General features: G+C 37.9%; 124 protein-coding genes, 3 pseudogenes and 1 riboswitch (1 of these 128 cut by a window edge). Of the genes and pseudogenes, 31 read left to right on the top strand and 96 right to left on the bottom strand.

The window, feature by feature from the left end; translation table 11 throughout:
- Positions 1-104: 104 nt before the first annotated feature.
- The 3 genes from J7E81_RS14800 to J7E81_RS14810 all read right to left on the bottom strand — a co-directional run bounded on the left by J7E81_RS14800 (position 105) and on the right by J7E81_RS14810 (position 5,201).
- Positions 105-3,287 (bottom strand): DEAD/DEAH box helicase, encoded by a 3,183-nt coding sequence (locus J7E81_RS14800; protein ID WP_215043317.1) that lies wholly within the window; start codon positions 3,285-3,287, stop codon positions 105-107.
- A 119-nt stretch (positions 3,288-3,406) separates the two neighbouring features.
- Entirely contained in the window at positions 3,407-4,204 is a 798-nt protein-coding gene (locus tag J7E81_RS14805; RefSeq protein WP_215043319.1) for an SDR family NAD(P)-dependent oxidoreductase, read from the bottom strand.
- Between the two features lie 34 nt (positions 4,205-4,238).
- Positions 4,239-5,201, bottom strand: a complete 963-nt coding sequence (locus J7E81_RS14810; RefSeq protein WP_215043320.1) for an MBL fold metallo-hydrolase — start codon at positions 5,199-5,201, stop codon at positions 4,239-4,241.
- A gap of 194 nt (positions 5,202-5,395) precedes the next feature.
- On the opposite strand from J7E81_RS14810, the gene proC reads away from it, so the two are divergent.
- The 3 genes from proC to namA all read left to right on the top strand — a co-directional run bounded on the left by proC (position 5,396) and on the right by namA (position 8,568).
- Positions 5,396-6,238, top strand: a complete 843-nt coding sequence (proC, locus tag J7E81_RS14815; protein ID WP_215043322.1) for a pyrroline-5-carboxylate reductase — start codon at positions 5,396-5,398, stop codon at positions 6,236-6,238.
- 84 nt (positions 6,239-6,322) lie between these two features.
- Positions 6,323-7,471, top strand: a complete 1,149-nt coding sequence (locus J7E81_RS14820) for a glycosyltransferase family 2 protein (protein WP_251028652.1) — start codon at positions 6,323-6,325, stop codon at positions 7,469-7,471.
- A 74-nt stretch (positions 7,472-7,545) separates the two neighbouring features.
- Complete coding sequence (namA, locus tag J7E81_RS14825; protein WP_215043324.1) at positions 7,546-8,568, top strand: NADPH dehydrogenase NamA; 1,023 nt, start codon at positions 7,546-7,548, stop codon at positions 8,566-8,568.
- 42 nt (positions 8,569-8,610) lie between these two features.
- Here namA and rnz read toward each other — a convergent pair whose 3' ends face one another.
- Complete coding sequence (rnz, locus tag J7E81_RS14830; protein WP_215043325.1) at positions 8,611-9,534, bottom strand: ribonuclease Z; 924 nt, start codon at positions 9,532-9,534, stop codon at positions 8,611-8,613.
- Between the two features lie 235 nt (positions 9,535-9,769).
- On the opposite strand from rnz, the gene zwf reads away from it, so the two are divergent.
- Positions 9,770-11,236: a glucose-6-phosphate dehydrogenase gene (zwf, locus tag J7E81_RS14835; protein ID WP_251028693.1), complete on the top strand. Its 1,467-nt coding sequence runs from the start codon at positions 9,770-9,772 to the stop codon at positions 11,234-11,236.
- 74 nt (positions 11,237-11,310) lie between these two features.
- Here zwf and J7E81_RS14840 read toward each other — a convergent pair whose 3' ends face one another.
- The 4 genes from J7E81_RS14840 to mce all read right to left on the bottom strand — a co-directional run bounded on the left by J7E81_RS14840 (position 11,311) and on the right by mce (position 15,885).
- Entirely contained in the window at positions 11,311-12,588 is a 1,278-nt protein-coding gene (locus tag J7E81_RS14840; RefSeq protein WP_215043327.1) for a DNA polymerase IV, read from the bottom strand.
- Between the two features lie 82 nt (positions 12,589-12,670).
- Positions 12,671-13,792 (bottom strand): tripeptidase T, encoded by a 1,122-nt coding sequence (locus J7E81_RS14845; protein WP_215043329.1) that lies wholly within the window; start codon positions 13,790-13,792, stop codon positions 12,671-12,673.
- A 126-nt stretch (positions 13,793-13,918) separates the two neighbouring features.
- Complete coding sequence (locus tag J7E81_RS14850; RefSeq protein ID WP_215043331.1) at positions 13,919-15,469, bottom strand: acyl-CoA carboxylase subunit beta; 1,551 nt, start codon at positions 15,467-15,469, stop codon at positions 13,919-13,921.
- Entirely contained in the window at positions 15,466-15,885 is a 420-nt protein-coding gene (mce, locus tag J7E81_RS14855; RefSeq protein ID WP_215043333.1) for a methylmalonyl-CoA epimerase, read from the bottom strand. Before mce ends, J7E81_RS14850 begins: the two co-directional genes overlap by 4 nt.
- Positions 15,886-16,049: 164 nt before the next feature.
- Here mce and prli42 point away from each other — a divergent pair, with 164 nt between their 5' ends.
- Positions 16,050-16,148: a stressosome-associated protein Prli42 gene (gene prli42, locus J7E81_RS14860; protein WP_205176447.1), complete on the top strand. Its 99-nt coding sequence runs from the start codon at positions 16,050-16,052 to the stop codon at positions 16,146-16,148.
- Between the two features lie 224 nt (positions 16,149-16,372).
- On the opposite strand, the gene J7E81_RS14865 is transcribed toward prli42, so the two are convergent.
- The 18 genes from J7E81_RS14865 to J7E81_RS14950 form a co-directional block, all read right to left on the bottom strand.
- Positions 16,373-16,858: a L,D-transpeptidase gene (locus tag J7E81_RS14865; RefSeq protein WP_215044379.1), complete on the bottom strand. Its 486-nt coding sequence runs from the start codon at positions 16,856-16,858 to the stop codon at positions 16,373-16,375.
- A gap of 50 nt (positions 16,859-16,908) precedes the next feature.
- Positions 16,909-17,892 carry an aromatic acid exporter family protein gene (locus J7E81_RS14870; protein ID WP_251028653.1) on the bottom strand — a complete coding sequence of 328 codons (984 nt, stop codon included), beginning with the start codon at positions 17,890-17,892 and terminating at the stop codon, positions 16,909-16,911.
- Positions 17,893-17,996: 104 nt separating this feature from the next.
- Positions 17,997-18,719 (bottom strand): amino acid ABC transporter ATP-binding protein, encoded by a 723-nt coding sequence (locus tag J7E81_RS14875; RefSeq protein ID WP_215043337.1) that lies wholly within the window; start codon positions 18,717-18,719, stop codon positions 17,997-17,999.
- Positions 18,712-19,371, bottom strand: coding sequence for an amino acid ABC transporter permease (locus tag J7E81_RS14880; protein WP_215043339.1), 660 nt, complete (start codon positions 19,369-19,371; stop codon positions 18,712-18,714). The genes J7E81_RS14875 and J7E81_RS14880 overlap by 8 nt, the downstream gene beginning before the upstream one ends.
- Positions 19,372-19,426: 55 nt before the next feature.
- Positions 19,427-20,203, bottom strand: coding sequence for a transporter substrate-binding domain-containing protein (locus J7E81_RS14885; protein ID WP_215043342.1), 777 nt, complete (start codon positions 20,201-20,203; stop codon positions 19,427-19,429).
- Positions 20,204-20,395: 192 nt separating this feature from the next.
- Positions 20,396-21,568 (bottom strand): M20 family metallopeptidase, encoded by a 1,173-nt coding sequence (locus tag J7E81_RS14890; RefSeq protein ID WP_215043343.1) that lies wholly within the window; start codon positions 21,566-21,568, stop codon positions 20,396-20,398.
- A 122-nt stretch (positions 21,569-21,690) separates the two neighbouring features.
- Positions 21,691-22,128: a BrxA/BrxB family bacilliredoxin gene (locus J7E81_RS14895; RefSeq protein WP_215043346.1), complete on the bottom strand. Its 438-nt coding sequence runs from the start codon at positions 22,126-22,128 to the stop codon at positions 21,691-21,693.
- A gap of 107 nt (positions 22,129-22,235) precedes the next feature.
- Entirely contained in the window at positions 22,236-23,360 is a 1,125-nt protein-coding gene (gene meaB / locus J7E81_RS14900; protein WP_215043348.1) for a methylmalonyl Co-A mutase-associated GTPase MeaB, read from the bottom strand.
- Complete coding sequence (gene scpA / locus J7E81_RS14905; protein WP_215044380.1) at positions 23,361-25,502, bottom strand: methylmalonyl-CoA mutase; 2,142 nt, start codon at positions 25,500-25,502, stop codon at positions 23,361-23,363.
- 37 nt (positions 25,503-25,539) lie between these two features.
- Positions 25,540-27,429 carry a methylmalonyl-CoA mutase subunit beta gene (locus J7E81_RS14910; RefSeq protein WP_215043350.1) on the bottom strand — a complete coding sequence of 630 codons (1,890 nt, stop codon included), beginning with the start codon at positions 27,427-27,429 and terminating at the stop codon, positions 25,540-25,542.
- Positions 27,430-27,620: 191 nt separating this feature from the next.
- Positions 27,621-28,934, bottom strand: coding sequence for a dihydrolipoamide acetyltransferase family protein (locus tag J7E81_RS14915; protein WP_215043352.1), 1,314 nt, complete (start codon positions 28,932-28,934; stop codon positions 27,621-27,623).
- Positions 28,935-28,949: 15 nt separating this feature from the next.
- Positions 28,950-29,933, bottom strand: coding sequence for an alpha-ketoacid dehydrogenase subunit beta (locus J7E81_RS14920; protein ID WP_215043354.1), 984 nt, complete (start codon positions 29,931-29,933; stop codon positions 28,950-28,952).
- Positions 29,934-29,945: 12 nt separating this feature from the next.
- Positions 29,946-30,947 carry a thiamine pyrophosphate-dependent dehydrogenase E1 component subunit alpha gene (locus tag J7E81_RS14925; RefSeq protein ID WP_215043356.1) on the bottom strand — a complete coding sequence of 334 codons (1,002 nt, stop codon included), beginning with the start codon at positions 30,945-30,947 and terminating at the stop codon, positions 29,946-29,948.
- A 65-nt stretch (positions 30,948-31,012) separates the two neighbouring features.
- On the bottom strand, positions 31,013-32,434 hold the full coding sequence (lpdA, locus tag J7E81_RS14930; RefSeq protein ID WP_215043357.1) for a dihydrolipoyl dehydrogenase: 1,422 nt from the start codon (positions 32,432-32,434) through the stop codon (positions 31,013-31,015).
- Between the two features lie 21 nt (positions 32,435-32,455).
- Positions 32,456-33,565, bottom strand: a complete 1,110-nt coding sequence (gene buk, locus J7E81_RS14935; protein WP_374104045.1) for a butyrate kinase — start codon at positions 33,563-33,565, stop codon at positions 32,456-32,458.
- Positions 33,566-33,698: 133 nt separating this feature from the next.
- Positions 33,699-34,802: a branched-chain amino acid dehydrogenase gene (gene bcd, locus J7E81_RS14940; protein WP_215043361.1), complete on the bottom strand. Its 1,104-nt coding sequence runs from the start codon at positions 34,800-34,802 to the stop codon at positions 33,699-33,701.
- A gap of 30 nt (positions 34,803-34,832) precedes the next feature.
- Complete coding sequence (gene yqiS / locus J7E81_RS14945) at positions 34,833-35,738, bottom strand: phosphate butyryltransferase (RefSeq protein ID WP_215043363.1); 906 nt, start codon at positions 35,736-35,738, stop codon at positions 34,833-34,835.
- Between the two features lie 129 nt (positions 35,739-35,867).
- Positions 35,868-37,943 carry a sigma-54 interaction domain-containing protein gene (locus J7E81_RS14950; protein WP_215043365.1) on the bottom strand — a complete coding sequence of 692 codons (2,076 nt, stop codon included), beginning with the start codon at positions 37,941-37,943 and terminating at the stop codon, positions 35,868-35,870.
- A 187-nt stretch (positions 37,944-38,130) separates the two neighbouring features.
- Between J7E81_RS14950 and J7E81_RS14955 the strand changes: the two genes are divergently transcribed.
- A complete protein-coding gene (locus tag J7E81_RS14955; protein WP_215043367.1) occupies positions 38,131-38,364 on the top strand; it encodes a DUF2627 domain-containing protein in 234 nt (77 codons plus the stop codon).
- Between the two features lie 75 nt (positions 38,365-38,439).
- Here J7E81_RS14955 and J7E81_RS14960 read toward each other — a convergent pair whose 3' ends face one another.
- The gene (locus J7E81_RS14960) at positions 38,440-39,168 is read right to left on the bottom strand and encodes a glycerophosphodiester phosphodiesterase (protein ID WP_215043369.1); all 729 of its coding nucleotides are present in this window, start codon (positions 39,166-39,168) and stop codon (positions 38,440-38,442) included.
- A gap of 36 nt (positions 39,169-39,204) precedes the next feature.
- On the opposite strand from J7E81_RS14960, the gene J7E81_RS14965 reads away from it, so the two are divergent.
- The gene (locus J7E81_RS14965; RefSeq protein WP_215043371.1) at positions 39,205-39,345 is read left to right on the top strand and encodes a YycC family protein; all 141 of its coding nucleotides are present in this window, start codon (positions 39,205-39,207) and stop codon (positions 39,343-39,345) included.
- A gap of 75 nt (positions 39,346-39,420) precedes the next feature.
- On the opposite strand, the gene spo0A is transcribed toward J7E81_RS14965, so the two are convergent.
- The 22 genes from spo0A to spoIIIAA all read right to left on the bottom strand — a co-directional run bounded on the left by spo0A (position 39,421) and on the right by spoIIIAA (position 59,283).
- Complete coding sequence (gene spo0A / locus J7E81_RS14970) at positions 39,421-40,212, bottom strand: sporulation transcription factor Spo0A (RefSeq protein WP_215043373.1); 792 nt, start codon at positions 40,210-40,212, stop codon at positions 39,421-39,423.
- Between the two features lie 290 nt (positions 40,213-40,502).
- Positions 40,503-41,801 carry a SpoIVB peptidase gene (spoIVB, locus tag J7E81_RS14975; protein ID WP_374104046.1) on the bottom strand — a complete coding sequence of 433 codons (1,299 nt, stop codon included), beginning with the start codon at positions 41,799-41,801 and terminating at the stop codon, positions 40,503-40,505.
- A 117-nt stretch (positions 41,802-41,918) separates the two neighbouring features.
- Entirely contained in the window at positions 41,919-43,607 is a 1,689-nt protein-coding gene (recN, locus tag J7E81_RS14980) for a DNA repair protein RecN (RefSeq protein ID WP_215043377.1), read from the bottom strand.
- 15 nt (positions 43,608-43,622) lie between these two features.
- A complete protein-coding gene (gene ahrC, locus J7E81_RS14985; protein WP_215043379.1) occupies positions 43,623-44,072 on the bottom strand; it encodes a transcriptional regulator AhrC/ArgR in 450 nt (149 codons plus the stop codon).
- Between the two features lie 253 nt (positions 44,073-44,325).
- Positions 44,326-45,162, bottom strand: coding sequence for a TlyA family RNA methyltransferase (locus J7E81_RS14990; protein WP_215043381.1), 837 nt, complete (start codon positions 45,160-45,162; stop codon positions 44,326-44,328).
- A 3-nt stretch (positions 45,163-45,165) separates the two neighbouring features.
- Complete coding sequence (gene dxs / locus J7E81_RS14995) at positions 45,166-47,067, bottom strand: 1-deoxy-D-xylulose-5-phosphate synthase (protein WP_215043383.1); 1,902 nt, start codon at positions 47,065-47,067, stop codon at positions 45,166-45,168.
- A 165-nt stretch (positions 47,068-47,232) separates the two neighbouring features.
- Positions 47,233-48,126: a polyprenyl synthetase family protein gene (locus J7E81_RS15000; protein ID WP_285292019.1), complete on the bottom strand. Its 894-nt coding sequence runs from the start codon at positions 48,124-48,126 to the stop codon at positions 47,233-47,235.
- Positions 48,127-48,129: 3 nt separating this feature from the next.
- Positions 48,130-48,363, bottom strand: coding sequence for an exodeoxyribonuclease VII small subunit (locus J7E81_RS15005; RefSeq protein WP_215043384.1), 234 nt, complete (start codon positions 48,361-48,363; stop codon positions 48,130-48,132).
- Positions 48,353-49,711, bottom strand: a complete 1,359-nt coding sequence (gene xseA / locus J7E81_RS15010) for an exodeoxyribonuclease VII large subunit (RefSeq protein ID WP_215043386.1) — start codon at positions 49,709-49,711, stop codon at positions 48,353-48,355. The genes J7E81_RS15005 and xseA overlap by 11 nt, the downstream gene beginning before the upstream one ends.
- Before the next feature lie 117 nt (positions 49,712-49,828).
- Positions 49,829-50,686: a bifunctional methylenetetrahydrofolate dehydrogenase/methenyltetrahydrofolate cyclohydrolase FolD gene (gene folD / locus J7E81_RS15015; RefSeq protein ID WP_215043388.1), complete on the bottom strand. Its 858-nt coding sequence runs from the start codon at positions 50,684-50,686 to the stop codon at positions 49,829-49,831.
- Positions 50,687-50,720: 34 nt separating this feature from the next.
- Positions 50,721-51,116 (bottom strand): transcription antitermination factor NusB, encoded by a 396-nt coding sequence (nusB, locus tag J7E81_RS15020; protein WP_215043390.1) that lies wholly within the window; start codon positions 51,114-51,116, stop codon positions 50,721-50,723.
- A gap of 259 nt (positions 51,117-51,375) precedes the next feature.
- The gene (locus J7E81_RS15025; RefSeq protein WP_215043392.1) at positions 51,376-51,783 is read right to left on the bottom strand and encodes an Asp23/Gls24 family envelope stress response protein; all 408 of its coding nucleotides are present in this window, start codon (positions 51,781-51,783) and stop codon (positions 51,376-51,378) included.
- Between the two features lie 18 nt (positions 51,784-51,801).
- Positions 51,802-53,157: an acetyl-CoA carboxylase biotin carboxylase subunit gene (gene accC / locus J7E81_RS15030; protein WP_215043394.1), complete on the bottom strand. Its 1,356-nt coding sequence runs from the start codon at positions 53,155-53,157 to the stop codon at positions 51,802-51,804.
- Between the two features lie 14 nt (positions 53,158-53,171).
- The gene (accB, locus tag J7E81_RS15035; protein ID WP_215043395.1) at positions 53,172-53,681 is read right to left on the bottom strand and encodes an acetyl-CoA carboxylase biotin carboxyl carrier protein; all 510 of its coding nucleotides are present in this window, start codon (positions 53,679-53,681) and stop codon (positions 53,172-53,174) included.
- A gap of 455 nt (positions 53,682-54,136) precedes the next feature.
- The gene (locus J7E81_RS15040) at positions 54,137-54,694 is read right to left on the bottom strand and encodes a SpoIIIAH-like family protein (RefSeq protein WP_215043397.1); all 558 of its coding nucleotides are present in this window, start codon (positions 54,692-54,694) and stop codon (positions 54,137-54,139) included.
- A gap of 13 nt (positions 54,695-54,707) precedes the next feature.
- The gene (gene spoIIIAG / locus J7E81_RS15045) at positions 54,708-55,358 is read right to left on the bottom strand and encodes a stage III sporulation protein AG (RefSeq protein WP_215043399.1); all 651 of its coding nucleotides are present in this window, start codon (positions 55,356-55,358) and stop codon (positions 54,708-54,710) included.
- On the bottom strand, positions 55,351-55,980 hold the full coding sequence (gene spoIIIAF / locus J7E81_RS15050) for a stage III sporulation protein AF (protein ID WP_215043401.1): 630 nt from the start codon (positions 55,978-55,980) through the stop codon (positions 55,351-55,353). Before spoIIIAF ends, spoIIIAG begins: the two co-directional genes overlap by 8 nt.
- Before the next feature lie 11 nt (positions 55,981-55,991).
- Positions 55,992-57,191, bottom strand: coding sequence for a stage III sporulation protein AE (gene spoIIIAE / locus J7E81_RS15055; protein ID WP_215043405.1), 1,200 nt, complete (start codon positions 57,189-57,191; stop codon positions 55,992-55,994).
- Positions 57,192-57,221: 30 nt separating this feature from the next.
- Positions 57,222-57,611 (bottom strand): stage III sporulation protein AD, encoded by a 390-nt coding sequence (gene spoIIIAD / locus J7E81_RS15060; RefSeq protein WP_098530063.1) that lies wholly within the window; start codon positions 57,609-57,611, stop codon positions 57,222-57,224.
- A gap of 16 nt (positions 57,612-57,627) precedes the next feature.
- The gene (gene spoIIIAC / locus J7E81_RS15065; protein WP_026572556.1) at positions 57,628-57,831 is read right to left on the bottom strand and encodes a stage III sporulation protein AC; all 204 of its coding nucleotides are present in this window, start codon (positions 57,829-57,831) and stop codon (positions 57,628-57,630) included.
- Positions 57,832-57,842: 11 nt separating this feature from the next.
- Positions 57,843-58,358 carry a stage III sporulation protein SpoIIIAB gene (gene spoIIIAB, locus J7E81_RS15070; protein ID WP_215043407.1) on the bottom strand — a complete coding sequence of 172 codons (516 nt, stop codon included), beginning with the start codon at positions 58,356-58,358 and terminating at the stop codon, positions 57,843-57,845.
- 1 nt (position 58,359) lies between these two features.
- Entirely contained in the window at positions 58,360-59,283 is a 924-nt protein-coding gene (gene spoIIIAA, locus J7E81_RS15075) for a stage III sporulation protein AA (protein WP_215043409.1), read from the bottom strand.
- 295 nt (positions 59,284-59,578) lie between these two features.
- Between spoIIIAA and J7E81_RS15080 the strand changes: the two genes are divergently transcribed.
- On the top strand, positions 59,579-60,250 hold the full coding sequence (locus J7E81_RS15080) for an SIMPL domain-containing protein (protein WP_215043411.1): 672 nt from the start codon (positions 59,579-59,581) through the stop codon (positions 60,248-60,250).
- 55 nt (positions 60,251-60,305) lie between these two features.
- Here the strand turns inward: J7E81_RS15080 and J7E81_RS15085 are convergent, their stop codons facing one another.
- The 16 genes from J7E81_RS15085 to J7E81_RS15160 all read right to left on the bottom strand — a co-directional run bounded on the left by J7E81_RS15085 (position 60,306) and on the right by J7E81_RS15160 (position 72,597).
- On the bottom strand, positions 60,306-60,815 hold the full coding sequence (locus J7E81_RS15085; RefSeq protein ID WP_215043413.1) for a TlpA family protein disulfide reductase: 510 nt from the start codon (positions 60,813-60,815) through the stop codon (positions 60,306-60,308).
- A gap of 212 nt (positions 60,816-61,027) precedes the next feature.
- Entirely contained in the window at positions 61,028-61,789 is a 762-nt protein-coding gene (locus tag J7E81_RS15090; RefSeq protein ID WP_215043415.1) for a cytochrome c biogenesis protein, read from the bottom strand.
- Positions 61,790-61,792: 3 nt separating this feature from the next.
- Positions 61,793-62,473 carry a heme exporter protein CcmB gene (locus J7E81_RS15095; protein ID WP_215043417.1) on the bottom strand — a complete coding sequence of 227 codons (681 nt, stop codon included), beginning with the start codon at positions 62,471-62,473 and terminating at the stop codon, positions 61,793-61,795.
- A complete protein-coding gene (locus J7E81_RS15100) occupies positions 62,470-63,174 on the bottom strand; it encodes an ABC transporter ATP-binding protein (RefSeq protein ID WP_215043419.1) in 705 nt (234 codons plus the stop codon). Before J7E81_RS15100 ends, J7E81_RS15095 begins: the two co-directional genes overlap by 4 nt.
- Positions 63,175-63,198: 24 nt before the next feature.
- The gene (locus J7E81_RS15105) at positions 63,199-64,197 is read right to left on the bottom strand and encodes a hypothetical protein (protein WP_215043421.1); all 999 of its coding nucleotides are present in this window, start codon (positions 64,195-64,197) and stop codon (positions 63,199-63,201) included.
- A complete protein-coding gene (locus tag J7E81_RS15110) occupies positions 64,194-64,568 on the bottom strand; it encodes a hypothetical protein (RefSeq protein WP_215043423.1) in 375 nt (124 codons plus the stop codon). Before J7E81_RS15110 ends, J7E81_RS15105 begins: the two co-directional genes overlap by 4 nt.
- Positions 64,569-64,580: 12 nt before the next feature.
- Positions 64,581-65,084, bottom strand: a complete 504-nt coding sequence (locus J7E81_RS15115) for a cytochrome c-type biogenesis protein (protein WP_215043425.1) — start codon at positions 65,082-65,084, stop codon at positions 64,581-64,583.
- Positions 65,085-65,086: 2 nt separating this feature from the next.
- Positions 65,087-67,069 carry a heme lyase CcmF/NrfE family subunit gene (locus tag J7E81_RS15120; RefSeq protein WP_215043427.1) on the bottom strand — a complete coding sequence of 661 codons (1,983 nt, stop codon included), beginning with the start codon at positions 67,067-67,069 and terminating at the stop codon, positions 65,087-65,089.
- Positions 67,070-67,093: 24 nt separating this feature from the next.
- A complete protein-coding gene (locus J7E81_RS15125; protein ID WP_215043430.1) occupies positions 67,094-67,546 on the bottom strand; it encodes a cytochrome c maturation protein CcmE in 453 nt (150 codons plus the stop codon).
- 13 nt (positions 67,547-67,559) lie between these two features.
- Positions 67,560-68,618: a hypothetical protein gene (locus J7E81_RS15130; RefSeq protein WP_215043432.1), complete on the bottom strand. Its 1,059-nt coding sequence runs from the start codon at positions 68,616-68,618 to the stop codon at positions 67,560-67,562.
- Positions 68,619-69,088: 470 nt separating this feature from the next.
- Positions 69,089-69,529 carry a c-type cytochrome gene (locus tag J7E81_RS30575; RefSeq protein ID WP_374104047.1) on the bottom strand — a complete coding sequence of 147 codons (441 nt, stop codon included), beginning with the start codon at positions 69,527-69,529 and terminating at the stop codon, positions 69,089-69,091.
- Between the two features lie 23 nt (positions 69,530-69,552).
- Entirely contained in the window at positions 69,553-69,759 is a 207-nt protein-coding gene (locus J7E81_RS30580) for a c-type cytochrome (protein WP_251028654.1), read from the bottom strand.
- A 9-nt stretch (positions 69,760-69,768) separates the two neighbouring features.
- Entirely contained in the window at positions 69,769-70,218 is a 450-nt protein-coding gene (locus tag J7E81_RS30940) for a PCYCGC motif-containing (lipo)protein (protein ID WP_308162218.1), read from the bottom strand.
- A 165-nt stretch (positions 70,219-70,383) separates the two neighbouring features.
- Positions 70,384-70,941, bottom strand: a complete 558-nt coding sequence (efp, locus tag J7E81_RS15150; protein WP_215043438.1) for an elongation factor P — start codon at positions 70,939-70,941, stop codon at positions 70,384-70,386.
- 20 nt (positions 70,942-70,961) lie between these two features.
- Entirely contained in the window at positions 70,962-72,023 is a 1,062-nt protein-coding gene (locus J7E81_RS15155) for a M24 family metallopeptidase (protein ID WP_215043440.1), read from the bottom strand.
- A gap of 76 nt (positions 72,024-72,099) precedes the next feature.
- Positions 72,100-72,597 carry a YqhR family membrane protein gene (locus tag J7E81_RS15160; protein ID WP_215043442.1) on the bottom strand — a complete coding sequence of 166 codons (498 nt, stop codon included), beginning with the start codon at positions 72,595-72,597 and terminating at the stop codon, positions 72,100-72,102.
- Between the two features lie 241 nt (positions 72,598-72,838).
- Between J7E81_RS15160 and J7E81_RS15165 the strand changes: the two genes are divergently transcribed.
- Together J7E81_RS15165 and J7E81_RS15170 are read left to right on the top strand one after the other, a co-directional pair.
- A complete protein-coding gene (locus J7E81_RS15165) occupies positions 72,839-73,783 on the top strand; it encodes a DUF1385 domain-containing protein (RefSeq protein WP_215043444.1) in 945 nt (314 codons plus the stop codon).
- A gap of 57 nt (positions 73,784-73,840) precedes the next feature.
- Positions 73,841-74,233, top strand: a complete 393-nt coding sequence (locus J7E81_RS15170; RefSeq protein ID WP_308162219.1) for an SA1362 family protein — start codon at positions 73,841-73,843, stop codon at positions 74,231-74,233.
- A gap of 63 nt (positions 74,234-74,296) precedes the next feature.
- Here the strand turns inward: J7E81_RS15170 and J7E81_RS15175 are convergent, their stop codons facing one another.
- From J7E81_RS15175 to J7E81_RS15200, 6 genes and pseudogenes are all read right to left on the bottom strand, one after another.
- Positions 74,297-75,181, bottom strand: a complete 885-nt coding sequence (locus tag J7E81_RS15175) for a patatin-like phospholipase family protein (protein WP_215043449.1) — start codon at positions 75,179-75,181, stop codon at positions 74,297-74,299.
- An 80-nt stretch (positions 75,182-75,261) separates the two neighbouring features.
- Complete coding sequence (gene splB / locus J7E81_RS15180; RefSeq protein WP_215043451.1) at positions 75,262-76,287, bottom strand: spore photoproduct lyase; 1,026 nt, start codon at positions 76,285-76,287, stop codon at positions 75,262-75,264.
- 140 nt (positions 76,288-76,427) lie between these two features.
- Positions 76,428-77,030, bottom strand: a pseudogene (locus tag J7E81_RS15185) (hypothetical protein); the annotation flags it as partial.
- Positions 77,031-77,114: 84 nt separating this feature from the next.
- Positions 77,115-77,780, bottom strand: coding sequence for an HNH endonuclease (locus J7E81_RS31105; RefSeq protein WP_215043453.1), 666 nt, complete (start codon positions 77,778-77,780; stop codon positions 77,115-77,117).
- Between the two features lie 404 nt (positions 77,781-78,184).
- Positions 78,185-80,137 (bottom strand): annotated as a pseudogene (locus tag J7E81_RS15195) (vitamin B12-dependent ribonucleotide reductase); the annotation flags it as partial.
- Positions 80,138-80,462: 325 nt separating this feature from the next.
- Positions 80,463-81,299 carry a lipoate--protein ligase family protein gene (locus tag J7E81_RS15200; RefSeq protein WP_215043455.1) on the bottom strand — a complete coding sequence of 279 codons (837 nt, stop codon included), beginning with the start codon at positions 81,297-81,299 and terminating at the stop codon, positions 80,463-80,465.
- 190 nt (positions 81,300-81,489) lie between these two features.
- On the opposite strand from J7E81_RS15200, the gene J7E81_RS15205 reads away from it, so the two are divergent.
- On the top strand, positions 81,490-81,873 hold the full coding sequence (locus J7E81_RS15205; RefSeq protein WP_215043457.1) for a rhodanese-like domain-containing protein: 384 nt from the start codon (positions 81,490-81,492) through the stop codon (positions 81,871-81,873).
- A 91-nt stretch (positions 81,874-81,964) separates the two neighbouring features.
- On the opposite strand, the gene gcvPB is transcribed toward J7E81_RS15205, so the two are convergent.
- From gcvPB to gcvT, 3 genes are read right to left on the bottom strand one after another with little or no spacing between them, the layout of a single operon-like run.
- Positions 81,965-83,425, bottom strand: a complete 1,461-nt coding sequence (gene gcvPB, locus J7E81_RS15210) for an aminomethyl-transferring glycine dehydrogenase subunit GcvPB (RefSeq protein WP_215043459.1) — start codon at positions 83,423-83,425, stop codon at positions 81,965-81,967.
- Positions 83,418-84,764, bottom strand: a complete 1,347-nt coding sequence (gene gcvPA / locus J7E81_RS15215; RefSeq protein ID WP_215043461.1) for an aminomethyl-transferring glycine dehydrogenase subunit GcvPA — start codon at positions 84,762-84,764, stop codon at positions 83,418-83,420. The genes gcvPB and gcvPA overlap by 8 nt, the downstream gene beginning before the upstream one ends.
- Positions 84,765-84,785: 21 nt before the next feature.
- Complete coding sequence (gene gcvT, locus J7E81_RS15220; RefSeq protein WP_215043463.1) at positions 84,786-85,889, bottom strand: glycine cleavage system aminomethyltransferase GcvT; 1,104 nt, start codon at positions 85,887-85,889, stop codon at positions 84,786-84,788.
- A gap of 159 nt (positions 85,890-86,048) precedes the next feature.
- Positions 86,049-86,137, bottom strand: a riboswitch (glycine riboswitch).
- A gap of 210 nt (positions 86,138-86,347) precedes the next feature.
- On the opposite strand from gcvT, the gene J7E81_RS15225 reads away from it, so the two are divergent.
- From J7E81_RS15225 to comGA, 3 genes are all read left to right on the top strand, one after another.
- A complete protein-coding gene (locus tag J7E81_RS15225; protein WP_215043465.1) occupies positions 86,348-88,036 on the top strand; it encodes a DEAD/DEAH box helicase in 1,689 nt (562 codons plus the stop codon).
- The gene (locus J7E81_RS15230) at positions 88,014-88,805 is read left to right on the top strand and encodes a YqhG family protein (RefSeq protein WP_215043467.1); all 792 of its coding nucleotides are present in this window, start codon (positions 88,014-88,016) and stop codon (positions 88,803-88,805) included. The genes J7E81_RS15225 and J7E81_RS15230 overlap by 23 nt, the downstream gene beginning before the upstream one ends.
- A gap of 148 nt (positions 88,806-88,953) precedes the next feature.
- Entirely contained in the window at positions 88,954-90,039 is a 1,086-nt protein-coding gene (gene comGA / locus J7E81_RS15235) for a competence type IV pilus ATPase ComGA (RefSeq protein WP_215043469.1), read from the top strand.
- Between the two features lie 230 nt (positions 90,040-90,269).
- On the opposite strand, the gene J7E81_RS15240 is transcribed toward comGA, so the two are convergent.
- The 6 genes from J7E81_RS15240 to J7E81_RS15265 all read right to left on the bottom strand — a co-directional run bounded on the left by J7E81_RS15240 (position 90,270) and on the right by J7E81_RS15265 (position 95,928).
- Positions 90,270-90,518: a hypothetical protein gene (locus J7E81_RS15240; RefSeq protein ID WP_215043471.1), complete on the bottom strand. Its 249-nt coding sequence runs from the start codon at positions 90,516-90,518 to the stop codon at positions 90,270-90,272.
- A gap of 146 nt (positions 90,519-90,664) precedes the next feature.
- Positions 90,665-91,060: a hypothetical protein gene (locus J7E81_RS15245; protein WP_215043473.1), complete on the bottom strand. Its 396-nt coding sequence runs from the start codon at positions 91,058-91,060 to the stop codon at positions 90,665-90,667.
- Positions 91,057-91,545: a hypothetical protein gene (locus J7E81_RS15250; RefSeq protein ID WP_215043475.1), complete on the bottom strand. Its 489-nt coding sequence runs from the start codon at positions 91,543-91,545 to the stop codon at positions 91,057-91,059. Before J7E81_RS15250 ends, J7E81_RS15245 begins: the two co-directional genes overlap by 4 nt.
- A 45-nt stretch (positions 91,546-91,590) precedes the next feature.
- Complete coding sequence (locus J7E81_RS15255) at positions 91,591-92,199, bottom strand: hypothetical protein (protein WP_215043477.1); 609 nt, start codon at positions 92,197-92,199, stop codon at positions 91,591-91,593.
- A gap of 656 nt (positions 92,200-92,855) precedes the next feature.
- Entirely contained in the window at positions 92,856-93,194 is a 339-nt protein-coding gene (locus tag J7E81_RS15260) for a hypothetical protein (protein WP_215043478.1), read from the bottom strand.
- A 676-nt stretch (positions 93,195-93,870) separates the two neighbouring features.
- On the bottom strand, positions 93,871-95,928 hold the full coding sequence (locus J7E81_RS15265; protein WP_215043480.1) for a DUF262 domain-containing protein: 2,058 nt from the start codon (positions 95,926-95,928) through the stop codon (positions 93,871-93,873).
- A 218-nt stretch (positions 95,929-96,146) separates the two neighbouring features.
- Between J7E81_RS15265 and J7E81_RS15270 the strand changes: the two genes are divergently transcribed.
- Both J7E81_RS15270 and J7E81_RS15275 read left to right on the top strand, forming a co-directional pair.
- Entirely contained in the window at positions 96,147-96,374 is a 228-nt protein-coding gene (locus J7E81_RS15270; protein WP_251028655.1) for a hypothetical protein, read from the top strand.
- Between the two features lie 140 nt (positions 96,375-96,514).
- Complete coding sequence (locus tag J7E81_RS15275) at positions 96,515-97,111, top strand: hypothetical protein (protein WP_215043482.1); 597 nt, start codon at positions 96,515-96,517, stop codon at positions 97,109-97,111.
- A 738-nt stretch (positions 97,112-97,849) separates the two neighbouring features.
- Here the strand turns inward: J7E81_RS15275 and J7E81_RS15280 are convergent.
- Both J7E81_RS15280 and J7E81_RS15285 read right to left on the bottom strand, forming a co-directional pair.
- On the bottom strand, positions 97,850-98,338 hold the full coding sequence (locus J7E81_RS15280; protein ID WP_215043483.1) for a CBO0543 family protein: 489 nt from the start codon (positions 98,336-98,338) through the stop codon (positions 97,850-97,852).
- 138 nt (positions 98,339-98,476) lie between these two features.
- Complete coding sequence (locus tag J7E81_RS15285) at positions 98,477-99,949, bottom strand: recombinase family protein (RefSeq protein WP_215043484.1); 1,473 nt, start codon at positions 99,947-99,949, stop codon at positions 98,477-98,479.
- Between the two features lie 67 nt (positions 99,950-100,016).
- Between J7E81_RS15285 and comGB the strand changes: the two genes are divergently transcribed.
- The 7 genes from comGB to J7E81_RS15320 are packed head-to-tail and all read left to right on the top strand — an operon-like array spanning position 100,017 to position 103,118.
- Entirely contained in the window at positions 100,017-100,967 is a 951-nt protein-coding gene (gene comGB, locus J7E81_RS15290) for a competence type IV pilus assembly protein ComGB (protein ID WP_308162231.1), read from the top strand.
- 19 nt (positions 100,968-100,986) lie between these two features.
- Positions 100,987-101,298: a competence type IV pilus major pilin ComGC gene (gene comGC, locus J7E81_RS15295; protein WP_215043485.1), complete on the top strand. Its 312-nt coding sequence runs from the start codon at positions 100,987-100,989 to the stop codon at positions 101,296-101,298.
- A gap of 8 nt (positions 101,299-101,306) precedes the next feature.
- Positions 101,307-101,747 carry a competence type IV pilus minor pilin ComGD gene (gene comGD / locus J7E81_RS15300; RefSeq protein WP_215043486.1) on the top strand — a complete coding sequence of 147 codons (441 nt, stop codon included), beginning with the start codon at positions 101,307-101,309 and terminating at the stop codon, positions 101,745-101,747.
- A complete protein-coding gene (comGE, locus tag J7E81_RS15305; RefSeq protein ID WP_215043487.1) occupies positions 101,731-102,069 on the top strand; it encodes a competence type IV pilus minor pilin ComGE in 339 nt (112 codons plus the stop codon). The genes comGD and comGE overlap by 17 nt, the downstream gene beginning before the upstream one ends.
- Positions 102,017-102,493 (top strand): competence type IV pilus minor pilin ComGF, encoded by a 477-nt coding sequence (comGF, locus tag J7E81_RS15310; RefSeq protein ID WP_251028657.1) that lies wholly within the window; start codon positions 102,017-102,019, stop codon positions 102,491-102,493. Before comGE ends, comGF begins: the two co-directional genes overlap by 53 nt.
- Positions 102,490-102,873: a competence type IV pilus minor pilin ComGG gene (gene comGG, locus J7E81_RS15315; RefSeq protein WP_215043488.1), complete on the top strand. Its 384-nt coding sequence runs from the start codon at positions 102,490-102,492 to the stop codon at positions 102,871-102,873. The genes comGF and comGG overlap by 4 nt, the downstream gene beginning before the upstream one ends.
- Before the next feature lie 56 nt (positions 102,874-102,929).
- A complete protein-coding gene (locus tag J7E81_RS15320; RefSeq protein WP_215043489.1) occupies positions 102,930-103,118 on the top strand; it encodes a YqzE family protein in 189 nt (62 codons plus the stop codon).
- 377 nt (positions 103,119-103,495) lie between these two features.
- On the opposite strand, the gene J7E81_RS15325 is transcribed toward J7E81_RS15320, so the two are convergent.
- From J7E81_RS15325 to J7E81_RS15345, 5 genes are read right to left on the bottom strand one after another with little or no spacing between them, the layout of a single operon-like run.
- Positions 103,496-103,651 (bottom strand): hypothetical protein, encoded by a 156-nt coding sequence (locus J7E81_RS15325; protein WP_215043490.1) that lies wholly within the window; start codon positions 103,649-103,651, stop codon positions 103,496-103,498.
- A gap of 12 nt (positions 103,652-103,663) precedes the next feature.
- Complete coding sequence (locus tag J7E81_RS15330) at positions 103,664-103,822, bottom strand: hypothetical protein (RefSeq protein ID WP_215043491.1); 159 nt, start codon at positions 103,820-103,822, stop codon at positions 103,664-103,666.
- The gene (locus J7E81_RS15335) at positions 103,794-103,967 is read right to left on the bottom strand and encodes a hypothetical protein (RefSeq protein ID WP_215043493.1); all 174 of its coding nucleotides are present in this window, start codon (positions 103,965-103,967) and stop codon (positions 103,794-103,796) included. Before J7E81_RS15335 ends, J7E81_RS15330 begins: the two co-directional genes overlap by 29 nt.
- Positions 103,968-103,972: 5 nt before the next feature.
- Positions 103,973-104,173, bottom strand: a complete 201-nt coding sequence (locus J7E81_RS15340) for a MerR family transcriptional regulator (RefSeq protein WP_215043495.1) — start codon at positions 104,171-104,173, stop codon at positions 103,973-103,975.
- Between the two features lie 52 nt (positions 104,174-104,225).
- The gene (locus J7E81_RS15345) at positions 104,226-104,420 is read right to left on the bottom strand and encodes a helix-turn-helix domain-containing protein (protein WP_251028658.1); all 195 of its coding nucleotides are present in this window, start codon (positions 104,418-104,420) and stop codon (positions 104,226-104,228) included.
- A gap of 227 nt (positions 104,421-104,647) precedes the next feature.
- Between J7E81_RS15345 and J7E81_RS15350 the strand changes: the two genes are divergently transcribed.
- Positions 104,648-104,977 (top strand): hypothetical protein, encoded by a 330-nt coding sequence (locus J7E81_RS15350; protein WP_215043497.1) that lies wholly within the window; start codon positions 104,648-104,650, stop codon positions 104,975-104,977.
- A gap of 163 nt (positions 104,978-105,140) precedes the next feature.
- On the opposite strand, the gene J7E81_RS15355 is transcribed toward J7E81_RS15350, so the two are convergent.
- From J7E81_RS15355 to J7E81_RS15375, 5 genes are all read right to left on the bottom strand, one after another.
- Entirely contained in the window at positions 105,141-105,965 is an 825-nt protein-coding gene (locus tag J7E81_RS15355) for an ATP-dependent DNA ligase (RefSeq protein WP_215043499.1), read from the bottom strand.
- 84 nt (positions 105,966-106,049) lie between these two features.
- Positions 106,050-107,915, bottom strand: a complete 1,866-nt coding sequence (locus J7E81_RS15360) for an AIPR family protein (RefSeq protein WP_215043501.1) — start codon at positions 107,913-107,915, stop codon at positions 106,050-106,052.
- A gap of 287 nt (positions 107,916-108,202) precedes the next feature.
- Positions 108,203-108,688, bottom strand: a complete 486-nt coding sequence (locus J7E81_RS15365) for a hypothetical protein (RefSeq protein ID WP_215043503.1) — start codon at positions 108,686-108,688, stop codon at positions 108,203-108,205.
- A 13-nt stretch (positions 108,689-108,701) separates the two neighbouring features.
- Entirely contained in the window at positions 108,702-109,262 is a 561-nt protein-coding gene (locus J7E81_RS15370) for a replication-relaxation family protein (RefSeq protein WP_251028659.1), read from the bottom strand.
- Positions 109,234-110,538, bottom strand: coding sequence for an FtsK/SpoIIIE domain-containing protein (locus J7E81_RS15375; RefSeq protein WP_215043506.1), 1,305 nt, complete (start codon positions 110,536-110,538; stop codon positions 109,234-109,236). The genes J7E81_RS15370 and J7E81_RS15375 overlap by 29 nt, the downstream gene beginning before the upstream one ends.
- A 280-nt stretch (positions 110,539-110,818) precedes the next feature.
- Between J7E81_RS15375 and J7E81_RS15380 the strand changes: the two genes are divergently transcribed.
- From J7E81_RS15380 to J7E81_RS30945, 7 genes are all read left to right on the top strand, one after another.
- The gene (locus J7E81_RS15380) at positions 110,819-111,028 is read left to right on the top strand and encodes a helix-turn-helix transcriptional regulator (protein ID WP_251028660.1); all 210 of its coding nucleotides are present in this window, start codon (positions 110,819-110,821) and stop codon (positions 111,026-111,028) included.
- Positions 111,015-111,878 carry a DUF5677 domain-containing protein gene (locus tag J7E81_RS15385; protein ID WP_215043509.1) on the top strand — a complete coding sequence of 288 codons (864 nt, stop codon included), beginning with the start codon at positions 111,015-111,017 and terminating at the stop codon, positions 111,876-111,878. Before J7E81_RS15380 ends, J7E81_RS15385 begins: the two co-directional genes overlap by 14 nt.
- A complete protein-coding gene (locus J7E81_RS15390; RefSeq protein WP_215043511.1) occupies positions 111,862-112,107 on the top strand; it encodes a hypothetical protein in 246 nt (81 codons plus the stop codon). The genes J7E81_RS15385 and J7E81_RS15390 overlap by 17 nt, the downstream gene beginning before the upstream one ends.
- 17 nt (positions 112,108-112,124) lie before the next feature.
- A complete protein-coding gene (locus tag J7E81_RS15395) occupies positions 112,125-112,634 on the top strand; it encodes a GNAT family N-acetyltransferase (RefSeq protein WP_215043513.1) in 510 nt (169 codons plus the stop codon).
- Positions 112,635-112,741: 107 nt separating this feature from the next.
- Positions 112,742-112,966: a hypothetical protein gene (locus J7E81_RS15400; RefSeq protein ID WP_215043515.1), complete on the top strand. Its 225-nt coding sequence runs from the start codon at positions 112,742-112,744 to the stop codon at positions 112,964-112,966.
- Positions 112,967-113,066: 100 nt separating this feature from the next.
- The gene (locus J7E81_RS15405; protein WP_215043517.1) at positions 113,067-113,405 is read left to right on the top strand and encodes a putative periplasmic lipoprotein; all 339 of its coding nucleotides are present in this window, start codon (positions 113,067-113,069) and stop codon (positions 113,403-113,405) included.
- Positions 113,406-113,595: 190 nt separating this feature from the next.
- Positions 113,596-113,721, top strand: a complete 126-nt coding sequence (locus J7E81_RS30945) for a hypothetical protein (RefSeq protein WP_285292020.1) — start codon at positions 113,596-113,598, stop codon at positions 113,719-113,721.
- A gap of 47 nt (positions 113,722-113,768) precedes the next feature.
- Here J7E81_RS30945 and J7E81_RS15410 read toward each other — a convergent pair.
- The 4 genes and pseudogenes from J7E81_RS15410 to J7E81_RS15425 form a co-directional block, all read right to left on the bottom strand.
- Positions 113,769-114,437 (bottom strand): annotated as a pseudogene (locus J7E81_RS15410) (M15 family metallopeptidase); the annotation flags it as partial.
- Positions 114,438-114,442: 5 nt separating this feature from the next.
- Positions 114,443-114,820 carry a phage holin family protein gene (locus J7E81_RS15415; RefSeq protein WP_308162220.1) on the bottom strand — a complete coding sequence of 126 codons (378 nt, stop codon included), beginning with the start codon at positions 114,818-114,820 and terminating at the stop codon, positions 114,443-114,445.
- Between the two features lie 92 nt (positions 114,821-114,912).
- Positions 114,913-115,128: a hypothetical protein gene (locus tag J7E81_RS15420; protein ID WP_215043522.1), complete on the bottom strand. Its 216-nt coding sequence runs from the start codon at positions 115,126-115,128 to the stop codon at positions 114,913-114,915.
- 13 nt (positions 115,129-115,141) lie between these two features.
- Positions 115,142-115,343, bottom strand: partial view of a hypothetical protein gene (locus tag J7E81_RS15425; RefSeq protein ID WP_215043524.1) — the end only. Its footprint extends 209 nt past the window's final position; 202 of the gene's 411 nt are visible here — the last part of the coding sequence; its start codon lies beyond the right edge, outside the window — the gene reads right to left on this strand; its stop codon occupies positions 115,142-115,144.

Consider the following 115,343-nt stretch of genomic DNA (forward strand, 5'->3'; position numbering starts at 1 on the left):
CACGCACGAAGGAAATGCGATAGCATTTTCGAGGAGTTCTCGCCGCCTTCCGCTCCAATCAACAGACTAAAAATTAACAATAACCTTTAACACAGCCTAATAATTTAAGAAAGAATCTCACGAATATCTTCCTCGGTTAAAAGGGAAGTTTGCTGATCATCAGAAGAATGAATAATTTCTTCAATCAGGTGTCGCTTTTTATCCTGAAGCTCACTGATTTTCTCTTCAATGGTCCCGCGAGTAACAAGTTTAATCACCTGGACTACACTTTTTTGACCAATGCGATGAGCCCGGTCCGCTGCTTGGTCCTCCACTGCAGGATTCCACCAAATATCATACAGAATGACCGTATCAGCTCCAGTCAAATTGAGACCTGTCCCGCCGGCTTTTAACGAAATCAAGAAAAAGTCACGTTCACCTTCATTAAAACGACGGCACATTTCCACTCTTTCTTGAGCAGGCGTTTGACCATCCAGGTAGAAAAAAGGCAGTCCCATCATGGCTAAATTTCTACCTATTAGCTCAAGCATTTTGGTAAACTGTGAAAAAATCAGGACTCTCCGCCCAGACATCCTCGACTCTTCAACCATTCTTAGCAGCATATCCAATTTTGCAGACCCCCCTTTATAACCATCAACAAACAAGCCTGGGTGACAGCAAATTTGCCGCAAACGGGTTAGACCAGCAAGAATTTTTATCCGATTTTTCCGAATCGTCTCCTTATCAAGATGCTTCAACGTATCCTCCCTTAATTTCGCCAAATAAGCTGCATACAGCTTCTTTTGGTCTGGCAGAAGCTCTGCCATTTCTAGGGATTCTACCTTTTCGGGAAGCTCTGACGCAACATCCTCCTTCATCCTGCGAAGCAAAAAAGGACGTACTCTGCGGGCAATCTTTTTCTTAGTAAGATGGCTAAACTCTCTTAATCCCTTAAATAATTCAGGAAAAATAACATGAAAGATCGACCACAATTCTTCGGGCGAATTCTCTACCGGTGTGCCGGTGAGGGCGAAGCGATAGTCGGACCTAAGCCTTTTTACACTCCTTGCAGTTTGCGTAATGGGGTTTTTAAAGGCCTGTGCCTCATCAAAAAAGATGGTATGAAAGGGTTGTTTCTCATACCACTGAATATCCCGCCTTAGCAGTGGATAAGAGGTGATAAGCACATCAAATTCCATAGCCTCTCTCTGAATTTTATCCCTTTCCCGCTGATTACCATCCACTACAACGGATTGTAGTTCGGGAGCAAATTTCATTATTTCATTTAACCAGTTATAGGATAAAGAGGAAGGACAAACGATAAGAACCGGCTGTTTTCGATCCCGAATAGAGGTAAGCTCCGATAAAATAAACGTTATACTCTGCAAGGTTTTCCCAAGTCCCATATCATCCGCAAGAATTCCGCCAAAGCCATAATGGGCAAGGGTTTTCATCCATCGATAACCCTGTTTTTGATAGTCACGCAGAATAGACTCCAAACTTACCGGCACCTCAAAGCTTAGACTGCTGGGATTTCTTAATGTTTCAAGAAACTGTTGAAAGGAGTCCTCCAGCCTTAGCACCTTACTGTCATCCACCGAGTCGAACAGCGAGAGCCCCTCCATGATGGAAACCTCAAAAATGTTTTCAATCTCAGCCCTCTGGACAGGAAGTTCTGTTAAGAAACGCTGAATTTCTTCAAACTCTCTTGTCTCTAACGAGAGAAGACTGCCGCTCGGCAGACGGTAATATTTACGCTTTTCTTCTAATGCCATTAATACCTCTTTGATTTGCTGCTGAGAAATGCCATCGAGCTCGAATTTAAATTCCAGCCAGTTCGTTCGTTCCTTTTTCAAGCTTACCCTGAGAGCCGGGGGAGCCGGTCCTCTAAAGATTCGATTTCTTACTGCAGTCGTTGCATAAATTTGTACCTGCTTTTGCAGCTTTGGGACAACATGGTAAAGAAATTCATATTCTAGTTCTTCATTGTGTAAAAAATAACCGCTGTCCGTTTTAACAAAAGAGCTTTCTTCCATTGCTTCTAAAATTTGCTCTTCCTTTTCTTTATCCCTGATTATACGAACGCCTGCAAAGACAGTGTTATCTTCCAAAGGATTAATCACTAGATTTTCATAATGAAACTCCAGCCCGGCCAGCAGCCGATTTTTTACCCGATCTAAGTATAGTTTTGCTGTCAACGGCGTTTTCATAAACTTTCTAGCAAGGGCAGTTGATAACTGGACATGACCTAATCTTCTCAGACCTGGAACTACCTTTTCGAAAAAGGGCGCTATTTGCTGTTGGTCAATAAAAATTTGGTTCGTTCCTGAAATATCCAGCATCCGTTTAATCTCTTCCAAGTGCCGACAATCCTCAGCGTTTAGGTTAATAATTTTACCGGCAGACACAACTGAACCATAGGCAGTCAAGACAACCATACGCGACAGCCCCTTTACCTTTAACCAATAGCCAGTGGTTTCAGCCTCCAAAAATTCAAACTGTAAGGGCGGCAGTTCTTCTGTCATTTGTAGAGGACTAAAAGTAAACCCTTCATGTTCCAACTTTACGAGGGGCGCCCTCGTTAACAAAATTTGCAGCTGCTTCCAAGAAGACGGTGGAATCGGCAGCAGGTCTGTATTGTTAAACACGGAAGTATCAGCGCCGTCATGGATTAGCTGAATGAAATGCTGAATAACCGCATCGGCCTCTGATTGAAAACAATGCAGGCTCGGATCATACAAAAATAGGCTAGAAAGCTGGTATGAATGACCAGATTGGACTCCTTCAAGGAAGCTCCTGATATGCTGCACTTTCGTCTGTTCAATGAACAGCTCTATTCCAAGTGAAGGATATCCCATATTATCCAAAGTAGGTTTAATCATAAACTCCAGATTAAGAACGGCTCTATTTTCAAAATGAAGCTGATGACCGCTCGGTCTTCTTTGTTTGCTTTGAAAAATATTCAGCATACCTGCAGCCAATTCTTCTCGTTTAACTGAGGCTGAACTGACCGGACTTGTTCCTTTCGTTTGAAAATCATGAACGGCTAACAAAACGGCGGCAATATGCTGACAATCCTTTTGAAAAGAGACAAGTTTAGGGCAGCTGCATCTGGAAAGAAACTGCTCATCGTTTTCCTTTTCAATCACCACGTAAAAATTCTCTGTACCGGAGACGATTGCTTTATACCGCTCAGGTCCAAATTGTTCAAATAATACTTTATTAGAGCGGAAAAATGCCTCACCTCTTTTAAAGGAGACAGTCCCGCATAATTCTTTAATCATTTTTTGATTTATTTTAATACTCAAATCCCTGACTCCTTCCCGAAGACAGTCCTATCTATCTAAGAATTAATCCATTATACCATTTCTAAAAAAGAGAAATGAAAAAGCTGCCTTCTTTTGAAAAGGCAGCTTTTTCCAACTCTCTATTTAGAATTAAGTACTCGTTTTCCGATTCGCTCAAACAGCCGAGGAAATAGGACATAAACAACGCTTCCCATATTCATCCAGCGCGGAAGATTAATTTCCCTTGTTTTAGTCAGCATGCTATCAACTACTTTTTGAGCCACATACTCAGGCTGAAGCATGAACTTCTGCACATTTTTTACGTAAGTGCCTTGTTCATCAGCAATATTAAAAAAGTTAGTTGCAATCGGTCCTGGGTTGACAGATGTCACTTGGACACGATAATCATCAAGTTCCATTCTAAGAGCATTCGTGTAGCCGAGAACCGCATGCTTTGTAGCCGAATAAACACTCGACTTTGGCGTCGCGAGCTTGCCTGCCTGAGAGGCAATATTAATAATATGACCAGCCGCGCGCTCCCGCATCTTTGGCAGGACCATGCTGGTGCATGCCATCAGGCCAATGACATTAACGTTAAACATCCCTTTTATTTCGTCCATCGTGGCTTCATGGGCCTCACGAAATACCCCAAATCCCGCATTATTAACGAGAATATCAATGTGGCCTATTTGTTCAAAGATTTGTTCAAAAACCTCTTTAACTTGGTCTGTATCTGATACATCAAGCTGGAACACATCAACTCGTATGTGATGGTGCTCCTTTAAGTTTATTTGCAGCTGATCGAGTTTATCAATACTCCGTGCCAACAGGACTAGATTAGCACCGCTCTCCGCACAAAGCTTGGCAATTTCTGCACCAATTCCGCCGGAAGCACCTGTAATAACAATATTTTTACCTTTCAATCGTTCCCTCACCATTTTAACACCCCATCAGAGTTATAGCCCTAACTACCTAAACCCTTGCTTGATAGAAAACAGGCGTATTAGTACTACTAATAATTTCCCCGATAGATGATAAATAGTCAAGCTGGGCTACACTTTCCGATATGGTTAACAACAATTCACGCTGATAGACCGTTGGAAAAAGACGTTTACAGATTTCAAATGCCGTGAGCGGTTCTTCCTTTAGCCAGCTATACACAGTCATTGCACGTTCATTCTGCCGGGTAAGTCTTTTTTCAATCAGCTCAGCTAAATGAGTGACCTCTTCCCCATGCCCCGTATAGACACATTGAATCGGGTATGATAATAGTTTTTCCATAGAATCATTATGCTGCAGCTGCGGTTTCGGCCTTTCCGTTTCCCCAGGTATGGGAGGCTCTAGTAGGGGATTAGGTGAAATATGAGCTAAAATCAAATCACCCGCAATTAGGATTCCATCCTTTTCGCGAAAAAGCGCAATTTGACTTTGGGCATGGCCCGGTGTTTCGATTACCTCCCAGTCACTAAGTCCGATAGGGGTCATTCCCTCGACTAAAGTCCCTGTTAACGAGCGGTTACACGAATATTTAAATGGAGTTCGAAGCCTAGATAAGAAAGGAAAATATTCTTCGGGCAGACCAAACTCCCTAAAACTTACTTTAAAAAATTCTTCCTGTAATTGAAAAAATTCTTCTGTGGGATGGATCCATCTTTCGTTAAAAGGATGACCGTATACCTCTAGCGAATCTGAAAAAAAATCAAGCATCCCAACATGGTCAGGATGATGATGGGTAAGAACAACTTGCTCAATATCCTGTGGGCTTAAATCTAATTCAGCCAGCTGTTTTGTAAAGGAACTCCAGCACTCATCTGTTTTTACTCCGGCATCCACTAGGGTTAAGCGCTCGCCCTTTATCAAATAGACATTAACATCGCCCACGGGAAACGGCGTTGGCAGTGTCATTTTCGCGATTCCATCTTTCCATTCTGTCATTAAAAGAACCCCTTATCTTTACTAAAAGAATGTATTTTTAAATTTAGTTGATAGCTTAAAGTTTAGCCATTTTTTTATTTATTGTCATGTTTAATGAATCCTTTTTGGAAAAAATAAAAAATTCTTATAATTACTCTCTTGACAAACTGTCTGTCTTCAAGCATAATCACTTCATTTCAATAGGAGGAGTAACAATGAAAAAGATTGCAATTATAGGTGCTGGTTCAATGGCTGAAGCTTTCATTTCAGGCATACTGGAGAATAAATTAATTGATAGACAACACATTTGGGTGACGAATCATGGTAATAGAGAAAGATTAGCTCTTCTCGAGAAACGATATGGCATCTCTAGCACGTATGAGTTGAGTACTCTTTTTAAAGGGGCAGATATCGTTATGCTTGCGATGAAGCCAAAGGATGCCGATACCGCGATTAACCATATTCATGAATATTTAACAGACGATATGCTGATTGTTTCCGTTCTCGCAGGTGTATCGATCAACACAATTGAAACATTAGCAAGAAAGCCCCTTTCAATAGCCCGGTCAATGCCAAACACATCGGCAGCAGTTGGAAAATCAGCGACTGCTATCGCCATAAATGAACGGGTAACAACGGAGCAATTAAAAACCATAGAGCTACTTTTTGAAACTGTTGGTTTGGCAAAATTCGTTGAGGAGGAACAGCTTGATGCAGTGACAGGATTGTCGGGAAGTGGTCCAGCCTACATTTATTATCTTATCGAAGCAATGGAAAATAGTGCAGATGAGATTGGCCTTGATAAGCAAATTGCTCAGGAACTGATTGTTCAAACCCTTATCGGGGCTGCTGAAATGGTGAAAAACTCCTCTAAATCGCCTGAACAGCTGCGCAGGGAGGTAACTAGTCCTGGTGGAACAACTGAAGCAGGGATCCGTGTTTTGGAGGAATATGGAGTACAGCAAGCATTTATATCTTGTATCAAGGCTGCTAGTGCCCAATCAAAATTAATGGGTAAAAGCTTAAGTTCAAAACTAACGGTAAGCAAACACCTATAAATTTGGGTATAGATAATTCACCTAGCTTTTAAACTAATGAAAAGCACTTCGGCCTGCTCAGAAAATAAGCAAAGGACTGGAGAAATGGAAAACATCTTAATTATTATGTTCACCATCGGGATTCTCGTTTGGATTGTTTTTCTACTAGATGCAGTGCTCGGATTTCGAAACTTCGATTCTTTGGAATTGGAAGATGTTCTGGATTCCGGGCCGCTGCTCTCTGTTATCGTAGCAGCAAGAAATGAAGAAAAACAAATCGAAGAGAGTATCCTAAGTCAGTTAAAGCAAACCTATAAAAATGTTGAGTGGATTCTCGTTAATGACCGCTCTACAGATGCCACTGGATCCATCATGGACAGATTAGCAAGAGAAGACTCCCGAATCAGGGTCCTACATATTAAGGAATTGCCTCCTGGCTGGCTTGGCAAAAACCACGCCTTATATAACGGTACACTCCAGGCTTCCGGCGAATGGATTTTGTTTACAGATGCCGATGTACGATATGGAGCCGAGGCATTTGCAAAAGCATTGCATTATTTTGAGAAGCATCAACTAGACCATCTAACAGCAGCACCCAATTTAAGTGCCAACCATTTCTGGCTTAAATCATTTGTTGCCTTTTTTTTATTCGGATTTTCCTATTTTAAACGGCCTTGGATGGCCAATAATCCTAAATCTAAAATTGGAACAGGGATTGGTGCCTTCAACTTAGTATCCAAAAGGGCATATGAAGCATTCGGAACACATAAAAAATTAAAAATGAGGCCCGATGATGACCTGCAGCTGGGGATTAAAATGAAAAGAGCAGGATACCGCCAAAGAATTGTTTCGGCATTACGGCTGATGGAAGTGGAATGGTATGGAAGTCTTAAAGAAGCATTTGTCGGCTTGGAAAAAAACACGTTTGCTGGTTTAAATTATCGAATTAGCATGGTGTTTTTTTCTATTTTCGGGGTATTTATGACAAATGTTCTTCCCTTTTTTACGATCTTTGCAGAAAATAAAACCATTGTCCTGCTAAGTCTGGGGAACATTGTTACCAGTGGCATTCTTTATTTTATTGTCATCAAGAAAATGACTGTTTTTTCCCCAGCCTTGTTTCTAGTTCTACCAATCACTGCTTTACTCTTTATTTATTCGATTATCCGAGCAAGTTTTCTTACATTTAAACGTGGAGGCATCGTCTGGCGTGGGACAACTTATAAGTTAAGTGAGCTGAGAGAAAAGGATTAAGAGCAGGATTTTACAAAATTCCCAGTGCATTGCTATACTAAAAAGTAGTAGCAATTGGACTGGAGGTCATTATTATGGTAGTAAAATTATTTTCCCCTTATACAATTAAGGGTGTCACATTTAAAAATAGAATCGTCATGTCACCAATGTGCATGTATTCCAGTTATACTGAAGATGGCTATGTACAAAACTGGCATCGCACTCATTATACGACCAGAGCAGTGGGCCAGGTTGGTCTGATTATTGTAGAAGCAACAGCAGTAACACCACAAGGCCGGATTTCTCCCCAGGATTTAGGCATATGGAGTGATGAACATGTGGAAGGCTTACAAGAGCTAGTCGGTCTTATGAAAGAACATGGCTCTAAGACAGGAATTCAACTTGCCCATGCCGGCAGAAAAGCGGTCATAGGCGGCGAAATTCTCGCTCCTTCTGCAATCGCTTTTAACGATAAGTCCAAGACCCCTAAAGAAATGACTATAACGGAGATCAAAGAAACTGTCGAGGCCTTTAAAAAGGGAGCTGAACGGGCAGCTAAGGCTGGGTTTGACGTCATTGAACTGCACGGTGCCCACGGCTATTTACTAAATCAATTTCTTTCACCGCTCTCAAATAAAAGAGACGATGAATATGGTGGAACGGCTGAAAATCGCTACCGTCTTCTTCGAGAAGTTATTGATGCCGTTAAAGAAGTCTGGAATGGACCATTATTTGTAAGAGTATCCGCCCATGATTATCACGAAGAAGGATTAACACCCCAAGATTATATAACTATTGCAAAGTGGATGAAAGAGCAGAATGTAGATTTACTTGATGTTAGTTCAGGTGCTGTTGTACCGGCACAAATCAACGTCTTTCCTGGATATCAAGTAAAATATTCAGAAACGATTAAGAATGGTGCAAATGTGGCTACAGGTGCAGTCGGCTTAATTACCTCTGCGATACAAGCAGAAGAAATATTACAAAATGATCGGGCCGATTTGGTCTTATTAGCCCGCGAATTATTGCGTGACCCCTATTGGCCCCGGACTGCTGCAAAGGAGTTGGGTGTCAACATTGAAACACCCAAACAATATGAACGCGGCTGGAACGATTAAAAGCAAAAAGCACTTACCAAACACCGATGGTAAGTGCTTTTATTACCTAAGTGGAATGTTGAATTCTTTAAAATCCTCAGCAATAACCGTTTGCGGAAAAATTTCTTGTGCTTCGCCAACAAGTTCAAGCCATGCCTGCCGATCATAGCGGGAACTTATATGGGTGAGGCACAATTGTTGACAGGAAGCTTGTTTAGCAATCTCTGCTGCCTGCCTTGTGGTCGAATGAAAGTAATCAAAGGCAAGCTGCTCCTCGCCTTTTGCAAAGGTGGCTTCATGTACTAAGAAATCCGCATCCTGAGCTAGCCACCGTGAATTTTCACAATATCGGGTGTCTCCAAGTATGGTGACAATCCGTCCCTTTTGGGAAGGACCAAGAAACTTGTCCGGTTCAATCACCCTGCCGTCTTCGAGTGTGACGATTTCACCATTTTTTATTTTTCTAAAAATAGGTCCTGGCTGTACCCCTGCTTCCTTCAGTTTGTCGGCAAGAAGGGTACCCGGTCTGTCTCTCTCGACAATCCTGTAGCCGTAGGAAGGAATCCCATGGTCTAACCGCCGTGCCTCCACTTTAAATTGCTCATCTTCAAAAATAATACCTTCGGAAATTTCCGTTACCGTTAACGGGTATTTTAAATACGTTTGACTTAACGAAAGACTAACCTGAAGATATTCTTTAATGCCCTTTGGTCCGTAGACGGTAACGCCTGTTTCTCCACCTTGAAAGGAGCGGCTTGATAACAGCCCAGGCAGCCCGTAGATATGATCACCATGGAGGTGGGTAATAAATATCTTTTCAATCCGCCGTGGTTTGATGGATGTATGTAATATTTGATGCTGCGTTGCTTCGCCTGCGTCAAAAAGCCATACCGCCCCTCGCTCTTCAAGTAATTTGAGGGCAATGGACGTAACATTTCGTAGTTTTGCCGGCATCCCGGCGCCTGTTCCTAAGAAAAATAGATCCAAATAGAAGGCTCCTCTCTTCTCCGTTTTTGCTTATGAATAACTATATCACAAACTTATTTTTTATGCTCACTACTGCTCAAATTCTACAACTAAATCAAAATTTTTTGTTACATGCAATTCAATATATTTGCGAAACCTAAAGAAAACATATAAATTAAATAAAAGCAAAAAATACATAACAAGGCTATTAGAAAAGAGGTTACATAACGTGGAGCAAAACATGACTTCGTTAATAATGATATTTGGAGCAACTGGAGATTTGGCTAAACGAAAATTATTCCCCTCTCTTTACCGCTTATTTTCACGAAATAAACTAGACAAGTTTGCCGTGATTGGAGTTGCAAGAAGATCCCTTTCTAATGATGATTTTCAAGCATCTGTAAAGGAATCCGTGATTTCATCTTTAGGAAACAAAGAAGATCTTGATCAATTTGTTTCCCATTTCTATTATCAATCACATGATGTAGCGGATTCCAGTTCTTATGTATCATTAAGAAATTTTGCTGATCAAATTGATGCAGATTATGATCTGGAGGGAAATCGAATCTTTTACTTGGCAATGGCTCCGGAATTTTTTGGTCCGATTGCCCTGCATTTAAAATCCGATGGCCTTACCGATGTTAAAGGATATAAACGGCTTGTCATTGAGAAACCATTTGGTCACGACTTAGAATCGGCTAAGGAGTTAAACCAACAGATTAGAAGTGCCTTTTCAGAAAAAGAGGTATACCGGATTGATCACTATTTAGGAAAGGAAATGGTTCGAAACATCGAGGTCATTCGTTTTGCCAATGCCATTTTTGAACCTCTTTGGAATAACCGATATATTTCTAATATACAAATTACATCAAGTGAAACACTTGGGGTTGAAGAGCGCGGCCGTTACTATGAAACAAGCGGTGCTCTTCGGGATATGCTGCAAAATCATATGATGCAAATGGTAGCCTTGCTTGCGATGGAGCCGCCAATTAGTCTGACTACCGACGAAGTAAGATCTGAAAAGGTTAGAGTGTTTAGGTCCCTTAGAACTGTCGAAGGTGATGAAGTAGATCAATATTTTGTCCGCGGACAGTATGGTGAAGGAATGGTTGAGGATGTTAATGTTCCTAAATACCGTGATGAAGCAATGGTTGATAAAGAATCCAATACGGAAACCTTTGTAGCTGGAAAGATTATGATTGATAATTTCCGTTGGGCGGGTGTGCCTTTTTATATTCGTACCGGTAAAAGAATGGCCACTAAATCAACCAAAATCGTCGTTCAATTTAAAGACATTCCGATGAATTTGTATTATCAAACAGAAAAAATGTTAAATCCCAACTTGCTTGTCATCCATATTCAGCCTGAAGAAGGAATAACACTGCATCTAAACGCTAAAAAAGCAGGCGGACACCTTGATGCTCAAGAAGTAAAATTAAGCTTTGCCAATACAGGCATTCATGCCATGAATACTCCTGAAGGGTATGAGAAACTCTTATACGATTGTATGAGAGGGGATGCTACCAATTTCACACATTGGGATGAAGTAGCGTACTCTTGGGCTTTTGTAGATAAGATTTCAGCTGTATGGGAAAAAACGAAAGCAGCATTTCCTAATTATGAATCCGGAACAATGGGTCCTAAGGCAGCAGATGAACTTCTCGAAAAAGACGGCTTCTTCTGGTGGCCTATGGCTGATTTAGAGGTTGATATTTGTAAGTAAGAAAAGCGGAACTGCCTTTTTTACTTGTTGACAGGAAACTAAAAAGCTCCCTTTGTTTAACAAAGCGGAGCTTTTTAGTGTTCATCCTTGTTTTTATCGGGAAACGAACGTAAAAAATCTTTATTAAAGCTTGTCCCAGTTCCAACATTTTCAGCTTGTACATCATTATGGGAGCCTGCGGTTTCAATAATATTTTTTCCATACTTTTCACGGAGGCTGGAAAGGGTTTTTAAGAGCGGCTCTTTTTTAGCATCTTTTTCGAACGAAAATAAATCCAGCTGTTTAAAAGCATGGTCCTGTTCTACTAGATCATTCCCAGTTATCCCTAATAAACGAACAGGGTCGCCATTCCATGCCCTTAAAAAAAGCTGTTTCGCAAATAACGAAATATCGTCTTTATGATTAATCGGGTTCAGCAGTTTCATACTTTTGGTAATGGTCTTCCGATCTTTATAACGGATCGTAATGGCCAAAGCAGTTGTCATAACTGTTTTACGCTTTATTCTGGTCGACACGGTTTCGGCCAAACCATCGAGCACCTGGAACAGTTCTTGTTGATTGCTAATATCTCTTGGGAGAGTAGTTGAATTTCCGATACTTTTAAATTCCGATACAGATTCAGGGTCTACAGGCCGAGAGTCAATACCGTTTGCTCTATCTTTAATGCGCATCCCATTGATTCCGAGAAGTGACTTTAATTGGATTTCATTTCCTTTAGCTAAGTCCCCAATCGTTTGAATTCCAATTGATTGTAATTTCTCAGCAGTCTTTTTCCCAACCCCATGCATTTCATTTGTATTCAAGGGCCACAGGATGGTAGGAATATCGCGTTTCCGCAGGATGGTTATTCCCAGAGGCTTTTTCATATCAGAAGCCGTTTTTGCTAAAAATTTATTCGGGGCGATCCCAATACTGCAGGGTAAATCCAGTTGATTTAGGAGTCTGTTTTGGATACTTTCAGCAATCTCGATTGGACTCCCGAGGGAAAAGCTCTCGGTAATATCCATATATCCTTCATCAATCGAAACAGGTTCGACTAGCTCGGTATATTGTCTAAGTATTTCAAACATGGCAGTCGATGCAGCCCGGTATCGTTCGAAATTCGGTTTCATCACCACTAGCTGCGGACAAAGTTTTTTCGCTTCCCAAAGCGGCATGGTCGTTTTTACACCAAATTTTCTTGCTTCATAGCTGCAGGTCACAATAATTCCCCGTCGCTCCTCAACATTTCCCGCAATGGCAAGCGGTTTTCCCTTCAGTTCAGGGGCATAAGCCATTTCAACAGAAGCGTAAAAACAATTCATGTCTACATGTAAAATCACTCGTCCATTTTTCGGATACATTTCCTTCATAACGAACACACCCTTAAAACATTTGTTCTACTTTTAGTATAACAAAAAAGGAGGCCATTTGGCGCTCCTTCCGCTAAGTTGGTTATTGATTGGTTACTTCATCGATAATGGCAAGGGTCATCTCAGCAAGCTTATACAATTCTGCAACCGGCATACGCTCGTTTGTGGTATGAATTTCTTCATATCCTACAGCTAAGTTTACAGTCGGAATATTGAAACCATTAAATACATTGGCATCACTGCCCCCGCCGCTATGCTGAAGCTCACAGCTGCGGCCAATCTTTGAGGCTGCCTTGCGGGCAATTTCCACAACTTGGTCGCCTTCGCCAAATTTGAACCCAGGATACATAACTTCCACTTCCACTTCTGCCCTGCCGCCCATTTGTTCGGCAACCGTTTCAAATGCTTCCTTCATTTTGTTAACTTGGGCCTGCATTTTTTCCGGAATGAGTGACCGAGCTTCCGCTAAGATATCAACACGGTCGGCAACAATATTAGTAGCTTGTCCGCCTTCAAAACGGCCAATATTGGCTGTCGTTTCATGATCAATTCTGCCTAATGGCATTTTCGCAATCGATTTGGCAGCAATGGTAATCGCAGATACTCCTTTTTCAGGTGCGACACCAGCATGGGCTGTTTTGCCATAGATGATTGCTTTTACCTTTGCTTGTGTTGGTGCGGCAACAATCACGTTACCCACTAAGCCATCACTATCAAGGGCATAGCCATATTTTGCTTTTATCAATGATGGATCAATTGCTTTGGCACCATGTAAACCAGACTCTTCACCGACAGAGATGACAAATTGAATTAATCCATGTGGAAGGTTTTGTTCTTTAAGCAGACGAATGGTCTCCAGCATCACGGCTATACCTGTTTTATCATCAGCACCAAGAATCGTCGTACCATCTGTTACAACATAGCCGTCCTTTATGGAAGGTTTAACACCCTTAGCAGGGGTTACAGTATCCATATGACAGGAGAAATAAAGAGGATCTACTCCTTCTTTTACAGCAGGCAATGTACAAATTAAGTTACCTGCTCCATGTCCCGTTATAGCCGTTGTATCATCTTCAAAAACTTCGAGACCTAATTCGGTAAATTTTTGTTTTAACACCTTCGCAATCTCTGTCTCAAACTTAGTTTCTGAATCAATTTGGACAAGTTCTAAAAATTCATTCAAAAGACGTTCCTGATTAACCATTTATGACCCTCCAATTATGTACACTCTAATATCCAGCCGTAAGCACTAGCCAAGGTGCTTCTGCTTTTCTATTTCAGTATACCTCTTTATTTGTTATATCATCAAATGAAAGAGCTACGTGGTAAATTAGAGAGGGATATTTCCATGTTTTTTGGACGGCCGTGACTCTTGTTTTGATTTTAGCATATCCAGTGCTTGAATAATTTTTATCCTAGTATCACGTGGATCAATAACATCATCGACCATGCCTCTGCTTGCGGCCACATACGGGTTAGCAAATTTCTCACGGTATTCTTCAATTTTTTGCTGTCTAGTAAGCTCCGGGTTTTTACTACTGTTGATTTCCTTTGCAAAAATAATGTTGGCTGCTCCTTGTGGACCCATTACGGCGATTTCCGCATTTGGCCAAGCAAATACTAAATCTGCACCGATCGACTTACTATTTAATGCCACATATGCACCACCATAAGCTTTTCTTAAAATAACCGTCAATTTAGGCACAGTGGCTTCAGAATAAGCGAATAAAATTTTCGCCCCATGGCGAATAATTCCACCATGTTCCTGTTTAACCCCAGGAAAGAAACCGGTTACATCTTCAAACGTAATAATTGGGATATTAAAAGAATCACATGTCCTGATAAATCTGGCTGCTTTATCAGATGAATCAATATCCAGGCCCCCCGCCATTACTTTTGGCTGATTACAGACAAGTCCGACTGTTTCGCCTTTGATTCGTGCAAAACCAACGACAATATTTTTTGCAAAGTTTTGATGAATCTCCATAAAGGAGCTGTCATCGACTACTTGTTCGATTACCTTTCTAACATCATAAGGGCGAACTGCATCAAACGGGACAACATCCAATAAATCAGGACGATAATCGTTCTCCTCCTCCACATCTAATACGGGTGGCTTTTCTCGATTATTTTGTGGAAGATAACTCAAAAGTCTGCGGACATTTTCCAAGACCTCAGCTTCAGTCCCAGCTTGAAAATGGGCGTTTCCACTGATGGAATTATGAACATTTGCGCCGCCAAGATCCTCGGGAGAGATCTTTTCTCCCGTTACGGTTTCAATTACTTTTGGACCAGTTATAAACATCTGACTCGTATTTTCAACCATAAAAACAAAATCGGTAATCGCTGGTGAATAAACGGCACCACCAGCGCACGGCCCCATGATGACTGAGATTTGCGGAATGACTCCGGAATATATGGCATTCCGATAAAAGATATGTCCATACCCATCAAGTGAAACCACACCTTCTTGTATACGTGCCCCGCCAGAGTCATTAAGACCGACAAAAGGGGTGCCGTTTTTGGCTGCTAAGTCCATTACCGCTGCAATTTTTTTCGCATGCATTTCCCCTAATGCACCGCCAAAAACAGTGAAGTCCTGTGAGAATAAATAGATCGGTCTGCCATTCACTTTTCCAAAACCTGTTACAACCCCATCACCAGGTCCTTTTTGTTCATCCAAGCCAAAGTCGTTGGTACGGTGTTCAATAAATGGATTTAATTCTATAAAACTGCCCCTGTCTACCAACAGGTCAATTCTCTCGCGCGCTGTTAATTTCCCTTTTTGATGCTGCTTATCAATTCGTTCATCTCCGCCGCCAAGCTCTACTTCCCTGCGCTTATCATACAGTTCATTGATTTTTTCATAAATATCAATCATTTTACCCCTTCATCCCCTTTTTTCTCACAAAGCTCAACTAGAACACCCGCTGCGGATTTCGGATGCATGAAGGCGATTTGTGCCCCGCCTGCCCCTAACCTCGGATGGTCATCGATCATCCGAATTCCCTGCTCCCTCATATTAGCTATTCTTTCTTCAATCGAAGTCACACCGAGAGCCACATGGTGAATCCCCTCTCCGCGTTTCGCAATAAAACCTGCAATCGGGCTTTCCTCTGAGGTTGGCTCAAGAAGCTCCAGTTTGGTTTCACCTGCATTAAGAAAAGCCACTTTAACCTTTTGGGTATCAACTACTTCGATTCCTAACAAAGGCAGCCCTAACACATCCGTATAAAATGGCAGCGTATTCTCCAACGACTTTACAGCAATTCCAATATGGTCGATTTTTTTAATCATGTTTTTCCCCTCTGTTCCAAAATTAAAATAAATCTGACAGTTACCATATTCGTTAAAAAGTTCATAAATCCTTCCTAAAATGCTTAGTTGTTCCGTTGTCCATTTAGGCTTTTCCTAGTAAAATAGGGATAAAGCTCATAGAAGTTAGAGGGAGGTACTTAAAATTGTCTAAAAAGAAAACACGAAAAATTATTGTCTATCTCATGCTTTTTGCCATGTTGGCCTCAACCCTCCTATTAGGTATTGCAAGATTCTTATCTTAAAAATACGAAGGGACTGTTCATATTTGAACAGTCCCTTATCTTAAAGATTAAGAAAGTAAAATTGACTTTGAAATTTGTCCAGCTCCAGCGCCCTAGCGGCTAGTGTCCTTCGCGCTCCGCCCTACGATAAGTCAACATCGAATCGCTACCGCTCTTCGTGTTTCCTTTATCTCAGTTGGAGCGCTCCAGGCCATACGCCGCTGACCAGGGCGCTTGCGCTTTTCTTATTTTATTGCTCCGTTTTCTTTTGCTAAAATTTCAAAGGATTTATTTGAGGAGGTAACCAATATTTTTGTTCCAAGCGGGATTAATGGAAAAAGCGAGGATACGACCTCGTTCTGGGTGCGGATACAACCATGTGATACATACTTTCCAATGGAAGCTGGTTGATTCGTTCCATGAATACCGTAGATTCGGCCGTCAGTTCCTTTGGCATCAAAACCAATCCATCTAGCTCCAAGTGGATTTTTGGGCGAGCCTCCAGGAATATTCTTCTTGCGGTAATATGGATTCTTTGCCTTTACCGTAATGGTAAAAAGGCCTTCAGGAGTTAATCCTTGAGTTTTGCCGGTACCTACACTGACGATTGTTTGCACTTTGTTATCATTGATAAGCGCTAGTTCATTGTTTGTTTTATTGACGATAACGAAGGGATCGCCAACCATAGGGTTAGCTCCTAATGGCCAAAGGGGTGAGAGAAAAAAAGTCATGAGAAGAGGCGATAATAGTTTAAGCAATCTAACCACCTGCCTTTTTCCCCTTAATTTGCCTCGACCCTCATGGTTTCATTCATTTTTTTAACATAAAGGGAACTTTTGATAATAAGATACTCGTTCATTTCATTAACTAATTGCAGCAATGCTGCCCTGACTTCAAATTCCTGTCTTGTTTTAGGAAGTTCCATATCTTCGAATTCTTTTTTCATTTCTTTTAATTTATCTATATAAATATAAGCTGTGTTCCCCGGATGGATATTCTCTGAAAGTTCCTCAAGAAAATCAGCCACCATATTTCCTTGTTTCACGGTACTACTAAGTGATGTGACCATTGGTAAAACGCGTTCAATTATTTCAAATTGTTTTTCTCTGATTTTAAAATATTCAAAGTACGCGTTTTCTTCACGCCAAAGACGGTTTTCAAAATCTCTATACGCAAGCATTTTTGCCTCATCCAGCAGCTCGGCACTTTCAGTAATTTCTTTTCCGTCCCAGCTGCTCTCCCCAGTTCTTAAAAACCTAACCATTTCGCAAAAAATGATTTTAAGATTTTCCTCAATCTTCACTTGAAAGTCTTTTAGTTTTTTATCCACACTAGGCATATACAGGTTAATAAGTAACGCGACACCTATACCGACCGTTATTACCCCAAGTTCATTTAAAAAAATTGACCATGAAATGTGATGTGCCATGTAAATATGTAAAATAATAACACTGCTTGTTACAACGCCATCTTTTGCTTTTAGCATTACAATAGTAGGGATAAAGAATAGCAGCATTAGTCCAATAACAATGGAATGATAAGCAATTCCTTCGAAAAAGACTGCTGAAAAAGGCATGGCTAAAACACAGGCTAAAAATCGGTCCCAAGCAGTTCGAAGTGATCTCCTTTTTGTGACTTGAACACATAAAATCGTTAATATACCTGCTGAGGTAAAATTATGCAGTCCTAACTGCTGTGCAATTAAAATGGAAACAGCCGTACCTACAGCTGTTTTAATTGTCCGATATCCAATCGAAAATTTCAAAAATATCACCCCACAAAAAAAGATGATCATTTAGATCATCTTTAGCATATCCCTATTTAGACATTTTTTCCAAGAAAAACTATGATGGAAGTAAGATCAATACACTATAATACTTTTTCTAAAAAATCCTTTGCTCTGCTTGTACGTGGATTATTAAAAAACTCACTTGGTGAGCCTTCTTCTAATAATCTCCCTTCATCAAGGAAGAGGATACGATCAGAAACCTCACGAGCAAACCCCATTTCATGTGTTACAATGGCCATCGTCATTCCGGATTGGGCCAAGTCCTTCATAACAGTTAATACTTCCTTAACCATCTCGGGATCGAGCGCTGATGTAGGCTCATCAAATAACATTAACTTTGGTTCCATTGCAAGAGCACGTGCAATAGCAACACGCTGTTTCTGACCACCTGAAAGATTATTCGGATAAGCAGTCTCTTTTTCAGTAAGGCCCACTCTGGCGAGTAAATCACGAGCTTTAGCTACAGCGGTGTCACGGGATTCCCCTTTAACTTTTTGCGGAGCGTATGTTAAGTTATCCAATACTGTCAGGTGCGGGAATAAATAAAAGTGCTGAAAAACCATTCCGATTTGTTCCCGAATTTTCATGATGTTTGTTTTTTTATCCGTAATGTCTTGATTTTCGACCCACACTTTTCCTTTAGTAGGAATTTCCAACATATTCAAACAACGCAGGAAAGTTGATTTTCCAGATCCTGACGGGCCAATAATAGAAACAACTTCACCACTGTCAATGTTGGTCGAAATATTTTTTAGGACTTCGTTTTCTCCGAATTGTTTATAGAGGTTTTCAACTTTAATCACTAAATTTCATCCTCCTTTCAACTCGTTTACCAATGAGTGTCAGCACCATAACTAGGATCCAATAGATTAATCCAACAAATATTAAGGGCTCAAAATTACGATAAGTATCTGCTCCAACAACCTGGGCGCGGCGCATTAAATCTAAATAACCAATTGTTGATACGATTGCTGATTCTTTTGTTAACGTGATAAATTCGTTCATTAGGGCCGGTAATATATTTTTTAATGCTTGAGGCATGATAAGATCCTTCATCATCAAACGATAAGGTACACCAAGAGCTTGTGCTGCTTCTGTCTGACCTTTATCAACTGCTTGAATTCCTGCCCGGATAATTTCAGAAACATAGGCAGAAGAATTTAATCCAAACGCCAGAATAGATGATAAGAATGGTGAAATGTCATAGCCTGTTAACTGAGGGATGGCAAAATAGATAAGCATCAATTGCAAAATTAACGGTGTACCTCGAAAAATAGATGTATAAAAATCTCCGAACCAATTTAAAACTTTTATCCGTGAAATTTTACACAGTGCCAAAAGAGTACCAAGAATAAAGCCTAAAATAATTGAAATTATAACAAATTTTAATGTAACCCATATTCCTTCTAAAATAAAAGGAATATAAGGCACAATTTGGCTAAAATCCAAATTCATGCCTTACACCTCACTTCAATTTTTTTCATCAAACTAATATAAGATAGTTAATCAATTACTGTTGATCTTTTAACCACTTGTCCTTCAGTTCTTGAAGTTTTCCGTTCTCTTCTAACTTTTTAAGAGCGCTATCCACATCGTCAACTAAGTCACTGCCTTTTGGAAAAGCTACTGCCATCCCTGGAGAACTAGATGTTGGATCATCAAACCCTGCTAAACCTTGTTGCTTAATGTAGCCAGTTGCAACTGATTTATCTAAATAAGCTACTTGGATACGATTTGATAATAGCTCTTGGATTAAGTTTGTCGCATTATCTAATGGCTTAAGCGTAAAATCAATTTTTTTCTGAAGCGCTTTGGCCCCTTCTTCTTGTATGGTTCCTAATTGTACCGCAACCGTTTTTCCTTTAAGATCATCAATTGTTTTAATGTTGGAATCATTTTTTGTTACAAACATTTCACCTGAGTGGTTGTATACTGTGGAAAAGTCAACATTCTTTTTACGTTTTTCAGTTGCTGACATCCCAGAAATAACCATGTCTACACGTTTTGCTTGCAATGCCCCGATTAATCCATCAAACTTCATGTCTTTAATTTCTAGTTTATAACCCAATTCATCTGCAATGGCATTACCTAGGTCAATATCAAATCCAATAATTTTTCCTGATGGCTCTCTTGATTCAAATGGAGCAAAATCAGCTGATGTAGCCATTGTTAATACTTTTTTAGTAGAAGCTTTTTCTCCAGCTGCCCCGTCCTTATTAGTCTGACCGCAAGCAGCCATAACTACTAATGTAAAGATAAACATAAAAGATAAAATTGTTTTTTTCATGATGTGCCCCCTGTGTAAAATATAAGAATCTGTGTAGTTAGATTGAATTTTTATTCAACAAAATGAATAATAACACATGAAACAATATTTGAAAAGATGTTTTTTAAATATAAAAATATTCTAATAATTTAATATGCTACTATTATTTACTTTCAAAAAAGCACCCTTTTAAAAAAAGGTGCCTCTAAGGAGTTAGGATTTAATTAGCTTAACCTGACGAAATTCATTTTTCATTTTTTCGAATACATCTTGATTCGTAATTAAATCATATCCTGTTAGTGCCAGAGCCAAAGCACCTCTAGAGAGGATCTGATGAGAATTGTCCGTAATAGTTAAGTCGGCAAATTCTCTGGTATGAGCAACTAATCCAGGTGAATCAAGACCAATATACGGGTGAATAGCGGGAACAACGTGACTCACATTTCCCATATCGATCGAGCCATAAGAATCCTTCGCTTTCTCCACTTGCTTAACACCCGTTGTTAAAAGATTGCTTGTAAACAGCTGAGACAATGTTTGGTTTGTAACCATATTGTCATAGCTCAATTCATAGTTTTCAATATGAACCTCTGCACCCGTCATGGATGATGCACCTTTCGCTATGTTTATCACCTTTTGAACTAGTTCATTTAAGTAGGATCTGTCCTTTGCTCGAATATAAAATTGAGCTACTGCTTTATCTGGAACAATATTAGCAGCTACTCCACCCTCCTTAATAATTCCGTGTATTCTAACATCGGAAGTCACATGTTGACGGAGAGCATTGATCCCGTTAAATAATTGTATAACAGCATCCAGTGCATTAATCCCCTTTTCGGGTGATGCTGCTGCATGACTTGTTCTGCCGCGGAAGTCAAATTGAATAGCATCCATCGCTAACGAATCCCCACTCTCATAGGAAACATCACCAGGGTGAACAATCATCGCTGCATCAATATCATCAAATACTCCCTGTTCCGCCATTGGTACTTTCGCACCATTTGTTTCTTCTGCAGGGGTACCTAATACAACAACTCGCCCGCCAATTTCATCCAAAACTTTACTTAATAAGACTCCTGCCCCTGCACTCATAGTTCCAATCATGTTATGACCACACCCATGTCCAACTTCCGGTAAGGCATCGTACTCGGATAAATAGGCAATAGTAGGCCCTTCTTTCTTACTATCATAAACCGCTTTGAAAGCTGTAGGTCTGCCAACAATACCCTTTTCTACAGAAAATTGATGCTGCTCAAGTAATTCCACTAAAAGATTCATAGACTCATATTCTTGATCACCAAGCTCTGGATGATGATACAAAATATCGTTGATTTCCCATAATCTGCTTTGTATAGTTTCTAAATTATTTTTTAATAATTCTTTCATGTCAAAACTCCTCTGAATTTATGATTAAAATTACAAAATAATTAATAAATATACATGAAAAATTATATTTAGACAATAAAAAAGATCAAATCCTTTTCGATTTGACCTTTTTTATTTAATTCTTAAACTTCTTCGCAATATTGATCAAATTCACTTTGCAGCTTTGCCACTACTGTTGCAGGGTCAAAGCCTTCAATTTGATGTCTTTCAATCATGGTCAGAATTTTTCCGTCTTTTAACAAAGCAAAAGATGGGGAGGAAGGCGGATAGCCGGTAAAATAGCTTCTTGCTGTTTCAGTTGCCTCCTTATCTTGTCCAGCAAATACTGTAACTAGATGGTCAGGGCGCTTGTCATTGTGAAGAGCATGTGCTGCTGCAGGGCGTGCAATACCACCCGCACATCCGCAAACTGAATTAATCATCACTAATGTCGTTCCTTTTTGATCAAAAGCTTCTTCGACTTCTGTTGGAGTTTTTAATTCTTTATATCCAGCAGACACGATTTCTTCGCGTGCTTGCTTAACTACATCATTCATGAAAAAGTTAAAATTCATACTCATCAAAACACACTCCTTCTATTCCGTATATAACTACATCATAACAGTTTAAATGAGTTTTTTTCAAATGAAATGCCAAAGCTTAGAGAAAACTGCCATGAAACAACTGTTTACCTTTTTGTTGGTAAAAAGTATTCAAATAATGTCTCTACAGCGGTAGCTACTGTCATTTCTCCAGAAATAACTTCATTCTCAAGTTTTGGCAAAGCTCTTTTAACCCCTTTATGATGGTAAAAAAGAAAATGAAGCTGATCTGTTATCATTGAATATAACCATTCCTTGGCTTGTATTCTCCTTCTTTCCTCAAACACTCCTGAAGATTTTACGGTTACTTCAAAGTTTTGAATAACCCGCCAAATTTCATTAATGCCTTCAAAAGTGATGGAAGAGCAAGGATATGCCCTTGTCACCCATCCTTTTGTAGCTGGCTGGAGGAAGTGGAGGATTCGATTATACTCTTGCCTTGTATGTTCCGCTCTTTGCTTATTGGCTCCATCCGCTTTGTGAACAACGATGAGATCTGCTAGTTCCATAATCCCTTTCTTCATTCCTTGAAGTTCATCCCCTGCCCCGGTCAAAACTAGCAACATGAAAAGATCCACCATATCTCTAATAATTACCTCACTTTGGCCCACTCCAACCGTTTCAATTAAAATAATATCAAAACCGGCAGACTCACATATTAACATGGCTTCCCTCGTTTTTCGGTGTACACCGCCAAGTTTTCCTCCCGTAGCTGACGGACGAATAAAAGCGTTCCTATTCTTTGATAATTGCTCCATCCTAGTCTTATCGCCTAGAATACTGCCGCCCGAGATACTTGAACTCGGATCAATGGCTAGTACAGCAACCCGGTACCCTAAACCGCACAGGTACATACCAAAAGCTTCAATAAAGGTACTCTTTCCAGCACCTGGTACACCCGTAATACCGATTCGAATTGATTTTCCTGTTTTAGGCAGGAGCTTTTTCAGCAGCTCCTGTGCTTTTTGAAAATGCTGTTCAGCATTGCTCTCTACTAGTGTAATCGCTCGGGCAATCAGGCTGCGATCACCGTTTAGCACCCCATCATAAAGAACGTCAACGGATGGTTCTGTTGTATTTCGTTTTTGAAAGCGCACATTTTTTTCAATAGCTGCGGGATGTCCTTCAAGCTCTTCCCCTCTGCGTACGAAACTGAAACAGCTGTCATGTGTATGAGGGTCACTCCATTCCGGCTTATGGTCCTTTCCCATTTATGGCGACACTTCCTCATAACCGAGTTTTAAATAAATCTCCCTAATTACTTTTTGAGCGGCCACAGGAATGATTGTGCCTGGTCCGAAAATGGCCGCTGCACCATGGTCATATAAAAATTGATAATCTTGTGCAGGAATGACACCTCCAACAACAACCAAAATATCCTCTCGGCCCAATTTTTTCAATTCATCCACTAGTTGTGGAAGCAATGTCTTATGACCTGCTGCAAGCGAGCTCATGCCCACTACGTGAACATCATTTTCAACCGCTTGAATCGCAGTTTCTTCTGGCGTTTGGAACAATGGACTAATGTCCACATCAAAGCCTAAATCTGCAAAAGCGGTGGCGATAACCTTTGCTCCCCGATCATGACCGTCCTGACCCATTTTCGCAACAAGAATTCTTGGTCGTCTCCCTTCATTCTCGAGGAATTCATCCGTCATTGTTTTTACTTCATTTATCTCTTCCTCGTTGCTGAAGGCTGTACTATATACACCACTAATGGAACGAATGACAGCTTTATGTCTTTTAGCCACACGCTCAATAGCATCAGAAATTTCACCCAAGGTGGCTCTCACTCTTGCTGCCTTTACAGCAAGTTCTAATAGGTTTTGTTCTCCTGTCTCAGCAGCTTTCGTTAATGCACTAAGCGCCTCGGCTACTTTTTGATGATCCCGAGCAGCTTTTAAAGCCGTTAATTTCTCAATTTGCTTTAAACGGACAGCGGTATTATCAATATCCAATATATCGATTGCTTCTTCCTTTTCGAGCCTATAGCGATTAACCCCAATGATTGTTTCCTTACCCGAATCAATTTGCGCCTGCCTTCTAGCAGCGGCTTCCTCAATTTTCATTTTTGGAAGACCTGTGTCAATGGCTTTTGCCATGCCCCCAAGTCCTTCAATTTCTTCAATGTGTGTCCAAGCCCTTTTTATTAATTCATCTGTCAGCTTTTCAACATAATAAGACCCACCCCAAGGATCGATGACCTTGGTGATTCCTGTTTCTTCTTGCAAGAACAACTGAGTGTTGCGGGCAATCCTGGCAGAGAAATCTGTTGGTAAGGCAATCGCCTCATCCAAGGCATTTGTATGCAGTGATTGGGTATGACCCATGGCTGCAGCATGGGCCTCAAGTAGTGTTCGGGTAACATTATTAAATGGATCCTGTTCGGTTAAACTCCACCCCGATGTTTGTGAATGAGTTCGTAATGCAAACGATTTTTCATTTTTTGGATGGAAGGACTTCATCATTTTGGCCCATATGAATCTTGCTGCCCGCATTTTGGCGACTTCCATAAAATAATTCATCCCAATTGCCCAGAAAAAGGACAGCCGAGGTGCAAATGAATCTATATCAATCCCCGCTTTAAGACCTGTTCGGACATACTCCAAGCCATCTGCAAGTGTATAAGCTAACTCTAAATCTGCCGGAGCACCTGCTTCTTGCATGTGATAACCGGAAATACTAATACTATTAAACTTTGGCATGTATTTGGATGTATATTCAAAAATATCAGCAATAATCTTCATCGACATAGCTGGAGGGTAAATATATGTGTTTCGAACCATATATTCTTTTAAAATATCATTTTGAATCGTTCCCGAGAGTTTTTCTTGGCTGACCCCCTGTTCCTCGGCCGTTACAATGAAGAAAGCTAGGATGGGCAAGACTGCGCCGTTCATGGTCATCGATACAGACATTTGGTCCAAGGGGATTCCAGCAAAAAGGGTCTTCATATCAAGAACCGAGTCTATGGCGACTCCTGCTTTGCCAACATCGCCAACGACACGAGGATGGTCCGAGTCGTAGCCGCGGTGGGTAGCTAAATCAAAGGCAACAGATAATCCCTTTTGTCCCATAGCTAGATTTCTGCGGTAAAAGGCATTACTTTCCTCAGCGGTTGAAAATCCTGCGTATTGCCTGACCGTCCAAGGCCGATTCACATACATGGTCGGATACGGTCCCCTCGTATAAGGCGGCAGTCCAGGAAGGTCATCAATGTGTTCTAACCCTTGACGATCTTCTTTTGTATAAATAGGCTTAAGGGATATTTGTTCATTTGTTTCAAACAGCAAATCTTCAAGGGAAGAAGAAATTTCATGATGAACTTTGTCTTCCCACTCTTTTTTCGTCATAAATACTTGATCAGCAAACAATGGAATACTTTGAAAATCAGGCTTTTGTTTCTTCAACCGTGTTCACCTCCATATCAGTGAGAATAGCAATAAGAGTTTCATAGCAATTAGTCCCTGCATGAATGAACTGCTTAATACCCAGACTCTGCCACTGAGGCTGTTTTTCTACTTCTGGAAGCCCGGCTAAATAAAATAGGCAGTCAGGAAATTCGGATAGTAGGACTGAAAGTATGTTTTCACCTGCTAGTTCGTACTGTTCATTTGTTCCACAAAAGCAGAAATAGGATGTAGCTGTCTCTAAGATAAATTGTTTAGCATGTTCTATATTTAAGATTGGCTTGCTTTCTATTGCGTTCAAGCCGCCTGCCGCCAAAAAGCCTTTCATAAAATCAAGCCTTGGTTTATAGTGCTTTAATTCTCCAAGACATACGATCCCTACAGATGGAATAGTACCAACTTTTTCTTCAAGCTGCTTTGCCTTTTTCCGCAGCTCTTCAAATGGCTCTGTAAGTCTCCGTGCAGGAATTGCATCTATTTCGCTTAATGAATACGTTCCATTTAAAAAAAAATGGTTTATGTTCCGCTGTTGAGGGTTGGAGGGGATTTCATTTATATCTGCATAAACATTGGTTCCAACCATACTTTGCTTTCTTGTTTGAATATCCAGATTCTTACTGTCATAGACAGCTTTAATTTCCTGTTGCAGCCAATTGGATTTTAAACTATTTAATATACCGCCCTGGGCTTCGATTTTTTGGAAATAATCCCAAGCTTTTTCGGCAAGTTCATTCGTTAGTTCTTCCACATACCAAGAACCGCCTGCTGGATCGATTACTTTTTCAAGGTGTGCCTCATGTTTCAAGAGTAGTTGAATATTTCTAGCGATTCTTTCTGCAAATGGTGTAGTGACTGTAAGGTGATCAAAAGGAGCAACATGTAAATATTGGGCCCCTCCGATGGTGGCAGCAAATGCTTCATTTCCGGCCCTTAGAAGATTGACATAGGGGTCATGTAAGGATTTTGTAAAAGAAGAGGTCTCAGCAGAAATAATCATCCCTCGGGCTTCGTCTTTGATACCGTAAAGTTCCGTTATTCGATTCCAGAGTACTCTTGCTGCCCGAAGTTTAGCTATTTCCATAAAGAAGTTATTTCCAATCGAAAATTGGAAGACGATTTTTTTTACGATTGCATGAAGATCTAGTTCGCTCTCCTGAAGGATATCGAGATACTGTACCCCTTCTGCAATGGCAATGGCCAGTTCTTGGACGGCATTTGCTCCGCCATTATGATATGGGGTGGTATCAATTAGAATGGTGCTTAGTGATGAAAAACTTTTACTATACTTGTTTGTATTTTTTTTCCATTCCTCGATATATTCCTGTGAGAAAGCTCCTTCCTCAGCAAATAGTGCAATCGGGTCTGAACCAATATAACCAGTAACCTTATCAGCTGTGTTTTCATCTTCGGCCAGTTTGGCTAAAACTTTTAGAACCGCTGATTGCCATCCTTTTGCATTAATCGCCAAGGGATATTGATGATAGAGTCCTTCTAAAACGCTAGAAAGGCTGTGATTTGTTTCAATTAATTCCTCCGATACCTTAATGGCAATGGCCGTTTGCCCTTTTTCTAAGGCATCATGAAGTTTCTCCTTTAATTCACTAGGTGATTGGTAGGCTAACTGCTGAGCAACGTTCCACTTATTCGTGTGGTAGCCCAATGGATCAATTCCTCGCCGATAATCGGAACCTCCCGGATAATCTGGAACTGGCTTCTCATCGTTCCGTGAATAAAGCGGTTTCAAAACAATGTTCTCATATGTATGATGATGTAAGGAATCAATCTTTTTCCCTCTTAGGGTGCTTTCCGCTTTCTCTTGCCAATCCTCAATTGTTTTCTGTAAAAATGATTGATTTTTTATATTTTCCAACTCCATCTCCCCTTTCTTCCGAATTGAAGTAAAATTCAATTAATTCTACTTATTTCTATTTTATGGTACAAATAGTTTTCAAGCAATAACAAAAGGCGCTGGAGCTGATTTCAGAGTCCTAATTCAATTATTTAAAATTTCCTATACCATCATAAAAACCGCTGCCAGCCCTGACAGCGGTTGTTTAATGCCTAATAAATAGATGTTGTTGATTTAGAGGTATTTTCCACAATTTCTTTCACTCGCTGTAAGAAACGGCCGCAAATTAGTCCGTCTAATACCCTGTGGTCCAATGACATACATAGATTCACCATATCTCTGATGGCAATCATGTTATTGTTCATGACTACTGGCCGTTTAACAATTGACTCCACTTGAAGGATCGCTGCTTGCGGGTAGTTAATGATTCCCATCGATTGAACGGAGCCAAATGAACCCGTGTTGTTCACCGTAAATGTCCCGCCTTGCATATCTTCTGATTTTAATTTCCCTGTTCGCACTTTTACGGCTAGTTCAGAGATTTCTCGAGCTATTCCTTTAATGGATTTTTCATCTGCATTTTTAATGACAGGAACAAATAAGGCATCTTCCGTGGCAACTGCAATAGAAATATTAATGTCTTTCTTTTGAATGATTTTATCCCCGGCCCACATTGAGTTTATTTGCGGGAACTCTTTCAAGGCTTGGGCTGTTGCTTTTACAAAAAAGGCAAAAAAGGTTAGATTGAAACCTTCATTCTTCTTGAAATCATCTTTTAGACTGTTGCGATATTCCACAAGATTAGTTGCATCCACTTCCATCATGGTCCAGGCATGCGGCGCTTCATGTTTACTGCGAAGCATATTAGCCGCGATCGCTTTACGTATCCCAGTGACTGGAATCTCAAGGTCTCCTGTACTAACGGGAACTGTCACTTGTTGAGGCGCCGGAGCCGAAACCGCTGCTGGCTGAATTGGCACAGCTGGCACTTCTTTTGCTTTGGCTTCGACTGCAGGTATTAATTCACTTACGGATTCAACCATTTGCGCTGAGGTTGGAATATGACCTGATTCAATTAATTTCAATAGGTCCTTTCTAGTAACCCGTCCCCCTGCACCTGTCCCAGATACCTTTGTTAAATCTATCCCGTGCTCTTGGGAAATTTTTAGCACAGCAGGTGAATACCGAGTTTTATTTGGTTGAACCGATGTACTTGTCGTTTCTGTTATTCTATTTTCTTCTGATTTAGGATTTTCTGCAGCAGCAGCGTCCTCTGTAGGGCTTGCTTCGATTTCAATGGTGCAGATTATTTCCCCGACCGCTAGTGTCTCTCCTTCTTCAGCAATCAGCTCTTTAATCACACCAGTAAAGGAGGACGGGACTTCTGCATTTACTTTATCGGTCATGACCTCGGCAAGTGGGTCGTATTTATTTACTCTATCACCCGCAGTGACTAACCACTTGCTAATAGTCCCTTCGGTTACACTTTCCCCTAATTGAGGCATTCTAATTTGTTCAATTGCCACGAGTTCCATACCTCCTTAATATTCCGCCAGCTCACGCATTGCTTTTTCAACTTTGTCCGGATTAATCATAAAGAATTTCTCCATAGTAGGAGAATATGGCATAGCCGGGACATCTGGCCCTGCGAGCCGCTTAATCGGAGCATCTAAATCAAATAAACAATGTTCCGCTATAATGGCTGAAACTTCACCGATGATGCTTCCTTCCTTATTGTCCTCTGTTATTAGCAGAACCTTGCCCGTTTTAGAAGCTGCCTCAATAATTGCCTCTTGGTCCAGCGGGTAGACAGTTCGTAAATCAAGGATATGAACAGAAATTCCATCGCGGGCTAATTTTTCTGCCGCTTGAAGGGCAAAATGAACACATAGACCATAAGTAATGACCGTAATATCTTCACCTTCTCGCTTTACATCAGCTTTTCCGATCGGCAGGGTATAATCATCGGCAGGGACCTCACCCTTAATTAAACGATAGGCCCGTTTGTGCTCGAAAAAGAGAACAGGGTCATTGTCGCGAATAGCTGCTTTTAATAGTCCTTTCGCATCGTATGGTGTTGAAGGCATGACTATTTTCAAGCCCGGCTGATTAGCAAAAACGGCTTCCACTGATTGGGAATGATAAAGTGCTCCATGTACTCCTCCGCCGTAAGGGGCACGGATAACAATTGGACAGTTCCAATCATTATTAGAACGATAGCGAATTTTTGCCGCTTCAGAAATAATTTGGTTTACAGCAGGCATGATAAAATCAGCAAATTGCATTTCTGCAATTGGGCGCATTCCGTACATCGCTGCCCCGATTCCTACACCTGCGATAGCTGACTCGGCAAGTGGTGTATCAATGACCCGCTCCTCGCCAAATTGTTCGTACAACCCCTGGGTTGCTTTAAATACGCCGCCTTTTACCCCTACATCTTCTCCTAGGATAAACACTTTTGGATCCCGTTCCATTTCTTCACGCATCGCCATTGTGATTGAATCAATATATGAAATAATTGCCATTTTACGTCCCCCTTACTCTTCCGTTTCCGCATAAACATATTTCAATGCATCTTCTGGTGCTGAATAAGGAGCATTTTCAGCATAATCAGTCGCCTCATTCACCAGTTTCATCACACGGTCATTGATTTCTTTTTCTAGTTCATCATTTAAGACATTCGTTTCCTTCAAATAGGCTCCAAAGGTCATCAGCGGATCCTTTGTTTTTGCTTTAGCCACTTCATCCGGTGCGCGGTATGAACGATCGTCATCATCCGAAGAATGTGGTGTAAGACGGTAAGAGACCGTTTCAACCAGTGTTGGACCTTCACCGCGGCGGCCTCTGTCAGCAGCCTCTTTTACAGCCCTATACACTTCTAAAGGATCATTACCATCCACTGTTACACCTGGCATCCCATATCCGATTGCACGATCTGACACCTTTTCACAGGCCAATTGTTTTTCAATTGGGACAGAAATAGCATATTTATTATTTTCACACATGAAAATAACAGGAAGTTTATGCACACCTGCAAAGTTTGCTCCCTCATGGAAATCTCCTTGGTTTGAGGAACCTTCTCCAAAGGTAACAAATGTTACGAGGTCTTTTTTCTCCATCTTTCCTGCAAGAGCGATTCCTACAGCGTGAGGAACTTGTGTCGTAACAGGAGACGATCCTGTAACGATTCTATTTTTCTTTTGGCCAAAGTGTCCAGGCATTTGCCGGCTCCCCGAATTGGGGTCCTCCGCCTTGGCAAAACCCGAGAGCATCAATTCTGTTGGGGTCATCCCGAATGTTAATACAACCCCCATGTCACGGTAATAAGGAAGTACATAATCCTTCTCGCGGTCAAGAGCAAAAGCGGCCCCTACTTGTGCTGCCTCTTGGCCCTGACATGAAATAACAAATGGGATTTTTCCAGCACGATTCAATAACCACATCCGCTCATCAATACGTCGGGCCAAAAGCATCGTCTCAAACATTTCCAATACCTTTTGGTCGCTTAAACCTAAAATTTCATGACGCTTTTCTGCCATATATTTCTTACCTCCCGATTGTTCGCTATACACTAGCAGTGATTTTAGCATAAAACGTTTATTTATTACGAATGAATGGCCTTGCCATCAACGGCTAGGGCAGCTTCTCCAATGGCTTCTGTCAAAGTTGGATGTGGATGAATGGTATGAGCAATTTCCCATGGTGTTGCATCTAATACCATGGCAAGCCCCGCCTCTGTAATCATATCTGTTACATGCGGCCCGATCATATGCACCCCTAGAATATCATCAGTCTCCGAATCAGCAACAATTTTTACAAAGCCATCTGATTCACCGAAAACAAGAGCTTTCCCGATTGCCCGGAAGGAAAACTTGCCTATTTTCAATTTATGGCCTTTTTCTTTTGCCTGCTCCTCAGTTATTCCTACACTGGAAACCTCCGGGTTACTATAGATGCACCTGGATACTAAGTTATAATTCATTGGTGATGGCTTTTCTCCTGCTATATGCTCAACTGCAATAATTCCCTCGTGCGAGGCAACATGTGCAAGTTGTAAACCGCCGATTACGTCACCTATTGCATAAATATGTGACTCTTTTGTTTGAAAAAATTCATTGGTCACAATAAAACCATTTTCAGCTTGGATATCTGTATTTTCAAGGCCTATTCCTTCTAGATTTGCTTGGCGGCCAACTGAGACTAAGAGTTTTTCAGCCTTAAACTGTTTAAGCACGCCTTTAACCTCTGCTGAAATACTAACCTCTTGATCTTTTACAATGGTTTCAGGCAGCACCTTAGTACTTGTAACCAGGTTAATCCCTCTCTTTTTCATAACTCGCTGCATTTCTTTAGAAATCTCTTTATCCTCTGTTGGAATAATGCGGTCAGCAAACTCAAGAACTGTAACATCAACACCAAAATCAGACAGCATAGAAGCCCATTCTATTCCTATCACACCGCCTCCAATTATAAGGATGGATTTTGGCAACTCTTTAAGCTGTAATGCTTCATCAGAAGACATAACAAATTCACCATCGATATCCAAACCAGGAAGCGTTCTAGGCCTTGAACCTGTGGCCACAATTACATTTTTCGGAATTAACATCTCGTTTTCCGTTCCGTTGTTCATTTCAACCGAAATGGTTCCTGGCATTGGTGAAAAAATCGATGGTCCAAGGATGCGGCCGATTCCTTCATAAACATCAATCTTTCCTTGTTTCATTAAATGTTGAACGCCTTTATGTAATTGATCAATAATTTTATTTTTTCTAGCTTGAACCTTCCCAAAATCTAATGAAACATCGCTCGTGATCACACCAAAATCCTCACCGCGCTTTGTTGTTGCAAATACTTCTGCACTTCTTAATAGTGCCTTACTTGGGATGCATCCTTTATGCAGGCAGGTTCCTCCCAACTTTCCTTTTTCAACAATGGCTGTTTTTAAACCAAGCTGAGAAGCACGAATAGCTGCCACATAGCCGCCAGTTCCACCTCCAAGAATGACCAAATCATATTCTTGTGCCATTAATATTTCCTCCCCATTTTCTCAAATTTTTGCAGTGGAAAAATTCCCTGGATATACTTTCACCTCTTCTTCACCCCGTAAAACCCGAAGAGCTCCTTCGGCCAAGGCTTGAAGCTCATCTTCACCGGGACGAACTATCACATCTGCAATCCAATTAACCCGATCACTAATTCGTTTGACGAAACCTGTTCCATAAGCAAGGCCTCCTGTTAAAACAATGGCATCCACCTTGCCAGAAAGAACCGCACTGCAAGAACCAATTTCCTTAGCTACTTGATAGGACATTGCCTCATATATTAATTCCGCCTTTTTGTCACCCGCAGCAATTCTTTGTTCTACTTCTATCGCATCATTTGTTCCAAGATAACCAACAAGTCCCCCTTGCCCAACCAGTCGTTTCATAATTTCTTCTCTGTAATGTTCACCAGAGTAACAAAGTGCTATCAAATCTCCTGAAGGAACTGTTCCGGCCCGTTCAGGACTAAAAGGACCATCGCCATGCAAACCATTGTTCACATCTATTACTTTGCCTTGTTGATGGACACCAACCGTAATTCCCCCGCCCATATGGGCAACAATTAGATTCAATTCACTGTATTCTCTCCCCAGTTCCTTTGCTACTCTCCTGGCTACAGCTTTTTGGTTTAAGGCATGAAAGATGCTTTTTCGCTCAATTAGGGAAAAACCAGAAATCCTTGCAATCGGAGCAAGTTCGTCAACAACCACCGGATCGACAATAAAGGCTGGTATATTAAGTCCTGATGCAATTTCGTAGGCAATAATCCCGCCTAAATTGGATGCATGCTGGCCGGAGTAACCAGATTGCAAATCCTTTAACATCAAATCATTGACTGCGTATGTTCCCCCTTTAATAGGACGGAGTAATCCACCACGACCACAGACTGCTGATAATTTTGATATATTTATTCCTTCATTATCCAGTGTTTCCAAAATTGCTGTTTTTCTAAAATGATATTGGTCAATAATATTAGCAAAAGTATTAATTTTTTTAGCTTCATGGCGGATTGTTTTTTCAAAAATTGAAATTTCATGATCAAAAATGCCTATTTTAGTGGATGTTGATCCTGGGTTGATAGCTAGTATCCGATAGTTATTTTCTTGCAACGTCATAACCTCCACTTTAAAAACATCTACCTAATGGCAAATGCGCTGAATTCTAATTCAGCGCTCCGCCTTAACTTCAATTTCATAGTTAGCCATGGATTTTTGCACTAACCTCTGACACTGGTTTTGGTTCTCGCTATTATCTTGAAATTCGATGGCTTAAAATGTGATGACCATTTTGCAAAAATTGGCTTCTTGAATTGCGGATTCGTTCAATTCTTTCTTCTGCCATCCGATCAGCGGCAACATAGGTTGGGATCCCATCCCGTTTCGAAATTTCAATTACCTTTTCAATTGTTGTATAAAGCTGTTCAACCTTTTTCATGGCACGTTCTTGATTGTAACCATAAAGCTCATCCGCCACATTAATAACGCCGCCAGCATTTATTACATAGTCCGGGGCGTAGACAATCCCCATTTCATGAATGGTATCACCATGTCGGGTATCCTTTAATTGGTTATTGGCTGAACCTGCAATTACTTTTGCTTTTAATTGAGGGATTGTTTCATCGTTGATGGTTGCCCCTAAAGCACAAGGAGCATAGATGTCACATTCCACCCCATAAATGTCATCTGGATCAACTGCACGTGCACCAAAAGCTTCAACCGCCCGATTAACCGCTTCTTTATTAATGTCCGTTACGATAAGCTGGGCCCCTTCCTTATGCAGATATTCACAAAGAGTATAAGCAACATTACCAACTCCCTGAACAGCAACGACTCTTCCTTCAAGAGAATCTGTACCAAATGCTTCCTTTGCCGCTGCTTTCATTCCGCGATATACACCGTAAGCGGTGACTGGAGATGGATTGCCTGATGAACCAAATGCAGGCGATATACCAGTTACAAAATCTGTTTCCTCATGGATTAGGTCCATATCCGCTACAGTGGTCCCTACATCTTCAGCTGTAATATATCTTCCATTTAAGCCTTGGATATAACGGCCGAATGCTCTAAATAACGCTTCACTCTTATCTTTACGAGGATCGCCAATGATAACTGTTTTTCCTCCTCCTAGATTTAAACCTGCCGCTGCATTTTTATAAGTCATCCCTCTTGCAAGACGAAGAGCATCTTCAATGGCAGCTTCCTCAGAGGCATATGTCCACATACGCGTACCGCCCAATGCTGGGCCAAGAGTCGTATCATGAATAGCAATAATTGCTTTTAGACCTGATTGCTTATCTTGACAAAAAACCAATTGCTCATAATCATATTTTTCTAAATATTTAAAGATCTCCATGAATTTTTCCTCCTCAAAATGGGTAAAAATCTATTTATTAACACAGCATAAGGCTAAAGCTAATGAGTAGAGCTTACTCTCAGCGGAATCCGCTCTTGATGTCAGTACAATGGGAGCACTCGCTCCTGTAAGGACCGCACCTACCTTTGCCTTAGCAAAGTAAATTAATGATTTGTATAACACATTTCCAACTTCAATAGAAGGCACTAATAAGATATCTGCTCTACCTGCTACATCGCTATTAATCCCTTTGTGTTCTGCCGCTAATTCAGAAATAGCATTATCAAGACCCAAGGGTCCATCGACTATGCAACCCTTAATCTGCCCGCGTCTATTCATCATTGTTAATGCAGCTGCATCAAGGGTTGCCGGCATATCTGGGTTTACCACTTCAACCGCAGCAATGACAGCCACTTTTGGCATTTCGATTCCGATTGATTTGGCAAGTGTAACGGAATTATTTACAATTTGGACTTTTTGTCCGAGGTTAGGAGCAATGTTCATAGCAGCATCTGTAATTAAGATTAGTTGGTTATAGCCAGGGATTTCAAAAACAGAAGTATGTGATAAAACATTCCCTGTCCTAAGTCCATATTCCTTATTTAAAACTGCCTTTAATAATGTACTGGATGGAATATTTCCTTTCATCAGCACATTTGCTTGTTTGTTAAATACTGCTTGAACCGCGGACTCAGCAGCAACATCGGCAGATTCTGAATGAACAATTCTTAATTTATGATTATTCAGCAAATCATGTTTTTGCAATTTAAGCAGTAAACGGATTTTTTCTTGATCGCCATAAAGTATAAATTCAGCAAGATTTCGCTTTAAGGCATCTATCACGGCCTCCATAACTTCTGCCGTGTCTGCTGCAGCTACAGCAACCGTATTATGGCCTTTTCGGGTTGCTTGGTTAAACAGTGAATCCAGCAACAAGCGTTCATCAACCCTTTCTTCACTTCCTCAATCCCGTAATAAAATATGCAAGTTTTGTGCCAAAACACTTCTATGTAAACGTTTTATTTTCTAAAACCGAACAATGCAATAATTTTCCTAGCATGAAAATTATTGCGTGCTATTCTTTTCAAGATTAAACTTATCCAGCTTATAATATAGATTTCTTACCGATAAACCTAATGTTTTAGCTGTTAATGTTTTATTTCCGTTCAATCGTGAAAGGGTTTCCCGGATAATCCTCGCTTCGTATTCATCCATCATTTCAGGCAAGGTCCTTTCTACATGAACCGGTACAGTGGAGTTTATTCCAGAAGATTCATACTTAAATGTTTTATTCCTTAATTCTGGAAGATGGTGAACATCTATCAAAGTATCACTATAATTCATAAAAATAATCGCCCTGCCCAAAATATTTTCTAATTCTCGGACATTTCCCGGCCAGTCATATTCCATTAATTCAGTTAGTGCATTGTTCGTTACACCTTCCACATTTCTTCCATAGTCTCGATTAATCTTTTCAATCAGTCTGCTGCATAAAACAGGGATTTCCTCTTTACGTTTCCTGAGCGGAGGAATTTGAATTGGCATACGGTTTAATCGGTAATATAAGTCTTCCCTAAACGTTCCTTTAGCAATACCCTTTTCCAGATTTACATTTGTTGCAGCAATGACTCGGACATTTATGTTTATCGGCTTTGCAGCACCGACACGGGTAATTTCACTTTCCTGCAGAACCCTCAGGAGCTTTGCTTGCGTATTGGCAGACAATTCCCCTATCTCATCCAAAAAGATACTGCCATTGTTCGCTTCTTCAAAAAACCCTCGTTTTCCTCCCCTTTGTGCGCCTGAAAAGGCACCTTCCTCATAGCCAAATAATTCACTCTCTAACAATGATTCCGAAATGGCTGCACAATTTACCCGAATAAATTTATTGTATTTTCGGTCACTCGCATTATGGATCGCATGGGCAAACAACTCTTTACCCGTTCCTGATTCCCCTCTGAGCAGTACAGTGGCAGGAGTTTTTGCTCCAAGCTTTGCCTGTTCAATCGCAATGACCATTTCCTCCGAGATACCGATAATATCTTCGAATGTGTATTTTGCTTCAAGCGTTCGGATGATTTGTCTAGCCCGATTTAATTCTCTGCTTAACGATTTCATTTCTGACATATCATGAACAACACCGACGCTGCCTTTTAATTTCCCTTCCACTATGATCGGAGCAACATTGACAATTACTTCCCTTTTATTTGGACCTACCCTCATTGGCACACCGCGTACAGCTCTTCTTGTTTGTAACACCTTCATATGCATACTCTCACCCTCAGAAATGTCAGCCGTTGCGGGCTGCCCGATAACTTGATCCTTGGTAAGGCCTGTTAGTCTAGTGTAGGCAGGATTAATGAGGATTCCACGCCCAGTTTCATCTACAACGGAGATAGCATCATCGCTCGAATGGATAATGGCTTGGAGCATGGTTTGGATTTCTTTTAAATTCGTTATCTCCTCTGCTAAATTGACCACTTCGGTTATATCCTTAAAAACAGCAAATGCCCCCATTAATGTTCCATTTTCTTCAATGATAGGAATTCGGGTCGTTATAATTTTTCGTCCATTACCTAATTTCATTTCTTGGTTAGATTCTATTCTTCTTGTTTTCAAAATTAATAAAAGCCTGCTCGTTGGGATCACTTCTAGAACAGCCTTGCCAATTGCGTGCTCTTTTTTTACACCCATGATCTCCTCGGCTCTTTTATTAAACAGGATGATTTGTCCTTGTTGGTTGATTACCATCATACCATCGTTGGCCGCGTTAAAAATGAGTTCCTGCTTATATGAATCATTCTGAAGCTTGGACACAAGTTCTTCCTTTTCTTCCATGAGCTTTGATACTAAGAAGGCCACACTCCCGGGAATTAATACAGTTTGCTTACTTTTAGCATTTCGAATTTCTTGAAAAACTTCATCACTACCTGTTACTTCAATAATGATATCAATATTCTTATTTAAAAAGGGCTCCCAGCTTGTCCCTGTGTTAATTCCTTCTTTCCTAGCAAAGAGGATTCCCGGAGCATCTTCGTTTCGATCGATTACAACGTGAACATTAAGCACTTCGGATTCTTTTAAAATTTTTAAGATTGCCGTTCCACCTTTACCAGCACCAACAATCATAATATTTTGCATTTTTTATACCCCTTTTGGCATTAGGAAATTTTTTGCACTCATCAAAGAAAAACCCCTGCAAATATCTTCATTATCAATTTTATAACTAAATGACCCTCCTTGACAATTTTCTTCTATATAAAAATATTTTGTTGAGATATAATGATAGAGAAGTCAGTTATTATCTAGTAATTGGAAGGATTTATTTATGATTCGTATTATTGCTCTCATCATTTTAGTCATTCCAGGTGCATTAGCAGCTTTAGGAATTAAATTAATGCGTGATATGACATTTGGAATTTTGCAGGCACCATTTCCAAATTTATTATTGCAATTCTTAACGGGTTTGATTTTTTTTATCGGGGGTCTTGGATTTGTAGCAGGGTTTATATTTCATCGAGACCGGAAGCGCAATAAAGTTCAACCTAAGTTTAAGAAATAGTTTGCAGCTATGGACATTTAAAAAAGGAGAGGCTGTTCGATTTTGAACAGCACTCTCCTTTTCAATTAACAAATACTATGATTTGTTCTCATATTGTTTCCGGATACGGAGAGCCTTAACAGGGTCATCCGTTATGATGGCGGTACAATTTATTTTAAAAAGCCGGTGCATATCTTCGTCTTTGTTAACGGTATAGGGTCGTACCGCAATGCCATTTTCCATTGTTTTAACAAGAATAGTATCAGACATAGCGGAGTGTTTGGGATGAATTCCTTTTGCCCGGATGGATTGGGCATAAATCCAAGGCATATAAATTCCTTCGATAAACAGTGGGGCTGTTTCAATTTCTGGTGCAATCCTGTAACTGTATACAATACTATAATGATTAAACGAGGAGATAATGATCCGATCACTAAGCCCATATCTTCTAACTAGCTGAATTACTTTTTCTTCCATTCCCTCATATGGAATAAGACCGTTCTTTAACTCAATGTTACAAATTAATGTATTGGATTGGAGCCATTCCAATACTTCAATTAGGGAAGGGATTGGTTCCTTTTTTTGGCCGTCTTTGTTTGCATTTAATTTTCTAATTTCTTTAAATAAGAAATCTTTAACAAATCCCTTTCCTGTAGTAGTCCGGTCAACTTTTTCATCATGAATAACGACAATTTCTCCATCCTTCGTTAACTGAACATCAAGTTCTAATCCATCGGCACCAGCTTTATCAGCACCTATAAAGGCGCCCATGGTATTTTCCGAATATAAGGTGGAATATCCACGGTGCGCAAAAATTTGTGTCATATTTTCACTTCCCAATATAAAAATGGAGGAATGTACATGAAGCCATTGCAATTATCAACAGAAACTGCCCTAAAACTATCTAAGGAACTAAAAATACCGTTAGAACAGCTTATGCATCTACCTCAACATATTCTCATCCAAAAACTAATGGAAGTAGAAAAGAAAGAAAGAAAATAAATAAACCACCTTAAACCTAAAAAGTAAGGCCTTCATTCATTGGAATGAAGGCCTTATGCCGTATTACTGGTCATTTCAAGAAGCCTTATGTTCAAGGCGTAATTTATCTGCTACCATAGCAATAAATTCGCTGTTAGTAGGCTTTGCTTTCGACATACTTACTGTATAGCCGAAAAGGGACGAAATGGAGTCAATATTCCCCCTGCTCCATGCTACCTCAATCGCATGACGAATAGCCCGTTCCACACGGCTTGCTGTCGTATTATATTTCTTGGCGATATCGGGATATAATACTTTTGTGATGGAACCTAAAAGTTCAATATCGTTGTAAACCATTGAGATGGCTTCACGCAAGTATAAATATCCTTTTATATGCGCCGGAACACCTATTTCATGGATAATACTCGTGATGCTTGCATCAAGATTTTTTGGTTTTTGTTCGGCTTGGGAACGGTAACTTACAGATGGAGCCTTCCTTGTAAACGTATTACCATTACCGCTTACTTGTCGAATGTGACTGCCAAGATTCTCCATATCGAATGGTTTTAAGATAAAATAAGATGCACCAAGTTCAACAGCCTTTTTGGTCACATCCTCCTGTCCAAATGCAGTTAGCATAATGACATTGGGAATCGTTCCTTTTTTCACATCACGTAAACGTTCAAGGACGGCTAAACCGTCAAGATGAGGCATTATGATATCCAGCACAAGAACATCAGGATCTGCGGAGGTTAGCATATCTAAACATTCTTGACCATTATGTGCAATACCGACAACTTCCATATCATCTTGGGAGGAAATATAGTCCTCTAATAATCCAACTAACTCTCTATTATCGTCAACAACGCATACCTTGATTTTTTTCAATTCCAGTTCCTCCCTCATCAAATCCAGTCTCTATTTTTAAGTGAACATTTTAATCGTGCGTTTTTTCTCTTAATTCTATTCTAAATTAGAAATTCGACAATGCAACTAAAATTCCTTTCATTTTTTAAATATTTGTTAAAATAGTGATAAAATCTCATCTTTTCTTTGTTTTACTTCTTTTTTCGACTTAAATCGCATCTTTTCCAATTTATACCTGTTTTTTGTCGAATTTTCTTTATATAAAAAAAGAAGCAAAATAGGCTAAATTGCCTATTTTGCACTTTTCAATGTCAACTTGCTTTCTCTTTCGGTGTTTCGTATATATTAATTCCAGCTTCATTCAACATCCACTCAATATGGACTCCATAGCCAGAGGTAGGATCATTGACAAAAACATGAGTGACAGCTCCGACAAGCTTGCCATTTTGGATAATCGGACTTCCACTCATTCCCTGTACAATTCCTCCTGTCTTTTCAAGCAGCTTTGGATCGGTTACTTTAATAACCATGCCTTTCGTTGCCGGAAACTTTTGCGGGATTGTACTAACAATTTCGATATCAAATTCTTCAACTCGGTCGTCATTAACCACTGTTAAAATCTTAGCAGGTCCTTCTTTTACCTGATCGGATAAGGCAATTGGCAGTGGTTTATCCATTATGCCATTTTTTAAATCTCTGTTTAATTCTCCAAAAATCCCGAACGGACTATTCTTTTGAATGTTTCCAACAATTTCATGATCCGAAGAAAAACGGGCTAGCTTTTCACCTGGGTCTCCATTACTTCCTTTTTCAATAGATGTGACGGTAGAACGGACAATTTGACCATCTTCAACCACGATTGGTTTTTTTGTATCCATGTCTGAAATGACATGTCCAAGGGCACCATATTTTTTAGATTGCGGGTGAACAAATGTCATGGTACCAATACCAGCTGCAGAATCTCTGATATATAAACCAAGCTTATAGGTGCTTTCTCCCTTGTCTTTCAACGGAGTAAGCTTGGTTGTAAATTTACCACTTTCTCGGCTAATGACTAAATCGAGGGGTTTACCATCTTGCCCTGCCGATTGAACATATGGTGCTACGTCTGTCATCTTTTCAATTTTACTGCCATTGATTTCTGTAATGATATCCCCAACTTTAATTCCTGCAATTTCACCTGGAGATTTTTTTCCGTTTGCTGTGTTAATTAAATGGTGACCAACCACTAACACACCAACTGTATTTAGTTTAACGCCAATTGATTGACCACCGGGTAGTACACGGAAGTCTTTTAAGACCCGTACATCGACCTTTTTAATGGGGATCCCTGCGTATTCTAGAAGCATTTCGTTTTTGCCATATTCATTTGCTTTAACAGATACCGATTTTTTTCCCTGATTAAGAGTGATATTTGTATTGTGAGAAGCTATGGCGGCTGTTACCGGGGCAGCCTTTTGAAACGTATAATCTTGTCCTTCAAAAACGGTTATTGATTTTGGTATTGAAAGGTATTGCTGTAAGGGCTGAAAAAAAATAAGGCTAATTAATGAAACAAGGAGAATTCCACCAATAATCTTTCTAATTATTTCTAACTTCAAATCCTTCACTCTCCTCGCTTCTTTTCAACTGCACTTATAAAAATGGCTACATCTATAATTTTGCCTCCTTGACAATCATTTATAACTTCGTTCAACATAAAAAAGCTACCCAATTTGGATAGCTTTTCATTTTTTCTTATTTTTACCAGCTAATTGCAATAATTCCTCTGCATGCTGCTTCGTTAAATCGGTAATTTCTGTTCCCGAAATCATTCGGCCGATTTCCTTGATCTTTTCCTTTGTCTTTAAGGATGTAACAGAGGTTTTTGTACGGCCGCCCTTAATATCTTTGGCTATATACAGGTGTGTATCAGCCATAGCTGCTACTTGGGGTAAATGCGATATACAAAGAACCTGAGAACCTACGGCAACTTTATAAATTTTTTCAGCAATTGATTGGGCGACCCTTCCGCTGACACCAGTGTCTACTTCATCAAAAATGATCGAGGTTACCCCTTGATGTTTAGAGAAGATACTTTTTAATGCCAGCATGATTCGAGATAATTCTCCACCTGATGCCACCTTTGACAATGGTTTTAATGGTTCCCCAGGATTGGTGGAAATATAAAATTCGATATGATCGACGCCAGTTTTAGCAAAATGAAGCAGCTCGGATTCAAAACGAATTTCAAAAATAGTTTTTTCCATATACAGTTCTTTTAATTCCTGATGAATTAATTTTGTTAACTTTATTGCCCATTTACGGCGGATATCAGTTAATTGTTTTGCCTCAAGGGCTAAGTCTTTTTTTATAGATATTAATTCCTTTTCCAGCTCTCCAATATGCGTTTCTTTATTTTGGAGTGTTTCAATTTCTTCTTCAATTTTGGCAGCGTATTCTAATATTTCCGGAATAGTTTTCCCATATTTCCGTTTCAGTTGATTAATTTCATTTAAACGGGCTTCAATTTCATTTAATCGCTGCGGGTCATATTCTAGAACGTCTAATTCATTTCTTAATGTTTGTGCCGCATCCTCTAATTGATAAAAACTATTTGAAACTGAATCAGATAATTCCCGGTAGCTTGTATCAAGTGCAGCCGCCTCTTCTAGAGCTCCCATGACCATTCCTATCCAATCAAGTCCCTTTTGTTCCCCCTGTAAAGCGTTATAGCTTGTTTGGATGGCTTCAAATACCCTCTCGAAATTCCCAAGTCTTCTTTTTTCCTCAGATAATTCTTCGTCTTCGTTCGGCTTTAAATTTGACTTTTGAATTTCATCTAATTGAAATTGAATTAAATCGAGCCGATGGGCTGTCTGCTGGTCATTTTCACTCAAGGATTTTAGTTTATTCAGTGTCTGCTCATAGCGGCGAAAAACTTGGGCATATTCATTCAGAGCAGGATTAATTTCTTCCGCACCGAATTGATCAAGTAGTGGCAAATGTCTCGTTTCATCCATAAGCTCCTGATGTTCATGCTGACCATGAATATCGACAAGTGTAGCACCTATTTCTCTGAGAATGGAAATGGTCACAAGTTTCCCATTAATTCGACAAACACTTTTCCCTGTTCGAGCTATATCCCGACGTAATATAACCATGCCTTCTTCAATTTCAATGCCAAATTCACCTGCTTTTGACATAACAGGATGGTTAGGGTCATCTATTTGGAATAATCCTTCAATTACGGCTCTTTCTTCCCCATGGCGGACAAATTCAGCCGATCCTCTGCCTCCAACGATGAGGTGAATCGCATCAATAATAATTGATTTACCTGCACCTGTTTCCCCTGTTAAAACCGTTAACCCTTTTTCAAATGAAATTGATAAATTTTCAATAATGGCGAAATTTTTTATTGATAATTCTGATAACAAGGAACTCTCCCCCATTTAAAGCATGTCATGGAACCGGTTTGTAATGACCTCTGTATCTTCCGGAGTTCGACAGATAATTAACATGGTATCATCACCACAGATGGTTCCCAATATTTCTTCCCAATCGAGATTGTCAATTAATGCACCAATTGCCATAGCATTACCGGGCAGGCATTTCATGACCAGTAAATGGCCAGCGGAATCAATTCTGACAAACGCGTCAATCAGCGATCTTTTTAATTTTTGTAATGGGTTAAACCGCTGATCTGCAGGCAAACTGTATTTATAACGGCCATCTGTTAATGGCACCTTAACTAAATGTAATTCCTTAATATCTCTTGAGACGGTAGCTTGTGTTACGTTATAGCCTGCGTTCTTTAATTCATCCACTAAATCATCTTGCGTCTCAATATCATTACTGGCAATAATCTCTCTTATTTTAATATGACGCTGACCTTTATTCATTCTTTCACCTCGTAATAATAAAAGCGTAAGCGCCTTGGTTAGCCCCGACAAGCATAATACGAGCCGGCTGAAAGGTTGCTTTTTAACCTTTTGGACGGATTGGCTTATGGCCTCGAGGGGCTAGGCGCTGGAGCTAGACAATAAAAGAACATCAGTGTATGTCCTATTTACCAATATGTTAGCCCATTTCCTATAGAATGTACATTTTTTTCTCATAAAAATACATACACATGCAAAAGGATAGGCTATTAGCCTACCCTTCATCCTGTTTTGTGTGAAATTCCTTATGAGATTTCTCGACAATTTCAGCAGGCTGAATTTGCAGTTGATTGATCCCTGCTTCTCGTTCATTTTCCCATCTTAGGTGAAGCAAAAATTCAATATTTCCGTCTCCTCCGGTAATCGGGGAGAAGGATAAATTTTTTACAAGATAACCTTCCTTAATGGAAAAGTTAATAATTTTCTCAATGACTTGTAAATGAACTTTCTCATCCCGGACAATTCCTTTTTTGCCTACTTGCTCACGACCAGCCTCAAATTGCGGCTTGACTAAGGCAATTATATCACTTCCAGAAATTAATAGTGTTTTTAATACAGGTAATATTAAGGTTAAGGAGATGAAAGACACATCGATCGTTGCAAAGTTTGGCATCTCACGGCTTAAATCTGCTGGTGTTACATAGCGAAAGTTGGTTCTTTCCATTACAACTACTCGTTCATCCTGGCGCAGTTTCCAGGCAAGCTGATTATAACCAACATCAAGGGCATATGACATCTTAGCACCATTTTGTAGTGCACAATCCGTAAACCCGCCAGTTGAAGAACCGATATCCAATAAGACCTTCCCTTCGACATTAACATCAAAGACCTTTAATGCCTTTTCCAGCTTTAAACCACCACGACTGACATATGGAAGTACATTTCCTTTTATATTCAGGGGTATATCGACTTTAACCTTTTCACCTGGTTTATCTAACCGTTCTTCATTTGTATATACTAGGCCTGCCATTATGGCTCTTTTAGCCTTTTCCCTCGTTTCAATAAGTCCTCTTTCAACTAATAAAACATCTAAGCGTTCTTTATTTTTCATATATTAAGCCCTTTGTTGTTTTTTTCTGGCATTTGCTAAAATAGAAGTCCTCTTAATGGTTTCTTCAGTTGTTAAACCGATTTCCTCAAGTAAGGAATCAACATCACCGTGTTCAATAAATTGATCTGGGATTCCCATCCGGTCAATAAGTGCATTGTGATATCCCTTGGACTCCGCAAACTCAAGGATTGCACTGCCAAATCCGCCCTGTAAAATAGCCTCCTCAATCGTAAGGATAGGAGTACCTTTATCAAGAAGTCCAGTAAGCATGGTTTCATCAAGGGGTTTGATGAACCTGGCATTAACAACAGATATGGATAACCCTTGTTTTTCAAGTTTTTGTGCGGCCTCCATAGCCATTGGAATGGTAGTGCCAAAAGTTAGGATTACCGCATCACTTCCTTCTTTTAGCGTCTCCCAAGTGCCAATCGGTATGTTATGGAACGCTTCATCCATTGCTACCCCAAGTCCATTTCCACGCGGAAATCTCATGGCTATCGGTCCATCATCATAATTTAAAGCTGTATAAACCATATGCTGGCCCTCATTTTCATCCTTTGGCATCATTAAGACCATGTTTGGCATATGTCTTAAAAAGGCTATATCAAAAACCCCTTGATGGGTTTCTCCATCGGCACCAACTAAACCTGCACGGTCAATTCCAATAAATACATTTAAGTTTTGCCGGCAAATATCATGCAGCACTTGGTCATAGGCACGTTGTAAAAAGGTTGAATAAATGGCTAAGAATGGCTTCATATTTTGTGTTGCCAACCCGGCGGCCACAGTTGCCGCATGCTGTTCAGCAATCCCGACGTCAAACATACGGTCTGGGAACTCGCTTGCAAACCCTTCTAACTTTGATCCTACAGGCATTGCCGGAGTAATCGCCACAATTCGATTATCACTTCTTGCCAGCTTCCGGACAGTTTCACTGACTATACTGCTCCAAGCAGGCGGTTGTTTTTTTGATGGTTTAACAAAATCTCCTGTATCCATTTTATACGGTCCAGTCCCGTGCCATGTACCAATCTTGTCACTTTCAGCTGGTCTAAAACCCTTTCCTTTTTTAGTAATTACATGGAGAAGGACAGGTCCATCGGTTTTTTTAGCGTATTGGAGACTTTCAAATAAATTATCAAAGTTATGACCATCAATTGGTCCTAAATAGGTAAAGCCAAGCTCTTCAAAGAACATACCGGAAACCACCAAATACTTGAGGCTATCCTTTATTCTTTCGGCAGTCGCAGCAAGTTTTCCACCTACTGCAGGGACCTTCTTCAATAATACTTCAAGTTCATCTTTTACCCACTGGTATTTACCGGCTGTCCGCAATTGACCAAGAATATTATGGAGGGCACCGACGTTAGGTGCAATCGACATCTCATTATCATTAAGCACTACAATCATATTCTTTTTTTCATGGCCAATATGGTTCAATGCCTCTAGTGCCATTCCACCCGTTAAAGCCCCGTCACCGATTACTGGAACCACAAAGGATTTTTCTTTTTTTAAATCCCGAGCAATGGCCATACCCATGGCAGCAGAAAGAGATGTGGAACTGTGTCCGGTTTCCCAAACATCGTGTTCACTTTCACCTCGTTTTGGAAATCCGCATAATCCCTTAAATTGTCTTAACGTGTCAAATTCACAGGCCCTGCCTGTTAATATCTTATGGACATAAGATTGATGACCTACATCCCAAATCAGTTTATCCTTTGGACTATCAAAACATTTATGTAAAGCGAGCGTTAATTCTACTACTCCTAAATTTGGTCCGATATGTCCACCGGTTACAGATAATTTCTGAATTAAAAATTCGCGAATTTCTTGACTAAGAGCCTCAAGCTCCTGATTCGACATCCTTTTTAAGAAGGATGGGTCCTTGATTGATAATAAATCCATTTTTGGACCACTCACTTTCATACTTATTCGTTCTACCCTATATTCCTAGTATTTCTATCTTTATCTGAAAAAATAGCCGCTAGCACACTAAGTGATAACGGCAATTAACAACTTCACTAAAATGAGAACCATTAGTACATACTCATCCTGCAGCAAAAAAACACTCTAGTGATCCCTTGATGCAACTAAATCCGTTATTTCGTCAAGAAGAATGGTATTTAAGTCTGTCTTTTTTAAATATTCTTTGGACAGCTTAATTTGATTCTGAAGAGCATCTCTTGCCCCTTCCAAAGATAATAATTGTGGATAAGTGCTTTTATGGTTTACGGTATCACTGCCCACAGGCTTTCCAATTATTTGTTGATTGCCTACCAAGTCTAGAATATCATCCTGTATCTGGAAAGCAAGTCCAAGGTGATGTGCAAACGCTGAAAGGTTTTGTAATGAGTTTTCGTTTGCTTGAGCCATAATCGCTCCTGACACCACACTGAACTTTAGCATCTTGCCTGTTTTGTGAATATGTATATACTCTAGTTCTTCAAGGGACAGAACCTTGTTCTCCCCTTCCATATCAGCTACCTGTCCTCCTACCATTCCTTCAGCGCCGGCTGCTTTTGCCATTTCTACCATCAACCTCATTTTCACAGCCGGTGGAGCAAAATCAGCAGAAAGCATATTCATTACTTCAAAACTATAAGTTAATAATGCATCCCCAGCAAGTGTTGCAATAGCATCTCCAAACACCTTGTGATTGGTCGGTTTACCTCTTCTTAAATCATCATTGTCCATGCTGGGCAGGTCATCGTGGATTAATGAATAGGTATGAATCATTTCAATTGCAGCTGCAGCCGGAACCCCCTGTTTAGGGTCAATTCCGAATGCATCTAAAGTTGCAAATAACAATAATGGCCGAATTCTTTTACCCCCTGCTTCAAGAGAGTAAATCATAGAATTCTTTAAGACGGAAGGGGCATCCAGTTTTTCTACAAGCGCTCGAAGTTCCCGATTTAGCAGTTGTTGATATTCTTTTCTAAATGCGTCTAGTAATCCGGTTTTCAAGCCCTAATCCTCCTCTGCAATAGAAAAACGCTCAGTACGCCCATCCTCCGTAATAATTTGCGTAAGTTGTTCTTCCACAGTTTTTAATTTATCATGACATAGTTTGGATAGTTCCATACCTTCTTTGTAGAAAGTAATCGCTTCTTCTAATGGAACGTCGCCTTCTTCCAGCTTTTCAACAATTTCTTCAAGCTTTGTCATGGCTTCTTCAAAGGTTAAAGTTTTTTCAGTTGTCACTAGCTTCTCTCTCCTTTATGGTTTCCACATTACAGAAAAGGCTTCCATCTGATAATTGAATTTGAACTTGCTCATTTGATTTTACTTGTTTAACACTTTTTACGAGCCGGTTATCCTCAGTATAGGCTAAACTATAGCCGCGCTCCATTATTTTAAGAGGGCTTAAAGCCTGTAGTGTAGAAAGAATCCGATCAAATTCAGTTTGTTTTTTTTCATAGATTTGCGTTACCGTTCGGTTTAAATCCTTTTGTGTCCTTTCAAAACGTTTTTTTGCCTCCAGCAGTCCTTCTTTTGGATGTCTTCGCTGCAACCGTTTTGATAAGGTCTCATGCTGTTCTATTTTTACAGCAGATAATCGAGAAACTCCCCGTTTCAGTCCTTCAGTTAACCGATCTACCTGCTCAAGTTTTTGCTCATAAAGCCGATGTGGATAGCGAAATGCATACGATTTCTTCACACGGCTTAACCGTTCATTTTCAAATTTAAACTTCGCGCTCATCACACGAATCAGACGGGTTTGACGCTGCAAAACCCTATCCACTAGTTCTTCAATATGTGGAACCGCTAATTCTGCTGCTCCTGTTGGTGTCGGGGCACGCAAGTCAGCAACAAAATCAGCAATGGTAAAGTCTGTTTCATGGCCTACTGCTGAAATAATCGGAATGTTGGAAGAAAAAATAGCACGAGCTGTCAATTCTTCATTGAATGCCCATAACTCTTCAATCGAACCACCGCCGCGCCCAACAATTAAGACATCGATTTCTTTCATCTTGTTGGCCTTTTCAATGGCTTTTACGATGGAAGGGGCAGCATTCTCTCCCTGGACAAGAGCGGGGAATACAAGAATATTCGCAATAGGATAACGCCTTTTAATCGTAGTAATGACATCCCGAATGGCAGCGCCAGTAGGGGAAGTAATCACGCCTACTGTTCTTGGATATAGAGGGATGGCTTTTTTTGTTTCAGGAGCAAATAATCCTTCCGCTTCTAATCTTTGTTTAAGTTGTTCATATGCTAAAAATAATTCGCCAATGCCATCAGGCTGCATTTCTCTTATATATATTTGATACTGGCCGCTTGGTTCATATACACTGATTTCACCCTTAACAATCACCTTCATCCCGTTCTCTGGTGAGAATTTCATAAAACGGGATTGTCCGGCAAACATCACGGCAAGAATTCGGGCTTTCTCGTCCTTTAAAGTAAAATACATATGTCCGCTTGAATGCTGTTTGAAATTAGAAATTTCGCCTCTTACATGAACTTCCCGTAAATGGGGATCAGCATCAAATTTTCGTTTTATGTATTTTGTTAAAGCATTCACAGATAAATATCTTTGTTCCGGCATGAAGAGCTCCTTTTAACGAAAGAATAAAACTGTCCTTATCCATTATACATTTAGCTCGATTTTTTGTCTGTAAAAACCAATTGAACTATCTGTATGAGATAAGGACATATACTTTACTTAATCTCGAGCAAGACTTTCAGCAGCAGACTTCACGGTATTGTACATAAGCATGGTGATGGTCATTGGGCCAACACCTTTGGGAACTGGAGTAATATATCCAGCCTTTTCGGAAACTTCATCGAACGCAACATCGCCACAAAGTTTTCCGGCTTCATTACGATTGATTCCAACATCAATAATAACCGCACCCTTTTTAACATGTTCCGCCTTAATAAAATTTGGTATTCCTACGGCAGCAATCAAGATATCCGCTTGGTTTGTATGAAACGGTAAATCGTTTGTTTTCGAATGGCAGTAGGTAACCGTTGCATCTTGATTTAAAAATAATTGGCCAACTGGCTTCCCAACGATATTACTTCTTCCCACAACGACAACATGCTTTCCTGGAATAGAAATACCTGTTTCTTCTAATAAGACCATAATCCCATATGGTGTACAAGGCAGAAAGGCATTCTGGCCGGTCATCATCCTGCCAATATTAATTGGATGAAAGCCATCGACGTCCTTTAATGGAGATATGGATTCAATTACTTTCTTTTCGTCAATATGCTTCGGCAGCGGCAGCTGTACTAAGATTCCATGAATATCCGGGGTTTCATTTAATTCAGCAATTTTCGCTAGTAATTCGTCTTCAGAAACTTCTTCCTGCATTTCAATTAATAAAGAGTGCATACCTAGCTCTTTACATGCCTTTTCTTTATTCGTCACATAAGTCCTTGATGCATGATTATTGCCAACGAGAATGACGGCTAAGCCTGGTGTTACGCCAAGATCTTTGAGTCTCACAACTTCTTCGGCAATTTCTAACCTTTTTTTTGCAGCTATATCTTTACCGTTAATTATTTGTGCTGTCATCATAATTCCTCCCCAGTCCCTAGAAAATAATCGATTAATCGTTATGAAGTTTTTCTTTTATATTAGATAAAACCCCATTAATAAACTTACTTGATTGGTCATCTCCGTATATTTTTGCAATCTCGATAGCTTCATCTAGTATCACATTATCTGGAATATCCTGAGAAAACTTCAATTCAAATGCAGCCATTCTTAATAAGTTACGATCCACAGTAGCCAATCGGTCTAAAGACCACTTTTCAAGATTTTCGCTAATAAGAGCATCGATTTCCTCTTTTTGTTCAACTACCCCTAGAACCAGTTGGTTCAGATAGTCATCACTAGTCTCTCCTTCTAAAACATGTTCAATCGCTAATGATGGCTCGGTGTCACTAACATCAATTTGAAAAAGTGCCTGTAACGCCTTTTCCCTAGCTGTTCTTCTTTTCATTCTACCTTTAACTCCTTTAGCTATATATTAACTAATTTTTGTTTAATTTTTGTTTTTGACCTGGCATTATGTACTTGAAACTAGCTTGCACATAAAAAGATAATAGCATAACTAAAAGGGAATCGCACGGTATGTCTTATTATTTTATAAAGGATCAGCCAGTCAATTATGGATTTGTACTTTTTTTCGCCAATAAATCGTTTTAAAACTCATGAAAAAATAGAAGAACCAAAGGATCAATACCTTTGGTTCTTAAAAGTTAAAGTTCAGCGTCAATTTCCTGTTCGTTCTTTTGATTTTCAAATTGAATTCCGACTACGTGAATGTTTACTTCCTCTGCATCTAATGCAGTCATATTCAACAAGGCTTGACGAATATTATCTTGAACCTTTCCTGCAACCGTTGGAATAGATGTACCAAACTTCATTAAGCAATAGACATCCACTTTAATTCCTGTTTCACTAAGTTCTACCTTAACACCTTTACCGTGATTTTTTTTCCCTAGACGTTCCACAACGCCCGTTGCAAAATTGCCGCGCATCCCAGATACACCATCCACCTCGGATGCTGCAATTCCTGCGATCACTTCAATAACCTCCGGGGCAATTTCAATTTTACCATGACCATTGCTTCCTTGATCCATTTCCAAGACACTAAATTCGCTCATATTAAACACCTCCAAATTTTAGACAGACTTCATCACATCATGTAATTCAAGAAATTTCGTATTAAAATTGCCTTCAACGAAATTTTCATGCTCTAACAATTTTAAATGGAACGGGATGGTTGTATGAATGCCTTCCACAACAAACTCACTTAACGCCCGCTTCATTCTTGAGATGGCTTCTTCTCTGGTGTTCCCATATGCGATAACCTTCGCAATCATGGAATCATAGTATGGCGGAATGGTATATCCTGGATACGCTGCTGAATCAATACGAACTCCTAATCCACCTGGCGGTAAATACATCTTAATTTTCCCTGCTGAAGGAAGAAAGTTCTTCTCTGGATTCTCTGCATTAATCCGGCACTCAATGGCCCAGCCTGTAAACGTAACATCCTGCTGTTTAAGGGTTAGTTTTTCACCATTTGCCACGCGGATTTGTTCTTTAATCAGGTCAGTCCCAGTGACCATTTCTGTCACAGGATGTTCAACCTGGATTCTTGTGTTCATTTCCATAAAATAAAACTTGCGATTACGATAATCATAGATAAATTCTACGGTGCCGGCACCCGAATAATCAACTGCTTGTGCAGCTTTTACGGCTGCGCTTCCCATTTCTTCACGAATCTCACCATCTAAAGCAGGTGATGGCGATTCTTCCAACAGTTTTTGAAGCCGGCGCTGGATAGAGCAATCTCTTTCACCTAAGTGAATCGTATTTCCATGTTTATCGGCAAGTACTTGTATTTCTACGTGACGGAAATCCTCAATATATTTTTCTATGTAGACCCCAGAGTTTCCGAAAGCCGTCAACGCTTCCTGCTGTGTGATATTAATACCTTTTATTAATTCCTGCTCATTTTTAGCAACACGGATCCCTTTACCGCCTCCGCCTGCAGTTGCCTTAATGATGACAGGGTATTCGATTTGCTTCACAAGCTCAAGTGCTTCATCAATATCATTAATAATCCCTGTAGATCCTGGAACAATTGGTACTCCGGCTTTACGCATCGTTTCCCTTGCAATGTCCTTGGTTCCCATTTTTGTGATCGCTTCTGGACTTGGCCCAACAAAGGTGATATTGCATTCTCTACAGAGTTCTGCAAAGTCTGCATTTTCAGCAAGGAAACCATATCCCGGGTGAATCGCATCACATGAGGTCAAGTTTGCAACACTGATTATATTTGTAACGTTTAAATAACTGTCTTTTGATGATGTTGGTCCTATGCAATAGGCTTCATCTGCGAGTTGAACATGCAGGGCTTCACGGTCGGCTTCTGAGTATACAGCTACCGATTCAATTCCCATTTCCCGACAGGCACGAATAATCCTAACGGCAATTTCTCCTCTGTTTGCAATTAACAGTTTCTTTATCATCCTGTTATCGCTCCTTATTCTGGCTTAACTAGAAATAGCGGTTGTCCATATTCAACTAATTGACCATTTTTAACTAGTATTTCAACGATTTCTCCGTCTACTTCTGCCTCAATTTCATTAAATAATTTCATCGCCTCAACAATACAAACGATTGAATCCTTTGATACCCGGTCTCCTGCTTTTACATAATTATCAGCATCTGGAGTTGGCGACGAATAGAAGGTTCCAACCATTGGTGAAGTGATTTTGTATAAATTTGCTTGTACGGCTGATTCATTTTCTGCTGCTTTTACGGCTTCCGGAGCAGCCTCTTGGACTTGAACAGCTGGTGCTGGCTGTACAGCCGGAACAGTTTGTACAGCTGCAGAGGCTGGCTGTGGTACTGAAACTGGCTGGGAAACAATCGTGGTTTGATTGTTTTTCTTCATTTGGATTTTTGAACCATCCATTTCATATACAAATTCATCGATACTGGATTGATCAACTAATTTAATCAATTCACGAATTTCTTGTACTTTTAACATTGAGTAACACTCCTTGTACAACTTAATTAGTACTAACTACTAATACTATACGATAATAGCTAGTAAAAGTTCAATCATCTTAATTGAATGCTGCTGACAATTTCAAAATGTCTACCCTATATATATTAATCTTTTTTGATCAAAAAAAGAAATATTTTACGATTTTCCTCCTTACAATTGAAGATTTTTACCTATTCTTAGTGAATTTAACCATCAAAAAATTATTGGTATATTCACTTTAAACAAGTCTGTTGATTGGAGCTCCAGGCACTTCGCTTTCCCAGCCCCTTACTCCCGCAGGAGTCTTCGTGCCTTCCGCGCAATCAACAGAGTGTTTTCAATAGACCTTCAACTCAACTATTAAAAATAAAAAATAAGTGTTTAAAATCATTTGGATCCCTCAACATAAAAAATTACCGAGAAAAATACCCTTTCTCGGCAATTTTTTATGTTATTTATTTTGCAGGCTGGTATTCAACTGCTACATAGTTTGTTTCATCAATCTCTTTTTTCACTTCCAGCATAATCTTATTCGCATCTGAAACAGATGGTTTTTTCTTTGCTTTGACGGTAACGATTACCTTTGGACCATCCGCCCTAACAAGTACATCCTCATAGCCCATTGTTTTAATGAATGTTTCAAGCAATTCTTCACTTTGAGCCACTTGATTTAGCTTATCCATTTGATCTTTTACTTTACTTTTTTCATCAGGAGAAAGATCAGTGGAAGCTAGTTCACTTGTCAATTCTTCCTGTTTTTGGCTGCGTAGGTCTTCCAGCTTCATACGGAGTTCTTCAAATGCTGAATCGCCGGCAACGCTGGATACAACTGTTTTGTCAACCTTTTCCTTTGTTTCAGTTGTTGATTTCCCTAAATTTTGATCCTTGGCCTTTTGTTGAACGGCAGCAAGATCATTGCTCTTTTGCTCTGGTGATGTAATGTAATAAACCGATAAAACCACAACTAAACTTAACATCGTTAATAACCAAACTGTTTGTTTTTTTAATAGCATATTCTTTTCCCCCTTATTTTTTAGGCATGACAGCCACTCGATGACTAGGTACTCCCAAAGCCCTAGTAACTGCTTCCTTAATCCATTTTTTCACTTCAATATTATCTGCGCCCTTAGCTACTACGAGTACCCCGCGAATATCGGGTTTCTTAGTTTCTACGACAATAGGAACCTCTTTATCTCCATTACGAATAATAACCAATTGTGTGTCTGTTGAAGAATCAACTACCTTACGTTGTCCGCCTTCACGGTCTGTTTCATCCGTCGTTTGTGATTTTGTTACTGTATTTTTTTCAAGTATTTTCTTGTCGGTTGAATCAATTGTTACGACAACGGTAACATCATTAACACCCAGCATTTCCTCTAAGGCCTTTTTCATTTGGTTTTCATACTTTTCTTCATATTGAGTTATTGCCTTATTCTCAGATGATTTCTTAATACCAAAGGCCGGAACATCCTCAGAAGCGATCTTTTCATTTGTTGCTGCCGGCTGCGCTTGAGTAGTTGAATTGCCTTTAAAAACAATATTTCCCACAAGCATAAAGGCAGCTCCAATACAGAGAACCAGCAACATATATTGGTATTTCCCAGGTTTCTTTTCACCCTTATTTTCCGGTTTAAGTATTTTCTTAAGCCATGATAATGGACCTTGATTGTTATCCATTTTTCTTTTTAATCCCCCCTTCAATCGAGACTTCTACAGTTTTCTCTGTTACATTCCATTTCTGTGACAGAAATGAAGCAATTTGTTTTGTTTCTTTGGTTGATCCTTTAGAAGGAAGAGGTGTTTCGGTGTTTATTTCAATTTGCTTAATTGCTTCGACTGTCTGAACGCTGTTTTCTGGCTGTTTTAGAAGAACCGTAACCTTTTGGAGGTTTTCAGGGAATGCTTTGTCGCTTTCTTCGTTCACTGCTAGGTCAATTTTTTCTATCTCCAATCCGTATTGATTCATCAACTCCTCCTTAACATCCTTTTTTAGCTGGACAGCCATTTCTTCTAAAATATATGCATGTTGGGAGGCTTGTATTTCTTTTTTCTTTAAATCTATTGAATTTTTGATATTTTTTTCTCCGGGAGCCTGATAGGAAGGGATAGCGCTCATAGTTGTTTCAAAGTCCTTGGAGATCAGCTTAAGGATAGGAGTAAGAATAATCGCGATTAAAAGGAGCCCGGTCACCATTTTGGTATATTTCTGCATACTAGAGTTTGGAAGCAGCATATCAATGACCGTCGCTAGCAGGATAAATAGGATAATATTCGTTACCCATTCTTTTAAGAAATCCATCATTCTCCCCCTTACCTCATCATCATCGTTAAATTCCCAGCCGCAACGATGACCGTAATACTTAAAAAGAACATAAGCGAGACAATTCCCAGGGCTGCAAATACATAGATGACACTTTTGCTGATAATATCAAGGCATTTAATAACTGGACCGCCCCCTAATGGCTGAAGGATGGCCGCTGCAAATTTATAAATAAACGAAATCATTAATATTTTTAAAGCCGGAAATGCCACGATGATTAGTAAAATAGCAACACCGGCGATTCCGACCGTATTTTTTAACAGGACGGAAGCACTGACGACCGTATCTGTTGCATCTGTAAACATTCTTCCTATAACAGGAATAAAATTCCCGGTAACAAATTTAGCTGTTCTAATGGCTACTCCGTCGGTTACGGCGGCTGATGCTCCTTGCACCGAAATAACACCAAGAAACACAGTTAAGAAAAGTCCCATTAATCCTATGCTCCAGTTTCGCAGCAGCGCTGCTAACTGCGACACTTTGTATTGTTCAGACATGGTACTGACAATACTCAGTAACGTGGCTAAAAAGAGAAGTGGAAGAATAATATATTGCATAATTAAGCCGCTCGAATTCATTAAGAAAAGGATGACTGGGTGAAAAAAGGCAGCGGACACAACTCCACCTGACGCAGCAATTAAAGCTAACAGAAGAGGAACAAGTGCCAGGACGAAGGAGATCATTGTTCCAATCGCTTCATTCGTATAGCTGATGGCAATATGGAAACTATTTAAAGCTATAATGACGAGCACCATATAGATAATTGAATAGGCTACTTTACTAATCGTGCTCTTTTCGAAGGCATTTTGCATCGATTGCAAGAACATGCTGAAAATGGTTAACATGATTAATGAACCCAATAATTTTCCATTCGCTACGAACTCATGAAAGGCGAATTTTAGTATTCCTTGACCCCATTCCTTAAAGGAAAATTTCTTGTCGCCTTTAACGAAATCATAAAGACTGCCCTTTTGACTTTCCGGGAGAAAGCCGCCATATTTAGTGGTAATATCCTCCCAATATTGTTGAAGCTCACTTATGTCCAACGTCTCTAACTGTTGGTCGACCAAATCCTGTGCTGAGAGTGACGCTTGAGTGTTTTTAGATTCTTCGGCAGCTTGTACACCTGGAATATGAAAAAATAATAAAACGAGAATCATGATAGGAATAAACTGCAGCTTTTGCCTCATTTTTACACACCTCTTTTGGGGGGGCTGTCCTCAACTAGGAATAAGTTTTATAATGGTTTCGATTAATACGGTTAAGATAGGGATGGACATAGCTAGAATGATAATTTTTCCGGCTAATTCGATTTTTGATGCAATTGCTCCTTGACCTGCATCCTTCGTGATCTGTGTAGCAAATTCTGCAATATAAGCAATTCCAATGATTTTAAGGATTGTCTCAACATAAACCATATTTACCTTTGCATTTACGGCGAGTTTTTCTAGCATATGAATAATTTCAAAAATTTTATCAACTAAAAAGAGAAAAATGACGCAACCTACAAAAACAACTAAGAGAAAAGCAAAATTAGGTTTTTGCTCTTTGATTATTAACGCAAGAAAAGTGGCGATAAGGGCTACACCGACTATTTTGATGATTTCAATGGCTGAGCCCCCCTCTCTATTGAAACAAGAATACAGATTTTATTTTTTGGAAAAGGTCATCCACAATTGTAGCTACTTGGAACAAGATGTAGATAAACCCAAATAATGTTACCCATTGGGCGTATTCTTTTTTCCCGACCTGATCTAGGACGGTATGCAAAAAGGCAACCACAATTCCTACCCCAGCGATTTTAAAGATAATATCGACTTCTAACCCCATTGCTTTTCCCCCTAAAATAATAAAATAATTAGTAACAACCCGGATAAGAATCCTAAGCTCTTTAGCATTTTTTCATATTTTGCTTGCCGGTCAATGGCATCAGCTTCTTCTCTTTCAAGATGGGAAAGGGTAAGCAAAATATGCTTTTGCTGGGAAATGCGGTCATGGCGTCCTAATGTTTCCCCAAATTGTTTCATTACCTCGAATTCACCCTGTTTTAAAGCGGTTAATTTCCAAATTTCTTGTAAACTAGTCTCCCAGGCATCTTTAACCGTTGTTTCTGTTTTTGTTAATCTACTCGCAAAGGTTTCAAAAAACTTTGACAGCGGATTTGTAAGCTGGGCGGATAATCTCCTAGCAGCCTCATGTAACGGTGTATGGCTGTACATTATTTCAGCCTCAAGTGATTGTAAGGCTGACCGTAATGCCCTTAATTGCTTAGGTCGGTCACTAAAATTCCGGGCAGCTTCGAACCCTGTCCAGGTCGTGGCAATAATAATGATAATGGCACCAATTAGTTTAATCATTTTATGTCACTCTCACTTTATGAGGCATTTCCTTACCCTCAGCATCGAGAATGCGGGTAATCGTTCCTGGCCCTGATAATCTGCTTAAGATGACAAAACGTTCAAATATCTTTTGGTCCATAATGTCCCTTAATGAGGGACGTTTTCTAATTTCATCTATATTTGAACCGTGGGTGGTCATCATCAGTTTAATTCCTGCATGTACCGCCTCTTGGATAGCTTCTGCATCTTCTCGGCGGCCGATTTCGTCAACAATCAGCACATCCGGACTCATCGAACGGATCATCATCATCATTCCTTCTGCTTTCGGACAAGCATCTAAGACATCTAGACGATGACCAAAGGTTAACTGTGGTACCCCATTCACGCACCCAGCAATCTCACTCCGCTCATCAACAATCCCCACTTTACTAGCTTTAATACCTTTTGCATGGTTCCCCGATGAAATGATTCTTGCAATATCCCGCAGCATTGTTGTTTTTCCTGTCTGCGGCGGTCCAATGATCATGGTATGCATCCAGTCTTCTTGAAAAATATAAGGAATAATTGCCTCCGCAATTCCAACCTTCTCCCTTGCAATTCTAATATTAAAAGAGGAGATATCCCTTATCGCCTTAACCTTTCCATCTTCAAGAATGACCTTTCCAGCCAGTCCAATCCGATGCCCTCCAGATATGGTAATATAACCGCGTTTAAGTTCTTCTTCCAGTGTATAGATGGAAAATTGACTAATTTTATTCAGAAGATGAAAAGCATCCTCAGGCTGAATAATATACGATAAAAACCTAGGAGCACCCTTTAGAGTGATCTCAATGGGACGGTTAATCCGGATGCGGATTTCCTCTACTTCTTCTTTTTGATTAGGAGGGATTTGATTGATTAAGCTGGCAAGATTTTTAGGTAAAAAGGTAAGAATCGTTTCCACGTATGTTTCCTCCTCCATTTTCCCTTTCTCATTAATTAAAATGTATGCCTGCTTGGACACAATATGACATCCACGTCTGTTAATTTCATTCTATTTTTTGGTAACTGTTAATAGAACAAAATACCACTTTTACTAGACTTTTAAGATACGAGGAACATAATCCGGGGACAGCCATATTTTATACAGAAAAGGCGTAAGCGCCCGTTTAGCGACGTCCAATAGTCGTGGGGGGCTGGAGCTGGACAATTCTCAAAGTCAGATATCCATAAAAAAAGTATGAAGGGACGGGGAATAAATGTATCCTTATCATGTACCTAATCGAAATGGACTCCATCCAAAAGGTCATTTAATAAAAGTGATTGGGGAAGGGGAACTCAGCCTGCCGCCGGATTCTGCGTCGGTGAACTTAGGGGTCATAACAGAAATGAAAGATCTTATACCCGCTCAGCAGCAAAATTCTGCTTCGGTGACAAAAGTAATTAATGCGATTAAGACACTAGGCATTCCCCAAAATTTAATCCAAACCTCTGATTATCGAATAGACACTGAATACGATTATGAACAAGGGAAACAACTTTTTCGCGGGTACAAAGTAACTCATTTAATACAGGTAAAAGTGGAAGGGCTTTCCTTAGTAGGAAAAGTTGTAGACACGGCGGTTCAAAATGGGGCGAACTTTGTATCTAACGTTCAATTTAGTCTAAAAAATAAAGACGGTTATTATTTGCAAGCCTTAGCTCTTGCTCTAAATAACGCCTGTGAAAAAGCAAAGACGATTGCCACAACCATTCATGCTACTTTAAATCCGACACCTACTTCGGTAGTGGAAAGCTGTTCTAGTGTACAGCCCATTCATTATCAAGCCGATGCCTTAGCAAAAGGGTTTAGTTCAACTCCAATTGAACCTGGTCAGCTTAAAATTAAGGCCGTTATTTCAGCAGAATTCCACTATCAAACAACGGTTTGACAAACAAAAAAGGACTGAGCCGAATATTGGCCTCAATCCTTTTCCATAGTATAGCTTATTTATCATATTTCTTTGCCCAATTGTATAATTGCATCTCCGTGACAGGGCCGTTAAAGTGCTCTCTGATTGTTCCCTGTTTATCAATGACAAAAGTTTCAGGTTGTCCTGTCACATTAAACATTTTTGATACCTGAGCATTATAATCGAATAAATAGTTCATTCCTTCTTGATTGTTTTTCGTGGACTTTTTTATCCTGTCAATCGTTTCACCGCGGTTAATCATAAGAAATGGATATTTTCCACCATAATCCTTTTGAAATGCTGCAAGTTCCGGGAATTCCTCCTTACATGGTTCACACCAGCTCGCAAAATAATTAATGATCACCACTTTGCCTTTATATTCAGAGAGTTTCGTAGTCCCACCCTCATATTTTGGCAATTCAAAGTTATACGCCTTATCACCGACATCGGTGTTTTTAGCCTTTGTTACCAAACTATATGCGAAAAAGCCAAACATGCCTATAATAAGAATGAGTACGAGTAATTTGATGACTCGCTGATTCATCGTGTTTCCTCCTGACACCAATAAGTTTTTAACAAAGGGCCTGGATACGGTTCACAGGCCCTTAAAAAATCACTTATCAAGTTCCTTTAAAAACTCTATTTCCTTTTTAAGCTTTGTGTGTCCTTTCCCTAAATTAACATATAAGCAAAAATTACCACCCATGCTACGGAATAAGCCCCATACATATATTCATAACCCATGTTAAATTCCTCCTATTTTTCCATGTCTGCTCTTAATTTTTCTTTATAACGTTCAACTTTTAGTTTCATATTTTCAAAGGTAACACCTTTATGAAGAAGGTAAGAATATAGAATCGTGAATGCTGCAAGTGATACAAACAATGCTGTCAGCATTGAACCATCTATTCCCCCACCCTGCTGGGAAGGACCATTTCCAAAAACGATTGGATGGAATTTTGTTTGCCACCAGCGAATAGCAAAGAATACAATGGGTACATCGGCAAATCCAATAATTCCAAATACCGCTGCAAGTCTTGCTTTTTTATCCCATACACCATCCATTTGGCGAATCATAATGTAAGCAATGTAGATAAAAAATAGGATTAACGTTGTGATTAACCGTGGTTCCCAAACCCACCAGGTATTCCATGAAGACTTTGCCCAAATTGGACCGGTTGTTAACACAATAATTGTAAAAACAATCCCAATTTCTGCAGAAACATAGGCATAAGTATCAAAAATTCTTTTTCGCTTAATCAAGAATAAAATGCTAAATACAAATGTAACGAAAAAGGCCATAAATGCCAGCCACGCTGAACTCACATGAAAATAAAAGATCTTCTGTGCAGCGCCCATTGTTTTTTCTTCCGCAGCATAGATAAAGATAAAATAGAGGGCAACTAACATGGAAACAACTGTCCCTCCAAACAAGACACTAGATATATTGTTTGGTTTCATTTCCGTGAAATTAGCTCCGGGAAGTACTGCTTTCTCTCGTTCGAGATTCATACTCATCACTTAAACCTCCAGCACATAATCAATTAATAAGAAACAAACAACAAAGAAGATTAGATCGTAAGCTGTAACAAGCTGGATCCAAGCTATGGCGCTCGAAATTTTCTCCATTTTCGTTAAGATTATCTTTGTTGCTTGCACAACTCCAATTAAAATAGGTGTTGTGATTGGAAAGAGCAAAAGCGGCAGCAGCATTTCACTGCTTTTAGAATTTGCTGCAAGGGCTGCTAAAAACGTCCCAATTGCGATAAATCCAAAATTTCCTAAAAAGACGACTAACAGGAAATAAGGAAGACTGCCGAGAAATTTAAAATCAAATAGTAAAAATAAAAACGGAATCGAAACGATTTCAACCACTACCATCATGGTGAAATTGGCCAGGAATTTTCCTAGATAAAGACTGGCTGCTTCCATTGGCGCTACCAACAAACCTTGCATCGTATCATTTCGCTGTTCGGAGATAAACGATCGATTGAGTCCAAGAATCCCGGCAAACACGATAATAACCCAGATGACTCCAGGAATAACCGCTCTTGTTGTATTATTCGCAGGGTCAAACGCAAAACTGAAAACTACGATAACGAGCCCCGCAAAAATAATTTGTGTAGTCAGGATTTGTTTTGTTTTTAGCTCTGAATATAGATCCTTCTTGGCTAGGAAGAGGGCTGTTCGGAAAAGGTTCATGATACACCCTCCACTTGCAGATCATATTTTTCAGTGACAAAACCGAGATTGTCATTTTGGATTCTAAAGTCATCAACAATTTTTCCATTCTTAACAATGATTATCCGGTCACAGATTTCCGCTGCTTGTTTAAAATCATGGGTTACCATTAATGTTGTTGTACCTTTTTCCTTGATGGATAAGATAACATTGTTTAAAATGGCAATCGCACCTTGATCCAAACCTGTATGCGGTTCATCCAAAAGGAGAATCTCGGGATCATGGATAATTGCCCTTGCAATCGCAATCCTTTGTATCATACCGCGGGAAAAATTTTTAACTGGCTCATTCAAAAAGAAGGATAAGCCCACATCTTTTACAAGCATCCTAGCCTTCTGTTCAACATCCTTAACCCCGTATATATTCCCAAAGAAGACGAGATTTTCTAACGGTGAGTAATGATCATAAAGCAAGCTGGAATGGGGTAAATATCCCAATAATTTTTTTATCGGAATCTGGTTCTTTCTTAATTCCAAGCCGTTCACTATTACCTGGCCGGATGTCGGCTTTATTAAGGAAGCCAGTACCTTTAACAGTGTACTTTTCCCCGCACCATTTGGTCCTAGGATGGCAACTGTTTCCCCTTTTTTTATTGAGAGGTTAACGCCACGTAAGATCAGCTTATTGTCTGCTTGCTTCGTCAGATTTTTTATTTCAATCATCATGAGTCCCTCCCATCCCAGCTGTTATTCAATAAACGTACGTAAATTTAGCTTAACTTGAACTAGATGCTGTTTGTAGGCAGCAAGCTTTCCATGATAGTCGTCTTCTGAGATTTTCCCATCATCAAAGGTTTCTTCTAGTTCAATGATCTTCTCCATGATTGCTTTTTGTTTTGCTAGTAATTGTTTAAATGCCTTTTCTTCTTTATCTGCGCCTAGTCTTTCTTCTTCTAATCTAGCTTTTCTTTTAAAGTAGATAAAATAGGCAATACCTGCAATTATGATTGCTCCAATAATTATTAGGAAGATGTGTGGGTTGAAACTGTGTAATGGTGATTGTGCCCACATTCTTAAATGTCCAGGGTTATGAAATGCCGGTGCAGTGTGAGTTACCCCGGTTGTGCTATTTTTATCTGTCGTTGTTGCCGCCAGCTTAGTTTCATCGGCTGGCGGTTGAACATCTTTTTTGTAGACTAGTGTAAATGTCTGTTTTTCCTTCAACCCTTCAATACTGTAGCCAAAATAGCTTTGATCATCAAATTTGAAAAGACCTTGACTAGTTGCTTCTGCACCATTAACTTCAACACTGCCCATTCCTTCAGGAACAAGGATTTGCATCATTTCAACAGGATAATCCATGGATAATTTGATTTCTTTGCCTTTTGGCATTCGATAGCTGTAAGGGAGCACAGTTGTTTGATTCGCCGGAATTGGGGTCGTTGTAATAAATCCTTTATCCACTTGCTTAAAAGCAATTTTACTATCTAAAAAATTTAGATCCTTCGCATTTTCAGGCAGCGTAACCTTTAAAACTGCTTCACTCTTGCCATCACCTTTATATTCCTGTGCAGAAGTGTTGGTATAATTAACCATATTCATCATATTAGTAGACCCATCTTCTGCGGAGCTCACAACCAGGTAATGCATGTCAATGGCTATCTTTGAATCTGTTGTTGCAGCTAATCCCTGGAAAGGAAATAATATCAATAGTCCAAGGAAGAAAACGGTGATTTTTTTGATCACTTTCCTTCCCCCTTTTTCTTTGCATAGTTTTTCATTTGTTCTTCAATTTCTTTTTCTACTTCTGCCATTAGGTCTTTATCAACACTTGTGTCTACAAACTGGTCTTCTTCCTTCATAATCTTGGCTACTTCTATTTCATATTGCCTTTTTAAGTTCTTATAATCCGCATGTGAAATTTTATCCATCTTGTACTCAAACTCGATTTCATTAAGTGTGGTCAATAAGGCCTCTTTCGTGGCAGCTATATCTTGGTCCTTTGAACTTAATTGGATAAACGTATCCCACTTAAAAAATGGAGCTACTATTAAAAACAAACATATTAGAGCCAATGCTGCTGTAAAAATTATTGATAAGATTGAGATATCATGCATTTTATTCACATCCTAAAGATACTTTTTGCGTTCTTCATCGATCATCGAGGTAAGGATTTCTCCCTCCACTTCATCCTCAGTGCTTTCGTAATCAGTCTTTACGACATCTGTACCTTTTTTCTTCACCCACTTACGGATAATGATGAATACAGCTATTGCCGCTAATCCTAAAACGACAAACGGAAGAACCCATGCTGTTAAACTAAAACCGCTTTTCTCAGGGGATGTTAAGATTTCTTCACCATAAATATTGACATAGTATTGACGAATTTTATCTTTATCCCAGCCTTTGTTCATCATCCCTACCAAGTCCTTTTTAAACTCAGTAGTCAGATTACAAGTATTTGGATCGCATTCATAGTGATCTTGACCACAACCGCATGTACAGGCAAATTGCTGGGCAACTGCTTTAAATTCAGCCGATTTATAATCAATTTGTCTTGCTTCTGCTCGAATAAATGAACCTTGAAAAATAAACGCAATTACCAGGAGCCCTAAATAAAATTTCTTTTTCATTATTAAGACACCTCTTTGCGTACTCCTGTGTACCTCGGAGTGACATTTCCATATTTTCCGTTCCAAACTGCAAATAATGCACCAATTACAATCATAAAGGAACCAAACCATAGCCAATCCATCATTGGGTTAACTTTCACAACAAAGGTTGCTTTTCCATTATCTTCCCATGCGCTTAATACGATATATAAGTCTTCTTTAACCGATGAAATGATGGCCACTTCAGAAGATGGCTGCTCCCAGTTACCATAAAACACTTTTTCAGGTTGGAAGGTGCCAATTTTTTTACCTTTTTTAAAAACGGTAACGTCTGCATAAACGATATCGTTAATTCCCTCTTTCTTTTGATCAAGACGATCATAATTGATCCGGTAATCCCTAAGCTCAATTGATTGGCCTAAAGAAACAGTTTTCATCGTTTCCACATCATAATTTTGTGAACCGATAATACCCATTGTTATAAAGGCAATACCAAGGTGGACAATATATCCACCATAGCGGCGGCGGTTGCGGACCATTAAACGATACAAGGCAACCAATGGAGATTCTTTTGTCATTTTCCGTCTAGCTTTCACACCTCTATAAAACTCTAAGAAATGTGTGACCAACAATAAAATAATAACTCCGTATCCAATTACAGCCCATGCTTTTTGGATGCCTAGTACAGCCATTAAAACCATTCCAATTACAGCAAGAATCGCTGGAATCAAAAAGTTCTTTCGAAGGTTTTTTACAGTAGATTTCTGCCATGCAAGCAATGGACAGACAGCCATAACAAACATCATTGACAATAGAATTGGCGCTTCTACTTTATTAAAGAACGGCATACCTACTGTTACTTTCGTCCCTCGGACAGCTTCAGATACAAGCGGGAAAACAGTTCCCCAAAAAGTAGCAAATGCTGCACCTACTAATAGTAAGTTATTAACTAAAAAACTACTTTCTTTCGAAACAATTGAATTGACCTCGCCTGCACTTCGTTTAAGCAAATTGTACCGGCTCATTAGTACATAGAGAGCCAGGATGACCGCTACACCCATGAAAATTAAGAAATATAATCCTAGATTAGAGTTAGCGAAAGCATGGACAGATGTTAAAACACCACTGCGCACAAGGAATGTTCCAAATAACGTTAATGCATAGGAGACAATAATTAAGCTTATATTCCATATTTTTAACATATTTTTACGTTCTTGAATCATAATGGAGTGAAGGAAGGCTGTTGCTGTCAGCCATGGCATAAATGATGCATTTTCTACTGCATCCCATGCCCAATATCCACCCCAGCCAAGCTCTACATACGCCCATTGTCCACCAAAGATATTTCCAAGACTTAAAAATAACCAGGCAACAATTGTCCAGCGTCGTGTCATTTTAATCCAAAAATCGTCAACGTTTTTCATGATTAATGCTGCCATCGCAAAGGCAAAAGGTACGGCGAGACCAACATAACCAAGGTAAAGTGTCACAGGATGAATAATCATCCCCGGGTTTTGCAGCATTGGATTTAAACCCTTACCCTCTGTCGGAACGGCTGCCAATAAATTGAATGGTTTTGCGACAAATCCCAGAATAAAAAAGAAGAAAACCGCATTGGCCATTAAAATGGCTGAGATGTAAGGAACCATTGGGTTTCCTTTCATCTTTCTTGAAAACGTGATCATCACCATGTAAAGAGTTAAGAAAAAGGTCCATAATAATAACGATCCAGCATTTCCAGCCCATAGAGCAGTAAGTTTATAAATAATTGGCAGTTCACTGCTGGTATAATCGGTAACGTATTCGTATTGAAATTGAGAAGTGGCTAATAGGTAGAACATAACAATCATGGCCATACCTGCACAAACAAATAATGCAATCATGCCACTCTTTCCACTGTTGACGAATTTTTGATTTTTTGTGCTTATCCCCAGAGTAAGGATGAGGAGCGAATAAACTGCAATGGCTAAACCTATATAAATCGTTGCGTTGGCAAATAAATACATTTCGTCACCTTCTAACGTTGACTATTATTTTTTATTCACTGGCTTATCAAGCAATTGTTTATGTTTTTCAGGGTCATAGTTTTTCATATCTTTTCCTTCGTATTTAGAAGGGCATCTCGTTTTGACCGATTCTGCTTCAAACGTATTCCTTTTCGTAGGGGCACCTTGAAGAATGGTAATCACTCCCTCTGAAAAATTATCTGGTTTTGTACCATGATAGATCACGTGCATGACGTTGCCATGATTATCTTTTACATCAAATTTCAGTTGAATTTTGTCTGGATTCCATTTAATTGTTTTTTCTATTAATAATCCCTCAACCGTAACAAAATCGTCTTTGTGCTGGTCTTGAGTCGCCAACAATTCTTTCAAAGTCAGTTCTACACCGCTAGAACCAGGCGTCGCAGCCATCAATAAGAATACAATCGCACCCGCAATAATAAAGCCGCCTAACATCACAAGCGTATTTTTCTTCACTTAGCCCACCTCATTAGATCAATTTTTTCATTTCTTCCTCGTACATTTCCTGGTCAATTTTACCTGTTAACAACTTTTTACGAAGTTCCTTTTTTTCTTCGGCATTATTTGGTTTATGATCTTTTTTCCCAGTTAATTGTTTTGCAGGCTGCTGTTTTTGTTTTGTTCCTTTTGCTAGAGAACGCCGGCCCCTTTGAACATTACCCTTTAATCCTAAATAAACGAAAACCCCTGCGATGATTAAAGCTATTCCAATAATAGAAGCTCCGCCACCCCCAATAAGCGGCTGTTTAGTGGTCCTGCTTGATGTTTCTTTTATTTCTTGGTCTGTTGCTGTACTGCCACTTTTGTCCGTAGAAGCTTGTTGTTTGTTAATTGCCTCCATGGTGGATTCCGTTCCAGCCTTCTGGTATGAAAAAGAGTATGTAAGGTTTTCTTTTGCTTTGACACCCTTATATTGGTAGTAATTAAGTTCTTCGCCATACTCACTCTTAGTGTTGTTAGCTGCTTTTGGCTCTAACTTTATATTTTTTGCATCCATTGGAGAGTAAAAAACGACATCTAATTTGTCAATTGCAGCGTTATTCATCAGCTGATATGTAAAACTTTTTTGCTCTTTTACCTCTATCGTTTTTGTGTAATATTCAATTACAAATTGATAGGTTTCATTATTCTTGATTGCCTTTGCCGGCTTCCAAGATACGATTCCTTTTTCCTTATCAACATCATATGGACGTTGGACCTCTGGCTTATTTTCCTCTGGAAACTCTGCCACTAAATAGGCTTCAAATCCCTTTTCCTTCGCAGGAATAGGTATTTCAATTTTCCCATCATAATCTTGACCGCTTTTGTTTGTAATGGTTCCATACTCACCAACTAGTAATGAGGGTGAGGGCACATCCCTTGACCCCCAATCTTCCGGGTAGTCAAACTCTGGCATAACTTGTACTTGCATTTCCTTAAATGGAAATTTCTCCGCTTGAAATATTGTTGCAGCACTAGTTTTAGAGCTTATAAAACTAGTTAGAAATGAAGCAATGACGAACATTGCCAACCACTTTTTCTTAAGCATATTAATCCTCCTTGGCTTGGAAAACTCCTCACTTGAACATCCAATTTTCACTATAGTCCTCTTAGAAACAAATATAATCGTTCTGCTGCCTATAAAGTTGAATCACTATTGAACATTTTGTTAAAGGGCGAAAACGTTTGAGTTTTTGACAAAAAACCACCACAAAATGTTCACATCTTTAAGATTACTTCGATTTTTTGAGTAATTTGTCGGATTTTAAAACTCTAAACATAGGAACAAAAGCGAAAGCGCCTTGGTCAGCCCCGACAAGCATAAGACGAGCCGGCCGAAAGGTTGCTTTTTAACCTTTTGGACGGATTGGCTTATGACCTCGAGGGGCTAGGCGCTGGAGCTGGACGATTCTAAACCTGTAAATAATTATTCACAAGAAATAAATCTATAATTTCCTATAACATAAAAAAACCTGCATCCAAAATAGCAGGATACAGGTTTTTATCATCTTCTTTAATTTATTTCTTTTCTTCCAAGGATCGGATATAGCTCACAATATCTGAGATTTCCTGTTTCTTTAACTGACGCACACCATCAAGACCTTTTAAAGACGGACCCATTCTCGTCTCTTCACGGCCATAAGCAGTACTAATCCATATTTGCTTATCGGTTGTTAATTTTAAATATTGCGGAGACGCAAGAGCTGTTCCCATTCGCAACATCCCCGCGCCTGCTTCCATATGACAGTTCTGACAATACAGATTGTACAGTTTTTTTCCATTTACCGAGTTCCCGTCAATGGTATTTGGCACATTAAAACTAATATCTTCTGTTTGCCAAGTACGGATATAGGTTACTAGATTTTTTATCTCTGTCTGAGATAATCTTGGTCCATAGGCCGGCATACCGGTTCCTTCTCTTCCAAATTTTATATAATTATATATATCTTTATCAGGCACAGAGTTTAAGAAATTTTGATTATTTAAAGCAGTTCCTGCCTTTTCCCCTTCACCTTTTCCCCTTCACCTTTTCCAGTATCACCATGACAGATCATACAATTTTTATTGTATACCTTTTCACCAGCTGTGATAGCCTGTGAATTCTCTTTACCAAAAATATCACTATTACTTATACAAATGATAATACCAATTATAACCAAAACATAAAATCCAATTAATATTTTCTTCATGGGTTACCCCTACTTTGGCTGAGGTGTTGGGGTTGCTTCCCCTAAGTCTTTGTACTTTTCACTAATCAATTCATAAATTTTCTGAGGACTCTTACCGTTAAGATGCATATCTATTGCCTCCCGGGCAATATTGACACACGTATCTCACGATATACCATGTGAATCCCATTCTTGTACCTCGTTGTTTTCACCAACGGACTTAACAAAGCAATCTAAATTACTCTTATGACCATCTGCCACACAACCACAGTAACAGGGTACTTGAGCAACAACCTCAGGATAAGTTGATGCCATTATATACGTTTCTTGAACTTTTTCAGAAGAGTTTAAAACAAAATCAGGTAGTGGTGTATGTTTCTTATCAAGCTTCCAACTTTGGTCATCAAGTTTTGAGCTGCATCCTGACGCTGCAATGGCTAATAGAATGAAAAGGAAAAAGAAAGTTGTCATTCGTTTCATCTATTGATTCACCCCTTTCCAAATATTCTTATACTAGTTCATTTTATCAAACCGATGTTTGGTGACTTGCTCTTAATTCTTACTATTTGGTGAAGTTTTTAATTTTGCTATAACACGAAAAAAACCTTAGACCATATGATGATCTAAGGTTTTATGCTTTAGAACTTATGCACGAGAAACATAGCTTGCTTCTGTGGTGTTAATGATGAGTTTATCCCCTTGGTTAATGAAGAATGGCACTTGAACAATAAGACCGGTTTCAAGTGTTGCAGGTTTAGTACCGCCAGAAGCTGTATCACCTTTGATGCCAGGTTCTGTTTCGGTAACTTCTAATACAACTGTGTTTGGCAATTCTACACCGAGTGTTTCATATTGGAACATCATGATATGAACTTCCATGTTTTCTTTTAAGAATTTTAATTCGTATTCAATGTTTGCTGCTGGCAGTTCCACTTGTTCATATGATTCCATATCCATGAACACATGAGAATCACCATTTGCATATAGATATTGCATTTTACGATTGTCAATCTGTGCTTTTTCTACCTTTTCACCCGCACGGAACGTTTTTTCTTGTATCGCTCCATTTCGCAAGTTACGAAGCTTTGAACGAACAAATGCAGCTCCTTTTCCCGGCTTTACGTGTTGAAAGTCTAGAACGCGCCATAGACCGCCATCCACCTCAATGGTTAAACCAGTTTTAAAATCGTTAACAGAAATCATATTTAAATCCTCCTAAATTCTTACAATATAATTAATTCCTTTGTGGAATGGGTTAGAGCTTCATTATGAGTGTTCGTAATCAAGGTATCATCTTCTATACGAACTCCGCCAAGGCCTGGAATGTAAATTCCCGGTTCACAAGTAACCACCATGCCAGGCGCTAAAATGATATCCGACTTCATTGATAAACCAGGGCCCTCATGAACTTCAAGTCCAATCCCATGACCAGTAGAGTGACCGAAATATTCACCATAACCTTTTTCTGTTATGTAGTCTCTGGTAATGGCATCTGCTTCTTTTCCTGTAATACCAGGTTTAAATCCAGCCATCCCGCGGAGCTGTGCTTCAAGGACAATCTCATAAATTTCCTTCATTCTTACATCTGGTTCTCCAACGGCAACTGTCCGGGTAATGTCGGAAACATAACCATTATAATAGCAGCCATAGTCCATGGTTACGATATCTCCTGCTTCAATTACCTTATCACTTGCAACACCGTGTGGAAGGGCTGCGCGATGACCAGAAGCAACGATGGTATCAAAAGAAGAAGAGGTAGCACCGGCCTTTCTCATAAAAAACTCGAGCTCATTTGATACTTCTAATTCGGTTTTACCTGGACGGATAAAATCCAAAATATGTTTAAATGCAGCATCAGCGATATCTGCAGCCACCTTTAATATCTTAATCTCTGCGTCTGTCTTTATCAAGCGTAACTTTTCAATCACTCCGGAAATAGGAACAAGTTCATTATCCATTTCTTTTTCATATACTTTAAAGGAGGAATAAGTTAGATAGTCCTCCTCAAAACCAAGTTTTTTAATCCCTAAATTTTTCACTTGTAAGGCAATTTCTTCCGGAATAGAACCAGAGTATTTGATGATTTCAAAGCCTTGGCATTGTTCACTAGCTTGTTCAATATAACGGAAGTCTGTAATAAACAGAGCCTTCTCTGCACTAATTAAGACAACACCTGCAGACCCTGTGAAATTTGATATGTAGCGGCGATTATAAGGGCTGGTAATCAGAATACCATCAATGCCGTTTCCCGAAAAAGCTGATCGTAACTTCTCTAATTTTTCCATTGTATCTCCATTCTCCCTTTCATGGTTAAGATAAAGATATTTTATCATAACCTTTAATCATTCGACTATTTAGAAATTAGGTTGAAGCCTCTTTGTCTTGCACTTTACTAATTTCATATTCATAATTAATGGAATAACCAATAAAAGTTCCATATAGGATATATAAACAAATAGAAGTTATAATGGTGTTCTTGGTTAACTCCATAAATGGTTTAATTCCCGGGAAAATGGGGTTAAGGACAAAAAAGACCAATAAAAATAAAACAATACCAAATCCCATCCCGAACCAGATCCCCTTTAATTTTCTTAGGACTGCATAATAAACGAAAGCGATGATAATTGAAACAATTATTAGAAATATCAAGGAAATTACTTTACCAATCCAGCTGTACTTCCAATCACCCAAAGCCCATGGTTCAAGTATGACATTGGGGCTAACTTCTGTAAAATTAAAAAAATAAGCGATATACCCTATGACTCCCCAAAAAAATCCTCCAAATAAACCAGTCCAAAATACCATCATTAAGAATGACATTGGTTTTGGGTAATTATTGTTATGCTGTTCGTTTGTCATGATGACTCCTCCGTTCTTTATTTTAACCATGCTCATATTATGTAGTTCATAGTAAATTCCATCATTATTATGCCCGTAGAAAAATCAATCCTTACATAGAAAAATTTTTTTCTGTTTTTATATGGAAATATTATGTCATCCTAGAGGTTTTTTCACTTTTCTAGTAGAATAAAATTAAGTACATACAGATTTATCATTTCTGCTATTGTGCAACTATGTTAATAGGTTGGTGTTAATAACCATGTCTAATTCTCAAAAACCGGTATATGGCGGTCAAGCAGTAGTTGAAGGTGTCATGTTTGGCGGGAAGCATCATTATGTTACCGCTGTCCGCAGGAAAGATCATTCTGTAGAATACTTTCATTTACCACGAAAGGCCAATCCTTCTTTATCTATTTTAAAAAGGATTCCGTTTCTGCGTGGTATCATTTCAATTATTGAAGCTAGTGCGAATGGCTCAAAACATTTGAACTTTTCAACTGAAAGATATGATGTCGATCCTCAAGATGATGATACGATTAAAGAAAAAGAAGTTTCAAAATTGACGATGTATTTAGGGGTAGCTGTTATAGGAGTCATTTCGTTTTTATTTGGGAAATTTGCTTTTACCTTAATTCCCGTTTTTTTAGCGGTCCTAACAAAACCTATTTTCCCATCAGATTTTGCTCAAGTTCTTGTGGAAGGCTTCTTTAAGCTCTTACTACTCCTATGCTATATATATTTTGTTTCACTAACCCCTCTTATCAAAAGAGTGTTTCAATATCATGGTGCTGAGCATAAAGTAATAAACACCTTTGAAGCAGGGGTAGAATTAACAGTTGAAAATGTGCAGGCACATTCTCGGCTGCATTATCGATGTGGCAGCAGTTTCATATTATTTACGGTAATTGTTGGCGTTTTTGTGTATTTACTTGTCCCAACAACACCACTTTGGCTGCGGGTTGTGGACCGTATTCTTTTAATACCAGTCGTGTTAGGAATTGCATTTGAGGTCTTACAGGTAACCAATAAATTAAGGGATATTCCCGTATTAAAGTACCTGGGTCTGCCTGGACTTTGGCTTCAATTGTTAACAACAAAAGAACCAAATCATGACCAAGTAGAGGTGGCTATTCTCTCTTTCCAAGAATTATTAAAGAGAGAGCAGGAAACAGAGTTTGACACAAAAAATGAAGAAATTGTCTAAATCTTTTTACCTATGTGTTTAAAAGAATAAAAAAATGCTTAAGATGCTCTTAGGGAGGTGGCTTTCTTGAAAAATCGGACATCAACGATTATTGTTGGGGTACTTATTATTCTTGCATTACTTGGACTTGTCAGTTCGTTTACAGCAAATCCTGCCGGTTTCATTCAGGGAATAGCTGTCGTAGCATTGATCGGTTTAGTCATTTATTTCCTTTTTCGAAGGTTTTCACATTCAAGCCCTCAGAAAAAAGAGCAGCGGGCATTTCTTAAGGCAGCTAAAAAATCTAAAAAACGATTACAGCAAAAGAGTGGGGATTCTACTGCCAGAACCTCCTCTCTAGGAACTTTAACATCATTAAAGAAAAGCACCAAGACAAAAAAGAAATCTCCTGCTCATTTGACCGTTATTGACGGCAAGAAGGGTAAAAAGAAAAATCGAGCGTCTTTTTAGACACTCGATTTTTTTGTTGAAAAAGCTGCAGCTCCAAGTGCAGAGTAAACAGTTCTCAAAGAATTAGTAAGTCCACTGATTTAAAAACTTCTTTGCATGATCCCTGCCGATATCAAATAACATCTGTTTCTTTTCATCTGTAAGATTAAATTCGGTTAAGGATACCCCTTCGGCTTTAATAAAGATAATATTATCCACATGTTTTTTAGAAATATACCTTTGATCATGAGCGTCTTTCATGGTTTCAAATAAGGCACTAAATAATTGAATGCCGTTTTTTATCTGATGTTTTTCATGTTCATATTCGCTTGGACTCAGCTTAATACCTAGAACTGGCCTGACTTTTTTAACATTTTCTGAATCGAACAGCCACATTGGGAAATTACTTAGTACTCCCCCATCTACTAACACGTTGACTCCATCTATGGACCGTAATTTTACTGGTTCAAAAAAATAGGGAATACTGCAGCTCATTCTAATAGCTTTGGCAATTGGAAAAGTTCCGGGGTTGATCCCGAACTTTTCTAAGTCATCGGGTAAAACCACCATTTGTCCATTCGACAGATCAGATGTTATTACTCTAAGTGTTTGGGGAGGCAGATCGGAAAATGTCCTCAACCCTTTTGCTTCAAGTTTCTTTTTTAGCCAATTTTCAAGCGCATTTCCTTTATATAGACCTAGTTTCCAATAAACGAGCAGCCATTTAGCAATTGAAAATGGGATGATCGTTTTACGCGAATCAAGCATTTTAGGCAAATCGAACTCATCCACCAATTGATAAATCTCCTTACTTGTATAGCCCGCAGCAATTAAAGCCGCAATAATGGAGCCTGCACTTGTTCCTGCCACTCGGACAAATTGAAACCCTCTGTTTTCAATTTCTTCATAGGCTCCTATGACAGCAAAGCCCTTAATTCCCCCTCCAGAAAAAACGCCGTCTATTTTCATGGGCAGCCACTCCTAAAGATGAACTTGTTACATCTTTAGTCAGCGTGTTTAGAATATAGTACGGCGGACAAGTAGAAAATTTAAGTAAAATATTGGACTACCGCATTAGGGAAGAATTCCTGAACATACTCTCGGATGGTCGTTTCAAGGTCTTTTGCCTCCTCGGTTGGGTAGACATATTTCCCAATACCATACCTTCCCCATTTATATTTTCTTTTTTCCTCGTTCATTTCAAGTTTTGTTTTTGGATAGCGCTTGGCAATAACGTTTTTAGCTGGTTTCGTAAATCGATGCTGTATTAGTTCAAAAGTGAGATCCGGAATGTCTACTCCTGTTAGCTCTTCACTTAACCGTTCAAATAGCTCACGATAACCTGCTTTCCAATCTTCATGCATGTAGATCGGTGCAACGATAAAACCTAATGGATACCCTGCATTCGCCACTTTCCTCGCAGCTTTTAATCGGTCTTCAAAGGAAGAGGTTCCGGGTTCAAAGTTCTTAATCACATAGCGAGAATTGACGCTAAACCTGAATCTTGTTTTTCCATTATGTTTTGCATCGAGAAGATGGTCGACATGATGAAATTTGGTCACAAACCGAAGCTGACCGTATTCGGATTGTCCAAAGAATTCGATCGCTTTTTTTAATGAATGGGTAAGATGGTCTAATCCCACAATGTCGGATGTACAGGCTGCTTCAAAGCGGGTAATTTCTGGTTTTCGTTCATCCATATACTTTTGGGCCTGTTCAAAAATCTCATCTAAATTAACATAGGTACGAATGTAGGGTTTACTCCCCAGGGTGGTCTGCAAGTAACAATAGTGACAATGCCCCATACATCCGGTTGCAAGCGGAATGGCGTACTCTGCAGATGGCTTTGATGTATCGAATTTTAGCGTTCTTCTTATTCCTACTACTAAAGTCGATTTGGCATTGCGGTATTGCTGCAGTTCGTTATCACCAGGTATTCCTCTGACTTGATTATGGGAAGTGGTTTCGCGTATCTCGAGACCTAATTTTGTGAACTTTTCTTTTAGCTCTTTGCCAAGGGGGTATTCTAAGGCTTTGGGTTCAATATAGACAAGCTGTGGCATAAAAGGGTCCATAACTGACTCCCTCTTTTCTGTTTGTTTTTTAGTAGTATGAGTTGATATGAGGGAAGATAATAAAGAATAATGGAGAGAAGTTTTTCCATCTATTTATCACGAAAAAGAGGATGGAAAATATCCCATCCTCTAAATAATTTTTATAAACCACATTTTAATTGAGCATTACAGTTGGTACATGTATTACAGCCGCCGATTTCTTTAACTTTTCCTTTACGGCAGACTGGGCAGGTATTTCCGACTTCAGATCCAATTGTTACATCTGTTGAACGAAGGTCACTAATTGTATCAACAAGAACGACATGTTGATGTGGTTTTTCCTCAAACATGGATAGTTGTTCATTTGTATTTTCCTCTGCTTTTAGAGTCAATACTTGTGAATCACGTGAACCGTCTACATATACGGTACCGCCTTTGGCACCGCCGCGATATAGGCGCTCGTATACTTTTTCTACTTGTTCTACGCTGTATCCTTTTGGTGCGTTAACGGTTTTACTAATGGAGCTGTCGATCCAGCGCTGAATGACACATTGAACGTCTGCATGGGCTTCTGGTGCAAGTTCCATGGCAGCAACGAACCAGTTTGGCAGGTTGTTAGCGTCTGCTTCAGGGTGCTGATCTAAATATTCTTGGACGATATCTGCTTTTACTTCAATAAATTTGCCAAGACGTCCGCTTCGGAAGTAAGAGAATGAGAAATAAGGCTCTAATCCGGTAGAGACGCCAACCATTGTTCCAGTACTCACGTTTGTTACTCTCTATAATTCATAGAGGGCGGGGTTATTAGTACCCACTCCATATGTCGCCATATGGGTCAGACTATATCATCAACCATTTTTTGAATGTCTTTTTCGATGACAAGGATATTCACAGAGACAAATAAGGTTTGACAATTTATTTGCACTTTCCCAGTCTCCATTAAAATTACGAAATGGAATAATATGATGAACTGATAGTTCTTTTCCATATTGTTCTTCAGATATTCCACAGTTTTGACAGGTAAATTGATCTCGTTCTCTGGCCAATCTTCTTTGACTTAGCCAATTCGGTCCATAATAGTCAATGTCTCTACCGTTCCATGTTCCACTTTTTTCACCAGAAAACATCTTACTATCACTGTAATATTTGCCCATGCACATTATTGAGCAGAAATTAAGCGTTCGTAAAGTAGAAGGTTTTTTCTCAAAATCTTTACCACAACTAGTACATGTGACGTGGACTTGATTTTTATATTGTATTTTCCCTCTTCTACCATTAGCTTTTCCCAGACAACCTCTGGAGCAATATTTAGCTGTTCTTTCTCGATTCTGAGGAACACTAAATTTTTGCCAGCAATTAGCACATATAATATCAACCTGTTTTCTTAAATGTTGATTAATTAAATGTCCATTTTGAATCTGGTAAGCTTGCTTACAGTTTTGGTTACAAAAGTTGGTATTAAATATCACTGACGGTTTACGAGTTATTGTATTTCCACAAAAACTACATCTCACCTCTCTCTTCTTAGATAATTCCTTTCAGAAGTCTGGAGGATGATTTTTGTGAAATACCGTTTGACAATTACGAGAACAAAATTTCTTCCTATCAAAATGACTAGGTTTACTCTAATATCCTTACCACAATTAAGACATTGTTTAATCACAGTAATTCTCCTTTGTCCTTTTTAATAATTATAAAGGAGAACAAATGTTCCTGCAACTAAAATGGTTGCTCAGCATGTAGTCGTTGAGGGGTCAGCCACGACTTCCCTGCGGATTGTCTGGTAGGCTTTCGCCAACACTCTTACCTTTTTACCTATTAATAGTTGGCAAGACAAGGTAGTAAGAGATTCGCCAGGGTTTCCCGCATATAGCTAAGTTTACGCAGCGCTCTTACGAACACTGGGGGCAATATTTTTACCCGTTGGAGCAACGGTTAGCAAATGTGAATTTCTAATTCCTTTTTCTAGTATTGATTCACGGATATCTTCAGGCATTTTTTTCATAAATCCTGTATTAATGAATGCCTGTCGTAAGCGATTCTGTTCCTCAGGTGTTTCGCCCGTTAAGAATGGGAAGCTTCCCTTTTCTGTTGCTAATTCAACAGATGTTCTATATGCAGTCGTTGCAATTGTTTCAAATACTTTATCAACTAGTTCATTACCTTCTGGTGAACCATATTCTGTTTCACAGTAGATTAGGAGATCATGTAATCCCATGACACCAAGGCCAACACGGCGCTCACCAAGAGCTTGTTTTTTGTTTTCTTCTAAGAAGTATGGAGTAGCGTTTATGACGTTGTCCTGCATTCGGACACCGATTGCTACAGTTTGTTTAAGCTTATCAAAATCAACAGTTTTGGTTTCTTTATCTGCCATTTCAGCAAGGTTTACTGCAGCAAGGTTACAGACAGAAAATGGTGCAAGTGGCTGCTCTCCACATGGATTTGTTGCAACGACTTGTTGCCCATATGCTTTTGCATTTGTCATGTCGTTTGCATTATCAATAAAGAATATACCTGGTTCAGCAGAGTAAGTAGCACAGATGTTAATTAAATTCCAAAGTTCTTTTGCCTTTATTTTCTTATAAACACGAACTTTATGGCCAAGTTTTTCCCACTCACGCACGTCACCGACTTTATGCCATTCTTCATTGTAGATTTTCATTTCTTCTTGATTATAGTGTTCAACATATGGGAATCGCAGTTCATATTCACCATCGTTTTCAACAGCTTCCATGAATTCCTTTGTTAAACATACTGAAATGTTTGCACCAGTTAGGAATTCTGAGTTATGAACGGTGTAATTTCCGCCAGTTAACAGCTTTTCCTCTGCATGTGCAATACTATTTTCATCAAAACCACCAAATCCAGGAATACTTTTGTAATTCACAATTCCTTGGTACATTGCCGTTTCTTGAGCTGTTAGAGGTGTAAATTTAAGTTTATCTTTTGCATGCTTTTTGATTGTTTCATCGTTTGTATTTTCAATTAAGAATCGTAGAATTCTAGGATTCTGCATTTTAGAAATAATAAATTCAATAATATCCGGATGCCAATCAGCCAGCATGATCATCTGAGCCCCCCGGCGCGAACCGCCTTGCTCAACTAGATGAGTCAATTTCGCAATATCATCAAGCCAAGAAACCGAACCAGAAGATTTACCATTTACGCCTCTAGCCAATGTATTACGCGGTCTTAATGTTGAACCATTCGTTCCAACACCGCCGCCGCGGCTCATGATTTCCATAACCTGTTTACGATGGTCGGAAATGCCTTCACGAGAATCTGCTACAAATGGCATGACATAACAGTTAAAATACGTAACATCCGTATTGGCCCCTGCACCATAAAGAACCCGGCCTGCAGGAATAAAGTTCAGGTTCACTAACTCTTGATAAAACTTCTCCGTCCACTCTAAGCGCTTCTCTTCCGTTGTTTCAACTGCAGCAAGACCAGTGGCATTCCTTTTCGCAATCTGCTCATAGAAGAGCTCCAATGGCTTCTCAATCACATCTAAAGAACGGATGATCTCACCTGTTGCAGCTTCCTCAGAATCAAGTACTCCTCTAAATTCTTCTTCAACCAAAACCTTTGCCTTTTTCTTTTCCCAATCAATCTCCAAAATCGTACCTAAGCCGCGAGCTGGGAATTTTGGATCCTCTTTAATTGTTAATACAACAAAGTCGCCAGTTGTTAGGGTAATTTTTGCTGTGTCTTTAAAGGTATAACGATCGAGCATAACCAATCTTGATACACCTTTATGAGTTATTTTCATATCTGGGGTAACCGGGTGCACTTGGGGGAATAAGCGGATATCCTCATTCAACCTTTCAAAATCAATATTCATTTTTTGTCTAAAAACTACAGACATGAGAACAACTCCTTTAAAAAAATCTCTATATTGTGCTAGATTCTAGTAGTAACGCTATATCTAGTTGTCTTAATAAATTTAAGTTAACACGTTATATCCTATAAATCAACATATAGTACCGAAAATATTTTCGACACCACTATATATTGTATACCCAGCAAATCAGATTCAATTTGTCAAACTCAAAAAAAACTAGAATGAGAAGAAAATAAAAGATTTCAGGTGAATTTCGTCAAATAACAGGAAGATTTAACAAATTTCGAGGCTTGCCTCTTTTTTTAAAAAGTATTAACAAAAGAAAAAGCGGCATGCGCCGCTCCTTAGCTCACCTTTTAAAATTCCATTCATCACTTTCATAACGCTCTTTTGCAATTTTTTCGACATAAGCAATTTCGTCTTCTGTTAATTGGTAGGGTTCCAATTCAATATTTAGCCCTTCAGCAAAGCCTTTATAAAAAGCCTCTTTCGCTTCTTCAAGTGTTATTTTGCGGGGACTAATGGCGTTAATGGCAACGGCCTTATCCTTAAAAGCTTTTTTCATCCGTTCTTTCACTCTGTCATTAGAGTATTTAAATAAACTAAATAACTTATCCTCATCCAAATCTAGAAGAATGGATCCATGCTGCAGAATAACGCCTTTTTGTCTTGTTTGTGCACTGCCTGCCACTTTTCTGCCTTCAACCACTAATTCATACCAGCTTGGGGCATCAAAACATACTGCCGAGCGCGGATTTTTTAATGCATCACGTTCTTCCGCTGTCTTCGGAACCGCAAAATAAGCCTCGAGTCCTAAATGATGGAATCCTTTTAAAATCCCTTCCGAAATTACACGATAAGCCTCCGTAACTGTTTTAGGCATCTCAGGATGATCTTCGGAAACAATGACACTATAAGTAAGCTCATGCTCATGGAGAACACCTCGGCCGCCAGTCGGTCTTCTAACAAACCCTAAATGATGCTCTTTGACAGCATCCATATCAATTTCTTTTTCTACTTTTTGAAAATAGCCAACAGACAAGGTTGGTGGATTCCAGCCATAGAAGCGTATGACCGGAGGAAACTTTCCTTCACTATGCCAATCAAGCAAAGCCTCATCTAAAGCCATATTATAGGATGGTGAACCATTACCGGAATCTATAAAACGCCAAGTTTCTTTTTTCATGTTAAAACCTCATTTAATAAAATAATTACAAATTTTAGTCTACCAAAATCTGATAGGAATTCAAAACGAGATGTTTCTGGTATAATTTTATTAGGCATCAAAAAAAGTTTTTCCTTTACATCTTTATCTTTAATGGAATGACTTATATAATAAATACTAGTGCAGTAAAGCTTGAAAGGAGCAAAAGAAGTTGAATTCACTCTATTCTTTATTAATTATTATTTTAGCCGTTATTATCTACTCCCTGTTTACCTATTTTTATCAAAAGAGGATTGTTAAAACGGCAACAGAAGAAGAATTCCGTGCAGGATATCGTAAGGCACAACTTATAGATGTTCGTGAACCGAACGAGTTTGAAGGCGGCCATATTTTAGGAGCACGCAATATTCCCATGTCACAACTTAAAATGCGCATGAAAGAAATTCGCCCAGATATGCCGGTATTTTTATATTGCCAAAGCGGTATGCGCAGTGCACGTGCAGCACAATTCTTACATCGCAGAGGTTACAAAGATTTAACTCAGCTTCAAGGCGGATTTAAAAAATGGACAGGTAAAGTAAAAGCCAAAAAATAATAAAACTAAGGGTTCCGGTATACTTTCCGGAACCTTATTTAATTTTTAAACGTAGCAAAGGTCAGATACCAGGATCTGACCTTATGTTTACTTAAGCCTTCTGGTATTTTAAAACTGGTTTACGTGCTGCTAGTGTTTCATCTAGCCGGCCGACAACCGTGGTATGCGGAGCCTCTTGTACAATCTCCGGATGTTCTTCGGCCTCTTTTGCAATTTGAATCATCGCCTCAATAAAAGCATCAAGTGTTTCTTTTGATTCTGTTTCTGTCGGCTCAATCATGATACATTCTTCCACGTTTAACGGGAAGTAAATGGTTGGTGGATGATAGCCAAAATCAAGCAGGCGTTTGGCAATATCGAGTGTCCGTACGCCTAATTTTTTCTGGCGTTTACCGCTTAGCACAAACTCATGCTTACAATGTCTATCAAAAGGCAAATCATAATATTCGGCAAGTCTTCTCATCATGTAGTTAGCGTTTAAGACTGCATACTCGGTGACCGCTTTTAAGCCATCCGGCCCCATCGAACGAATATACGTATAGGCTCGAACGTTTATCCCGAAGTTTCCGTAGAACGGCTTTACACGTCCAATTGCTTGCGGTCTGTCGTAGTCTAGTATATATTCATCTCTTCGCTTAGTAATAATTGGTTTTGGCAAAAACGGAATCAGGTCAGCTTTCACTCCAACTGGACCCGAACCAGGACCTCCGCCTCCGTGTGGACCTGTAAAGGTTTTATGAAGGTTTAAATGGACCACATCAAATCCCATATCGCCTGGTCTAGCCTTTGATAAAACCGCGTTTAGGTTTGCGCCGTCATAATACAGTTTTCCACCTGCTCCATGAACAATGTCAGCCATTTCAAGAATTTGTTCTTCAAATAAACCAAGCGTATTGGGATTGGTTAACATAAGAGCAGCCGTATCCTCACTGACAACACGTCTTAAATCTTCGAGATCAACAAGGCCTTGATTGGTAGATTTCACCGTAATGGTTTCAAATCCAGCAATCGTCGCCGAAGCAGGGTTTGTACCATGGGCAGAATCCGGAACGATTACTTTCGTCCGTTTTATATCACCATTTGATTCATGGTACGCCCGGATGAGCATTAATCCTGTCCATTCACCATGGGCACCTGCAGCAGATTGTAAGGTGACTTCGTCCATACCGGTTATTTCAATTAAGTGCTGCTGAAGATCGTATAGAAGTGCAAGCGCCCCTTGAACGGAACTCTCCTCCTGCAGAGGATGAATATGTGCAAAGCCGTTGTATCTGGCAACACTTTCATTGATTTTTGGATTATATTTCATTGTACAGGAGCCAAGTGGGTAAAAACCCGAATCCAGGCCATGATTCCTTTTTGAAAGAGCTGTATAGTGACGCATAATATCAAGCTCAGAGACCTCTGGAAGTTCCGGCTCTTCTTCACGCAAGTAACCCTCTGGAAGCAGGCTGCTCACCTCTAATTCCGGTATATCCATTTCCGGGAGGCTGTAACCGATTCGCCCAGGAGTACTACGTTCAAAAATGAGTGCTTGGTCTTGGTTATGCATGCAAATCCCCCAATTCTTTCACAAAAGTATCAATTTCATCCTTTGTTCGTTGTTCCGTTACCGCAATCAGCATATGGTTAGACAGTTCTGAATAGTCACGTCCTAAATCATAGCCCCCGATGATTCCTTTTTGTAACAATACTTGATTGATTTCTTTAACAGGTTTGCCTAATTTTACAACAAATTCGTTAAAGGAGAAGCCATCATAAGCCACTTCAAACCCTGCCTCTTTAAAGGCATTCTTGGCATAATGCGCTTTTTGCAGATTTGCTGCAGCCATTTCACGAACACCCTTTTTACCTAATGCAGTCATCGCAACAGATGCGGCAAGAGCATTAAGGGCTTGGTTTGAGCAAATATTTGAAGTCGCCTTTTCACGACGGATATGCTGTTCACGGGCTTGTAGTGTTAAGACAAACCCGCGTCGTCCTTGGTCATCCACCGTCTGTCCGACAAGACGGCCTGGGACCTTCCTCATTAATTTGCTGGTAACAGCAAAATAGCCGCAGTGCGGGCCTCCAAACGCTGCTGGGATACCAAATGGCTGGGCGTCGCCAATGACAATATCCGCCCCAAACTTGCCTGGTGGCGTTAATACACCTAATGAAAGTGGATTGCTATTTACAATGAACAACCCTTTATGGGCATGAATCATTTCCTCGATTTCTTTTAATGGCTCTAAGCGTCCAAAAAAGTTTGGATATTGGACAATCACCCCTGCCACGTCCTCGGTTACTAAATCCTTTAAGGAAGCAAGATCTGTTACTCCATCTTTAATAGGAGCTTCTATTACTTCAAGATACTGCCCTGTTGCATATGTTTTAAGGACCTCGCGATACTCTGGATGAACCGCGCTTGAAACGACAATTTTCTTCCGTTTCGTATGACCTGCACTAAGCATAGCAGCCTCGGCAAGGGCAGTGCCCCCATCATACATGGAGGAGTTGGCGACATCCATACCGGTTAGCTCACAAATCATCGTTTGAAATTCAAAAATAGCTTGAAGTTCACCTTGAGAGATTTCAGGCTGGTATGGTGTATAAGCTGTATAAAATTCAGAACGGGAAATGACATGGTCCACAATTACAGGCATATAGTGATCATAAACACCTGCACCTAAAAACGACACATTTCTTTTGAAGTCAGCATTTTGGTCTGCTAACTTAAACAGTTCCTTCAACAGTGCTGGCTCAGACTTTGCCTCTTTAATGTTATACTCACCCTTAAATCTAACTTTTTCAGGGATATCGCTAAACAGTTCATTTATTGAAGAAACGCCAATGGTTTCGAGCATAGCCTTCTTATCTTGTTCAGTCATGGGTAAATAGCGATGTTTCATAACCTTGCTCCCCTCGTGTTTTTACTTTTCTCTTTTATAAAAAGGTGTTGGAACGACTGATGCTTTTAATCGTTTGCCGCGGATTTCAACTTCAACCGTTGATTCTAAGTCGGCATATTCCGTTTTAATAAGTGCTAAACCTATATTTCGTTTTAAAGTAGGCGACTGTGTCCCCGTAGTCACTTCACCAATAAGTTCTTCGCCTTTATATACAGGGTATCCATGACGTGGAATACCACGGTCGATCATTTCAATCCCTGCTAATTTCCTAGTTAAGCCGGTCTCCTTCTGCTTTCTTAACGCTTCCTTCCCGATGAAGTCAGCTTCCTTATTTAACTTCACAGCAAAAGCAATCCCTGCTTCTAAAGGAGTAATCTCAGGGGATAGCTCTTGTCCATAGAGTGCTAGGACCGATTCAAAACGCAGGGTATCACGTGCCCCTAATCCGCATGGAAGAACCCCGTCTTGTTCTCCTGCCTTTAATATGGCTTTCCAAAGGTCAACCGCATCGGCAGCATCACAGTAAACCTCAAAACCATCTTCGCCGGTATATCCTGTTCTTGATACTAATGCCTTTTTATTGTTTAAAATGACTTCTTGCTGAAATTTGAAAAAGCCGATTTGACTTAAGTCTGTATTTCCGGAAAGCTTTTGCAGAACCTTTTCTGCAAGTGGTCCTTGAAGTGCAAGCTGGGCTGTCTTTTCGGATAAGTTTTCAAGGATCACCTCTCCTTCAACATGGTCCTCAAGCCATTTATAGTCCTTTTCAATATTGGAAGCATTAACCACGAGTAAATAATGATGGTCCTCCATTTTATAAACAAGTAAATCATCGACAGTTCCGCCATTTTCATAACACATCGCGGTGTATTGAGCGCTGCCGTTTTTAATTTTTGAAATATCATTCGTCATCATTTTTTGTAAAAATGGTAAACTATCTTTCCCTTTAACTTCCACTTCACCCATATGGGAAACATCAAACAGACCTGCTTTAGTACGGACCGCTTCATGTTCATCCTTAATGCTGGAAAATTGGACCGGCAGTTCCCACCCACCAAAATCGATGGTCTTTCCTCCGTATTCTTTATACACTTCAAAAAGCGGAGTACGTTGTAATTCAGTCATCCATTTATCCCCCTTATACTGAATCAGGCTTTTTACGATAAAAAAAGGACAGAAACCTCCCTATGAATATAAGAAGGTCTCTGTCCTTGCACCTGAAAGTTTACCTAAAGTGGTTTTCCCCGTGGGTGGCTGCTAATCTTGCAGCGCTCTCCAGAGCTGCGTCAAACAAGAGTTCTTTTGCCTGAGAGATTCACATTTCTGCTTGCTCCTTCGGCGCTACGTTCCGTAGTCTCTCCCCTTGCTGTCATCCGCATTATAATATTTTTTAATTGGGTAATACTAATTATACTTAAAAAATAAATTACTTTATTAAAATATTTAAAACATTCTAAAGCTATTATCATCCTATCATTAAACTACAACATTGAGCAATAAATTTATTAGAAAATTAGAACACCATTCTCCCTTTTAATTGGCAAAATAAATGATACAACATTGTATGAAAAGGAGCTGTAATGATGTCAGTTGAAATTAAATTTGATTCCTCTTGGCAGGATGATTTTTTACATAGAATAGACAACGATGGTCCGTGGGGCAATTGGGAGCTTTTTAAACTAGCAATCGATGTGGAAAAACATTTGGTGATCCCTGAGTTTGAAGGCTTGCAGGCTCCAAATCATCTTCCAAATTTAACCCCATTGCCGCATCAGCTCGAAACAGCCAAACAAGTGATTGAAAACATGAATGGTAAAGCCATTCTTGCTGATGAAGTGGGACTAGGAAAAACAATCGAAGCAGGATTAATTTTAAAGGAATACATGATCCGCGGCTTAGTAAAAAAGGTGTTAATACTGGTCCCGGCCTCTTTGGTAACCCAGTGGGCAATTGAACTCAACAGCAAATTTTTTATACCTGCTATTACTCAAAGAAAAAGCTATGTCTGGGAACAGTGCGATGTCGTGGTTTCTTCGATTGATACAGCGAAGCGAGATCCTCACCGTGATATTATTTACAAGCAGGACTACGACCTTATTATTATTGATGAGGCCCATAAATTAAAAAATAACAAAACGAAAAACTACGAATTTGTCCAAAACCTTAAAAAGAAATTTTGTTTATTATTAACAGCCACGCCTATCCAAAACCGAATCGAAGAGATCTTTAATCTTGTTTCCCTTCTAAAACCCGGGCACCTGGGCAGTGAGACCGCCTTTTATGAAAAATATAAACGGGATGCCCGTTCGTTAAATGATAATGAGCATTTAAAAGAACTAGTAAACAAGGTCATGATTCGGAATCGCCGTGCCGATACCGGTATTGAATGGACAAAAAGACAGGTTGAAACCATTCCGATCGAATTTTCCCCTGGTGAAAAGGATCTTTATGAATCCATTTCAATGCTGAAAAATGAAGGGGATTGGGCTCAAACAAGTGCTTTTTCGGTGATGACCTTACAGCGTGAGGCTTGCTCTAGTCGTGAGGCTGTTTTCTATACGCTAAAAAACATGCTGCAAAAGAAAGAGGACCCCACTCCTGGTTTTGAAGAACAAATCCAATTTTTAATTAACAAGGTTGAGGCTGTCCAGCAAAATTCAAAGGCTGAAAAAGCGCTTGAATTAATCCAGCAGGTAAATGATAAGGTGATCATTTTTACGGAATATCGTGCTACTCAGATGTATTTGCAATGGTATTTAAAGCAGCACGGAATCAGCTCGGTTCCTTTCCGTGGTGGTTTTAAACGAGGAAAGAAAGATTGGATGCGGGAATTGTTCCAGAAGCATGCACAAGTTCTCATTGCTACTGAGGCTGGAGGGGAAGGAATCAATCTACAGTTCTGCAACCATATTATTAATTTCGATTTACCTTGGAATCCAATGCGGCTTGAACAGCGGATTGGGCGGATCCATCGTCTTGGTCAGGAAAAGGATGTCATGATTTATAATTTTGCGATCAAGGGCACGGTGGAAGAACATATTCTGAAGTTGCTTTATGAGAAAATCCACCTATTTGAAAAGGTTATCGGTGAATTGGATGATATCCTGACAAAGCTTGAATTTGGTAATATTGAAGACCACCTAATTGATATATTCGGTCAATCTAGTTCTGAGGGTGAAATGAGAATAAAAATGGAGAACTTATCATCTATGATTGAATTTGCACAATCAATGAAGGAGGGTGAATCACATGCAGCAGCAGGAAATTCATGATTTTCTTCTAAAGTATTTTCAGGCAAACGATTGCCCCATTGTTGAAAATAAGCCTGGATATTTAATCGTTCAGTTAACGGTGGAACTTGATAAAGAATTGATGAACCGTCCCTTTTACTGGCATTACCTCGAAAAAACAGGCGGCATCCCAAATCCAATGAGCTTAACAATGATCACTGATCAAAAAAAAGCTCCGGAAAATATGAAGGGAGAAATTATTCATTTTGGTTCTCCCCGGCTCCATCAAATCTTTGCTTCAACCAAAATGTTAGCCAGTTATATTCGTTTATATGAAAATCATTCATACATTCAAAACCAAACAGCATTGTTTCCATGGTTGTGTATGAATGTAAAGATCTCTTATCAGTGTGACCGGAAACGTGATATTTTTAAGTCAATCGGCCTGCAGCTTATAAACGGTCAAATGGTCGAAAATTTTCACGACCGCCTTCAAAAAATAGCTCTTACCCCTAAAATTCCGGATTACTCGTTTACGTTGTCGCCGTTGGTTAAACCAAAAAGCGGGATGATTCGGGTAGAAAATTATTTAAGAAACGTGATTTCAGAAGAGGACCACACTTGGGCCGAGGAGGCTCGCAATCGGTGGGAACAAGACTTACGGTTACTAAATCATTTCTATGAAGATGAAGAAGAAACAAATGAGAACTATGAAACCGAAAAAATGGCGCTGAAAGAACAATATGAACCCAAAATCAACATCTCCTTCATCAACGGCGGTCTCTTCTACTTAACTGAAAAAGCTATATAAACTACCCTATACGGTGACAGGCACCATGTGAATAATTCACATGGTGCCTGTCACCGTTATGCCCCAAAAAAAATTTTTTTATATTTTTAAAAATAAAGAAGGATAAGCATGAACCCTGTCGAATTATGAGTAATGAAAAAGTAAAAAGGTGGTGGTACCAATTGTCAGCTCGATTGAAATACTAGCTAATCGAATCATTAAAGATGCTGTCCGAAATCAAGCAACCGATATTCACATTATTCCTCGTAAGAACGACACACTTGTTCAAATCCGTTTAACCAACAAACTCATTCCCAGATTGTCCCTCCCAAAAGATGAATGCGACAGGTTAATTTCACATTTTAAATTCACTGCGAATATGGACATCGGGGAAAGAAGACGCCCTCAAAGCGGTGCCGTTTTTTGTGAAGTAGACGGGCATTTAATGGGGCTTAGGCTTTCCACACTCCCTTCAAACAACAGAGAGAGCCTTGTCATCCGGCTTTTACCACAACAAGAGCAAATACCCTTCCACCAACTTTCATTATTCCCTTCTATGACAAGAAAGCTGTTAGCCCTGTTAAAACATGCACACGGATTAATCATTTTTACAGGTCCGACCGGATCAGGTAAAACGACAACACTTTATTCCCTGCTAAACGAAACCGCCCACCTCTTTCATCGGAATGTTATTACCCTCGAAGATCCTATCGAAAAAAACTATGACTCCGTCCTGCAAGTTCAAGTAAACGAAAAAGCTGGTGTGACTTATGCAGCCGGTTTAAAAGCGATTCTTCGCCATGATCCGGATATTATCATGGTCGGGGAAATCAGGGATGCTGAAACAGCTAAAATCGCTGTAAGGGCCGCTCTTACTGGGCATCTGGTCCTTTCGACAATGCATACTCGAGATGCAAAAGGAGCCGTTTACCGTCTCCGTGAGTTTGGTGTGAACTGGCTAGAAGTTGAGCAAACATTAATTGCCGTTACGGCTCAGAGATTAGTAGAACTTACCTGCCCTTATTGTGAGGGAGAATGTTCGCCATTGTGCTATTCCTATGGGAGGTGGAAAAGAGCAAGTGTTTTCGAACTTTTATCCGGCCGGAACTTAAACAATGTTATGAAAGCAGCCAAGGGTGAAATGTTTAACACACAATACCGTACCTTAAAAGAAGTTATTAACAAGGGCATTGCTCTTGGCTATATTCAAGAAACCGAGTATGAACGGCTGGTGTATGAAGATGAGCCGTCATAAATGGACTGTAAATGAACAAGCCCATTTCTTAAGAAGAACAGGAGATTTACTTCTACGCGGGTATCCAATTGCAGAAGTGACTGCACTTACAGATGCCATAGAATAAACGCTTATGTATCAAGGGATTGAGGGTATAAAAAATCTTTTATCTCTTATTAAACTAATATTTTTCTTAAATAAAAAAAGCACCAACACAATTTTTTGTGCTAATGCTTTATTTATGTATAAATTTATCTCATTTCAATGAAGTTTAAAGCACCTTCTGGATATTCCCAAACTTCCCCTTCAATTTCAAATTCATGGTTACAATCAGGGCATTTAACTTCTTCAATAAAACTATACCCCATTTCTGGTCCCATTTGTCTTTCATTAGTTTCCTCATGTTCAATATCTTGAATTTTAAAATTAAGATTAAATTTTTCATCACAATTTGGACATTGAATTTCGGCACTATGACTAATTGGTAAATTTAAAGCCATGTTAATTCCTCCCCGTATTTCCAACAATTAACTCTCTCTACATTTAATAGTATCAATCGAACTCTTATTTGTAAATCCAGTAGTATTCAAAAAAGAAGGTAATTCAAAGAAAAAAACCCCAATTCCAATAAAGGAAAAGGGGTTTATTAAATATATCGGTAATCATTTTCGTCACCTTTAACATTGTAATATAATTCGGCAACGAATTTAGTTGTATTAATTCTCTTCTCAAATTCATTTTCGTTCATGTGAATATCAATTGCTTTTAAAAAGTGTTCCTTACCGTTAAAAGTATTCTTTTGCCCAATTTGGAATTTTTCTAAGAAGTCATTTAGTTTAATATTGCCAATATGCAATTTAACCTGAATAGGATATTTTTCAAGTTGTCCATCATTTTTTGCTAAGCGACCAAGGTTACAAATAATAAAGCCTTTTTTCTCATTAATTGAACTGTAATCTTGTTCAACATAATAATGAATTGTATCACCGTTCATCTTTGCCCTTAAATTAGGCGGTTCAATACTAACGACTATTCCCTTCATTCTTCCTCACCTTCATCATCATCTTCGTTAACAAACTGAAAATCACTTGGGTCTAATTCAATCGTATTACCATCTTCAATTAATAAGGCATCTTTAGGGGCATCTAATACACCGCCAACATTAATATCAATTGTCAAAGTCTTATTGTCCACTAAATCACCATCAACTTGCATTAGAAGCTTCAAAGCATTAATTCTATCTTGTGTACGGGACTTTAACCTAACTATTTCACCCGTTTTAGGGTTAACAACTTCGTCATAAGTTTCTTCGTTGATAATTTCCATTAACCTAGACCGTTTATCCTTAAGAGTCATAACAGCGTCTTTTTGGCGAATCTCATTAATAAAAGTTTTAATTTCATTCTGCTTCAGCCAATTAGTTAAAGTGTTGCGGTGAACTTGTAGCTTATCAGCAATTTCAACCATTGGTTTATCATCAATATACATATAACAGAATTGCTTCTGTTGATTAGTTATTTCTTTCATTGTTCATTACCTCCAAATTAAAAAGGGTGGCAATTAAGCCAACCCTCAACTAATTTCTGCTTGAACTTCAGCAATCTTATCTTCAACTTCTCTTAAGTCTTGATTCATTTTACCTGAACGGTAAGCTTCAACATCTTGACGGTAAGTATTTAATCGTTCTGTGTGTGCTTCAGTAGCTTGTCTATATTCGGTAATAACCTTTTGACTGTCAACAAGGTCTAAACCTGTTAAATCAGGCTTTTGTGGTGTTTCAGATATTAATTCAAACTCTTCATATTTGACTCCTTCAGTAACCATTAAATCAATAATTCGTTCATTCATCTTAGGTTGATATAAGCCATGTTCCAACATTTTATATAGCTTCTTATCTGACTCATACAAAGCGGAACGTTCACCAGTAGATAATTCTTCGAATGATTTAATAGGGGTAACATCAACAACTTCAGCAAAGTTATTTGTATTAACTCTTAGTAGTGTTCCGTCAATAGTATTAAGAAAACTATTGTCCCTATGTTCCTGTTTACCTCCAATCATACGACCAATTTCATTTTCAATAATTTGCTTCTTACCTTGTAGCATATTTAATTCAGCTTTTTTGTCACTGTACCATTTTTCTGCTTCTCTCATCATTTTTTTCATAATTGGGTTTTTCATATTCATTTCCATCTATTATCACAATCCTTTTCTTTAATTAAGATACTTATTTAAAACAAGTAGTCGGACAACCAATCTTAACCTCACTGGATTAAATTTAATTGGTTGCCCTCAAGTTGTTCTATACACATTTGCTTAATGTTGTTTACACTCAACATTCTCAAAGAGTAAATCATGTTCACCGTTACTGTTTCATCTTCTTAGCACTTAGGTTCGAGTTTTTCTTTTAACGGTAAATAGTTCACTCCATAAAACCCTTAAATCATTTAGACTTAAGGGTACTAGCAATGAACTAGAAAACATGAAAGAGGTAGGTTTTACAGAAGGTGTTCCAATCCTTCCAACCTAAAAATAAATACAATCACAATATGCCAAGTAAAACGAATGTTAGGATTCTGTGTAGAACTCCTATTAAAATTATTTGAAGGAATAACCATCTACACTTGGCTTTACAACCTTCATTAAGCCAACCAACCGTTTCCATAAGTTGATTGACTTTAGAAAGGAGTAAACACAATGACTAGTCAAGGTTGATTTCAATATCAAACCTTTATTGAAGCAACCAACCGTTAAAGGCTGATTACTTCTAAAAGGAAGGATAATGTTATGACCAGCTAAAAGAAGCTGAATAGTTTAATGTCATTTCGGACAAGTTTCTAATGTTCACCGTAACGAATTAAACCTAGCTGCATTTTTTCTCTTAACCTAGCATTTTTTATTTCAGCAATTTCTTCAATAAATTTAGCGTTATGTTTTCTGTTATCAAGTTGATTCATAAGCTTGTCATAACTTGAAACAACATTAACGTTATTGATAGCGTCTTTATCGAACCAAGGCATTATGTGTTCCCACCTTGTACCATAACCATGTTTGTCCATTTGCGGTGAATTACGGTGTGCAACAGGAACTATTTTCAAAACCTTTTCAGCATATTCAGGAAATTCTGGTGCTAATTCTGTTTCTATTACAACCCCCTTGTATGATACTTTAGCCATTTCTTTTTCAACCCCTTTTGATAATTTCTTAGTTGTTTTTAATTACGTTCTAATTAACCCTTATACTTATTAATAAAGTGGGAATGTCTAAAATGCACAATTATCAGCCAAAATAGTTTCAAGAATTTTGAAATTATTTTTCAGTTAATGTATTTGAATTAGAGTAAATACCTATCGAAGATAGGTTAATGTTTGTTTATTATTAATCTCTTTATTAATCAACCGTCTAGCATCATTTATTAAGTAGTAACGGTGAATAATCTTTAAGTAATAGAGAATAACCTACTAGTAATTTAGCCGTCCCACAAGTAAATAACAGTATAGCTAAATCCTCAACTGCTAACGTTTCTTCAAACACTTGTACCTCTGATTTTTGGAAGTTAATTCTTCACAGGTAATACAGTAACCTAACATGGATTTAAAAGAACCCATCTGATTAACTTTCGTACCGCAACGGACTAATCAGTATCCTTGTCTGTTTTTCAACTTGGAACAGTTCAGCTTCTAAACCAGTAGTGACTTAACTCTAATGATTAAGCCAGTTAAAAAATATCCTTATACTTATTAATAAAGTGAGATGGTCAAATATGCACAACGATTTGAGGAGATTTTTGAACAAAAAAAAGACTTCCCGAAGGAAGCTGTCTGTTTGAATATTTAACGAAAGTTGTGTCCATTACGATACATAAATAATTAAATCTTCTTCGTCAATATTTGTTTTTTCAAAAAGTGTAATTAAATTTTTTCGTTTTTGTTCATTGTTAATATTTGTATTTAGGTAAATATTTTCGCTTATTTTTCTAGGTTGATTGTTAAAATCGTTTTGGTTAAGTGAATGAAAACGTCTTGAAAGCAATTCTTCCTGATTTATTGCTTCTAAAAATGAATTAGAATCTAACTCATATATCTTTCTAATTACCTTATGATATATGTCTGTAAAATCTCTAGCTTCGTAATTATCCGTCAGAAATACAAAAGAAGAAGGTCTTAAACTTGTCCAGTCATCGTCTAAAGTAACAATAGGTCTGTTATCATCATTTGTTACAAGTAAATCTAATTCAGGATAGTTCCAAGCTTCTTTGGCGTATTCAAATAAATCGTTTGCCCTTTTTAAAATTTCAGTTTGGTTCCAAGTGTCTAATTTTTGTAATCCCTTATTTAATCTAATTAAACTATCACCAAATCCACCAGGTAAATCTCTTTTTTCTGTAAAAAATTTATTACTCATATTTTTGTTATATCCCGTTAATGTAAGGTTCCCAATAGTATGCAAGTAAGTATTGTGTACTTCTTTCCAATTAGAACCTAAAGCATCTATCCATTTTTCACTTAAATTAGGGGATTGGGGCATAATATGTTCGATTGTAATTTCAGGGTCAATTTGCAATCTTTCTTTAGGGTTGCAATGGTGTTCTAATTTGAACATAATATATTTTCTGTTTTTATTACTTAAATTATATATATCCTTCAAAAGGAAAGATTTTTTAAATTCATCATTATTCGGAAATCTATGATTTCCTTTTTTATTAGCGAGAATAGTTTCAAACGATACAAGATGATTTTTTCTATCCAAATCCTTCACGATACTAACAAAAACTTTATTCAATCCTTGAGTAGGGTATCCGCATATAACCCTTCTTATTAAATAGCTTTCGATTAAACGAAGTATTGAAATGAAATCGTCCTTAGACAAAAGTTGATTCTCATAGTCGTAATACAAGGGTAAAATCAGAGGATAAATTATTTTTATATCAATACTATCTAAGTCTTTTAAACAATCATTTATTTCCTTATCCTTTTCGTTCTGCCTTAATATTCGTTCATAATAGCCTGCAAACTGTAATAATTCTTTCAATAAACTTTCGATTATTTCGGGTTCCCTTGAATATTGTTTAAAATACTCTTTAAAATCCTTATAAACACTTGTTTTCTTAGGAATTTTTTTAGTTTTAAATGTAAGGTAATCCCTAATAAAATTGGATAGTTCCCCTTTAATTTCTTCCCTAAGTTTTGTTTCAATAGGGAACCAATATTGGTTATAAATTTTCTTTTGAAAGCTGGCGGTTAAATCCATTAACAAAAAATTTCTTATTAAATCAGCTTCCGTAAGTTTTTCCCCTGTTGAATTTAAACTTTCAAAAATAAGTTGTGGGTCGTCATGTTCTCGTTCTAATGAAACCTCTACAATAATTAACTTGGCAATCCCTTCATAAAGTGCTTCAATATCACGCTGCCCACTCTTAATCGAATTATAGAAATACATATAATTATCTAAAATATTATGATACTCAACATCTATTTCAGTTTTGTTAATAAGTGAAAAATATACTTCCCTATCTTGTTTAGTTAATTGAAGTTTAATATATTCATCATCTTTTTTATCAGGGTTTACTAAATATTGGTTTATTTCATTTGAAGTAATATTAGGATTTGGGTGTTCATCTAAATAATTCTTAATTGCTAATAGTAACAAGGAAATTGTTGTCAACCTTTGTTGCCCGTCTATAATGGTTAAGGGTTTTACCTTAGTAACAGGTATATTTTGGTCAGAAATATGTACTATTGAACCAATAAAGTGATTTTTACTATTACTACCGCTTGCTTTTAAAATATCGGAAAACAATTGACCGCAATGAAGATGTGTCCACTTATATGTACGTTGATAAACGGGTATAACAAATTGTTGGTTTTGTATTCTAAGTAAATGAAGAATACTTGTCTGCGAGGCTTGCATATACAATTTACCCCCTTTAATAGTTTATTTAAAGTATATAGCAAATTTATCCTATATTGAATAAACTTTTAGAAAAATATACCTATTTCCGTTAATCTAAATATTTTAAGGGAAAATAACTCTGTCAAAAAAACAGAGATGAAAGGAAGTAGGTCTTTTTTAGTAGAAATTATTGGATATAGTGCTATATAATTACCATAGAAAGTGAGGTGATTAATATGGAAATAAAACTAAAAGAACTTAGTGGTTCTTCAAATCATCATCAAGGCTATGGTGCAGGTAGTGGAAGCATAATTAAAAAAGAATATGAGTGTCCATGTGGAAAAGGGAAAGTATTTTATGAAAAAGATGATATTCCAGGTTTTAGAGAAAGCGATATTTGGACTGATTGTAAAGAATGCGATGAGAAATACAAGTTTATAAGAGGTACAGCAATTTTAAAATAACGGGTACATAATTAATTTGGCTTCCTTCGGGGAGTCTTTTTTAATGAAACAAAACCCAGCTAAAAATTGGAATAATCGTTCATAGTTTGAAGGAAAATAAATCCTTTAGTCGAAATATGATTATTAAAGGAGATGACTAAATGGATATTAATAAATTAAAGGAACAAGCTGATAACCAAATCCAATTAAGAGAACAACTAATTTCAAGGTATGAAGATTTTAGAAATATCTGCGATAGCCTAAATGATTTAATTGTAGAAAAACAAATATCAAAAAAAGAGGAACTGATTGCTGAATACAAAGATTATTTCACTAGTAACGGATTTGAAGTAAGTGAAGATAACAATTTCCATAAGGCTATTTATAAGGATACGGTTATTGAATTTAGGGATGAAAGCCCAACAATTGAAACTGAAGTACATTTCTCATTGGCGATAAGACCGCAAGGAGTATACCAAACTCTTGTTATTAAACCTGAATCATCAAAAGAAAGAATGCTTTATTTCAAAAATGTCTTAAAATATAAAGATGCATTTATTGAATTTAAAACAGGAGAAGAAATGTTCAATTCAATCAAAGAAGTTTCAGAATTAGAAAAATTAACTCGGCAGTTAGAGGAAAATATAAATTGGTATGACAGAACAGTTAAAGAGTTTAAAGATATAAACTTTATCTATGGGATATATAAGACTGATAGGGAATTTACTAATTTCAAACAATTCTTTGAAGCTATATAGTTATTCCTTAATTCCAGAATTAAATTGAGTCCGAACGCGGGCTTCCTTCGGGAAGTCTTTTTTGTGCAATAGTTCCTTTTTATTATGCAATTGTGCAAAGGGTTATGGATACGGTGAAATGATGAAATGTTGATACGAGAGGCTTTGATGGACACTTTTTATCCAAGGTTAGTTAAAAATATTATGCAAATGACTATTACTGTACGGGACAAATATCAATACTAATATAGAGGTAGTTGAGGAAAAGTTTGGTGGCAGCGGTTTGTCAATGGTGGTTTATCCAAAGGGATTATTCTACCGTAAACATTTCCCCTACAATATTTCAACCAACAGTTTATTCCAACAAGTGTAATTAACGGTAAATATGCAATGTATCTATAAATGCAATTGGTCAAGCAATAGCACAGCATAAGGAAAACTTGTCAAATGTAATTATTACCAACAGATATTCTTAGTAATTGTTACCAATAATCCTTACAACCAAATCTTCTATTATCACAATCATTACAACTAATCAATAACACTTATTACCATTGACATACAATATAATCAACACACAATCGAACAAACACATTAAATATTATCATTGTTATAAATAATCTGACTAAACGGGTTATGGTAGGGGTAGGGTAAATTCCCAGCCTTTGGCAAATTGGGTGTTAATCCATAATACATTTTCGTTTTACAATTCGGGGTTAATTTTTATTTTTTCTCAAACCTAATTCAGCGAAAATTAAATTAATTTTTGGGAACAGGATTGTTATTTGCTTTTCGGACTATAGTGATAAAAGCCCGGCACATAAGTAAAGTTATACTTGAAGTCCAGAAGCTAGTAAAGGAATTCCATCCGTTTTTAAATTTAATTAAAGACGTTTTCTTCTCTAAGAAATACTCTATTACAGCCATTGGAATAGTAAAATAGAATGTTTTAACAATTATACCTAAAATATTGGATTTCATAGTAACTTGGTTAAAGTAAACACAGGTTATAGGATAAAGTAAATAATCAAAAATAAAGCTAATATCAAAGTATTTAAATAAATTTATTGGATATTTGATGTATCCCTTTTTCACAGTTATATTATCTAAAAGTGTAGATATAAATCCTTTAAATAGAAAGATAAGTAACCAATCTTTTACGGGTGGTTTTCTCATCAAATTTATGAATGAAATTATTCCAAAAATTAATAAAGCCCTTAATATGTTTTTCTCTAATGTGTGTTTCATAACTTCACCTCATAGGTAAGTATGCCCAACTTGATGGAGGAAATATTTAAGATAAAAGTGGTAATTGATGGTGCTAAACGGGTGCATAGATTTTATTAAGGTGTATTCCTTGTTAAAGATAAAAAAAGACTGCCCGTATTATTTTGGGGCAATCTTAAGTTCAACATAATCATATTCAATTTCTGGTTCACCGTTAGCCTGACTACCTACAATAAATTCTTCATGTCTTTGATAATAAACCCTATCAATAATCAACTTCAATAAACGGTTAATTTCTGCTTTATCAGTAGCTTTTTTAACCTTCTCCAATATGGTTAATTTCTCTTGTAATTTCTTTTCAGCGGAAATAATATCGGCTTCTGCAATCTGTTGTTCAACCTCTCTTATATTAGCTTCTAATTGCTTAATATCCTTCTCAATATCGGCTTTATCTGAAAGGTATTCTTCTTTAGTGAATATGCCATCTGTATAGGCTTCTCTTGAACGTTTTAACTTAGTTGAACATTTACCCTTGGCTGATTTTAAAGCTTCTAATTGCACCGTTAAATCGTTTGTATTAACGTCTGAAGAGTTATCTAAAACCTTCTGCCATTCCTTATTCCAATAATGTTCAACAAATTCAAGCTGGTTATAAAATTCTGCAAGTAATCTTTTTTCGTTAATTCCTTTGCTTCCGCATTTATGACATTTCTTAGCCATTAAATCTTTATCAGGGTTATATTGAAAGCCAATCTTAGCACCGCAATTATCACAATATACAAGGTCTTTTAAGATGGTTCTTACTTCTCCCCTAGAACGGTTTCTAACCTCATTATCACCGCTTAATCTTGCTTTAATTGCTTCTTGTACTCTTAACCATTGTTCCATTGAAACGATTGCTTCAAAGGCTTCAGGAACTTCTATAACTTCAGTAATGTTGCCCTTTTTATCCTTAAGGTGAAAAACTAATGTTCCAGTGTATTGTTTATTATAAAGAATGTTATTAACCGATTTATACGGCTTGTTTACACGTTTAGCAATATCTTTCATTCCATGTCCTTGTTCAGCCATATTAAAGATAGTTTTAACTATTTCAGCTTCTTCTGTTGGTACTAATGTTCTTTTCCTATCAATAACAATAGCTTCATAACCAAACGGTGATTTACTTGCTACATATTCACCACGTTTAGCCTTTTCAACTGTACCTGTTCTCATTCTGTGACGGATAACACGATATTCATTACTGTTTACTGCTGAAGAAATATCATATAACAACCGTTGGTTACTGTTGTTTAAATCAATGGTTTCTTTTTGTGTAATGATTAAAACGTTATTTTCTGCAAGTGTATCAGCAATTATTTGTGAATAGTGTCCACTTCTTGAAAGTCTGCTTATCTCGGTAATAACAACCGCATAATACAATCCCTTTTCTACATCATCTAATAAACGGATTAACTCATGTCGTTCTTCCCACTTGGAAGCACCTGAAACAATTTCTTCGTATTCGGTATAGCTAAAACCGTTTTTCTTACATATTTCTCTAGTTATTTGTCTGTGGTTTTGTAATGTTTGGTCTGTATCGCCTTCGGAACGACTTTTCCTGTTGAATATTGCTACGTGTTGTTTTGCCATTTCCTCTCACCTTCATTAATAAAATATATATCTATTATTATATTAACATTAGGTATCTGTAATTGCTATTGGTGAAGCGATTGAATCCATAGCATTACAATTGCCAGCCAATCGAAAGGAGGAATTATATGGTTGTCTAGTTGAGTTAAAACAAGGGTCACCCTTTCATGTCGTATTGAACCATCTTGGTTTTCAAAAAGACTTGATTGGCTATGTCTATTTTGCTGAACAGCATGGCAGTTTTGCCGAAGCACTTTTGGAAGGAAGTGAACTCGCGCTATTAAAAGATAAGGACATGAAAAAGCTTTTAAAATTACTGCAATATCCCTTATTATTGATGTTTATTACTGGGTTTCTATTTGTTTTCATTGAGAACACCTTACTGCCAAGATTTACAACGCTGTTTGCTTCACTCGGACTTAAGGAGAATTTTTTCACGAAGGTCCTCTATGCTTTTGATCATTATTTCCCAACCGCCATTTGCATCGTCCTTACTTCACTCGGACTGACAACGATCTATTATTTTTTTGTATTTCGAAAACTCCCAATCCTCAAGCAAAGGGTCCTGCTTGTCCGTATCCCTATTCTGGGTAAAATCCTCAAATTGTTGTTCACACATTACTTTTCCATTCAACTAAGTTTCCTTTTATCAGGAGGCATTTCTGTCTCAGAGGCACTTTCCCTTTTTGAAAAGAATCACCGACAGCCATTTTACAGCCAATTAGCCGAAGACATAAGAATCAAACTGGTAACCGGAGAAAAATTGGACACGATTATAGCCTCCTTTTTCTTTTTCGAGAAGGAATTTCCGATGATTATTAAACATGGCCAAGAAAATGGAAAATTAGAGCAAGAATTACTGTTTTTCAGCAGACATTGCGTGGCAACCATGGAGGAAAGGATTGAAAAAAGCCTAAAAACCATCCAGCCTATTCTTTACATATTTATTGGCTGTTTAGTTGTATCAATGTATTTAGCGATTCTATTACCAATGTTCCATCTGCTTGATGCTATTTAAAAAATGGAGGAATTTAAAAATGTTGAAAAATGAAAAAGGGTTTACCTTAATTGAAATGATGATTGTTATGTTGATAATTTCCGTGTTGCTTTTGATTACCATCCCTAACGTTACCAAGCATAATTCTAATATCAACAATAAAGGCTGCGAAGCTTACGTGAAAATGGTTCAAGCACAGGTCCAAGCCTATCAAATGGAAAAAAATAAAATCCCAACACTCGCTGAATTACAAACCGCTGGCTATTTAAACGATGTCAAGGGCTGTCCGAACGGTCAAGAAGTTGCAATTGATTCGGAAGGTAAGGTCACCTCTGTTGCAAAAGCAGATTAATAACCAGAATGACAAAAAATCAAAAAGGCTTTACTTTGGTTGAGTCGTTACTAGTTCTCTCGATTTTTATGATTATCTCCTTCATCACAGCCTTTTCATTGCAACCTGAGCAATCTGTATTAGAAGATGAGGTTTTTTTGACACAACTCCGTGCTGATCTCCTTTATGGGCAACAATTTGCTATTTCACATCAAAAAGAAGTTACCATTGTACTTTTGCCAAGCAAACACAAATATAACTTATCTTTACAGGGACGCTTGCCGGCTATAATTGATAGGTCCTTCTCTCCTAATATTTACCTTACCGAAGGCTCAATGCCCTTATCTTTTAAATTCCTGCCAGATGGCAATATCAATAAATTCGGCTCCTTCTTTATCGAGACGAAGGAAAAGGAATATCGGATGACCTTTTTGATTGGGAGAGGACGATTTTATGTTACGGAGCAATAAAGGTTTTTTTCTGTTGGAATTACTGCTGTCACTTTCGACTATGTTAATGATTTGCCTGTTCTTACTTCCCTTATTAATGGAGGTCAGAGAACAATCAAGGAAAGTAGAGATAGAGAAAACGGCTCAAAGGATGATGTATGAGGAACTAAAGGCTAGAATCATTGACGGCCGAACATTTTCCAATTACACCATCCGTGAGAATAATATCGACTACAACATTACCTGGAAGAATCCTAATCAGACTGGTCAAAAGGAGGTTTGTGTAAGAGTTGAAAAGAATTCAGTTTATCCAGAAGCCACTATTTGCGGTATCCTTGAATGAAAAGGCTTTTACCTTAATTGAAGTATTGATTGCCTTTTCAATCTTTTCTACAATTATTTTCTTTATAGCCCCTATTTTTCAAATCATCCTAAACCAAAAAAGCATGCAAATGGAAACGCAGGAAATGGAATGGGAAATTTTTTACAGTCAAGTTACAAAAGAAATTAGCACCGTTTCACATGCAGAGGTATCCTCCGGACGTTTAATTCTAACTAAAGGGTCAGATACCATTCAATATGAAAAATATGGTTCAAACCTCAGACGAAGGGTAAATTCAACGGGACATGAGATTATTCTTCAAAATGTTTCACAATATTCCTTTTCCATCGTGAATAATGCAGTGAAAATGACGGTTGTGGACATATGGGGAAAGGAGTATTCGGTTCTGGCATACTCCTTTCTAAAATGGACTGCCAATACATGAAAAACAGTGAACATGGGTTTACCTATCCCCTAACGTTGTGCACGTTACTTCTTTTCCTCCTGTTTTTCTCCATGCATATTGAGCAATTACTTTCGGAACGTAAAATAGCAGTTGAAACAAAGGAAATTCATATGCAGGAATATTACTTTCTGTCATCGGTCAAAAAAGTGGAATCGTTATACCAAACTCGAGGTACAATGCCTGCTAAAGGAACATTTATCTATCTAAATGGAACAGTGGATTATCGTCCGGAGACCCCTTCTGCCTATATACAGATAGTCGATTTCACAGTTGTTCTTCATGAGCGTGAACCTATAGTAGGTTATGGGTACTTTGATACCCGTTCAAAAACGATGATTAAATGGGTAGAAGTCAATTAGCTGTATGGATGATTAAAAAATGGACATAATGTAGGTGTATAAAGGCAGGTGTGTCCATGAAAACAAATGATTATGTTAAATATATGACGCAAACGTTCGTTAAATATGCTGACCAGCCTAAAGACGAGCGGAAACGCATCCGTATTGAGAAGAAACAAACAAAAGCGGATTTCTGGTACCGTTGGTTTGGCATCCTCCCCTATATCCTTTACTCGGAAGTAAAGAAAAAACGAAGATTTAAATAGCGGTATCTCATACCGCTTCTTTTTTTTGTCAAAAAATCCACTAACTTAGATTGACAAAGAAGAAATTTCTATAAATTAGAAACTTTATATAATATTGTTACAATAAAAAGACAGGAATTGTGAACATTTTCTAAAATATAGTGTTAACATTGTTAACTTCATTCCTTTGTTATTTCGCCTGTATTATAATGGAATAAATTATGGGGGTTCGAGGTGAACAGTGATGGAACAAGGGTTTATCCAATGTTCTTCATGGTCAAATTCGAGGATTTTCAACAGAATTGTAATTCAAGTATAACATCCAATATTGTTGACTTCAATAATGAGATATAGGACAGCTTATTCCAATAAAAAAAAAGAGTGGCATTTTTAACCACTCATTCCCCAGTAATATATTTACTTTTCAATAACCGCTTTATCAATTTCTCAACATCTAATTCCCCAACATATGTTACAGTCCCCAAACCTTCCACATGATAAGTTTGTTCTTGAGGTACTTTTTGTTCCTTATTTTTTTCATTATCATTTTCCACTTTTAATCAGCCTTATCCAGTAATGTATCTACTTTTTAATAATCTCTTGATAAATTTCTCCATATCATATTCCCCTACCGATGACACAGAACCAATACCTTCAATATGGAATGTTTCTTGAAATTCCGATACCTTTTCATCTTCAAATTCCTTTTTGTTTTCCTTTTTCATCAGTTTCCTTCTTTTCCCTTGTTTGATGATACAAGTTAATTATCGCTTTAGCCATTAAATCAAGATTAGGTTTATTTATTTCAGTGCAAGTGCTAGGAGGTCTTCTTTTACCTGTGATTTTTGAATAGACAATTTGAGCTTTCATTGAACTCACCATCTTTTTTTCGTTTTAGGCTTACCTTTTAGCCAATTTTGAAATACTTCCTCATGAACAAGAAATTTATTTCCAATTTTCTTAACTTCAAATTCTCCACTTTTCATTAATTCATAAGCATTAGTTCTTCCTATATTTGCTACAACCATAATATCTCTAACGTCTAACATAACTTTTTTATTTGTAATCACACTCATAGTTGCACTTCCCGATCATTAATAATTGCTAAATCATATAAACTTCATTAATTCACCATCTTTTTTTAGCTATATTCTTACCTCTTAACCAATTTTGAAATACTTCCTCATGAACTAGATACTTTCTTCCCATCTTAACAACGTGAAATTCTCCACTTTTCAATATCTCATATGCTTTAGGTCTACAAATTCCCATAACATCCATTACATCTTTAACTTCAAGCATTTCCTTTTTAAACCGACACAATATAACACCTCCAAGTCCGTTAAGAATTATATCTGAATAAAATAGTATTGTCAAAATATTCAGTTAAATATTAATTAAGTTGATATAAAGTAAAAGCTTGTTTAAAAAATAAGGGACAGATTTGTAGAATAAGGACATAAATGTAAGGGTATAGAAATAAAGGTTTATAAAGGAAAGGGGTGAATTAAGATGGAATCGTTTGGTGCTATTTTTCCAATTGGTTTCTAGTGGCTTTTATTCTTGGGGGGATTGGAGGAGAGATTATTAAAAAATTTATAAATAAATTAATAAATGACTTTCGGGAGTATATAGTAATAAAAGAAAAAATGAGCGCTAAATTTTGGACAATCTTTGCTAAAATATGGTTTTGGTTAGCCATTCTTTTTACCATTGTGTGTGTATTCGAGTCAAATTGGTTAAGAAGTCAAACTTCAGATTATCTAATATCAATCGTTATAATGTGGGCTATATACTTGTTCTTAAAATTTAGTGCTAAAGAGGATCGGAAATTTGCTGAAGAAATAGAAAAAGAGTTCAATAATGAAAACAAAGATTAGTCAATGTAGGACGATTCTCGAACAAAAGGGGATCGTCTTTTTGGTTGATTAGTAGGCTTTTATTTCCGAAATGTACTTTGCCTTTCCAGTATATTTTTCCTTACATTGAAAAAGCATATGCAAACTTACTTCAGAAAAAAAAGAGCGACTTTTTAGCCGCTCACTAACTAACCCACTCCACGAAACTAGGGATTCTAAGAAGTCCCTTTTTCGTTAAATTTCTGTATTTCACTTTTAGTTTCACCTGTGGATCAAGATAAATGAATTTATCATTTTCTTCAATAATAAAGTCCTTATACTGTTTATAGAATTCCTTCCGATTAGCTGTAGGCATGAACTCCATTAATCCAGCATATTTCCCATTATCAAAGTTTAACAACAGTCCAAATTCATCCTTACGCAGACCTGAGATGAATACATCTGAATATTGATAATTAATTACCTTTAGCCAATCATGTGAACGTTTATTAATTTGATACTTAGAATCTGCTTTCTTTTGAACAATTCCCTCAAGTTCGTGCTGCTTAATTAATTCGAAGTACTGTTCTGCATTACCTTCAATCCACTGGACTTTATTCAATAAAGGTGTGTCTTCATGGATGATTTCATTTAATATTTCTTTGCGTTCAAATAATGGCAAATTAGCAATCTTTTCACCATTACAATAAATAACATCGAAGACACTATATGATATTTGATGATTAGATTTAGAACTTAAAAACCGTTCCATAGTCGCTTCAAAGTCTGGTCTACCTAGATTATCCGTAACAATAATCTCACCATCTAGGACAGTTCCATTAGGAATAGGAAGGTTAACCAATTCGGGGAACTTAGATGTAATCTCATTCTTGTGTCGAGTGTAGATTCTGACTTTATCATTGAACTTAGTCCAAACGGTACGGAATCCATCTAATTTTAATTCTGTTATATAATTATCATCGTCAAAAGGATGATCTGATTTGTGTAATAGCATAGGAGAAATAAACATTAAACCACCTCATGTTAAATTTTAACATGATATTTATCATGAATCAGATGGTAATTAAATGTAAGTTATTAATAATAATCTATTTTAAAGTTCTTCATTTATGATTTTTTTAATATCTTTAAAAATTGTTTTTGGCTCTGTATTAGTAACTGCTCTTTCAACTTTTCTCTCAAGGATATTCCAAAACTTACTTGAACGTTTCATTTTATTTTGTACAAATCCTTTTCGGTTATCTCCAATTTCATCCTCAATTGTTGAATCTTCAAAGAAGCTGCTTAAGATATCGTGGGTAATTTCCATTAATTGAATATTCAATTGTGCAGATTTAAAAATATTAGTGAAAATAAAAGTGTTTTTAATATCGGTTGGATTTTCATAAGTAGTGCCTTTTATTTTATTAGTAATTCCAGTAATAAATAGGTAGTATGTTGAAAGGAAAAGGAAGATAGAATTTTTCCTAAAATCTTCAGCTCCAGGTTTATAACCTAAGTTTTCTTTCGCATACTTTGATAATAAGTATGGGAATAAGAAATTTTCTAGTGGCATTTCTTTTGTTTTTTCATTAACAATTTTTTCCCATTCACTTCCAAAAGGTGTTAGTTCGTTGGCACGTCCATAAGCAATATTGGGTCTTAAATTAATACCAGCCGTGAAAGCTTGTAACACTTCTTTAGCTGGTAAACAGTATTTTTTATTACTTTTTACGTTTTGTAGGAGATAATCATATTCAGGATGCCCTTTATAAGACTTTTGTTTAGTGGATGGCTCAGTTATAAAGGCACCTCTTTGAATTTCATAATAATACCCAAAAGCATCTAGTCTATTTCTTAAATCCCTTTGAAATTCGTCAAGTGCATAAAAGTCTAATCCCTTTACAGCGTTTTGACTATTTGTATATCTTGTAATATTGTCTCTTAAAGCTTTCTTTTCTTTATCGTTTGCAATTTTTTTCGTTTCAATTATTTTTACTAATAGGTATCCATCTTGTGTATTTTTTATATCAGACTTTGTTTTACTAATGTAAAAATGGTGCCATAAGGATTTAGCGGACTGGCATCCATTTACAATCTGAGGAGCATGCATTTCCACAACACCGTTTTTACTAATAAACTCCTCGCAAACGATAGTGATACCGTTATTGAAATACCAGAACTTTTCCGGAACTTGATCTAAGGTTGATTTTATCCCTTTATTTATTGTAGTATCTTTGCCAAGATAATTCCTAATATTAGAATAAAAAAGCATATTACCCCCTTTTTCTACAAAGTCTGCTAAATCCTTCAATTTAACCATTCCAACAATTGAAGTTTCAAATATATCCTCGAAATTCTGACCAATATTTAATTTTATCCATTTCTCTCTAAATTCTCTGGGTATTCCACCATTTTTGATTTCCATTTTTTCAAGAATATTATCAAAATCAAGAATATAAAATTTTAATTTCTTATGGGTCTTTATTGTTTCATTAATAGGTTTTCTGAATTGATCCCTTTCCCATTCAGAAAAACTATTGTTAGTAATATAGTAACAGTTTATATTTTCATTTTTCGAATATGTTTCTAGAATATTTCTGCATACTTTTATCACTGCTTCTCTGTCTGTATTAGGTGGTTCTTCCACAACTCTTTTACAATCAGATATAAATCTATGGATTGAATCCACTTTATGAGCATTGTTATATTTTGATTGCAGAATACATAATTCATTATTATATTCAAATACTGCATCTATTCCATTATCAAATTTTCCAGATATTTCAGTGGCTTCAATTACTTCATCTTCTCTTAGCTCAAAGATGTTATACAATACCCACTCACAAAAGCTCGTACCTGAACCTACAGATGTTTCATTAGGGTTATTTTCCTTAATATATTCTTCTATGGATAAAATGATATTATTTGAGAGATGCTTTTCTCCATTTTTCTTATCCTTATTCTGTTTTACTTTCATCATTTCCCCCCTTGCGACCTATAGTTAATAGTTAAATTTTATCATACTTCAGAATGTATTTTTTCAGAAAATATCGACACTTTATCCTAAAAAAAGAGTAGCTTTTTCAGCCACTCTAGGTTTGAACTACTTCTTTATACTCACAACTTGCATTTGTTCTTTTTCCCTTTTGAAATTTTGTGATAACCCCCACATTGTTCACATTGTTCGTACTTTCTACCGTCAATCTTAATTTTCACTTCCATCCCTTTTGCCTCCTCTAAGATGTTGTTATATAAACCCTCATTTCAGACAGCATTACCAACCTGTTTTAATACGTCCAAAATAAGAGGGGATACCTGAATAAGAACATATCCTAATCCGGCTTTCATAATTGTGTCAAAACCCTTCTCTGCCCTATCAAACATGAAGAAGAAACAAGAACCAACAATTATCACAGAAGCAACAGGAAAGGCTAGAGAAACCATAATATCAACTAATGGATCAAGTACATGCGTTAATAAATCAAGACTCTGAGCACTCATCCATTCTTTTGCTCCGACTTCTACAGCTATCGGAGCACTTGCAACCACTGCATTTGTACCTGTTGTAGTTGCAAATGCTTTCATTGCAAATCCAAGTGTTCCTACTGCTCCACAAGTCGCTATTGGAAGTGCTGCCGAAACCGCTAATTGAGTTACTTTTTTCACCCTTCTTTGACGCTTTTCTCTGTCCTTTACTTTAAATTCACCAGTCATAAACTCATTAAAATTGATTCTATTTGACTTTGCCAAAATAATCATCCCCTTATTTAATGTCATTCATGGTGTAAACTCGATAAGGTAGACCTTTACATAAGACAGTTAATTGTTTCCTTCTTAATTCAGTTGTAGTTAACCATATTAATTTAGGAAAATAACCTAAATGTTTTGCTAGTTCCCCATTTCTCATTAAACCCTTGTATTGTTCGATTTTCTTTTTGTTAACGCTCATCTTCTGAGTAGCATCAACTTCAAGAAAGTGATACTTACCTTCCTTCTTGAAATAAGAGTCTGCGACAATGGTAAATGTACCATCTGATACCTTTATTTCATTTTCCCAATCATGAGGACATCCCGTATAGATGTAAAAATCGTTTCGTTTAAGGTAGTGATTAACAAATTTATTCTTTCTTCTTACTTTGTCTGTATTGACATATTCCCTGCCTTCTTTATTTAAAAAATATATAGTGGAAAAAGCTTCTTCACGGAAACCAGTTATATAAGGGGACATTTCTTTGAGGATACGATTGGCATTTCTTACGCTTCCAAGACGGTGAATCCGAGTTAGTTGATCACGATTAAGAAAGTCCAGTTTTCGTAATGACAATAGAATTTCTTCCTGTCTCTTGCTTAGGGGTTTCAACTTTGACAACCTCCTTTTTCTCGATTATATAAGGAGTAATTGTATTTTTAATATCTTCAGGTGTGATTAGAGGAGTTTGAACAATAACACGTTCATCTGCCATTTGGTAAATAGCTCTGCCTTTTATTTTAGGTAAGGCTTCTGCTCCCTCTGTGTCAAGAACAACCCTTGAAGCTACACCAGACTGTACACGGAAACAAAGTTTAGCATCACTGTTTTGCTTACATTGACGAGGGATAATATCTCCAGTTCCATATTGGGTTGCTAGTATCAATCTAAAACCTAAGCCAGCTCCGAGACGAGATATTTGGCTCATATACTTTTGACATTCTCGCTTCAATACTTTTTCCTCTTTCGAAACTGCTTCATCAGGATTTAGTTCCCCTACCTCATCGATGATGATAAAATGCCTTTCAGTTATCCCTGCATCCTCCACCTTTTTCTTTCCAGCCTTTCTCAATATGTCTTGTTTCTCACGCATTAAGTTGTAGGCATTAGCTAATGTCTCTAAGGCTTCCTCAGGTTCATAAGCGATCGATACAGTTTGTTTAACATTCTCATAGTCACATAGTTCAACCCCACCTTTTAAATCAATCAAATGGAGTTTTACGTTGTCTGGTTGCTGCTTAATTAAAGAAGTAATGATACAGTTAATTAGATTTGATTTTCCATACCTTGTAGCTCCACCAAGGCATAAATGAGGGATTTTTTCAAAGTCATGGAAAATAAGTTTGTTCCTATCCCTTGTCGCTCCAAAAACAACTTTCCACCCTTTACCTTCTTGAAAGCTAACGGTTTTAGGTAATGGCTCATTATAAACTCGAATTATTAACATTCCATCATAGGACAACTCTATTTCCTTTCTGTCTGTTAGTTTTTTAGTGTATAGACTTTTTATATTAGAGAAAATATTTCGATCAAGTTTAAGTTCTTTTAAATCTTTAAGTTTAATCTTTACAGAGCGAGTATTGATTCCAGATTCGATAACTTTTTGTTTTGCTAAGTAATCTTCAAAACTCCTACCTAAAGGTATACGGTAACGATACTCAACACCCCAATCATAATTTCTCTTTTTGATTTGTTGGGCTGTTAATGTTTGATTACCGTCCTTAACATTCAGACCACTAAGAGCAAAAATTTTGTTGATTTTTTTTGAGTCGTTCCCTACCCCACTTTTTGAACGATAAGCTTTCAAAGAAATTGCTCCAAAAATTGTTGTTGTGACAACTTCAAAAATCATTTCGTTTTCCTCCCATCATCAACGCCACCTCATTAGACTTACAGTAGTAAGTATCCCACCTAAATAGAAATCTGAAATAGTAGATTATCCGTTGATTTTATTGGGTTTAAATGCTACCAACCTCACTTCTAACTTCGCAATTCCATTGGCTATAGTAAATGGTATTAAGGTTGGATTGTCCATTATTCCTATCTATCACAAAAAAGCACGCAAAAAATCTTCGGAAATTGTGAAAGGTTATAAGACAAGTGTTGTCGAATGGATAAGTAGGTGATGTATAATGGTGAAAAGTAAGATCGGTGAGATCATTAAAGAATCCCCATTCAAGAGGGAATATTTAGAGAAGTATTTAGAAGTTTCGAGGAATACTTTAAGTAATTGGTGCACAGGAAGAACATATCCGAGTGTTCCCCAAATAATAAAACTATCCAAGATTTTGAATGTTAAATTTGAAGAAATGTATGAGGAAGAAGAAAATGAGCGTAATTGACGTTGAAACAAATTTTAATCATTATTCTGAATCACTTTTTGATGGATATAATAAGATTCTAGATCTTAGTCAATCAAAAGTAAGAACTGACATAGCATTTTTAGAAGTTTATTATTTTTTCCTTAACTTTGTTGCTGATGAAGGTTTTTTAAATCAAAGACATAAAACGGAACAAATACTTTATGCGAAATTATCAAGTGACGTATTTGCAATATTAACAAATCTCAGTGCAGGTTGTATTAGTCAAGCTATGACAATATTAAGGTCTTTGTTTGAAACCACCATATACGCAAAATTTATTAGTGAAAATCCAGAGATTCGATTAAATCTCTATAGTGATTTTAGTATAGTTCAAAAACAAAGACTTAACGAACAAGACGGTAGAAAAGATGATGAATTGAAACGACAATATGATTTAATTAAACATAAGTTCCATCTACAAAAACAATGGTATACAAAACACTTATTAGAGATTATTAATTCAAATTCTCATTATAAAAACAAAAAACCAAGTATTAGAACACTTTCATTAATAGTAGGAATGCAAAAAGAGTATGATGTACTATACTCTGTTTTGTCTCATGCAGGTCATGGCAATTCCATATTAGAAAATGTGTACATTCAAAAAGGGCATTTCAATGCTGGACCAGTTTATTTGCCTTATTGGAATGAATTAATCGCAAGAATTGCTGTAAATTATGCTAGTAAATGTTTTAAATCAATTATGCTCTTAAACTCAAAGGAAAACATATTGAGCTATATTGAATATTCTGAGTTACTCTCCTACAAAATAATGATGGAGTCGATGGTAAATCAAAATAAGGATGAACAAGATGAACATAACAATTGAGATACATTACAAAGCTGATAGCAATATCATGCAACGTGCTTCTTTCCCTTTAAAGGGAAGAAAACCGGAATATATAGCCCTCCAATTTTGGAAGGATATCAAGAAGGAATTACCCTATAATGCTGTTTTAGAGCAAGTCATTTCTGCCGGTGAGGATATAACCGAGAAGGTAAAGGAATTAGAAAAACAACAATTACTTAAGATCATGAATGATGATTTGCCTTTTTAAAAATTGGAGTTGATCGTATGATATCAGAAGCTGAGGATGTAATATTAAGTAGATTCGGCATACCACAAATCGAAGGAGTAAATGGGGAAGACTTAAAATTAATCACAAATGCTGAAAAAATTAATGGAACTAAAGAAAAGGGGTACCATTGTAAAGATGGAACTTTTAAATTTTGCTTGGCTAAACAAGTCGATGATAATATAGAGCCAATCTTAAGTATGGAGTTTTATAAAGCATTGGGTTCAAGAATGTTGACCTTACTAAATGAAAAACCATATATTCGTTTAAATTTATTATTTGTTCATGTTGATATTTTACGAAAAAAAGGAATTGCGACTTATTATATGGAGAAACTTGTACAGTATGCTAAAGACGAAGGGTTTACTCGGATAAAAATACTTCCCAATCCCGACGCAGTTAATTTTAAGAAAGTAAAAAAAGATAATGCATTAAATAAAAAACAATTAATTTCCTTTTACAAAAAATTTGAGGATGACCATTTAAAAATTGATATTATACAAATATAAACCTTTCTCAGTCGAGAAGGTTTTTTTATTTCACAAATACGTCACAAGGATATTGTCATAATTTGTCTAAATGTATGATAGATAACTAATAAAGGAGATGTATCCGTTTGAAAGTTGGGGGAAAGAAAACATTTGTGTATATACCTTGGTTAGATAAATTTATTGAAGCTGCCGATACAATGGAAGAAACGGTTAGAAGGATAAATGAAGAGGAAGCAAAAAGAGAATTGGAAGATAAAAAAATGTTACGTAAATTACAAAAGGCAAACCCAGGAAAAAATATTAAGAAAATCGGAGATGCATGGTTAATAAGTGACGCAAAACTTGATTGAGAGTACTTTTGCTCAATCTTTAAAACTTTTCCAAATTTTACACGTAATAGTGATATAATTCTATTTGACTTATATATAGAAAATGGGGGGGAAATAAGTAGTGAAGAAATTATTGATTGGATTATTAAGTTCTTTCGTGGTGGTTGCGTTCTTATTGGCTGGATGCGGAACGAACAAAACTGTAAAGGCAGACTACACAACTAAACAGTTCGAAACCGCTCTGAATAAAGGAGATAACTTGGAGGGTAAGACTGTATCGGTTAAAGTGAACAAGCTTGTACCCAATAGCGCATTTGGTTACAACATCCAAACTGGCAAACATTTGAATTTCGTATCAACTGATAATCCGAATGTTAAAAAAGGTGATACATTGATATTAAAAGTAAAGAAAGTTGCAAGCACACTAGGTTCATATGTCATTACTTACGAAAAACTATAGTAACAACAAAAGCCCCTCTCGATTGAGAAGGGCTTTTGTTCTTTGAACGTCTAATATGGCTTTAATTTATCTTTATCTAAGAAATTAAATATTATTCATTGTTTAAATTTTCATTATTTGGATAAATAAGTAATAACTTGTTTATTTTGTCTATAGGAATGAAAACTTTTCAAAAAGGAGTTGAATTTCAATGCAAAATAAGGAAAAAAAGGATTATGATATTTTAACTGAAAAAGACTTAGATTATTGGAATTTACTCGAAGAATTATTCTATGCATCTGATGAAGATGAAGAATTAAGAAGCCCTCCGATTTAAGGAAGGCTTTTATGTTTTTACAGAAGAGAGTTAATCATTTCAATTGTATGTTTTCCAGCAATACCATCAATTTCGTATGGAAGGTGTACTTTTTGAAAACGTGTTACAGCATCCTTTGTTACTTTTCCATAATCATTATCGATTTTTCCACACTTAAAATTTAACCTGTTCAATGCTCCCTGTAATTCTCCAACATCAGCACCTTTTGATCCTAGTTTTAGTAATCGTTTATAAGTCAGCTTTTTAGTTTTTGTTTGTGAAACAGTTTTAACTACGGGTTTAGGGGTTTCTTTCTTAGTTTCTTCCACTGGTTTATTTTGACCAAAGGTATCAGTACCATATCCTTTATAATTAAACTGTAGATGAGGTTTATCAACAAATCCTTTCCAATCTCCACCCCATTCAAAACCAAGTCTTTTTGCTTCAGCAATAGCCTGTTTAATATCGGAGCGACTATATCCATTCCATAATCCTTTACCTTTTTCATCTACAGGCACAAAATCTAATGCTTGACCTACAATATGGTAAGATTTCATTGTTTGAGAAGCACCCTTTTTTACATTGGCTCTCTGAGTTTCAATGGTACGGATTGTTTCATAAATTAACACATTAATATGGTTTGCGACCAAATAATCATGCCATTTTAAAGCTGCAACCTTTGTATGATCACCTAATTTATTGATATTTTCTAAATTGCGAGTTTGATATGTTAACATTATTATTATCCCCTTTTTTTCCCTATTTTGTTCTTATCGAAGTACTTAGTTAGAAATTTAAGGTCAATACCAATACGACTGAAGTTTTCAATAATACTCATACCTTCATAAGCAACAATCATGCCTACACCTAATTTGATAAGCATTCCACTTGCACCTACATAAGCATCTACAAAAACTAAAAAAGCAAGTGCGACAAACTCACCTACTTTTCTAATCATTCCAATATAGTTGATTGAACTGTTGAGTTTTTTTTCTATTCCTGCTGCTAATAAACCAGTGACTACATCAAAAAGAACAAAACCCAACGCTACATACCATATATTTCCTACAATATTAGTAATATCAAAATGCATTAATAACACCTCTTTTCCTTGTTGCACAATCCCACCTCCTTTGATAAACTTTAGAAAGTGGGTACGACCACTAAAAAAAAGACTACCTCTCTCAAAAAAGTTGGGTAGTCTTTTTTTATTTACATTGGTGTTCCTTCATCATTTTCAATTGATTTAATACAGTGATCCTTCTCAAATAAGTTTAAGAATTTGCAGACAAGATTACAAAATGGACAATTCTTTTTTGCCACATGTTTCCCCATTCTAGATGAAATTGTCTCATCTGGATAACCAGCAAAAACTGCATTAAAAAACTGGTCAATAGCAATTAACAGATTCCAAATGTACTGTTTCAACTTGACCACCTCATTATTTGTCCCAAGTGATTGACTTAATTTCTTCTGGTGTTTTGGCATCAATCACTAATGGTACTAAAAAATCTCTATATTTCGCCACATTATTAGTGACATGAAGCATTTTAGAAAGAAATACACTGTTAAATTGAGATTGATTTAGTTGAAGTCTAAATACATTACCTTCTGAATCATAAGCAGTCCAAGGGATAACTCCA

It is taken from the genome of Bacillus sp. ISL-18 (assembly GCF_018613415.1).
Lineage (GTDB): Bacteria > Bacillota > Bacilli > Bacillales > Cytobacillaceae > Neobacillus.

What these genes read in the sequence shown, in the direction of transcription:
- J7E81_RS14805 (WP_215043319.1), bottom strand. Translation starts at nt 4,204, where the DNA reads ATGGTGAGGGAACGATTGAAAGGTAAAAATATTGTTATTACAGGTGCT.
- J7E81_RS14810 (WP_215043320.1), bottom strand. Translation starts at nt 5,201, where the DNA reads ATGACAGAATGGAAAGATGGAATCGCGAAAATGACACTGCCAACGCCG.
- proC (WP_215043322.1), top strand. Translation starts at nt 5,396, where the DNA reads ATGAAAAAGATTGCAATTATAGGTGCTGGTTCAATGGCTGAAGCTTTC.
- J7E81_RS14820 (WP_251028652.1), top strand. Translation starts at nt 6,323, where the DNA reads ATGGAAAACATCTTAATTATTATGTTCACCATCGGGATTCTCGTTTGG.
- namA (WP_215043324.1), top strand. Translation starts at nt 7,546, where the DNA reads ATGGTAGTAAAATTATTTTCCCCTTATACAATTAAGGGTGTCACATTT.
- zwf (WP_251028693.1), top strand. Translation starts at nt 9,770, where the DNA reads ATGATATTTGGAGCAACTGGAGATTTGGCTAAACGAAAATTATTCCCC.
- J7E81_RS14840 (WP_215043327.1), bottom strand. Translation starts at nt 12,588, where the DNA reads ATGAAGGAAATGTATCCGAAAAATGGACGAGTGATTTTACATGTAGAC.
- J7E81_RS14845 (WP_215043329.1), bottom strand. Translation starts at nt 13,792, where the DNA reads ATGGTTAATCAGGAACGTCTTTTGAATGAATTTTTAGAACTTGTCCAA.
- J7E81_RS14850 (WP_215043331.1), bottom strand. Translation starts at nt 15,469, where the DNA reads ATGATTGATATTTATGAAAAAATCAATGAACTGTATGATAAGCGCAGG.
- mce (WP_215043333.1), bottom strand. Translation starts at nt 15,885, where the DNA reads ATGATTAAAAAAATCGACCATATTGGAATTGCTGTAAAGTCGTTGGAG.
- J7E81_RS14865 (WP_215044379.1), bottom strand. Translation starts at nt 16,858, where the DNA reads ATGACTTTTTTTCTCTCACCCCTTTGGCCATTAGGAGCTAACCCTATG.
- J7E81_RS14880 (WP_215043339.1), bottom strand. Translation starts at nt 19,371, where the DNA reads ATGAATTTGGATTTTAGCCAAATTGTGCCTTATATTCCTTTTATTTTA.
- J7E81_RS14885 (WP_215043342.1), bottom strand. Translation starts at nt 20,203, where the DNA reads ATGAAAAAAACAATTTTATCTTTTATGTTTATCTTTACATTAGTAGTT.
- J7E81_RS14890 (WP_215043343.1), bottom strand. Translation starts at nt 21,568, where the DNA reads ATGAAAGAATTATTAAAAAATAATTTAGAAACTATACAAAGCAGATTA.
- J7E81_RS14895 (WP_215043346.1), bottom strand. Translation starts at nt 22,128, where the DNA reads ATGAGTATGAATTTTAACTTTTTCATGAATGATGTAGTTAAGCAAGCA.
- meaB (WP_215043348.1), bottom strand. Translation starts at nt 23,360, where the DNA reads ATGGGAAAGGACCATAAGCCGGAATGGAGTGACCCTCATACACATGAC.
- scpA (WP_215044380.1), bottom strand. Translation starts at nt 25,502, where the DNA reads ATGACGAAAAAAGAGTGGGAAGACAAAGTTCATCATGAAATTTCTTCT.
- J7E81_RS14920 (WP_215043354.1), bottom strand. Translation starts at nt 29,933, where the DNA reads ATGGCAATTATTTCATATATTGATTCAATCACAATGGCGATGCGTGAA.
- J7E81_RS14925 (WP_215043356.1), bottom strand. Translation starts at nt 30,947, where the DNA reads ATGGCAGAAAAGCGTCATGAAATTTTAGGTTTAAGCGACCAAAAGGTA.
- lpdA (WP_215043357.1), bottom strand. Translation starts at nt 32,434, where the DNA reads ATGGCACAAGAATATGATTTGGTCATTCTTGGAGGTGGAACTGGCGGC.
- buk (WP_374104045.1), bottom strand. Translation starts at nt 33,565, where the DNA reads ATGACGTTGCAAGAAAATAACTATCGGATACTAGCTATCAACCCAGGA.
- bcd (WP_215043361.1), bottom strand. Translation starts at nt 34,802, where the DNA reads ATGGAGATCTTTAAATATTTAGAAAAATATGATTATGAGCAATTGGTT.
- J7E81_RS14950 (WP_215043365.1), bottom strand. Translation starts at nt 37,943, where the DNA reads ATGCAAAATATTATGATTGTTGGTGCTGGTAAAGGTGGAACGGCAATC.
- J7E81_RS14955 (WP_215043367.1), top strand. Translation starts at nt 38,131, where the DNA reads ATGATTCGTATTATTGCTCTCATCATTTTAGTCATTCCAGGTGCATTA.
- J7E81_RS14960 (WP_215043369.1), bottom strand. Translation starts at nt 39,168, where the DNA reads ATGACACAAATTTTTGCGCACCGTGGATATTCCACCTTATATTCGGAA.
- J7E81_RS14965 (WP_215043371.1), top strand. Translation starts at nt 39,205, where the DNA reads ATGAAGCCATTGCAATTATCAACAGAAACTGCCCTAAAACTATCTAAG.
- ahrC (WP_215043379.1), bottom strand. Translation starts at nt 44,072, where the DNA reads ATGAATAAAGGTCAGCGTCATATTAAAATAAGAGAGATTATTGCCAGT.
- J7E81_RS14990 (WP_215043381.1), bottom strand. Translation starts at nt 45,162, where the DNA reads ATGAAAAATAAAGAACGCTTAGATGTTTTATTAGTTGAAAGAGGACTT.
- dxs (WP_215043383.1), bottom strand. Translation starts at nt 47,067, where the DNA reads ATGGATTTATTATCAATCAAGGACCCATCCTTCTTAAAAAGGATGTCG.
- xseA (WP_215043386.1), bottom strand. Translation starts at nt 49,711, where the DNA reads ATGCCGGAACAAAGATATTTATCTGTGAATGCTTTAACAAAATACATA.
- folD (WP_215043388.1), bottom strand. Translation starts at nt 50,686, where the DNA reads ATGACAGCACAAATAATTAACGGTAAAGATATAGCTGCAAAAAAAAGG.
- nusB (WP_215043390.1), bottom strand. Translation starts at nt 51,116, where the DNA reads ATGAAAAGAAGAACAGCTAGGGAAAAGGCGTTACAGGCACTTTTTCAA.
- J7E81_RS15025 (WP_215043392.1), bottom strand. Translation starts at nt 51,783, where the DNA reads ATGAGCGAATTTAGTGTCTTGGAAATGGATCAAGGAAGCAATGGTCAT.
- accC (WP_215043394.1), bottom strand. Translation starts at nt 53,157, where the DNA reads ATGATAAAGAAACTGTTAATTGCAAACAGAGGAGAAATTGCCGTTAGG.
- accB (WP_215043395.1), bottom strand. Translation starts at nt 53,681, where the DNA reads ATGTTAAAAGTACAAGAAATTCGTGAATTGATTAAATTAGTTGATCAA.
- J7E81_RS15040 (WP_215043397.1), bottom strand. Translation starts at nt 54,694, where the DNA reads ATGCTATTAAAAAAACAAACAGTTTGGTTATTAACGATGTTAAGTTTA.
- spoIIIAG (WP_215043399.1), bottom strand. Translation starts at nt 55,358, where the DNA reads ATGGATAACAATCAAGGTCCATTATCATGGCTTAAGAAAATACTTAAA.
- spoIIIAF (WP_215043401.1), bottom strand. Translation starts at nt 55,980, where the DNA reads ATGGATTTCTTAAAAGAATGGGTAACGAATATTATCCTATTTATCCTG.
- spoIIIAE (WP_215043405.1), bottom strand. Translation starts at nt 57,191, where the DNA reads ATGAGGCAAAAGCTGCAGTTTATTCCTATCATGATTCTCGTTTTATTA.
- spoIIIAC (WP_026572556.1), bottom strand. Translation starts at nt 57,831, where the DNA reads ATGGGGTTAGAAGTCGATATTATCTTTAAAATCGCTGGGGTAGGAATT.
- spoIIIAB (WP_215043407.1), bottom strand. Translation starts at nt 58,358, where the DNA reads ATGATTAAACTAATTGGTGCCATTATCATTATTATTGCCACGACCTGG.
- J7E81_RS15080 (WP_215043411.1), top strand. Translation starts at nt 59,579, where the DNA reads ATGTATCCTTATCATGTACCTAATCGAAATGGACTCCATCCAAAAGGT.
- J7E81_RS15085 (WP_215043413.1), bottom strand. Translation starts at nt 60,815, where the DNA reads ATGAATCAGCGAGTCATCAAATTACTCGTACTCATTCTTATTATAGGC.
- J7E81_RS15090 (WP_215043415.1), bottom strand. Translation starts at nt 61,789, where the DNA reads ATGAGTATGAATCTCGAACGAGAGAAAGCAGTACTTCCCGGAGCTAAT.
- J7E81_RS15095 (WP_215043417.1), bottom strand. Translation starts at nt 62,473, where the DNA reads ATGAACCTTTTCCGAACAGCCCTCTTCCTAGCCAAGAAGGATCTATAT.
- J7E81_RS15100 (WP_215043419.1), bottom strand. Translation starts at nt 63,174, where the DNA reads ATGATTGAAATAAAAAATCTGACGAAGCAAGCAGACAATAAGCTGATC.
- J7E81_RS15110 (WP_215043423.1), bottom strand. Translation starts at nt 64,568, where the DNA reads ATGCATGATATCTCAATCTTATCAATAATTTTTACAGCAGCATTGGCT.
- J7E81_RS15115 (WP_215043425.1), bottom strand. Translation starts at nt 65,084, where the DNA reads ATGAAAAAGAAATTTTATTTAGGGCTCCTGGTAATTGCGTTTATTTTT.
- J7E81_RS15120 (WP_215043427.1), bottom strand. Translation starts at nt 67,069, where the DNA reads ATGTATTTATTTGCCAACGCAACGATTTATATAGGTTTAGCCATTGCA.
- J7E81_RS15130 (WP_215043432.1), bottom strand. Translation starts at nt 68,618, where the DNA reads ATGCTTAAGAAAAAGTGGTTGGCAATGTTCGTCATTGCTTCATTTCTA.
- J7E81_RS30580 (WP_251028654.1), bottom strand. Translation starts at nt 69,759, where the DNA reads ATGAAGAAAATATTAATTGGATTTTATGTTTTGGTTATAATTGGTATT.
- efp (WP_215043438.1), bottom strand. Translation starts at nt 70,941, where the DNA reads ATGATTTCTGTTAACGATTTTAAAACTGGTTTAACCATTGAGGTGGAT.
- J7E81_RS15155 (WP_215043440.1), bottom strand. Translation starts at nt 72,023, where the DNA reads ATGGAAAAATTAGAGAAGTTACGATCAGCTTTTTCGGGAAACGGCATT.
- J7E81_RS15160 (WP_215043442.1), bottom strand. Translation starts at nt 72,597, where the DNA reads ATGACAAACGAACAGCATAACAATAATTACCCAAAACCAATGTCATTC.
- J7E81_RS15165 (WP_215043444.1), top strand. Translation starts at nt 72,839, where the DNA reads ATGTCTAATTCTCAAAAACCGGTATATGGCGGTCAAGCAGTAGTTGAA.
- J7E81_RS15175 (WP_215043449.1), bottom strand. Translation starts at nt 75,181, where the DNA reads ATGAAAATAGACGGCGTTTTTTCTGGAGGGGGAATTAAGGGCTTTGCT.
- splB (WP_215043451.1), bottom strand. Translation starts at nt 76,287, where the DNA reads ATGGACCCTTTTATGCCACAGCTTGTCTATATTGAACCCAAAGCCTTA.
- J7E81_RS15200 (WP_215043455.1), bottom strand. Translation starts at nt 81,299, where the DNA reads ATGAAAAAAGAAACTTGGCGTTTTATAGATTCCGGTAATGGTTCACCA.
- gcvPB (WP_215043459.1), bottom strand. Translation starts at nt 83,425, where the DNA reads ATGCATAACCAAGACCAAGCACTCATTTTTGAACGTAGTACTCCTGGG.
- gcvPA (WP_215043461.1), bottom strand. Translation starts at nt 84,764, where the DNA reads ATGAAACATCGCTATTTACCCATGACTGAACAAGATAAGAAGGCTATG.
- gcvT (WP_215043463.1), bottom strand. Translation starts at nt 85,889, where the DNA reads ATGACTGAATTACAACGTACTCCGCTTTTTGAAGTGTATAAAGAATAC.
- J7E81_RS15225 (WP_215043465.1), top strand. Translation starts at nt 86,348, where the DNA reads ATGTCAGTTGAAATTAAATTTGATTCCTCTTGGCAGGATGATTTTTTA.
- J7E81_RS15230 (WP_215043467.1), top strand. Translation starts at nt 88,014, where the DNA reads ATGCAGCAGCAGGAAATTCATGATTTTCTTCTAAAGTATTTTCAGGCA.
- J7E81_RS15240 (WP_215043471.1), bottom strand. Translation starts at nt 90,518, where the DNA reads ATGGCTTTAAATTTACCAATTAGTCATAGTGCCGAAATTCAATGTCCA.
- J7E81_RS15245 (WP_215043473.1), bottom strand. Translation starts at nt 91,060, where the DNA reads ATGAAGGGAATAGTCGTTAGTATTGAACCGCCTAATTTAAGGGCAAAG.
- J7E81_RS15250 (WP_215043475.1), bottom strand. Translation starts at nt 91,545, where the DNA reads ATGAAAGAAATAACTAATCAACAGAAGCAATTCTGTTATATGTATATT.
- J7E81_RS15255 (WP_215043477.1), bottom strand. Translation starts at nt 92,199, where the DNA reads ATGAAAAACCCAATTATGAAAAAAATGATGAGAGAAGCAGAAAAATGG.
- J7E81_RS15260 (WP_215043478.1), bottom strand. Translation starts at nt 93,194, where the DNA reads ATGGCTAAAGTATCATACAAGGGGGTTGTAATAGAAACAGAATTAGCA.
- J7E81_RS15265 (WP_215043480.1), bottom strand. Translation starts at nt 95,928, where the DNA reads ATGCAAGCCTCGCAGACAAGTATTCTTCATTTACTTAGAATACAAAAC.
- J7E81_RS15270 (WP_251028655.1), top strand. Translation starts at nt 96,147, where the DNA reads ATGGAAATAAAACTAAAAGAACTTAGTGGTTCTTCAAATCATCATCAA.
- J7E81_RS15275 (WP_215043482.1), top strand. Translation starts at nt 96,515, where the DNA reads ATGGATATTAATAAATTAAAGGAACAAGCTGATAACCAAATCCAATTA.
- J7E81_RS15280 (WP_215043483.1), bottom strand. Translation starts at nt 98,338, where the DNA reads ATGAAACACACATTAGAGAAAAACATATTAAGGGCTTTATTAATTTTT.
- J7E81_RS15285 (WP_215043484.1), bottom strand. Translation starts at nt 99,949, where the DNA reads ATGGCAAAACAACACGTAGCAATATTCAACAGGAAAAGTCGTTCCGAA.
- comGC (WP_215043485.1), top strand. Translation starts at nt 100,987, where the DNA reads ATGTTGAAAAATGAAAAAGGGTTTACCTTAATTGAAATGATGATTGTT.
- comGD (WP_215043486.1), top strand. Translation starts at nt 101,307, where the DNA reads ATGACAAAAAATCAAAAAGGCTTTACTTTGGTTGAGTCGTTACTAGTT.
- comGE (WP_215043487.1), top strand. Translation starts at nt 101,731, where the DNA reads ATGTTACGGAGCAATAAAGGTTTTTTTCTGTTGGAATTACTGCTGTCA.
- comGG (WP_215043488.1), top strand. Translation starts at nt 102,490, where the DNA reads ATGAAAAACAGTGAACATGGGTTTACCTATCCCCTAACGTTGTGCACG.
- J7E81_RS15320 (WP_215043489.1), top strand. Translation starts at nt 102,930, where the DNA reads ATGAAAACAAATGATTATGTTAAATATATGACGCAAACGTTCGTTAAA.
- J7E81_RS15330 (WP_215043491.1), bottom strand. Translation starts at nt 103,822, where the DNA reads ATGAAAAAGGAAAACAAAAAGGAATTTGAAGATGAAAAGGTATCGGAA.
- J7E81_RS15335 (WP_215043493.1), bottom strand. Translation starts at nt 103,967, where the DNA reads ATGAAAGCTCAAATTGTCTATTCAAAAATCACAGGTAAAAGAAGACCT.
- J7E81_RS15340 (WP_215043495.1), bottom strand. Translation starts at nt 104,173, where the DNA reads ATGAGTGTGATTACAAATAAAAAAGTTATGTTAGACGTTAGAGATATT.
- J7E81_RS15355 (WP_215043499.1), bottom strand. Translation starts at nt 105,965, where the DNA reads ATGTTTATTTCTCCTATGCTATTACACAAATCAGATCATCCTTTTGAC.
- J7E81_RS15360 (WP_215043501.1), bottom strand. Translation starts at nt 107,915, where the DNA reads ATGAAAGTAAAACAGAATAAGGATAAGAAAAATGGAGAAAAGCATCTC.
- J7E81_RS15375 (WP_215043506.1), bottom strand. Translation starts at nt 110,538, where the DNA reads ATGATTTTTGAAGTTGTCACAACAACAATTTTTGGAGCAATTTCTTTG.
- J7E81_RS15380 (WP_251028660.1), top strand. Translation starts at nt 110,819, where the DNA reads ATGGTGAAAAGTAAGATCGGTGAGATCATTAAAGAATCCCCATTCAAG.
- J7E81_RS15385 (WP_215043509.1), top strand. Translation starts at nt 111,015, where the DNA reads ATGAGCGTAATTGACGTTGAAACAAATTTTAATCATTATTCTGAATCA.
- J7E81_RS15390 (WP_215043511.1), top strand. Translation starts at nt 111,862, where the DNA reads ATGAACATAACAATTGAGATACATTACAAAGCTGATAGCAATATCATG.
- J7E81_RS15395 (WP_215043513.1), top strand. Translation starts at nt 112,125, where the DNA reads ATGATATCAGAAGCTGAGGATGTAATATTAAGTAGATTCGGCATACCA.
- J7E81_RS30945 (WP_285292020.1), top strand. Translation starts at nt 113,596, where the DNA reads ATGCAAAATAAGGAAAAAAAGGATTATGATATTTTAACTGAAAAAGAC.